This window comes from Xenorhabdus aichiensis (assembly GCF_028598775.1).
GTDB classification, from domain to species: Bacteria; Pseudomonadota; Gammaproteobacteria; order Enterobacterales; family Enterobacteriaceae; genus Xenorhabdus; species Xenorhabdus bovienii.
The window spans coordinates 115,343-196,213 of record NZ_JAQRFO010000002.1; the positions used below are offsets into that span (position 1 = coordinate 115,343).

Consider the following 80,871-nt stretch of genomic DNA (forward strand, 5'->3'; position numbering starts at 1 on the left):
ATAGCAAGGTTCGTCGCTAACAATGAATGTCTCGCCGTAATATGCCTGAATGTGAGGGAGTAACTGTTGCGCCATATCACGGATTTCAGCTTGCGGGCGAGTCAGCAGACGCAGAGTCGGCAGTTTTTGGCGAAGTTGTTCAGGATGTTGATAGAGGTGTAATGTCGCCTCCAGTGCAGCGAGTGTCATTTTGTCTGCCCGCAATGCACGTTTCAGGGGATGGCGCTGGATAGCCTCAATCCACGATTTCTTGCCGACAATAATGCCGGCTTGTGGGCCTCCCAGTAATTTATCCCCGGAGAATGTCACCAGATCGATACCGTGGTTCAGGTAATCCCGTGGCATCGGTTCCGCAGGCAGGCCATATTGCGTCATATCAACCATTGAACCACTGCCAAGATCGACGGCAGTGGGTATCTGGCAGGTCATCCCCAATTTTGCCAGTTCGGCACCAGAAACTTCAGCAGTGAAGCCTTCGATGCTGTAGTTGCTGGTATGTATCTTCATCAGCAATCCCGTTTCTGGATGGATCGCCTGTTGGTAATCTTTTAGATGGGTGCGGTTGGTAGTTCCCACTTCGACTAATTGACAGCCCGCCTGTACCATCACGTCAGGAATACGAAATGCACCGCCAATTTCCACCAGCTCACCACGGGAAACCACAACTTGCTTACCCTGCGCCACCGTTGCCAGCACCAGCAAAACCGCAGCGGCGTTGTTGTTGACGATACAGGCATCTTCCGCCCCCGTCAGAGTACACAGCAAATCGGCCAACGCCCGATCACGATGCCCACGCCCTGCACCGTCGAGAGAATATTCCAGCGTGACCGGAGAACGCATCACGTTTGTCACCGCCTCAATCGCGGATTCCGCCAATACTGCCCGTCCCAGATTGGTATGCAGCACCGTTCCGCTCAGGTTAAACACGGGTTTCAATGCCGAAATCTGAGCCTGCCCCAAACGCTGGCGCAATGCACTTGCCCAGTTATCACTCCATGCTGGCAATACCTGATGTTCTCTGATATGGAGCCGCGCCCGTTCCTGCATTTCCCGCAGGATATCCACCACTCGCTCCTGTCCATAAAGATCAGTGAGCTGAAAGATATCCGGCTCTCGCAGCAGGCTGTCGATGGCAGGCAACTGACGATACAACGCGTGAATTTCTTGAGTCATCGTTTCCCCACCGCAGGTTATTCGTTAGGAAACAGAAAGGGATTCAGGCTGCTGCGAGCAAAACCTTCTTCCTCCATTTTGGCATCGAGGATCAGTGATGCCAAATCATCCGCAACCGCATCTACGTTGGGGTCTTTCTCTTGATACAGAATTTTCAGGTAGCTACCGCAATCCCCGCAACTTTCGGCCTTAATCGCGGCCTGTTCGCTTTCCAGCGACCAATAATTCAGCTCACCCGTCTGTTCACAGTTACTACATTTTATTCGTACAACATGCCATTCACTTTCACACAAATGGCAGTGCAGGTAACGCAGCCCTTGGCTCGAACCAATCTGCACGACACTGGCAACGGGCATACTGCCACAGACCGGGCAGAACTGACGGTGCTCGCCATACTCAGCACGCGCTTTACCGGGGATCAAACTGGCCATCTGTGCCCAATAGACTGACAGTGCCGCCCAGACAAACACTGCCTGATCAGGGCTGACCTTGGCAAATTCCGTAGTCAGCAGCGCGCTGGCCACCTCTTCCAATTCCTGCACAGAATTTTTTGCCAGATTTTCAAGAGTGGGCTTCACATGCTCAGGCATCGTAGGCAATAATTCGGCGATCAGGGAATACAGGATATTATGCCAATGCTGAGTTCGGGGAAGGGTTTTGCAATCCAGCGGAACACTGTTTGTTTGCAATAAAATATCGTCCAATTCCATATTCAATGGATTGTCATACAGCGCTTTTTGCTGTGCTTGCGCGATGTCCGCAGCAAAATTGAGATAACTTGAGAATGGATGATTTTCTGTCGCCAATACTTTGAGACGCTCGGCACGGCGTTGATACAAGTTTTTCAGGTTGGCAAACAACAACGGAGGAATAAAGCCGGCTCCCCTTTCATTCACGCGCTCTTTGCCTAGCTGATCTTTGGGTACGATACGAATACTCATAACCTTTTTTACCTTTTATCTTTCTGGCTCGGTGGTCTATTGTAGTCCCATCATTCGTAAGGAGTAACCCTTTGCTTAGGGCAAATTTGTATTATTGAAAATTGATATTCAATCTAAATTATGGGGAATAATGTGAGGGAAAATAGTTTAATTACAAAATAATAGAATACATCCATTATTAAACTTAAAATTATCAAGAGAACACTTTGAATATAATAAAACGTTTTTTACAGGAAAAAATAGCAATGGAAATAAAATCAAAAAAGTATTTATTTTCTATCATATTAATTATTCAACAAACCTAGTTGGAGAGCATAAAAATCTGTGGGGCACTTATGCGGCAACCGCTTCTGTAAAATAATTATCCGTTTCTTCACTTAATTTTATCCCCGGATAACCTTTGGGCGGTTGAGTCTGACTGCATCGAGAGTGATTTTGTCAGGATTATCAGGGAACGATTCCAGGCTTAGGGTGCCATTTCGCCTCCTACCGGAACCGACCCCTTAATGCGACAAAATCACTTACCCTTCTTTAATTTCAATCGGTTGCCTTTTTTTCCGGTAATGGCGAAGGGAGAGTTTCTATGCCATATCGTCCTGAAATTTCTGGGCAGGTTGCTGGTTGACCTATGTTTTCCACAAAGGTTGTATTTAAATCAATAGGTGCATCAATTGCCTCACCACTTTCAAAAAACATTTGTTCCATTCCCGGAGGTGAAAGAATAATGAGCATTCGTGTATTTTCATCTGTTTCATTACGAAAACCGCGGACTTGTCCAACAGAAAAGTTTAAAAAAGCGCCTTGTTTTCCATACATTGTTTCAGTCTGCGTATAAAAAACCATTTCACCTTCTAGTATGAAGAAAGCTTCTTCCTCTAATTTATGGAAATGAAATGGAGCACCTTTCCCTGGTTCAACAATGATTTCAACCAGACTGTAACGACTATTGGTTTCTGGACCAGCAGCTATAACTCGATAAAAATTACCTTCTGATAACAGCCATTGTCCTTCTTTTGCGCTTTTGTGAGAAAATTTGAGCAACTCATTGTGCATGTTATTCCACCTATATTCAAATAATCAATATAATCATTGAATGTTTGAATGTACCAGATAATTGCATAATGCAAAACCCTGAAAAAGGTGAAAGGGTTCTGTCGCGTTAACGGTGGCAGGTTAGCAAAAGTCGTGCTGCCAATTTTTTAAGCAGCTAACAGATAAAATTGTTCCGCAGGTGAAACGAGGGCACCGGATTGTATTTGGGGGATTGTCGATATTGAGACTGTCCAACACCGCTTTAATGGCGCAAATACGGTTTATGCCAAAAACATTGGTGATTGTAAAAGATAAATTTCAATATGAGTTAAGAAAAAAGGCAGGACACATCAAAGTATCCTGCCCCAAACTCAATCTTTCTCTTTTTGCTGTTCTTCTTTCACAATCTCACGATACCAGCGCGGATGGTGTTTCTTCGCCCAGCCGCGCGTAACCCAGCCTTCCACCATCGCCCGCACTGAACCTTTAACCCAGAATGCCGCATAAGCATGGACGATAATAGTCAGGATCAAGCCGATGGCTGACAGTGAATGCACCAGCAAAGCGATGCGAATCAGCGGAATCGGGAAGTATTCCGCGAAGTAAGGACGCCAGATGATGATGCCACTGACCAGCAGCAGGATCAGGCAAACACTGACAGACCAGTAAATGCCTTTCTGCCCGAGATTATACTGGCCGGTATCTCCGGCTTCCTCATTGCGCAGCACGTTGTGAACATGCTTCGCCCACTCAATGTCATCTCTGTCGAGCAGGTTATGTTTGAAGTATCGAAAAAACATAAAGACAAACAGGAAAAACATCACGGAGCCGGCAAACGGATGTAGTATCCGTGACAACTGCGGTGTACCAAAGATATTCATCATCCAGTTCAACGAAGGGAAAAAGAATCCCAAACCACTGATGGCGGTGAACAAGAAGACGATAACGACGGCCCAGTGATTGATTCGTTCAATCGGGGAGTGACGGATAATGATATCGTTGCGCTTTTTCATTGCTGTTCTTCCTCATTGGCTGAAGATTCAACATCCTTGCTCGCACTCTCTTCCTCTTCTTCCGATACGCGATTCGGGCCAATTCCGACATAATGGAAAATAGATGCGGCAAAAGTCGCGGCAAAACCTATCGCCGCCAGAGGCTTCCAAATCCCTTTCCAGAATGTCACGGTCGGGCTGATGGTCGGGTTATCCGGCAGGCCATGATAAAGCTGCGGCTTATTGGCATGATGCAGAACGTACATGACGTGCGTTCCCCCGACTCCTTCCGGATCGTACAAACCCGCATTGTCATAGCCGCGCCCATTCAATTCTTCCACCCGTTCCGCCGCCAACGCTTTCATATCCTGCTTACTGCCGAAATGAATCGCGCCTGTCGGACAGGTTTTTACGCAGGCAGGCTCTTGCCCTACGCCCACACGGTCAACGCACAGGGTACATTTGTAGGCCCGATTGTCTTCCTTGTTAATACGCGGCACGTCGAACGGGCAGCCAGCAATGCAGTAACCACAGCCGATGCAGTGTTCTGACTGAAAATCCACAATCCCGTTGGCATACTGGATAATCGCCCCTTCCGCAGGGCAGGCTGTCAGACAGCCCGGATCGGCACAGTGCATACAGCCATCCTTACGGATCAGCCATTCCAGCCTGCCATGTTCCTCAACTTCAGAAAATCGCATCACCGTCCATGACTTCGCGGTCAGATCGGCCGGATTGTCATAAACGCCGACGTTATGGCCGACTTCATCACGAATGTCATTCCATTCTGAACAAGCTACCTGACAGGCTTTACAACCAATACAGGTCGTGACATCGATCAGTTTTGCCACTTCCTGCTGGTGATCCCGCACACGGGGTGCGGGTGTCAGAGAGCTGGTAGCAGAGCGACGAATGATGTCTTGAGTTTGCAATGACATGATTTTTCTCCTCTACACCTTTTCCACATTGACCAGAAATGCCTTGAATTCCGGTGTCTGTGTGTTGGCATCACCGACAAACGGCGTCAGGGTATTCGCCAGAAAACCTTTTTTCGCCGCACCTTCAAAACCCCAGTGAATCGGAATACCGATAGTATCCACTTGACGGCCATGCACATTCAGGGTTCGGATACGCTTCGTCACCACCGCTTTTGCTTTGATATAGCCGCGATTAGAACTGACTTTGACAGTATCTCCCTGTTTAATGCCTTTCTCCGCCGCCAATCGCTCACCCATTTCCACAAATTGCTCCGGCTGGGCAATGGCGTTCAACAACGCATGTTTCGTCCAGAAGTGGAAATGTTCGGTCAGACGGTAAGTGGTGCCTACATAAGGGAATTTATCTGCCTTGCCCAAAGATTCAAAATCACTCTTGAAGATACGGGCAGCCGGATTGGAAATGACATTCGGATGCAGCGGGTTGGTTCCCAGCGGCGTCTCAAATGGCTCGTAATGCTCAGGGAATGGCCCTTCCGCCATTTTGTCGATGGCAAACAGGCGCCCCATACCTTCAGGCTGCATGATAAACGGCCCGACATCGGTTCCCGGTGCCGCATTGCTGTAGTCAGGAATATCGACGCCACTCCATTTATCACCATCCCACGCAATCAACTGGCGTTTAGCGTCCCACGGTTTGCCCTGTGGATCGGCAGAAGCACGGTTGTACAGGATGCGGCGGTTCAGTGGCCACGCCCACGCCCAACCGAGCGTATTACCGATGCCCGACGGATCAGCATTATCGCGACGCGCCATCTGGTTGCCTTCCGGTGTCCAGCTTCCGGCGAAAATCCAGCAGCCACTGGCCGTAGTACCATCATCACGCAGTTGTGCAAAGGATGAGAGTTGTTGCCCTTTCTGCACCAGCACATTGCCGTTGGCATCCAGCAAATCAACTAAGGCTCGACCATTGCTTTCCTGCGCGACTTCTTCTGGCGTTGGATTATCGGCATCAAAATAATCCCATGTCATGTTCAACACTTGTTCAGGAAAAGCGCCGCCTTCTTCGAGGTACATATCCCGCAGGCGCTTGAAGATCCCAGACAAAATTTCACCATCGCTGATCGCTTCCCCCGGTGCATCCGCACCTTTCCAGTGCCATTGCAGCCAGCGGGCAGAGTTGACTATCGAGCCATTTTCTTCCGCAAAACAGCAGGAGGGCAGACGAAATACTTCGGTCTGAATAGTAGCTGGATCAACATCGTTGAACTCGCCGTGATTCTGCCAGAATGAAGCAGTTTCAGTACTGAGTGGGTCAACCGTGACCAAGAATTTCAGTTTCGACAACGCGGCTACCACTTTGTTCTTGTTCGGGAACGATGCTATCGGGTTGAAGCCCTGACAGATATAGCCGTTCACTGCCCCTTGCGACATCATTTCAAAATATTGCAGGACGTCATACGGCTTATCCCATTTCGGCAACAGATCAAAACCCCAGTCATTTTCTTTGTGAGCATGATCGCCGTAGAAACTCTTCATCAGGCTGACAAAGAATCTGGGATAATTGCCCCAGTAGTTGACCTGCCCCGGTACAGTGGATTTCGGGGTATTGGCCTGCAAGTAGGTTTGCAGATCAGTCTGTTTTTCCGATGGCAGGGAGAGATAACCCGGCAGACTCTGGGACAGCAGTCCCAAATCTGTCAGACCCTGAATATTGGAGTGACCCCGCAACGCATTGATGCCGCCGCCAGCCATGCCCATATTGCCAAGTAACAGTTGGATCATTGCCATAGTGCGAATGTTCTGTGCGCCGACAGAGTGCTGCGTCCAGCCCAGCGCATACAGGAAAGTCGCAGTTTTGTCTTTTACGCTGGTTTCGGCCAGATATTCACACACCTTGAGGAAATCCTCTTTCGGCGTACCGCAAATATCGGTCACCACATCCGGCGTATAGCGGCTGACGTGCTCTTTCAGCAGGTTCCAGACACAACGGGGATGGCTCAACGTTTTGTCACGTTTGGCAAAACCGTTCTCATCCAGCTCATAGTTCCATGTGGTTTTGTCGTAGCGGCGGTTTTCCGCATCATAACCACTGAATAAGCCATCATCGAATGAGAAATCGCCCCGTACAATCAGGCTGGCATTGGTGTAAGCCTCGACGTATTCGCGGTTAATCTTTTCATTGTTCATCAGGTATAAAATCACACCTGACAGGAAGGTAATATCCGTACCGGAACGAATTGGCGTATAGAAATCCGCTACGGAGGCCGTACGGGTAAAACGTGGATCGATCACTATCAGTTTGGCGTTGTTGTGAATTTTGGCTTCCATCGCCCAGCGGAAACCGACAGGATGCGCTTCAGCGGCATTCCCACCCATCACGACAATCAGGTTCGCGTTCTTAATATCCACCCAGTGGTTGGTCATCGCACCGCGACCAAATGTTGGAGCAAGACTTGCTACCGTTGGTCCGTGTCAGACACGCGCCTGGTTGTCTACGGCCAGCATGCCGAGAGCGCGAGTGAATTTTTGTGTCAAATAGCCGGTTTCATTACTGGCGGCGGAGGCGCAGAGCATCCCCGTTGTCAGCCAGCGGTTAACCTCAACACCGTCATTGTTGGTTTTGATGAAATTGGCATCGCGGTCTTGTTTCATCAGTTTCGCGATGCGGTCGAAAGCGTCATGCCAGCTTATCCGCTGCCATTGATTGGAGCCTGGGGCTCGATATTCTGGATAGTGCAGGCGGCTTTTGCTGTGGACAAAATCCACCAGCCCGGCACCTTTAGGGCAGAGAGCACCACGGTTTACGGGATGATCCGGGTCTCCTTCGATATGGAAAATAGTTGCTTTGGCATTTTTGGCACCATCACCGAGGCTGTACATCAACAGCCCACAGCCGACAGAACAGTATGTGCAGGTATTTCGGGTTTCACGCGCACGCAATAATTTATAGTTACGTGTTTGTGCAAGCGCGGCGGTTGGGGCAAAACCCAGCGCGGCTGCCGTCGTACCCGCCATACCGCCAGCGCAGATCTTAAAGAACTGCCTTCTGCTGACTTGCATGGGGATCTCCTCACTCACATTGCTCATTAACACATGCCCTGACAGAAAACCCGCAGGTATGCAATTTTAGGTACAGATTTATGAATGCTTTTCTTTTCATTGTAGATTCTGTCTGTCACACCATCCGTTTAAATCGTGTAAACTCCCTACGCTCACGATTTATCCACACAAACAGTATCATGAAAGAATCTGATGGGGAATTCGCCTAATGGATAATGCAAATTCAGGAAACAGGTTAATGATCGACGAGATTTACGGAGCCACTCGCATCAATGTGCAACAAAAAAACCATCTGAATAGCCCAAAACCGGACTGGGTGGCAGAAGAAGTCCCGATTGCATTGGTCTACAACGGTATTTCCCATGTTGTGATGATGGCTAGCCCCAAAGATCTCGACCATTTCGCGATGGGTTTTTCATTATCGGAAGGCATTATCACTTCCCCACAGGAAATTCACGGCATAGATACCGTAATCAGTTGCCACGGCGGTATTGAGCTGCATATCGAACTTTCCAGTCGCCGTTTTACGGAATTAAAAGAACGCCGACGCAGCATGGCAGGCAGAACCGGTTGTGGCATCTGTGGCACCGAACAGATTGCCGAAATTTTCCGTCCGATGCCCCCCTTGCCTTTCACCCAGACTTTTTCATTGGATTATCTTGATCAGGCGCTTGCACAATTACCCCATCTTCAGGAAATCGGCGCGGCCACAGGCTGTACCCATGCCGCTGGCTGGATTGATGCTGAAGGGGCATTGCTTGGCGGCAGTGAGGATGTTGGCCGCCATGTTGCACTGGATAAATTATTAGGAATGCGAGCCAAAACGGGCTGGCGGTTGGGCGCGGTATTGGTTTCCAGTCGCGCCAGTTATGAAATGGTACAAAAATCGGCTATGTGCGGTGTAGAAATTTTGTTTGCTGTTTCTGCCGCCACCTCGCTGGCAATCGAAGTCGCGGAGAAATGCAATTTGACACTCGTGGGTTTCTGCAAGCCGGGACGGGCAACGGTATATACCCATCCACGGCGGCTGGTGGATTAATCAAGACTGTGGAACATCCACAAGTTGGGTTCAATGTAGTAGCCCATCTGTTTTTCAACATCCACCAGCAGCGGCACCAACCCGCCCGGAATGATGTATTCCCCACTTTGTGGGAATTTCATGCCTGTCCATTCTTGCCACTCCGCCACGGTACCGTAAATATCCATGGAGCGTAGTGCAGGTTTAATGATTTTTGCCCCCAAGCGCCAATGAGTGCGGATCCAAGGGTCAAAAGGCTCGCCTTTTTCATTTTTCCATTCACAGTACTGAACGAAATCTTGCAGGGGATAACTGCGTTTCAGGCTCGGCCTGACCGGAACCACAAAACCCTGCAATCCCGCTTCACGGGCAGTCTGTTTCACGCTGTTGATCAATAACGCAGGCACGTTATGCCCACGGAATTCAGGGGCAACGGTCACCGAAAGCGCTGACAGCAGGGTCGGCTGCTGTTTTCCTTTTGCTGCCATTCCTGCGCAATACACGGCATCCCATCCTTCATCCGGCAATTGATCCAAAGAGTGCGGTTCCCACGGGAAAGGAATAGCATTCAATAGCCCAATAAGACGTTCTTCCTGCCCTTGTTGCAGAATGGCAAATTTTTGGAAGCGGCTAAAATCGGGTTCATATAATTTTTCCCAATGTTGTTGAGCAACAGGATCTTGATTCATAAAAAAAGGCCATAAATGACGAACAAGATCATATATTTGTTCGTCTAAATCAGTCCTCTCTTCCGCAGATTGAATGATTATTTTAGCGTCCATAACTGCTCCCGATTAACTTTATACCCATATAATAAATATTTTAAGATTCACAAATCAAACGTCATAAATAATAAATAGAGAACGGCACATACACGATATTACTTGCTGTAATACAGTAATATCTCACCTTTAATAATAAATAAAATTTATCAAAAAATTAATTTATTTCCACTCAAATTCAATTCCTAATATTAAATCATTAACACGTTATCTTTATTTTTTATTCGAAGATATATCTACGTAAAAATGCTTATATAGCCAGATTAAAAACATTAATTTCTATAATGGTATTCATTGATGGAAAAATTCAAATAACTTGATTAAATAAATGACGTAAGGTTTTTTTGAAAAAAACGACATTACTAATAACACAGTAATATCAGGTGATTAAATCTACCTGCGTCACATTTTTAGTAAAAAGTAGATTGTTGTTTTCTTACTCTAAAACAGCAAAAAGCATCGAAATTTAATAAGTTAGACTCAAATTTTAATTAATAAACCCTGTAAAATCCAGAATAAATAATAATAATTATCATTTACATTATCATTTGAAAGGTGTAGGTTTTCTTCGCGCAATAAATCAGGCCGTTTTTATGATTGGGTAACGAGGGATCCCCCGATTCTAAATGAGGATAATGATGAAAAAGATCAATGTATTAGTCGCCGCTTTAGGCGCATTAGGGTTTATGGCACAAGCTCAGGCAAGTGTTGGATTTGGTCAGAGTCAAGAAGACACTACACCTCACATTAAGGTTGGTGCCACCAAAGCGAGTTCAAGTCCACACGGTGGCTCAGGTGATGAACCAGGTATTGGCGTCAGTTCCGTTCGTGACGGTATGCTCATCGGTTTTTCCGGATTAACCCGTATGGCCCCTGCTGACAGCAATGGTATTCATAATATCTCAATGGCAGGCGCACCCGGCTCTCACGGTGGTATGGGTGTATTCCATTTCAGCAAAGTCGCCAATGCGGACGTTTACTTTGGCGAATGGTCAGAGAAAGGTGATACAACAGACACAACCCATACCGTTTATTATGCAGGCAAGGACATTACCACCAATATGCCAACCGACGGTACGGCTACCTATGTGGTGAACGGTATTAACCAGTACAGCGGTGACAATGCCCTTTCCGGCACATTAACAGCAGATTTTGGTGAAAAAACGCTGATCGGCTCCATAGAAAATACCGCTATGACAGTCAGCATTGATGCCGATATCCAGTCTGATGCCCAATTCTCAGGTCTTGCTACAACAGGCGATCTTGAGGGAGAAACCCAAGGTCACTTCTTTGGTGATGGCGCTTCCAGTCTGGCGGGATATGCCACATTTGATGATAAATCCAAGGATACCGCTTTCGGTGGTTCGAAACAGTAATTGCTAATGTTTCAGAGAACAATGCCATTTTTGGCATTGTTCTCTGTTTTATTTATTGCCGTTTTATTTATCGCTATTTATTTCTAATAACGTGAGCCTTGTGAGCTGGTTTTTCGATGTCTGACAATTTAACAACTCCAATATTATTAACGGCACTGATGGCCTTATGCCTCTCCCTGCCCGTTTATGCTGATGAAGATACCAACCGCAAAATCTGGCAGGAGGCGCAGCACAATCAACAAGAAAATGAAGCTGATCTGATAACGCCAGAGCCTATTTTTATTGAGGATAGCGCTTCATCGATAGTCATTAACGGACAGACATTTCAGGTAGAAAACAACCTCAATAACATCGGTCAGGCGCTATACCTTGCCACTAACCATCGACAATGGCCGGACGTCAGACGTTTTCTGACGGCTTATCAAAAACTATCCGGGCATGATGTCATGCTGGTCTCTTTTGCCCAAGGCGGCCTGGCGCGTTTTGAAGGCGATTTGGATCTCGCCGCCTATCATTATCAAAAGCTCCTGAACCAACAACCCGACTTCACACGCATCAAGCTGGAACTGGCCCGTGTCTATTTTGAAAATCATAAAAATCGGGAAGCCAAGCAACTGTTTGTGGGATTGAGTGAACAGAACCCGTTACCGGAAACGGTCTTGAAAAATATCAACAGCTATCTGAAAGCAATAGCATTGAGAAGTGACTGGCGTGGCTCTTTTTCGGTGGGTTATGCCTATAACGATAATGTCAATATGTCTCCTGATCAGGAACCAACCTGCCTTACCTATAAACCTGATGGGAGTTGCCATAGGGAACGCCGTATACCAAAAGCCATTAAAAAGTGGGGAGTGTCTTATGACGCCACGTTAAGCCGACGTTACCAACTTTCCGGTCATCACGGCATTTTTGGGCGTGGCCTGATTTATGGCGAAAACTACCGTGATTACCACGATGAGAACGAAAATACCTTCCTTCTGGTCAGCGGCTACAACTACAAAAGCAGAAATCACGATTTCTCTTTTGGCCCCCTGTTTGAATATAAACAACGGGCGGGTGATACCTATTACCGCGCCGCAGGTGCCAAGGCGGAATGGAGACAAACATTCAGCCCCAAAACGGCCCTTAATATCGAACTGGAGCATAAACAACTGCGACATCAGCAGCGTTACCACTGGAAAAATGGCGAACTCTCCTCTTCCTATCTCACTCTATCCCATGCCATCAGCAAAGAATTTGTCGTATTTGGCGGCGGTGACTGGGTATATCGGGACAATCCGCAACCTGCGGATCGCTATCAACAATGGGGAATCCGGGCAGGCGTATCCGGGCAGATCTACCCCGGCATTAATGGCTCACTGTCTGCCACACTGCGAGAGCGGCGCTTTGACGCTTACAACCCGATACTGCTCGCCAGACGTCAGGACAATGAACAGATCTATACTGCCGTCATTAAAGTCCCTGCCGCTGAAATATTGGGTATGACCCCCTCTATCACTTTCCGCCATCGACGTAATCACAGCAGTGTGAGTTGGCTGTACAACTATAACAAAAACGAAGTCCTACTGAGGCTGGAAAAATATTTTTAATCAATAAGTTATGATTTTCTATTTGCGTAATGATGATTGACAAATTGAGGCAAGGGATATCAATGGCATACCGAGTTAAAATACAGCTAACCCCCATTACAATTGCACTATCACTGGTATTTTCGCTGACAGCACCTCCCCTGTTTGCCGAACCCAAATCTACCGTCACTTCTCCAAGCAAGCAGACGGATTTGGGCAAAATTCGTGTCACGGATAACAGTGATAAAGATGAAGCCGGTCATGATGCGGTTTATGACAAAGATATCTCCAATATCTATATCGGCAAGGAACAGATAGAGCGCTATAAAGGAGCATCTCCCGCCGATCTGATTAAAGGTGCGGTGGGTGTCTACAGCGGTGATGCCCGTAATAGCGGCGCTTTGGATATCAATATCCGTGGTATTCAGGGGCAAGGGCGCATTCCCGTAACAATTGATGGTACGGAGCAGGCTATTACAGTGGGACGCGGTTATAATGGCGCCAATAACCGCAACTACATTGATCCCAATTTAATCAGTAGTATCGAAATTGAAAAAGGCCCTTCCCTGAGCCGCAACATCAAAGGGTCAATCGGCGGAGCCGTGGTTATCAAAACATTAACCATTGATGATGTCGTGCCAAAAGGGGAAACTTTTGGCATCAATACCAAAGTAGAAACCAGCAGCAATTCAGTTAGGGAACGCAAGCCTTCTTTGGCACTGGGACAAGACTACCGCGATGTTCCCGACTTTATCCAAAATGGTGTCGAAGCTGATCCTGAGCTGAAAATCACGCCCCATTCGTCAAAAGACAATAAATTTCCCGGATTTAAAGATAATGCCGTCCGGGTCGCATTAGGAACACGGCAGGAATATTTTGATCTGATGCTGGCTTATAGCTACCGTCGTCAGGGGAATTATTTTGCCGGCAAAGGCGGCGCACACCGCTATGATGAACCTATCACGGCAGCAGATACCGAATTAATGAATGGCTATAAAACAACGTTAGATCCTTACCTACCGTTTGCTGCCCGTATCTATCGCCCCGGCAATGAAGTACCCAATACTTCCAGTGAGATGCGCTCCGTATTAATCAAAAATACTTGGCGCCTCACCGATGATCAGGCATTACAGTTAGGTTTTCACAATACTCACATGGAATTTGGCGATATCATGCCTTCGCGCTTGGGCTGGGTGAAGGCCGAAGATAATGCTGTCCCACAATGGCCACTGGCGAATGTCCACCAGCAGGCCGCCAATCTGACTTATAAATGGCAGGCGGCGGACAACCCCTATATCGATTTTGATATGAATCTCTGGACGACCCGCACGACAAGCAATACTAATACCGCTGGGGGATATCCCCGAACGCCTGTAGAGAGGGACTACTCTTGGGATAATGGCAGTGGTGTCAAAGCCTCTCACATTGATGGCACATTGATTGATACCGCCAAAACCAATGCCCAAAACAATCGCTGGGGCGTGGATATCTCCAATAAATTTACCTTGGCTTCCAGTTTGGATCTGACCTTAATGGGGAATTTCCAACACGAGCATCTCGACTCCAATGATGGCTACAACCCCTTAAATATGTACTTCTTCCAGTCGCCAGCACGGAAAGGGCAGCGTCAGGAAATCAATCTCGCCTTTAACTTTGACTGGCGACCAACATCATGGCTGGCACTAAGTGCCGGTGCCAAACGTGTCTCCTATTGGTCCAAAGATGATTTTCTTAGTGAACGACGTGCAGCAAGAGATGACCGTTATAGAAATAACTCGGAAACCATAGGACATCAAATAAGTTACTACCGAACGATGACCGAAAGAGAAGCTTATATAAAACAGAAAAAGCTGTCTAAAATGAGTAGAGAAGAACGAACTGAATATTTTAAGGTAAAGACAGGAGATATCACCTCCCGCGATGGACAGCAGCGCAAAATGGTTCGTCAAGAAGTCGACTGGCTCTACAATTCCAGCAATGGCCAACTTAATAAAAGCGATAACCCCTACTTCAATGGGCAGTTGGATATGCAGGAAAAGATTATCGACCCAATGACGGGTAAAGAGGGATATAAATATGAATATGGCTCAGGAGTTGATGCAAATGGTATAAGGCGTGAGATTCCTGATGCTGATCCCTGGGAACCTGCCTCTAAACGCAAAGATCACGCGTGGGCGCCCACTTTCTCTGCTACTGCCTATGTGACGGATGATTTTCGTATCTATACCCGCTATGCCGAAGCCGTCAGAATGCCCAGTATTTTTGAAGATACTGTGGGTTTCTCCGGTAACAAAGGCAATCGCGTAGGCCAGAAATTCAAACCCGAACGAGCCAAAACCACGGAAGTGGGGTTCGTCTATGATTTCAGCCAGTTGGTTGATGCAGAACGCCATGCCGATATCAAAATGTCTTACTACAACACCGTGATTGAAAATGTGTTTGACCGGGATAACACCTATGAGTTTTCCCAAATGGACAAACAGAAACTTGCCGGTCTGGAACTACAGGCGCGTTACGACAATGGCAGTTTCTTTACCGATATGGGATTAACCTACAACCTGAAAAATAAAGTGTGCGACAACAATTCTTCATTGAGAATGAATTCATTGAATCGCCACGATATACCAGAATGTATTGATGGCGGTTTTGCGGGAGGCTATCTGCGTACCTCCATTCAGCCCCAGTATTCAGCGAATCTGACTGTCGGCGGGCGCCTGTTTGATGAGAAGCTGGAGCTGGGCAGCCGGATGCTTTACCACAGCAAAGCAGAAAACAAAGACGAAAAATGGTTGATGGAAACATTACCCGATGTCTATAAAGGCCAGTCAAATAACCCAATGCGCTGGAATCCGGTTCTCACCGTTGATGCCTATGTTAGCTACCAGATCACGCCAACCCTATCGATGGAACTGACCGGAACGAACTTAACCAACCGCTACTATCTCGATCCTCTGACGCGCTCCATGATACCTGCGCCGGGGAGAACCTTTAAACTCAGTATTACCAGCCAGTTTTAGAGGATGATATGACCAACACCGCCATATTGGAAAACCCAACCAACCATTTTCCGCTTCTGCCCGGAAAGCAACTTCTGGTTGGTATCCTGATTGCCATTTTATTGCATATCAGTCTGATATGGCTGTTCAATCGACATGCCTCATATGATGACAGCGCGCATCATGTAAACCAAAGTTCGCCCTTAACGGGGCTTTCCATCACGATGGTAGCCGCTCCATCATGGGCGAATGAACCAGAGCCTGCCTCTCCTCCGCCACCGTTGATCACCGCGCCTGAATCGCCGACAAAGCCAGAAATTGCTCTGGATAAAGCGGTTCAGCCCGAAAGCAGGCTGGAAAAACCACTGGAATCCGTCAAACCGCAAAAACGCCAAAAGCAACAGAAAGAAAAGCCGCAGGAGAAGGCAGAAAAAAAATCAGCGCCATCACCACAAGTTCAGAAAGACAGTAATGAGGAACTTGAAACCAGCGGCACCGATCAGATCAATTCACAAAGTAGCATGAGCCGAGCCGCAACTACACAGCCTCTGGTGGGTCAGGGCAATAGCGCACTGGATAATTACCCATCAAGACTCAAGCAAGAAGTTGAAAGCCACAAACGTTATCCCCGTAAAGCAAAGCGAATGAAACAACAAGGCACAGTGACCATTGGTTTTACTCTGCTTAATGACGGTTCATTCACTGCTGCCAGAGTGATTAACTCCTCTGGCAACAGCGTACTGGATAATGCCGCGCTGGATGCCATCGCTCGCGCCAGTTCGGTTGGCCCCAAACCGGCAGATTTGGCACCCGATGTAACACTTGAAATTGATTTTGAGCTGGATTAAAGAACAATCGATTCCAACATAGAATTTCTTTCTGCATCACTGATTGTGGGAATGGCATAGAAAGGCACAACATTCACAGGATAGATACCCACTAATCCCAGCGTTCCAAGTGTCATGTCGCGCATGAAGTTATCTATCTCCATGTCATTCTGAACCAACACTTCTTTTGCCGTACCCAACGTGACATACACCGTTGCGGATTTGTCTGTCAGAAAAGGGGTAAAAATTTTGTCATCTTCATAGTAAGCAAAGCCATTGGAAAAGACCCGGTCTATCCATCCCTTAAGAATAGCTGGCTGACCAAACCACCAAATAGGATAAATAAAAATAAGATGATCAGCTTCTTTAATCATAGACTGACTTTTCGCTACATCGGGTAATACTTCTCCACGATGCAGAGCTTCAAAATCTGAACTGGCAAGCACAGGATTGAATTTTTCATCATAGAGGGAAATGAAACTATATTCCTCACCCTTATTACCTATTTCGCTAATAATCTTTTCCTTGATAGCATGATTAAAACTTTTTGGATTAGGGTGAGCATAAATAATCATATGTTTCATGTTTAATATTTCCTTAGAGGAACAAAAATTATATTGATAGATATCATCATAAAGATGAACCCGCTTAATAAAAAGCGAGTTCATCTAAGCAACATTATCAATAGCACTTATTCACAATAGACTGGAATAGCATTTACGCCCCACAACTATCTCCACCATCAATGACTAACCCTTGGGCTGTGATCATGGAAGCATCGTGAGAAATGAAAAACATGACTGTATTGGCAACATCCTGCGGGCTGACCAAACGCCGCAATGGAATACGTTTTTCAATGCGTTTAAGCAGGGCTGATGTTGAACAGCCAAGCAATTTTGCCTGCGGCTCTAACCCCTTCACCAGCATCGGCGTATCCACCCAAGAAGGCAAGACAGCATTGACGGTAATCTGCCGTTCTGCCAAATCCAAGGCCAGTGACTTTGTTAGCCCCAGTAAGGCATGTTTCGATGCAGAATAAGCACTATTATGTTTCTTTCCCGCCTTACCAAGAATAGAAGAAATTATCACAACCCTGCCCCCAAGGAGGATTTCAGGTACAACATGCGATAATAGGCGTTGTGTTGAATATAAATTGGTTGCTAATATCGAATCCCAGATATCACTCTGCCCAATATCATTGCTATTATCTTTACCATGACTGATTACGATTCCCTGTAAGTTACCACTCTTAATCAAAGGGAACACTTCATTAATTATTGCGTTTTCATCAGTTAAATCAATCTGGATTGCTTTAATATATTCTGGTGACTGTTCCACCAGTTGATTTAATCCATCATGTTCAATATCTATTGCAATGACATAGTATCCGGCTACAACAAGTTTCTGGCAAACGACGTATCCAATTCCACTAGCCGCGCCTGTGACAATAAATGTTAACATCAAACTTCCTTCTGTTAGCTTAATGCAATTCCACCATTGACATTAATCACTTCCCCCGTTATGTAATTATTCTCTATAAGAAAATGTACCGACGAGGTAATTTCTCTGACAGTGCCAACTCGTTTAAGTAATACCTTGTTATTAATTAATTCTTTATGTGTCTTTAATAATGATTCCGACATTTCCGTCTGAATAATGCCTGGCGCAACCGCATTCACCCGAATATTCTTGGCTGCGACTTCAACAGCAAGTGCCCGCGTCAATGATTCTATTCCGCCTTTAGTGGCCGCATAAATTGACTGACCTTTATTGGGCCTTTTGGCTGAGATCGACGAGATATTGATAATATGTCCACTACGCTGAGGTATCATCACTTTCAATACTTCACGGCTACACAAGATATAGCTCAATAAATTGTTATTTATCAGTAGCTCAATATCTTTGGTTTCCATTGTGGCCAACAATCCATCTCTGGTAATCCCCACGTTATTGACCAGAAGATCAATTCGGCCAAACGCCTCACTCACGGTATTAATAAATGAGCTGACATCTTCCGCTTTGGCAAGATCGACTCTGATTGGCAGTACGTCGGGATAATCGTGTGTCACTTCAGCGATAAAATCGGCTGTTTGAGTCATTTCATTTCGATAACAAAACGCGACCCGATATCCCTTCTCCAACAGACTTAGCACTATTGCCCGGCCAATGCCCTTACTGCCTCCCGTTACGATGGCACATTTTTTTACGGCGTCTTGTCCTACCTGTGTGTTTTCACTCATAAGCTAGAATTCTCTTTGATATCCGATAGGGTGAAATGGTGTTTCCTCGCGATCGCCATAATGTCGAGAACTTGATGGGTAGAGATATTTCCGTATGAGAAATTATCTTTATGCTGTTCCAACGCCAGCAAAATGGTTTCCGTCATGCAGGCATAAAGCTGACCTTCTCCCAAATAGGCCCTGACCCGCGGATCTAAACTGTCATGATGAGGAGTCTGGACAATTCCTCCCCGCAGTATTTTGATATCCGGTCGGTTCCTCAAATCATCATCGGAAAGGTTATGCGGCACAGAAATATCACAAACGATCGCATCCCGCTTTATCTGGTCTACCGATATAAAGGCTTCTGAGGCATTGGCGGCACACACAATGACATCACTGTGCTCAATATCAGAAATACTCTGAGAAATATGGATAAATACCTGATCGGGATAATGCTGAACCAGATAGTGATCAATGGCTTCACCTATGCTGGTTTTACCCTCATTGAACTGGCTAATAAAGTCATCATCTGGCATCAATGCAAGGCAATCCACGATCCTTTGTGCCAACCCACCCATCAATGGCTGTTTATTGACAATAAATTGTTCATAGATATATTGATAAATATGGTATTTCACTTCATTCAGTTTTCTCACTGAACCCTGATTATTACTGCCTATCAGCACCATTTCCTGATATTGTGGCCCCAAAATTTCTGCATAAACCCGACCGATATTCCCTGCACCACCAATCACCGCAAGCCGCATTTGGGTGATATCCCGATGCGATGTACTTCTTTGCAAGGCTTCAATCCCAATCCCCACAGTCAAAGCATTACCGGTCGTTATACCTATCTGGTTATTTTTCACTGATTTACCATTATTGGTAATAATCGATGTAAACATCCCCAACCCAACTACCGTATTACCAGACTCCACAGCTTGAGCAATACGAACATCAATTTCATGCCTCAACCGCGCCAAATCATTTTGGGCCAGTGCAGCCTTAATCATTTTTGATGTCACAGGAATCGGATACAGCGTAAAGTCTACCGACTGCCCATTAACCGAGCTTATACGTGCGGGTTTGAAAGGTTTAGTCGCCAGATTAAAGCTGGTGCTCTCGACAAACGATTCCAATTCTTCATCGCTGAAAATGCTGAAAGAGGGATCAACTTCTCTGAGCCAGTCTGCAGAAATCAGATGGTTAATGAACGCCGCCTTATAATTTGCTGCACTGCCATTTTGTTGACCCACTTCCCTGCTACGATAATCAGCAGGAGTGGATTGATTCAACTTCCCAAGTATAGGGGCCACAATGAACCCTGCATTAGCATGGCGAATCGCCAGACAAACTTTAGCAAGTTCATCCACAAACCGGACAATGTCCCGGAGTTCCAGAAAAACAGAGGGTTCCATACGGATCACATTGGCCGCACTACCTGAAGGCGCAACACGGATATGGCTGCCGCACAGTAAATAACCACTGATGATATAGCCCAGGCTGCCCTGAACAGCGATATTTTGCAAAATGTAAGAATCTGAATCATCTACATCATGGAATTCTACCCCCCAGATCAACCCTTTTCCGCGCACATCTCGAATAATATCGGGGTAGTCTTCTTTCAGGGCATGGAGCCGTACCTTGAACTCTTCCCCCAGTTGGGTGACTTGCTTAAGTAACTGGCGCTGATCAGCATGCAGTAAGTTTATATAGTCCAAAGCCACTCGGCAGGAAAAATCATCCTCACCAAACGTTGAGCTTTGAATTAAATCAAACCCCGGAGTAAAACTCTCCTGGCGGATCGCAACAACCCCGATTTTGGCGTACCCTCCACCCAATGCTTTGGAAAGTACATAATAATCAGCATGAATACCCACATCACTGGATGCCACCAGAAACCCACACCGCCCAGATCCAGCCTGCACTTCATCCGCAATGATTGGACATCTAATGATCTGTTTTAGCTGATTAACTCCGCTTACCTGCTCTGCACTAAGTGGGTAAACGCCCCCTTCTCCCTGAACGGGTTCTATCAACAATGCGGCAACGGTTCTAAATTTCTTTTTCGTCAGGATAATCCGGTCATTTTCTTCCTGTGGCAGCCATAACCAACCATTCAGAATGTCATTGGCTTTCTCTCCCATCTCAACAAACTCAGACAGTTTCTCAGTGGAAAGGAAATAAGTGTTGATTTTCAGACGCTTCAAGTAATCACGATACATAGTACCGTGTGTACAGTTCGCCGTTACTATCATTTTTCCATGAAAGGCATGTTCAAGGGCAAGAAATGTTGGCTTTGAATCTAACCGACTCTGGTTGAATGCAGTCAACGCACGTTGGATATCTTGGGCAGAAGCCTTTTCCTCCAGTTGCAGCTGCTGGCACTGCTCATCTGTCAGCGCAATCACTGACTCGCCGTTTATTTTAGCAGTAGCCTGTGCAACCTCTTGTTCCAAGGCTACAAGCTCTGCATTACGTGTGAATTCGACACTTTTCAGCGCAACTTCCATCGATTCTGCTCCTGTGCTGGTAAAGCAGAACACAAAATCGCCGCTGGTCGCAGTTTCTTCCTTCAGTAATTCATTCAATCTTTCTGCCAAGACGGCCGCAGGCTTTCTGATGGAAAACTGGTTATGAACCGGTATCTCTTCATCAAGATAGTGCTTAATTCTTTCTCTGATAAGAAGGGAATTGTGGCCAAGCAATGTCGCACCATATCCTCCTAAAAGATCTAATACGGGTATTTCCTGATCCTGTTCATCTTTGTAATACAAAAAATTGCCCGAAGCCCGATGATAAGTTTTGTCTAAACCAATAGAAACCAATGCACGGGTAAGCAATGGCTTACAAAACCTAGCGTAATTTTCCATTATAGATCCTTAATATGTGAACCTGCTGTTATATGAAGCTATGGTTGTGTGGAGCTATGGTTATTTGAGACTAGGGCTGGCAGTCTCAGTCCGTACACAGGCTGACATATAGTCCGCTATTTCATTGATAAACAAGACGGCTTCAGCACAATGATTTCCTTCACGATACATTCTGCTCAGGGAGGAAATATCGATGGTCGGATAATCTTGCAGTGTCGGTCTTTCACCCTTCGCCAGAATAAAAGTGACGCCAAATTCCACAAAGTCTTCCTCACCATCAGATTGAGCATCATGAGTGATATTTCCCATGCCAGAAGCCACCACTAATGCATAGTCAATCATGCCGTTGCTCAGGAATAACTCAGCCTCACTGAATGCTGACAACAAACCGATATTTCCACGTAAAAAAGAAGCACAATCGCATTGCAGGCTCAATTCTTGGGAAAGCACACCTAGCAGGTTATTACTGAGCGATAGGGTAATTAAGAAAGGATTTACCTGTACTGAATTCCAGATAGTTTGATAAATTTCATGTTCATTCTCTGCCCCATGTTCTTCCTGTTCAGGATTCAATTCCGAAGGCATAGGATGAAGATAGCCATACTGTGTGGTATACAGGCCAAATTTTTTATTAGGATCAGCGATATCCAAACCGGATAACATTAACGCTCTTCGCGCTGAAATAATGCCTTTTTCCGTTCCGATAGAATAAAAACGCCTCAACTTGTCATTTTTAATCAGCTCACGGCCATTATTCTCATGATTCAAGCTATTCAATGACGGATGATGACTAGTCACATTATAGCTAATAAGTTTTACGCCTCTATTAATCACCATAATCCCCTATCACTAAACACGAATTAATACCACCAAAGCCAAATGAGTTTGTTATCGCATTTTTTACGGGGAAAGGCCTGCCCTTCTGTGGAACATAATCCAAGTCACACAGTGGATCAGGCGTTTCAAGATTGATGGTAGGAGGAATAAACTTGTTTTTCACCGTCAGAACCGTTGCTACAGTTTCAACCGCTCCCGCCGCAGCTATCCAGTGGCCCAACATCGATTTTATTGATGAAATCAGGGGCGGCTGGCTGCCAAAGATCCGCTTGATAACCGCAGTTTCCAACTCATCATTCAATGGGGTTGATGTGCCGTGGGCATTAACATAATCAATCTGGTGAGGTTCTAATCCGCTGTCCCTGATAGCCTTCCTGATAACGTTTTCCGCCCCAATACCATCAGGATGGGGAGCGGTCAGCTTATAAGCATCAAGGGAAGCACCGTATCCTGTAATTTCAGCGTAAATTTTCGCGCCTCTGCTCAACGCACTTTCTTCACTCTCAAGGACTAAGAAAGCACCCCCTTCGCCAGCAACCAAACCACTGCGATTTTTATCAAAAGGCCGACAAAACCTGTCACCCCATTTTTCTGTTGTGGCAGTTGCCCCCAACAAATTCAACCCGACCAAAGTGCGCAGGCTTATGACCGAATCAGCCCCTCCCGCTAACATCATGGTGGACTCCCCCCTTCGAATGGACTGACAGGCCAGCCCAATAGCGTGAGTCGCACCAGCACAAGCCGCATTGACATTGACGACAGGCCCCGCTAAAGCAAGCTGGCGAGCGATCTCCGTTACCATTCCATCATTACTGCATCTTATGCCTGAATAAGCACCCAAATTATTACGTTGCTGCAACAGGGATTGCATAACTGGTTCATGAGAATGACGGCACAGATTTCTATCATCTTCAAGAGTGCTAGAAACCCCGCTACACCCATAAATTCCGATGCGCTTCCCAGCAAGCTGTGCCGGATGTAGCCCCGCATCTTCCAATGCCTTGGCTGCAGCAATAATTCCCATCACTCCACGTCTGTCTGTCATCCCGGATTCCGGCAGGTACGCAGAGTGATTGGCAATCAGTGAATCAAAATCAATCTGTGCAGCATATTTGATAGGTAATGCGCCATTATCTGCAAACGCCAGTGGTTTAACGGCAGATTCTCCATCGCAAAGTTTTTGCCAGAAAACATCAATATGAGTCCCGAAAGCACTGACGATCCCCATGCCCGTGACTACAACGCGACGATCAGAAACCATCACAACTCCCCCTCTTTGGGCATCCCCATGCGAAGCAAAATGGCAATGCATTGATTTTCCAAACCATGAACCACGACTAACACCAAACTAGGCGGCAGTTGACGGATGAAATTCCGATTGACGTTATCAACACCGATCCCTTTTTTATGCATGTCAATGGCCAGATTAATCGCAATAAAAGGTGCTGCCGGCCCTGAATACCCCATGGTTTTATCAAGATAAAATTGCATGGCATCAGGAAAAGTATCGCTTGCCAGTGTTATAAACCCATCAGTGGCTTTTCCAACATGGATGATTTGGCATGGCGATAAATTTTCTTCCGTCAATTCAGTCAGAAAACGCTGATACGGGTTATTGTTGTGAAAGGCTGTGTTGTGCAGAAATGAACGTTCAAGACGGAGTATCTCACCGTCCGCATTATGAACATCTTCATGCAGAGTAATAAATGCCGCCGCTTCTGCTGGTAGCCACGGGGTATTTTTTATGAGGCGTTCGTATGCAAGGTAATACCACGGTGAAATTTTCTGGCTACCACCGCCGCAGAGAATCCATTGGCTACGTTTTTCTTTAATACTGTAATAACCTTCCAGAAGTGCATTGCCACCTGCATCAACATGAGGAGAAAAAAAACCATTGTCTCCCTGAATATTAAGATGTTGAGATAAATGGCTGGCTGTTGACGTATTTAACAATGCCAATCCCATTAATGGAGGTGTTTCAACCAAGGCTCTGGAAACATAACTTTCATCGTCCTGTGCATCAAAGGCAATAGGAAGTATGTCATCATCAGCATCACTGGTTCCTAATCCGATAAACAATCCTCGTTGTTCAGGCGGAATTTTATCCCCAGTGCTACTTTCCCACGTTTTGATGCCAGAATAGAGCACCCACCGACTTTGCGCATTCGCAACCCGCCGGACAATCTTATCCATACGTGGCATGACAAAAGCCTTATCGCTAATAAGCCTTTCACCTACGATATTGGGTAAATGAAGTGAACTATCTGAACGTTCAGCCGCTGCGATATTACCCTGTATCAGGTTGTCCATATTCAGGCCATCAGGAAGCAGGCTAACTCCACTGGCAATATAGATTCCCATTCTTCACCCCTCATGCCGCTTTAATATCAGACTGCTATTTTCCCCACCAAACCCAAAGGAATTACTCAAGATGTGATTAACGCGTTTCACTTTTGCAGTGCTGTTAACGTTAACCACCCCATCCGTTTTTCCCGCCTCAGAAAAATTAAGGCTGGGAAGAATGAGTTCATTCTTCAATGTTTCAATGGAAAGGATGGCTTCCAATAGTCCGCTAACAGCAAGCGAGTGCCCCATCGCCGATTTCGTGGAAATAACCAATGGGTTATGGGGAAAAAGTGCATTAATCGCTTTGCTCTCAGCAAGATCATTATTGACGGTTGATGTACCATGAGAATTAATGTGCTCAATATCCTCCGCTGATAAGCCCGCATCTTGCAATGCAGCAGACATGCAGTCCCGGTAATATCGCCCAGAGAGATCGGTTGACGTCATTTTATACCCTTCGGATTGCCGAGACATTCCTGCAATTTCAGCTATGATGTTTGCCTTTCTGGCAATAGCATGAGAACAACGTTCTACAACCAAAAATGCAGAAGCATCAGCCAGAACACAACCTGACCTATCTTTATCAAATGCCCGTGAAGATTGGCTCATATCGGTAAATTTACCGTCATACAGCGCTCTGACTTTCTTGAACAATAATTGCATAATCGGGTGGGTGGCTTCTTCAGAAGCACCAACCAATGCAATGTCAACCCTGCCACTCTTGAGGTGCTGATAGGCCGAATAGAGTGCGACCATGCCAGCTGTACAAGCATCACTATAAATTTTGGGCAGTGTTGAGATATTTAAGCTGTTTGCCAGCTCTTCGGCGATTTCATATGGGCGCATCAGCGCCCCAAATTGTTCAATATCGATATATTTTGAGTGCGATATTCCTGAATTGAAATAACGGGATAATGCCTCACCATCAACAAACATCTTGTTATTGGCAAAAAATAACTCACATTGGGATTGATTTAACTCCGTTTGAGTCAATCCCGCCATTTGCAAACTATTTGATGCAGCACCGCAAGCCATCAAGAAAACACGATTATTGGATAATTGTCCTGTACAGCTGAATTGACTACGTAACCTATCTATATCTTTGGAGGATAATTTGGCACTCGGAATATGGGTTATTCCATACTCTTTTAATAACTCATCTTCACAGATAAGTGATTTCCCTTCCGATAGAGAATTAAATAAATCACTTGGGCAATCATGATTACGAACAATTAAACCATAACCGGTTACAGCAATATTATCTGTACTTATACCAGTCATAGTTATCTTCTATTTTAATAATATATTTTATTCAGGTTATGTTCTATTAATACTGAATGATAATTATTTTTATCTTAGCCAGTTAATTTCATAAATTAAGAACCTTATTATTTAATTAACATTTCTGAACAATATTTTTCTATTTCTTCCAGGATAATCTCATCCGCATTTTTTCCATTCGACTCGTAAGTGGCTTTACATAACGAAGCCCAATTGTGAACATTGGTTTCACCAAATACATCACCCAAAGTATGAATGGTATTCAACTGTTCCGGTGTATAATCATAACAACTATAAACAAGTAATCCTTTGCCTTCTTGAGTAAGCGTATCATCAGCTAACAGCCGGTTCAGTACCTCTTCGGAAAGAACTTCATAAGCATGGGCAAAAACACTTTTTGTCGGCATCGTGATTTTAAATTTCTTACCAAGATTAAATGATAAATCAATGACATCTAAAGAATCCGCACCCAAATCATTAATTAATGAAGAATTTTCATGAATAGTATTTTCTTCAACAAAGAGAATTGAGGATAATTCCTCACATACCGCAGATACATATTTTTTCATATAATATTAGCCTACAAACGTATATTTAACTTAATGGAATAATAAAGTCTCACAAACTATTCCACCATGTCAATAAATAAGAAAACTAACCCTACAAACAAAAATAAAAACACCATTAATTAAATCAATAACAAACAAAAAAAGAATATATTCTTTTTTAAAAATTGAGATTTATAATAATTACACGTAACTATTCTAAAATGAAATCATAATGGAATAATTATTATTAATAATAAATAAATGAATAAAAAAACAATAATAACAAATTGTTATTTTATTCATTTTATTTTAAATAACAATCAATTAGTAATATTAACATAAAATATTACAATGGGATTTAATTTGTTACTTATAATAAATATGATATAATACCAATTATTATAATTATATTAATAAGAAATCAAGTTATAATTAATTAAAATATAAACTGTCTTGTTTGGTATATCGTCATGAAAAAAATCATCAATAACGTCCCAGCTCATATAACCAAATCGCATCATTTCATTAACAATAGAATATACTGCTGGTGATTCAATCTTTAATGAATGTAATTCCTATATCATATCGAAATGAATTGATATCAATCTGAAAAAGCATTTAAATAAAGCGCAATATGTCCTAATTGTACATTGTTTAATTTTTTTAAAAAAAACCGATTGATATTGCTCTTCCTTATTTTAATAAGGCAGGTATTGTTCAAGTTAAAGCAATAGCCGATGTGCAGCCAAAGAATATGCTAGTGCAGGTATTACGGTGAACGCGTACTGTCCGGGAGAGCATCAACTTTCTTCTGGGGATACAATGGTAGTTTATTTTGAATATACAAAATAAGGTAGACAATTTATCTGAGAAAGAGCATAAGCCAATCCTAGCAAAGCTCATCAAAATATACATTTGATAAGCTTCAGTGAACGTTACCCGATATTTTTTTACCCATTCACTTCCCAATACAAAAGCTCGAAAAAATCCGTCCCAGCAAATCATCCGAAGTAAATTCGCCGGTAATTTCACACAATACCTGTTGCGCCAGTCGCAATTCTTCCGCCAGCAATTCCCCTGAACGGGCAAAAACCAATTGTTGATGGCCTTCCTGCAAATGTTCTGCCGCCATATTCAACGCCTGTAAATGGCGGCGACGGGCGAGGAAGCCCCCTTCGGTATTGCTGTTGAAACCCATCGCCTCTTTTAGATGATCCCGCAGCAAATCAATACCTTCCCCCTCACGGGCAGAGAGGCGGATTAATGAGTAACCACTTACTTCTAATACGCCGGTTTCTTCTCCGGTCATATCGGTCTTATTGCGGATCACGGTAACAGGCAGTGATGCAGGCAGCTTTGTCATAAATTCCGGCCAGATTTTCGCAGGTTCAACGGCATCCGTGGTCGTGCTATCTACCATAAACAGCACCCGATCCGCCTGCTCGATTTCCTGCCATGCGCGTTCGATACCAATGCGTTCCACTTCATCGCTCGCTTCGCGCAGCCCCGCCGTATCAATAATATGCAGCGGCATTCCATCAATATGAATATGCTCGCGCAGAACATCGCGTGTTGTACCTGCAATATCGGTGACAATCGCGGCTTCACGGCCAGCCAATGCGTTGAGCAGGCTGGATTTTCCCGCGTTTGGCCGTCCCGCGATAACCACTTTCATCCCTTCACGCAACAAACTCCCCTGGCGTGCCTGTGAACGGACGTGATCAAGTTCTTCAATCACTTCATCCAGCTTGGCTTCTATCTTGCCATCGGAAAGAAAATCAATTTCTTCATCAGGAAAATCAATCGCCGCTTCAACGTAGATACGAAGGTTAGTAAGCGCTTCCACCATTTGGTGGACATGATTGGAAAATGTTCCTTGCAGAGAATTCATGGCTGAACGGGCAGCTTGCTCAGAACTGGCATCAATCAGATCCGCAATCGCCTCAGCCTGTGCCAAGTCGAGTTTGTCATTCAAAAATGCACGTTCAGAAAATTCACCCGGATTGGCAATACGCACAGCAGAAATTGTCAGAATACGTTTTAATAGCAGATCAAGAATGACTGGCCCACCGTGCCCCTGAAGTTCCAGCACATCTTCGCCGGTAAAAGAGTTGGGGCCGGGGAAGTAAAGTGCGATGCCTTGATCCAGCACAGTTCCATCCACATCACGGAAGGGCAAGTAATCCGCATAACGGGGTTTCGGCAACTTGCCCAATACCACCTCAGCAACTTCCGCCGCCTTAGGGCCAGAAATACGCAGGATGCCTACACCGCCTCGTCCCGGAGGAGTGGCCTGAGCGACTATCGTATCGGTGGTATTCATGAAACTCTCTCTTTTACTAATCAACTGAAATAATAAAGGCGGCCAATGACCGCCTTCTAGTTAGCTCTTTAAAAGATCTACTTTTTTTCGCGGGTATGTAAGCCGCGTTTTTCCAGACTGCGGAAAATAACCTGCTGCTGGATAATAGTGACCAAGTTACTGACGATATAGTACAGCACCAGACCAGACGGGAACCACAGGAAGAAGACAGTAAACATTACGGGCATGTAAGTCATGATCTTCTGCTGCATAGGGTCGGTTACGGTCGTTGGTGACAGTTTCTGGATCACAAACATGGTCGCACCCATCAGCAATGGCAGAATGTAGTAAGGGTCTTGTGCGGACAAGTCCTCAATCCAACCAATGAATGGCGCATGACGCAGCTCAACAGAACCCATCAGCATGTAATACAACGCAAGGAAGATTGGCATCTGAATCACCAGAGGCAGACAGCCGCCCAGTGGATTCACTTTTTCTGTTTTGTACAGCGCCATCATTTCCTGACTCATGCGCTGACGATCATCACCATGACGCTCACGCATCGCCGTAATTTTCGGCTGCAACAGACGCATTTTCGCCATGGAGGTGTATTGCGCCTTAGTCAGCGGATACATGATACCGCGCACGATAAAGGTAATGGCAATGATGGAGAAGCCCCAGTTACCGATGAATTCATGCAGGAATTTCAGCAACTTGAACAGAGGCTGAGAAATAAACCACAACCAGCCGTAATCAACGGTCAGATCCAGATGTGGAGCAACTTCAGCCATTTTGTCCTGGATTTCAGGACCTACCCACAGAGTAGAGGAGATATTCTGCTTGCTGTTAGGTGCGATATTGACGGTTTCACCTTTGTACCCGATTATCGCCATTTTCTGGCTTTTCTGGTCAATCGTGTAGAACGTGCTGGTAGAGTTTGCGCCCGGCACCCAAGCAGTGGCGAAATATTGCTGCAACATCGCTACCCAGCCACCGTTGGTCGTCACGGCTAACGCTTTATCTTCAATATCGCCGAATTTGTATTTTTCGTATTTTGCTTCAGCTGATGAATAAGCAGCACCGCGATAAGTATGCAGAGCAAAGTTGCTGCTGCCAGTATCACGACTTTTCGGCAGCTCAACACTCTGCTTCAACTGACCAAAGAACGCCATCTGCAACGGCTTGTCAGTTACGTTATCGATGTTGTAATCGACAGAAACCGCGTAATTACCGCGTTTCAAAATGAAGGTTTTGACATAAACAACACCATCTGGTGCAGTATAAGTCATCGGAATACGCAACTCATTCTGACCATCAGCCAAAACGTAGCTATCCTGAGTGGTGTGGTAAAACGGGCGTTCAGCTTGATTATCTGGGCCATTGGTGCCAGTTAATCCACTTTGAGCCTGATAAATGAACTCAGGGGTGCTTTCGAGCAGTTTGAATGGTTTGTTGGAACCGAGGGTATCAGGATAGGCCAGCAGATCAGCCTCTTCGATATCACCGCCACGGGTATTAATGTGCAAAGAAAGCACATCCGTTTTCACGGTGATCAGTTTACCTTGCCCACTGCTTGCTTCGCTACTCGGCGTATTTGCTTGTTGCGTGATCTGTGCCGTTGGTTGTGGGTTCTGATCTTTCTCCCACGCCTGCCAGACCAAGAACGAAACAAACAGCAAAGCGATGAAAAGAAGATTGCGTTGCGAATCCATCGTTAATGTTCTCTGTTATCTTCGTTTTTTTTAGGTGGGACAGGATCATCACCACCTTCGTGTAAGGGGTGGCATTTTAATATGCGTTTCACTGTTAACCAACTGCCTTTTATCATTCCAAACCTGCGCAGTGCCTCAATGCCATATTGAGAACAGGTAGGATGAAAACGACAGCGAGGCCCCAACAGTGGACTGATCACCAACTGGTAGCCCCTGATTATCGCAATCAAGAGCCGCGAACCAAGCGACAGTGACGACGCCATAATTTGCCCAACGCCTCCGTTAGCTCACGATTATCAAGCTCAGCAACCCCTTTCCTCACCAAAACCACAAAATCCATGGAAGGCAATTTATGCTGGTTTAAACGAAAACTTTCACGAGCCAATCGCTTGATACGATTACGCTCATGGGCGCGTTTAACATTTTTTTTGGCGACGGTTAGACCGATGCGGGGATGCCCCAGCTCATTAAGGCGCCCAAGAATGGTTATCTCTGCGGAGCTTGCCCGTTGTGGCTGCTGGAAAACATAAGTGAAATGCTCGGGAGTTAACAAACGTAACTCCCTCGGAAAAGCGAGCTTAACCACGTGGTATGATTAGCTTTATTACTTAGAAACAGTCAGACGAGTACGGCCTTTCGCACGACGGCGAGCCAGAACTTGACGACCATTTTTAGTGGCCATACGAGAGCGGAAGCCGTGGGTACGGTTACGCTTCAGTACGGACGGTTGGAAAGTGCGTTTCATAGCGATTTCTACCTAACTTAAAATTTGTTACTGATTCAGCAAATTCGTTGGCGACCAGTGAGAAATAAGTAGACACCGATGCCTCAGTCGCAACATCAATATATAGAAAGAGGCAGGATTGTAATAAAATGTACTACCCCTAGTCAATCCATCAATCTAAGATGACGCGAGCCTGACCGCTTTCCTGTCGGTTTTTTTTACTTTAACCAGACATTACCAGACTTTTGCTACCCGAGGTGCTTACCCCAAATCTTAACCAGCCATAGCCGGAAAAAAATCGTTGGCATAACACGCAGGGTGCAAGATTATACGGACTGTGTAATAAAGCGCAAGGATCATACACCGATCCTTACATCTTAATCGTGATCATCATGTTGTTTTCACTTTATATTTTAAACGATAGATAAATGGAATTTGCTATATACCATGATTACACTACAGTATCTTTTACGGGCCTTATATTCTGCAAGTGCCAAAGCGTGGCGATCTCCCTGTGGATAAAAAGCGTCAAAGCTGTGTAAAAGAATGAGGATCTATGCCGTCTTTTGCGTTATGATCACCGATCCCGATCTCACTATGCGGATCGTTGGGGAGCGATGATAGTAAAAATCGCCACAAGGTACATGCGACCTTCCTCATCATCGGGGAATGACGCCTTGTACCCAGTATAACGTATCTATTATTCCGATTTCTTTTATTAGTCTTGTTTTAGGGGAGTTCGCCGTGTCACTTTCGCTTTGGCAGCAATGTCTTGCCCGATTGCAGGATGAGTTACCTGCCACAGAATTCAGTATGTGGATACGACCCCTTCAGGCAGAACTGAGTGATAACACTTTGGCTCTCTATGCCCCCAACCGTTTCGTGCTGGATTGGGTAAGAGAGAAATATATCAACAATATCAATTTGTTATTAAATGATTTCTGTGGCCCTGAAGTACCGTTACTGCGTTTTGAAGTCGGTAATAAGCCTGTTTCACCGAACCAGTCTACATCTCAGAAAATCATTGCCAACATGCCGATAGCTACTGCGCCGTCCAGTTTATCTGTACGCCCAAGCTGGGATAATGCAAAAGCCCAGCCAGAGTTATCCTATCGTTCCAATGTGAACCCAAAACATACGTTCGATAACTTTGTTGAAGGTAAATCCAACCAACTCGCCAGAGCGGCAGCCCGACAAGTTGCCGATAATCCGGGGGGCGCATACAATCCGCTGTTCCTCTATGGCGGCACCGGGTTGGGTAAAACTCACCTTTTGCATGCCGTCGGCAATAGCATCATGGCACGCAAAGCCAATGCAAAAGTGGTGTACATGCATTCTGAACGTTTTGTTCAGGATATGGTAAAAGCTTTACAGAACAATGCGATAGAAGAATTTAAACGTTATTATCGCTCAGTGGATGCCCTGCTGATCGATGATATTCAATTTTTTGCGAATAAAGAGCGATCCCAAGAAGAATTCTTTCACACGTTCAATGCTCTGCTGGAAGGTAATCAACAGATTATTCTGACATCAGATCGCTATCCAAAAGAGATCAATGGCGTCGAAGATCGGTTAAAATCACGTTTTGGCTGGGGGCTGACCGTTGCCATCGAGCCACCGGAACTGGAAACACGCGTTGCCATTCTAATGAAGAAAGCTGACGAGAACCAAATCCAGTTACCGGGTGAAGTGGCTTTCTTTATTGCCAAACGCCTGCGATCCAACGTTCGTGAGCTCGAAGGCGCTTTGAACAGGGTCATCGCCAACGCCAATTTTACCGGGCGGGCGATTACCATTGATTTTGTACGCGAAGCACTACGTGACTTATTGGCTCTACAGGAAAAGCTGGTAACTATTGATAATATTCAGAAAACAGTCGCTGAATATTACAAAATCAAGGTTGCTGATCTGCTTTCCAAACGCCGTTCACGCTCCGTTGCCCGCCCAAGACAGATGGCAATGGCGCTGGCAAAAGAGCTGACAAATCACAGTTTGCCTGAAATCGGGGATGCCTTTGGTGGACGTGACCATACAACAGTTCTTCACGCATGTCGTAAAATCGAACAGCTGCGTGAGGAAAGTCATGACATCAAAGAAGATTTTTCTAACTTAATCAGAACATTATCTTCCTAGCGCTATGAAATTTATCATTGAACGTGAGCAATTATTAAAACCCTTACAGCAGGTTAGCAGCCCCTTGGGTGGCCGTCCTACCCTGCCAATTTTGGGCAACTTGTTGTTGCAGGTGACGGAAGGTTCCCTGTTGCTGACAGGCACCGATTTAGAAATGGAAATGAAGGCACGGGTTGCGCTGACTCAGCCGCATGAACAGGGCGCAACAACCATCCCCGCGCGTAAATTTTTTGATATCTGGCGAGGGTTGCCTGACGGAGCGGAGATCAGTGTTGAACTGGATGGCGATCGCATTCTGGTTCGCTCTGGCCGCAGCCGTTTTTCACTGTCTACCCTGCCGGCTTCAGACTTTCCTAATCTTGATGACTGGCAGAGCGAAGTCGAATTTTCTCTGCCACAGGCAACACTGAAACGTCTGATTGAATCCACCCAGTTTTCAATGGCACATCAGGATGTGCGCTATTACTTGAACGGCATGCTGTTTGAAACCGAAGAGGAAGAGCTGCGTACCGTTGCAACTGACGGCCACCGTCTGGCAGTCTGCTCTATGAATATCGGCCAGAACCTGCCTTCCCATTCGGTGATCGTTCCCCGTAAAGGCGTCATTGAATTGATGCGGCTGCTCGATGGCGGCGATAGCCCGCTGCAATTGCAGATTGGCAGCAATAACATTCGCGCGCATGTCGGTGATTTCGTCTTCACATCCAAGCTGGTGGACGGGCGCTTTCCTGATTACCGCCGCGTACTGCCCAAAAACCCAGATAAAACGCTGGAAGCAAATTGTGACGTGCTTAAGCAGGCATTTTCACGGGCGGCGATTTTATCCAACGAAAAATTCCGTGGTGTTCGTATCTATTTAAGCGAAAACCAACTCAGGATTACCGCAAACAACCCAGAACAGGAAGAAGCGGAAGAGATCGTTGATGTCAGCTACCAAGGCACTGAAATGGAAATTGGCTTCAATGTCAGCTATGTGCTGGATGTCCTGAATGCATTGAAATGCGAGCAAGTAAGTCTCTTGCTGACGGATGCCACCTCCAGTGTGAAAATAGAGAATTCAGCCAGTCAGGCCGCGACTTATGTCGTGATGCCTATGCGCCTGTAACCACATTAACTCATTTTATGATTCTCTCGCGTTTGCTGATCCGCGATTTTCGTAATATCGCGAATGCCGATCTGACTTTGGCAACCGGTTTTAATTTTCTGGTTGGGCCAAATGCCAGTGGTAAAACAAGTATACTGGAAGCCATTTATACATTGGGCCATGGGCGTGCTTTTCGCAGCATTCAGGCGGGAAGGGTGATCCGCCATGATTGTGAAGAATTCATTCTTCATGGGCGGCTGGAACAGCAATTCCACGAACGGATCTTGGCGGTAGGGCTGAGTAAAAACCGTCTGGGTGACAGCAAAGTCAGGATCGATGGCAGTGACGGGCATAAAATTGCCGAACTGGCAAAAATGCTGCCGATGCAACTTATCACGCCAGAAGGTTTTACGCTGCTAAACGGGGGCCCCAAATACCGCCGCGCTTTTATTGACTGGGGTTGCTTTCACAATGAGCCGCGTTTTTTTACTGCCTGGGTCAACCTGAAAAGGCTGCTCAAACAGCGAAATGCAGCATTGCGGCAAGTGACCCGCTATAGCCAAATCCAACACTGGGATCGCGAGCTTGCACCGCTAGCGACTGAAATAAGCCAATGGCGGGCTGAATACATTGCAGGTATTGCTGAAGATATCGAGAAAACCTGCAAACAATTTTTACCTGAATTCACCCTCAGCATCAGCTTCCAGCAGGGCTGGGACAAAGAGAGTGAATATGCAGAACTGCTCGCGCGGCAATTCGAGCGCGACAGAGCGTTAACCTACACCGCTTCCGGCCCCCATAAAGCCGATCTACGGATCAGGGTGGACGGCACACCAGTAGAAGATATGCTCTCCCGTGGTCAGTTGAAATTACTGATGTGCGCGTTGAGGTTAGCGCAGGGTGAATATTTCACCCGACAGAGCGGGCAAAAATGCCTGTATCTGCTTGATGATTTTGCTTCTGAACTGGATGCCGGCCGTCGTCAACTGTTAGCCGAGCGTCTAAAATCTACGCAGGCTCAGGTATTTGTCAGTGCAATCACGCCTGGGCAAGTTACAGACATGATTGATGTAAATAGCAGGATGTTTCGCGTAGAACATGGCAAAATCGAGGTTCAACCACAGGATTAAGATGAGCGAGAAACGTTGATGTCGAATACATATGACTCCTCAAGTATCAAGGTATTAAAAGGGCTGGATGCCGTCCGTAAACGTCCAGGCATGTATATCGGTGATACCGATGATGGTACCGGCCTGCACCACATGGTCTTCGAGGTTGTTGACAACGCTATCGACGAAGCCCTCGCAGGTCATTGTGACAAAATACTTGTCACCATCCATACAGATAACTCTGTTTCTGTTCAGGATGATGGCCGCGGTATTCCTACCGGCATACACGAAGAAGAAGGTGTTTCAGCAGCGGAAGTCATCATGACCGTGCTGCATGCGGGGGGTAAATTCGATGACAACTCCTATAAAGTTTCCGGCGGTCTGCATGGTGTAGGGGTTTCTGTTGTTAACGCCTTATCTGAAAAACTGGAACTGACTATCCGTCGTGACGGCAAAGTCCACGAACAAACCTACCAGCATGGGGTTCCACAGGCACCGTTGAAAATGGTCGGAGATACTGAGCAGACTGGGACAACTGTCCGTTTCTGGCCAAGTATGGACACGTTCAAGCTCAACACCGAATTCGAATATGATATTCTGGCGAAACGCCTGCGCGAGCTGTCATTCCTGAACTCCGGCGTTTCTATCCGTTTAGTCGACAGACGCACTAATGCAGAAGACCATTTCCATTATGAAGGTGGTATCAAGGCGTTTGTTGAATTCCTGAGCCGCAATAAAACGCCTATTCACCCTAATGTCTTCTATTTTTCCACGGAAAAAGACGGTATCGGCGTGGAAATTTCCATGCAGTGGAATGACGGTTTTCAGGAAAACATTTACTGTTTCACCAACAACATTCCTCAGCGCGATGGGGGAGCCCACTTGGTTGGTTTCCGTGCCGCGATGACTCGTACCCTCAACAGCTACATGGATAAAGAGGGTTACAACAAAAAATCCAAAGTTAACGCCACGGGTGATGATGCCCGCGAAGGCTTGATTGCAGTTATTTCCGTCAAAGTCCCTGATCCGAAATTCTCTTCTCAGACTAAAGACAAGCTGGTTTCTTCTGAAGTGAAGACGGCGGTTGAAACCCAGATGAATGAGAAGCTGGTAGAATACCTGCTGGAAAACCCGAACGATGCCAAAACGGTCGTCGGCAAAATCATTGATGCCGCTCGTGCCCGTGAAGCGGCGCGTAAAGCCCGTGAAATGACCCGCCGCAAAGGCGCACTGGATCTGGCAGGTCTGCCGGGCAAACTGGCTGACTGTCAGGAGCGTGATCCTGCTCTGTCCGAACTCTACCTGGTGGAGGGTGATTCTGCGGGAGGGTCAGCAAAACAGGGGCGCAACCGTAAAAATCAGGCGATCCTACCACTAAAAGGTAAGATCCTGAACGTTGAAAAAGCGCGTTTTGACAAGATGTTGTCTTCACAGGAAGTCGCAACGTTAATCACCGCACTGGGCTGCGGTATTGGCCGTGATGAATACAACCCGGACAAACTGCGTTATCACAGCATTATCATCATGACCGACGCCGATGTCGATGGTTCCCACATCCGTACCCTGCTGCTGACGTTCTTCTACCGCCAGATGCCTGAGATCATTGAGCGTGGCTATGTCTATATCGCCCAGCCACCTCTGTACAAAGTGAAAAAAGGCAAACAAGAGCAATACATCAAAGATGACGATGCCATGGAAGCCTACCAGATGTCGATTGCACTGGATGGAGCATCTCTCTACACCAATCAGCACGCGCCAGCACTGAAAGGCGAAGCGTTGGAAAAACTGGTCACTGAGTTCAATGCCAGTAACAAAATCATTAAACGCATGGAACGCCTGTATCCGCAGGCTTTACTGAATAATCTGATTTACCACCCGACACTGACCGAAGATGCCTTGAACGATCAGGCAAAAGTGGAAGAATGGGTGAGTACGCTGGCTATTCGTCTAAATGATAAAGAGCAGCATGGCAGCACTTATAGCTATCAAATCCATGAGAACCGTGAGCGTCAGATTTATGAACCCGTTCTGTGTATCCGTACACATGGCGTTGATACCAACTACAATCTGGATTTCGATTTCATCCACGGGGGCGAATACCGCCGCATCACCAAGCTGGGAGAATTGATTGGCAACCTGATTGAAGAAGATGCATACATTGAACGTGGCGAACGTCGTCAACCCGTGAGTAACTTTGAACAGGCATTAGAATGGCTGAGTAAAGAATCACGCCGTGGCCTTTCCATCCAACGCTATAAAGGTCTGGGAGAAATGAACCCTGATCAATTGTGGGAAACCACCATGAACCCAGAAACCCGCCGTATGATGCGTGTAACAGTGAAGGATGCCATTGCTACCGATCTGCTGTTTACGACTCTGATGGGAGATGCGGTTGAACCTCGCCGTGCATTTATCGAAGAGAATGCCCTGAAAGCCGCGAATATTGATATTTAATCGTCCTTATCCCAGATAGTTTTCCGCTATCTGGGATACAAAAAGTCTTAATCTGACTCACCTTGCAACACAAGGTGAGTCAGATTTATTTTATCGGTTCTTTATTGTTTGCTTACCTTATAAGCGCGTACTCATTAGGCTTTGATTATGTGATTCAATCGTTTTTATAAATCTTGAACTTGCCCCATGCTCACTCCCGATATAATCCCCACTAATTATTCCCGCATGAGGGATCTTATCGACAGCATCAGCCAAAATGCCCTTATTTTTAGATAAGTAACGTTTTACCCCTGAAGTCAATTGCCCACGCCCAGGAGAGGCAAATGGAATATTCGTTTGAATAACATTAAGCTGGCCGTCAGGCGCTGGGGTTGCATGATACTCACTCAAAAACTCGGCTGTCTCCGTTGCGCTCGCTCTATTAGCCCACTGAGTATGAACTTGTTCTTTGTATTTCCAATGGGACTCAGTTCCATCATAGCCATGAACCATAAGCCCTATGTTTTTTCCTTTACTCAGTAAATCAACCGTTGCTTCACCTAAACTCGATGTATCATCAGGTGTAATAAGATTATTACGGTGGGCAGTGAGTACATCCGGTAAAAATGTATCTGAAGCCGATGTTCTAGACGTTGCTTTCTTCTTTCCTTCCCCTTTAAATACCATTTTGAGCAAATAGAAATTATTAGTATCTTTTCCTGCATGCTCCAATAGTGCCTTAACATCGGCAGTGGCATCACCTCCTGCAACGCTAGGGCCATGGAAAAAACCAAATGAACCATCTTTGCGCTGTGCTACTCGAATATCGAAGTACCTAGCACCCGCTTCTGCTTGCTCCTTCAAGGTTAGATTTTGAGTTTTAAATGCTCGGGGCAATAGTGCTCCTAAACTCATTGAGAATCCGCTTTTTGCCCTACTGTAGGCATAAGTGCCTGCGTCATGGCTGCCCAGCATTGCTATCTGAGATAACTTAGTCTCCGCAGGTAACTCATTATGATTTATGGGAAGGTTTCCAGTCGGATCAAATAATGTAATAGGGTTATTTCTCACCATTCGAAACAGGTTCAGCCCGTCCACTGTCCCCGCAGGATCGGCACTTAACCAACGCGCTGTCCACGGTTGGTAATAACGGTATCCATAGTAGTACAACCCCGTTGCATCCCGCTCCTTGCCCGAATATCGGATAGTTTTGTAGTCCGCTTCTGTCTGGCTTCTGGCTGTCCACACCGCCGTGCCGCCATACGGATAGTATTCTTCCAAGCTGATGATCTGCCCGTCACCGTCCACTTCCAGTCCGCTGCTCCCCACCAGATTATCGTAGCTGTAGCGTATCTGGTTGTTACTGAGCGCATCCGGTTTGCCGCTTTCCCAATGCAATACCTGCACTTGCGCCCGCCCCGCCTCACCGACCTTAATGATTTGAAGTATTTCCTTTTCCACATCGCCGTTTTTTGTGGTGCGCAGCTCCAGCTCCGGCAGATAAAGCACCCGCTGTTGCTGTTGGCTGCCACCAGTCTGCTGCGTACTGACTTTCACCACACGCTGATTATTGCCATCATAAAGATAACTTTCCCTGTCTGGTTGACCAGACAATCGATTTACCCGTGTCACTTGTTGCAACTCCCCCCTCATCGTCCAATCCAATCTCTGCCCTGGCATTAATTGCAGTTGAGACCCTGACTTATCAAAAAAAGTATCTACTTTTGATGGTATGTCTGTCAGTGTGCTGAGTACGGCATGGTTATTACGTTCGGAGACAGTAATAGCAGTAGTGTAGTTGTTACCGGTTGCCGGTGCGCTGTGGCGTATCTGGGTTAGATTGTTACCACGGTCATACGTGTAAGTGCGGGTGTAGTTAGTGTAAGTGCTGCTGTCAGTGCCCAGGGGAATAATCGGTGTCGGTAATTGATTAGTCTGCTGCCCAATATTGGCCATCTCACGTCCGCTCGCACTGACCAATTGATACAGACTGTCGTAAACATAAGTCGCTTTAGCATCTACCTTCTGATTGCGCCAAAAGCGGGTAGCCTCTGTATCATTGCAGAGACTTACCACATTACCCACAGGGTCGTATTCATAACGCAAATCCTGCAACACTTTTGCCCCAGCGACATGTTTTTCCGGGCGTTCAGTCTTGATAGCCACCAGACGCAGTGTCTTTGGTTCATACAAGTAGGTGGTCACTATCCCGTTGCCATGTTCTTCCCGCAGCTTATGGCCAGCAGCAGAATAAGTCAGCGATTTAATGATGACCTGCTCTGAAGCACCTTTCATTGTCAGCCAGCTACCATAGAGTAAACCCGCCACATCATAGGCTAATCGTTGTCTGTTGCCTTTAGTATCGGTCTGAGTAAGCACCGTCCCCGTCGCATTTGTGGTACAGGTGGTTGTAAACGCTTCTGGAACCAACTGATCTTTCCAGTCTGGCTCACTGTCACCTCGCCAGTCCACAACACTTCCCTCAGGCAATAACTGGCGTGCAGTCGATAGCGGGATACCTGTCAGCGCAATGCTGTTGGTCTGGAGCATACCGGCAGTGTCATAGTGGCGGACGCACTGGCCAGTCAGGTTGAACGCTTGTTCACTCGGGCTATTGCCGGCCCAGACAAAACGTTCTGTCACCTGTACAGCTTGCCCTTGTTGTTGTTCGGTAATACTCAACAGACGTCCTATATGAGAGGGCTTTTCATATTGCCAACGACGAGTCACGCTGGTCGCATTAACGCTGAATATCGGCCGACCTTCGATATCGTTTAACGTGATGGCAGTACCCGCATCGACACTATCAGTACGTAGGACATCACCAGTGAGAGAGGAGAAATAAGTAAAATTGGGATTAATCGCTTGGTTCGACTGCTGCAATTCAGCCAGGCGCGGATCAATACTCGTGCTCAATCTGCCGTGGGCGTTAAACTGGTAGCGAGTGATACGATCATCGATGTGATCTGGCTGGTCAGGATGACAATGGTAATGGATATCACGCACAGTCAACATCCGGTTATCCTGCACGGTGACTACTGGCGTTTTGTGGTGAACCTGAAAGTTTTTATTTATCATGTCCATGCTCCGCAACCCCATGTCCCACAAGCTAAACTATGTTAAGTTTTGTCATGGTTAGGGGTCGTTAAAAAGATTGTGTGATTTATTGATAACCACCTGAATTTCATTTCAGAAGAAAACTCAGTATCTGAGGCACGAGCAAAATTTTTGTCAAAGGAAACACCATCGTGGAGATCCTCAGGCAAGATTAATTTAGAAGAACTTTACTGTCACGTCGATGACTTTTGCCAAAAACTTATTCCTCTCTGGCATCAGAAATTGATTGAATACGGGTTACTCAAACGCTATCTGCCGGCTTCCTTTTTTCTCAGTAAGGCCATAAATAGCCTTACTTTATTTCATATGAGCCATCAAAAATTCTTATATTTATCATATTAAGCACTATCCTTTTATCACGCAAAGCACCGCAGTTAACTCGGTTTCTTACTGGAAATTGTATCAGGGTTAATTGCTTATACGTTCCAACCGAAAAAACCGGGCTTGAATCTGCGGGCTTCTGAAATCACTGTTCTTAAACAGAGTTGAAATTACAGCAAAATACGCAGCATACGGCGCAGAGGCTCTGCCGCTCCCCACAACAATTGGTCACCAACGGTAAAGGCTGACAGATATTCCGGCCCCATATTCAGCTTACGCAGACGTCCAACGGGCGCATTCAGTGTTCCCGTAACCGCAGCCGGGGTTAATTCACGCATGCTCAATTCACGATCATTCGGGATAACGCGAACCCAATCATTATGGGAAGCCAGCAGCGTTTCAATTTCATGGATGGCAATATCTTTTTTCAATTTCAGGGTAAATGCCTGACTATGGCAACGCAGCGCCCCAATACGGACACACAGGCCATCAACAGGGATGATATTATTGCCTGTATTGAGGATCTTGTTGGTTTCAGCCTGCCCTTTCCACTCTTCACGGCTCTGCCCATTGTCCAACTGTTTATCAATCCACGGAATTAGGCTACCTGCCAGCGGAACACCAAATTGATCCGTCGGCAATGCGCCACTGCGAGTGAAATCTGTTACACGCTTTTCGATATCCAACATTGCGGAAGCCGGGTTTTGCAGCTCACTGTCAACCTGATTATGCAGCATGCCCATTTGCACCAGCAGCTCACGCATATGACGAGCACCGCCGCCAGAAGCCGCCTGATAAGTTGCTACCGACGCCCACTCAACCAGATTATTGGCAAACAGCCCACCCAAAGACATCAGCATCAAACTAACGGTACAGTTGCCGCCAACAAAGGTTTTGATGCCTTTATTCAGGCTATTTTGAATATGTTGATGGTTAACAGGATCAAGAATAATGACAGCATCATCATTCATGCGCAGTGCAGAAGCGGCATCAATCCAATACCCCTGCCAGCCTGTCGCCTTCAGTTTGGGATAAATTTCGTTGGTATAATCCCCACCTTGGCAGCTAATGATAATATCCAGCGCCCCCAGCGCCTCAATATCAAAGGCATCCTGCAAAATGCCAGCTTTCCCGGTAAAGTCGGGGGCGGACTGCCCATGCTGGGATGTTGTGAAGAAGACAGGATTGATCTGGTCAAAATCACGCTCTTCCACCATACGCTGCATCAATACTGAGCCGACCATACCACGCCAGCCGATAAAACCTACATTTTTCATCATGTTTACCCTGTCCTGAAAGATATCCGTCAGCCACCCTGACTTGTATTAAAGCTGACAAAATATGATAAAAGGTGCAAGTAAATTTATATGCTATGGCACCCGTATTTCTGAAACGATACGTTGACCATTTTTAAACTATATTGCCGTATGTTCTCCCCTATCAGCACCGAAATTATCCAGTGCGCCGTAAAACCCCGTCCTTCAGAGGCTGTCAAATTGGTTTATTACTCTTAACCCTGAACCGCTTTAAAGCGGGGATTGGATTTACAAATGACATAGAGACGGCCACGACGACGAACTATCTTACAGTCAGGATGACGGTTTTTTGCGGACTTCAATGAATTTAATACCTGCATAAATATCCCTTCAACTTAAGTTGTTACAATATAACATAACACTATCTCAATTTAGTTGTGCTGACAATCCCTTTTGATCATCATTTGAAAAACCAATTTCTTCCTAATGGATAAATAAAAAATAGAATTTTCATCAACTTACTAAGATATAACTATTACGATATCTTAATATTACCCAAATACTTGCTGATTTGGTGGAAAGCGCCCAGTCTTTAAGAGCCTATTAAGAAATTTAACTGAAATAATGATGACAGTTGGAGTGGTTTTTCCTGCATATCGGGGAAACCATTCCCTATAATTTTTCCTCAATTTTGATGTAGTAACGCCCTTCTCATTCTGAACACCAGCAAAAGTCACCTACTTTTTGTTAGCATAATTATTATATTAGGCTGTTTTTTCTTTGTATTTTTTAATTATCAATAGTTAGGAATTTTTATAAATAATATTTTTTTCAGATTATCAACCAGAAAATTTAGTAAAAAACAATATGAATAATACATAGTGACATCTATTATATCGTTGTAAAATATAATAGCTATTACGCAAAGTAATTTATAAGAGAAGACCTACCACCGCACATTCATTCATTTCTGTAATAAATTTAAATGTAGTTATAGCATAAGAGAAGATAATGTGTTTTAACTCTTCTCAACTAAGAACAAAATGGTACGTTTAGTATTATTTTGTTGTATGCTTATGCGTACATTATCTTTTTTCCAGCTTTCTTCACGCCAGTATTCATCAAAATATTTCTTAAACCCCATATCTTCTACATATTTTATTAACTCAGTTTTACGATTTGAATTTACATTTGAAAAAACAACATCGTTAGTCATTCTATCTGAACCGTCAGGGGAACTATAATATATGATATAATCATCCGAAATTAAAGGGACGTTTTTAATTTCATTAAATGTATAAAGATAATAATAAATAAAATTTGTTTTTGTATATGAAAAATTAACACTGGCCAATGACATAACAAATAACAAAACACTCACTACAAAAATAGATATTGGAATAAATACAAAAAGTAATTTTCTTATAAAATTATTCGAGACCAATTTGAGCATGTTCTACACCTATATTGATTTCAGTAACATCTTTAACATGTATTAAAATACTGCTTATTTTCATGTCAATTATTGGTGATATAGTATTTAAAAAACTGGGCAAAGTCCCATTATAAGGCCTTGCGTTATTTGGGTACTTTTCCGGATCTGGGAATAGTAGAGGTTTGAAAACCTTATTCTTATATTTACCTATGGGGCCATAATAATCCCATCGTTTTAATGCATCTTCTTTACTTACCACACCTAGCTGAGATAAATAGTCTACGCCATTTATAGCCCGATAAAAACCAAGCAAATTAGAAGTTAGGTCATCACTACTATAACCACTATCCATAATCCAATTAAATGGAAAAGAACCTTGGTTCGACTCAAACAAATAAGTTGTATACATCATAATTGTAAGAGCTACACTCTTCTTATCATGTAAAGATAACCCTCTTCTTACTCTCCACTTTGTTATTTTAGTTGTTCCATAATTCTTCCCTTTACCCATATATTGAATATATCTAACAGTAAAATACGGTTCCTTAGTATTATCCCCTGCATTTATGGTACTCATTAGTACTCTTGCATCATCTCCTGTAGCATGTCCTAGGTCTACCCATCCTAATTTCTCTGTATAAACCAATATTCCTTTTTCTATATCAGATCTTGTCGTCATTAGAACTCCTGTAATTTATCAGGTAAACTGTATAAAAACGTCGGCTCACGTACGGTTTCGTTCTACCTGTCAAATTGTCACTTTCTGTAGAGTATGATTATTCAGTGTACCTGTAAAGCCTGTGCATTTAGAATCAAGTGATAAGGCACGACTTTCTATCTATCATACTTTATTTCGGGATCCGCTATTTTTTCTTTCGCTTTAGGTGTTTATTACAGTGAGATCGCTTCTGGATTATTGCCATGGTAAAATGATATTTCCACCGCAATACTTCATCATCCATAGCCTGTTTCAGTATTTATTGATCCTTTTCGTAATTATGTAGAATTTTCCACGCTAAACTACGTCGCTTATGTAGCATCACATCACCTTTACACTTTGCGATTGTTTGATGGACGTTGCAGCGTCTATTTGTTGGTTTTATTTACGTCTAATTGATGGTTTTAATTTTGATCGGCTTAATCACAGATCCAATTCCGTCAATATTGAGGGGGACTTATCGGTTCCGTCCACATTCAAACCGCTCATCCGCAGCATATTTTAGATCAGCGTCAAACTGATTAATAATCGATGACAGCCCGTTATCACAACGGGCTGTCAATGAATATAACCACCTCGGTTTTGGATTTAAACCGGTTATATCCATTTCAACGCGGCATCATCTACAGGCTGTCCTAATACCTCTTTATCCTTTTTATAATCATGTGGAACATGCCAATTCGGGCTGCGCCCCTGACGAGGAAGACCTTCATCACCTCGCCTCACATAACCCGATTGTAACTCGCCAAAAATGTTTTCGTGTTTCAACATTTCACCCGGCTGAGCATAAGCTGTCACAGACTTAGCACCACGACGATCCATCTCTTTCAGTAATCGGCAGACATAATCTGCGGATAGATCCACTTTCAATGTCCAAGAGCTGTTAATATAGCCAAACAGATAGGCAAAATTCGGAATATCCTGTATCAATGTTCCCTTGTAGAGCATACGATTATTGCCCTGCAGTTTTTGCTCATCAATAGAAATTTCAATTCCACCAAGAGAGCGTAATTTCAGACCAGTAGCAGAAACGATGATATCCGCCGGCAACTCCTTACCAGATTGCAGTAAAATACCATTTTCAGTAAAGCGTTTAACCTGGTCGGTCACAATAGAAGATTTGCCTTCTTTCAGTGACTTTAAAAAATTACCATTGGGGATCACACACAACCGTTCATCCCAAGGCATGTACTTTGGTGTAAGGTGATTCATATTAAAACTTGGCCCAACCCTTTTGCGGGCTGACGACAATAAAAACGATTTCAACAGCGTAGGTAAATGTCGGCTGGTTTTATAAAGTAAACGGTGCATAAAGATATTACGATTTCGGCTGAATGAGTAAACCCAGCGTTTTGGCATAAATTTACTTAAAAACTCAGCGATTTTATCTGTTCCGGGTACAGATAAATAATAACTGGGGGAACGCTGTAGCATAGTGACATGTTCGGCAATATTTGCCATTGTTGGAACTAACGTGGCTGCTGTCGCCCCACTACCAATAACAACAACCCGTTTCCCTTTATAGTCTAATCCTTCAGGCCAATGCTGGGGATGAATAACGGGCCCTTTGAAATCCTCAATACCGGGGAATTCAGGTAAATACGCTTCATCATAGTTGTAATAACCCGTCGCCGCGACCAGATAATTACAGGTAAAAGTTCGAGTTTCTCCACTCTCCTCCTCAACAGCAGTAATGCTCCATTGGTTAGTCGTGCCAGACCAGTCCGCATGAGTAATTTTTAACCCAAACTGGATTTTTTTATCAATTCCATACTCTTTTGCCGTTTTATTGACATAATTTTTAATTGACTCGCCATCGGCAAAAACACTGGTTTCAGACCAAGGCCGGAATTTATAACCAAAAGTCATCATATCTGAATCTGAACGGATGCCCGGATAACGAAATAAATCCCAAGTCCCTCCGATAGCATGACGGCGCTCTAAAATAATTACCTTTTTATCGGGACATTCTCTTGTTAAATGACATGCCATACCAATACCAGCAACCCCGGCCCCCATGATCAAAACATCATACTGATTACTCATAATTGTCTCTCCTACAAGGTTCTCTTTTAATGAAATAAGTCTCTCTCAATCAAGACATGTTATTTTTTATTCAATGGGACAACCATTTGTATTTATGAGATAGGAGTATCATGGTTAGAGACAGGAAATTATTGCTACCGACCAGAGGCATGGCTAAAGCAACCTGAATATAACCAGTAAAATGAGAACTGTTTTTGAAATACATTTTCTCTATTAACCAACAGAACGCGGATACAGTTTTTCATAATGTCCATCCAACGATTCACTGCTCATCTTGCAAAGATGCATAAAATTAGGCGTTTTAATAATCAAAATAGAACAGAATAACAATATTAATGACATGCCAAGCAGAATGCTGTTAACACTTAGGAACTGGATACTGTAAGTAGAAAATAACATTCCTAATGGGATGGGAATAATGCACAGAGATAAAAATACAGATTCCATAGAGTGCCTTTGTGAAGAAGGTGTTGCCGTCATCCTGATAGATGTTGTGTTTATGTTATAAATAACAACGCCAATGCCTGCAATCAACATGGATATATTGATATGAATATTTGACTGCGATATGGATACGCCGAAAATACCAAGTGAAACTAAAATAGTTCCAGTCAATGATGCATAGCCTTTACCGAGTACCTGATTAAAAAATTTTACTAAAACGCTACTCCCCAAGAACATTCCCGCACCAAAGAAAAATTCAGCTACCCCCAAGTCAAATGCACCTAGTTTCATCGTATCGATGATCAAAAAAGGAATAAAGTAAGAAACCAATGGAACGATGACAAAATTAAAAATACCAGAAATTGCACCTAACCTTAATTCTGTAGGGTTGTTCTTTAAGATCTTTAAACTCACCTTTGAGGTATCCGCTTTTTTTTCTGATGGCATCATAGAAACCCAAAGAAAACCTAAGAAAGAGATGACGACACTGCAAAATACAATAACGAGTATATGTTCATATGCAAGGTAACTAATTAATATTCCTGAGATAGCGGGGCCGGATACAACATTCAGTGAACTGACCAACCCTCTAGCTCTGAAAGCAAGATCGGTGTTTTTATTATGCAATATGCGGCTGATGATACTGTTTCCAATCGGTTGGGTCAGTATAGAGAACAGAGATGTGATGATAAAAAATATTCCCCAGTAAAAGTAGTTTTTACTTTCAATAAAGTACAGGCTGGAGATAATAAGTAAGCTTAAAATACAGAATGAAATCAAATAGAATTTAGTTGAAAACTTGTCACCATACAAACCGAAAGCAAGCAAAGTAAGCACCTGCAATGCCCACGATATAAAAAGAAAATAGCCTAACTCAACGACCAATCCGAGTTGATTAAGCATAATCCATGTAAACAACATTCCTATTGTTTTAATGGAGATAGTGAATAAAACATCACTAACTTGGTATATAACAAAGTTAGTGACACTATACTTTTTCATCAAGTTCATTATCAAATTTTTCCTTTACTTCATTGAAGCCTGTTACTGCATTTATGATTCTAATTAATCCTGGAAAGTGGGATTTTTAATCAAAACCCTTCCAGTAAAATAAATATTTATTAAGTTTAACAAACTAAAAAAATATTAGATAAAAAATGATAAAATAATGAGTTATAAAATTTAAAACACAGGTATCTTTTAAAGACATAACAGCAGATAGACACATTATGCTATCATAGGTAGAATTAATTAAATTATAAAGATATATATTTTATATCATATTATGATATAAACTAGGTAAAGTAAAAAAATACATAAAATAGAAATAACTGCAAAAGAGATAATTCCTACCAATATATCTGTAAAAATAATAAGTAACGTAACAAATAAAACTAAAATTACTATTGCACTGACAATAATCCAGAAAGACTCTTCGGAATATTCTAAAAATAGATCTTTTAACCAGCCGTAATTAGACTTTCTTTTATTTTTATTCGAAACCATTTATTTACTCCAAGTTGACATAATTAACTAAATTAATAATATTAATTGAATTCATTATTTTATTAATAAGGCTAACATCTTTTAATAGGATAATACAAGGCGGATTAGTATTTATAGCATTGGCAATTAATTTACTTGTTAGCCTCAGTTTTAAAGATGATTCTTCTAAGAATATGAGTATTCATAAAAGAAATTCTCTTGTAATGCTGATGAATAACTAACCATATTTTTACTATTGCAGGGAGAAAATGATTTAAATACTACCTGAATATTTTTGCCACTATAAAGCGCTATACACAGCACATTGAGCATCACAATCTTAATCGGAGACAGCATCTAGTAAGGCTACACAGGGAGTCATTATTGCTTTCAAAATCTATAGAAATCTACGATAAAGTGATTAGTCATTATATGACGGTCAATCACTATCAGTGAATTGAAGGAGTTACCCAAAATTACAATGTTAGCCAATGATTCCTTTCTAGGGTTTTAACAGCAACTTCAATTTGCCTTGGCGTAAACTGCTGTTTGTGTTTGTTCCAACTGTGAGTCGCCCGAACGATTTCCTCTGAGCCTTTTACTTGCTCATACTTACACAACCAGTGCACTGTGGACAACAACTCCAGCCCAAATGGAGACTCAAAACCCTCCACAAGACGTGATACTTTTTCAAAGCGTTCACGGGTTTCAAGGTGTTTCTCTAAGAATGCGTTTGCTTCATCAACTGCGCCTGGTATTAACTGAAGCACCTTAGCTGGCGCATCACCACCATCGGCATAACCGGAAATAAAGTGGCCTTCAATTACATTCAAAACATGACGCAAGTTTTGTGCATAAGGGCCATAGTGTGCTTTTTGATAATTCAAACGCAGTGGCTCTCCCGCCTCTTGCACAAAATAAAGTAGCTTATGTACCTCAAGCAACGAAACTGAAGGATCGAGCAATCCCTTTAAATAACGTTGCATCAACTCAATTAGTACAGCACGGCCAGCCGTCATTTTAGGTACTTCTTTATGGTGAGCCATTCTGTCATTTTCAGGAGCACCTTTTGGTTGATAAATTAAAACATGCACTTCAGCTAGTTCACTCATTGCTGTTTCAATTTTTTTACGGACTAACTCCCAATCTAAGCCACCTAAACCAGCACCTAACGGAGGTATGGCAATTGACTTAATGTCATATTTTTTAATATCTTCAACTAATGCCTTGAGTCCAGAATCAATATCTTCCATTCTGCTTGCGCCACGCCAGTGACGCTTAGTCGGGAAGTTGATAATAAAACGAGGGTTAGCTAACTGATCCGTTTCAAAAATAAACATGTTCCCGGGCTGTACTTCTTTTCTCTTGCAGGCAACGGCGTAAGCTTTGAAATTATCAGGCCAGGCATTTTTAAACTGTAATGCAATACCGCGCCCCATCACTCCGACGCAATTTACGGTATTAACGATTGCTTCTGCATCAGCACGTAAAATGTCACCACTCGTCAACTCGATCATTTTAACAGCCTCCTCAATAATACCAATTTGGTCTAATTGTAACAGGTGGGCAGTAATTTGCCGCTTGTAAAATATTTGCCACCTGTTGATAGACCAGTTTTGACTGGACACCTATAGTTTCAATAAGATGCCAAGGGAAGTAATTTTCCAATAAAAATTCTGCTTGCTTACCTTCTTTACAGCCTTGCCATTGTTTGGCTTCAATCGCTTGCCAATCGAGTTCATGCAACTGTGCTAAATCACACCGATCTTCAAAATAAGAAGACCCTGCATTGGATAGTGTAAATGCCCAACGCCGCTGTTGCTGGTTTGCCCAATTTACACATGAATGAAGATCAGCTTGAAGGTGCACAATTGGTTCTTGCCCTCCTTGGTAAGCCAACTCTGGGTGGTCTGCTCGATAAATCAAATAGAGCATAATTGAGCGAGGGCAAAAATAGAACGGTACACATTGGCCAACATAGAGATCTGGATGACTTGCCAGCGTCAGTTCTTGCAATCGACGTTGCTTAATACTGTTCATGCCAATCGTCGTACCAGCGACATGTTGAACAACTATTTGTGCGTCACTGAGTAAGCCTCCAGAGGCGAGAATAGATGCCAACCGATCCACATGAACAATATGATAAATCTTCGGCTGAGCAGGCACAGTCATTCACTCTTCTCCCTAATTCAAGTCTCGTACAGAGTTAGCCAGCCTCTTCTTATGCCCTAATTCTGTTGTGTAAAATCGTTCTTCAATTCCATATAGTAACGTTTTGAGTTGCTCATCATTTTTAATCTCAAACTTCTGATTGGCCTCGTCAAATCCAAGAGACTCATCACTGTAATCACGTATGTAAGTTAGCATTCTTTCTCTATCTGCTGACTCCATAGAATCGAGCGTATCCATTGCTAAAGCAATACGAGCCCGATTCGGCTTTGAGACTTTATCTAGGTTGAAGCCATCAGCCAGTTCAATAAAATCCTCATCGAAGAACTTTTGAACTTCTTCATTTGTTGCTTCTTTATATAACTGATCAATTCCGAGGAAAATACTAGAAATTGTCGCCAACTTTCTGAACACCAATATATCCTGCTGAGGAAAGTAAATAGCGTCAGGGTATCGGTTAACACAAAGGCGTGTCTCACTTTTTTCAAGGTAGGCAGCATCGCCGAAACCAATGAGCTTTTTAGTGAGGTAAATGGAGGGAAAGACCTTTTGAAAAAAGAAGTTTCCATCCTGTACCGAGCACAAGTAAGCAATTTTGGTAAATTCAGCTTTAGGTAGGGCGTTATATTCTGCTGCAACAAAATCACGCTTGAGATAATCAAGGCAATAGTCTTGCTGCCTGAACTGCTCTACTTTAAACCAAGTATCTTCATCTAAGTTATGGTCAACATCGTAAGCGACTAAAGCAAGATTGTCGGTATCAATTTCGAATATCCTGCTCTGTTCAGAAAGGAGCTTGAACAGCTTTTCCTTTTTCCGCGTTTTTATTTGTGCAATTAAATGTTTCATTAATCACCGCTCAATAAATGTGTAGTTGTTAATACGATGTGCCTCTGTAAGGCTTATACTGCTGGGCGTTTTATATCTGTTCCGACTTATTAAAAATACTACTGCACCATTCTTAGTAGTGATATTGTAAAAATCAAAGCCGAATAATAAGAATAGCGGATTGAAATAGAGTGCTTGCGATAAAAAAGTAAAAACAAACAAAATACTGTAAACAAACAGCAGCGTCTCCCAATTGCCAATACTTAGTGCGACAAAAAAGTAGCCTAGGTAGCTGGGTAAGAAGCTGTTATTAGCATGTTCAATTCTGATTACCTGACCAGATTCAAAACTATCTTTACCAAGCCCGCGGCTGAGCTGAATGCTCAGCCAAGTAAGAATGATTGGAATCAATAAGTAAGCGATATAAGAGATAGCGTTCGGCAACCCAGCTAAGTAAGAGCACTTAGCTAAAAAATGTCCCAAGGTATAGCCTTTCTGAATCAGAAAGATAATGACCAATAATGACGTGGCATTAAAGGTTAAGAGCAACCGAAACACTAAGTTCATGATTTTACCGTTACTTGACCGTTCATTAGCATAGGGAGTAGCCAATCTCTAAGCTTGATTAGTTCTTGGTTTTCAAGACTTCTTTCAAAAATCATTTTGTTGTAGTGCGAAACTATATCGTTATATTTTTTCAGTAGGTCGGTTGTAGGGTATGCCAACGTTAGAGAGTGTAGGTCATTTTTAGTAATAGACCCGAATATTGTTCCTTCTGAATTACGACGATCAAAGATTTGCTTAAAATACTTCATTACATAGAAAATAAAGCCATCTGATCCAAACTTACTATTAAGTGCGGCTAAACCTCGTCCGATACAACAATCAATCACTATTTGCAATGTTCATATCACCAACTGGAGCTCGAACACTTAGCAAAATATCGCCTTTATTTGCCATTCTGGCTGGTGCCGTGGTGTATTGACGTGTAGTCGGAAAAAGCCAGCCAAAATCTGTAGAGCCTTGAAAGAAAATAGTTCCACTACCTTCTTCATTGTACGAACTGCCTTCTGGTGATTGTCCCATAGTAATATTGGCAATTTCTGCACTCCACCCTTCCGGTATTTCCCTCTTCAGGGTTGGATTGTAGACCATTTTACCGCCTGAGGTTTTATAGGGCTTGCCGTTAGTGTCTGGGAAGTCAAACTGTACAAACCAGTAATCGTACAAGGTTTTCGCCATTGCTTCCAGTTCGGAGTTGATATGGTTGTTGAGTTCGATTTTTTTGTCGATAGACCCCAAAGTTGCCACGACTTTCTTCTGATCCTCAATAGGGGGAAGATTTACGGGAAAGTCCCTGATTTGTTTCAAACTTATGTGAGGAACCAAAGAGCCTGTAGTAATTCTCTGTATAAGGTTAATTAATTGGAAGATATAAAACAAAACAGTAAATTCTATTACTAATAGGGATAATTCAACTTTCAAGTTCAACGCCGACTATTTGCTGGATGTCATACCGTTCAATTGTTGGTTTGGATAATAAAATTTCACCATAAAAAAATCCGGTCAGCGTTTGCATAACCGGATTTAAGAGATTTTCAGTTTTAATGTACGCAGCCACTAACAGCGTACTATATCGGCATTACTCCACCGTCACCGATTTCGCCAAGTTACGCGGCTGATCAACATCCGTTCCCTTGATCAAGGCAACGTGATAAGACAACAATTGCAGTGGTACGGTATAGAAGATCGGCGCGATCAGATCTTCCACGTGTGGCAGGGAGATGATCTTCATATTTTCGCTGTTGGTAAAACCTGCATCCTGATCAGCGAATACATACAACTGGCCACCACGGGCGCGGACTTCTTCGATGTTAGATTTCAGTTTTTCCAGCAGTTCATTGTTTGGTGCAACAATGATCACTGGCATATCCGCATCGATCAGTGCCAACGGGCCATGTTTCAATTCACCGGCAGCATAGGCTTCCGCGTGAATGTAAGAGATCTCTTTCAGTTTCAGTGCGCCTTCAACCGCGATCGGGTATTGATCGCCACGTCCAAGGAACAGAGCGTGATGTTTTTCGGAAAAATCTTCTGCCAGTGCTTCAATGACTTTGTCTTTAGACAACATACTTTCAATGCGGCTTGGTAATGCTTGCAGTGCGTGGACAACATCTTGTTCCAATGCTGCGTCAGCACCTTTCAGGCGCCCCATGTAAGCCACCAGCATCAGTAATACAGTCAGCTGGGTGGTAAATGCTTTGGTAGATGCAACGCCGATTTCTGCTCCTGCTTTGGTCATCAGGGCAAAGTCTGATTCACGTACCAGAGAGGAGCCGGCAACGTTACAGATGACCAGCGAAGTCAAATAGCCCAGTTCTTTGGATAAACGCAGTGCAGCCAAAGTATCAGCCGTTTCACCAGACTGAGACAGAGTGATCAGCAAACTTCCCTTACGACGAGCAGGCTTGCGGTAACGGAATTCAGAGGCAATTTCCACATCACAGGGAATACCTGCCAAAGATTCAAACCAGTAGCGTGAAACCATGCCCGCATTGTAAGACGTACCGCAGGCAACGATTTGAATGTGTTCAACCTGAGACAGTAATTCCGCAGCATTGGCACCCAGTTCTGACAGATCTACCTGACCATGACTTAAACGCCCTTCCAGCGTGCTCTTAATTGCCATCGGTTGTTCGTAGATCTCTTTTTGCATGTAGTGACGGTAAATACCTTTGTCACCTGCATCATACTGAACGTTGGATTCAATCTGCTCGCGCTCAACGGCTGCACCTGTGACATCAAAGATGCGAACGGTACGACGGGTGATTTCAACGATGTCGCCCTCTTCCAGATAGATAAAGCGGCGAGTCACCGGCAATAGCGCCAGTTGGTCAGATGCGAGGAAGTTTTCACCAACGCCAAGGCCAATCACCAGCGGACTGCCTGAACGAGCGGCCACCAACACGTCAGGGTGACGGCTGTCCATAATTACGGTGCCATAAGCGCCACGTAACTGTGGTATCACGCGCTGAACCACTTCCAGCAGCGCCCCCCCCTGTTTCTGTTCCCAGTGGATAAGATGGGCAATGGTTTCGGTATCTGTATCAGAAAAGAAGGTATAACCGCGCTCTTTTAATAATTCGCGCAGTGCTTCGTGGTTTTCAATAATGCCGTTATGTACAACCGCAATATGTTCAGAAACATGAGGATGGGCATTGCGCTCATTCGGCTCACCGTGCGTCGCCCAACGAGTATGAGCGATCCCCGTACCACCAATGACAAGCTGTTTATCTGCTTCATCAGCCAGCACCTGTACTTTGCCGACTTCACGCAGACAGGTCATACGGTTTTCACTGTCAACCACAGCTAGACCGGCTGAGTCATAACCACGGTATTCCAAGCGACGAAGACCTTCGATCAGTATTTCTGCAATATCACGTTGTGCTACTGCACCAACAATTCCACACATGTGTTTTATTCCTAAAAACAGGGCTAATAAAAGCCCCTTTTATGTCGTCAACCTGATTGTGTTCCGGCTTTGCCGGTCCCCGAGCTTTGTAGAAGTGGGGATTATTTTTATGAATATATATTATTTATTTTTTCTTAACAGGACGTTGCCAGCCCTGAATATGGGTTTGTTTCACGCGGCTGATGACCAGCTCATTTTCAGCTACGTCTTTTGTTACTGTAGTGCCTGCGCCAATGGTCACACCTTTAGCTACTGTGACTGGTGCAACAAGCTGGGTATCGGAACCCACAAACACGTCATCACCGATGATGGTTTTAAATTTATTGGCACCATCGTAATTACAAGTGATCGTTCCCGCACCAATATTCACATTATTGCCGATTTCAGAATCACCCAGATACGTCAGGTGTCCCGCCTTGGAGCCTTTGCCAAGGTAAGTTTTCTTCATTTCCACGAAATTGCCAACATGCGCTTTTTCCGCCAGTTTAGACCCCGGACGTAAACGAGCAAAAGGCCCAACCGTACATTCGGTAGCAATTTCAGCATTTTCGATCACAGTATAAGGGCTGATGACCGTGCCATCACCGATAACGCAATTTTTCAAAATGCAGCCAGATCCAATATGCACGTTATTTCCCAATGCAACATGACCTTCGATAATGACATTGGTATCGATAACCACATCACGGCCATGTTCTAATGTACCGCGAAGATCGAACCGTGCAGGATCCAGCAGCATTACACCTGCCAGCAATAATTTTTCTGCTTGCTCTGATTGGTAAATACGTTCCAGTGCGGAAAGCTGAAGGCGATTGTTAACCCCTTCCATCTCACTTAAACGACTCGGATGAACAGCCTTGATTTGGCGACCTTCTTTGTGGGCCAGAGCAATAATATCGGTAATGTAGTATTCACCCTGAGCGTTGTTGTTATCCAGCTGGGATAACCAGCGCTTCAAATCACCGCCATTCGCCACCAAAATACCGGTGTTGATTTCGTTGATTTTACGCTGCTCATCAGTCGCATCTTTCTGTTCAATAATCCCTGCCACTTCACCATTTTCACGAATGATACGGCCATATCCGGTAGGATTATCCAAAATAGCAGTCAATAAGCCAATACCGCCTTCAGGTTTGGTTTCCACCAGACGCTCTAATGTATCTTGAGCGATCAAAGGAACATCGCCATAGAGCATCAGAATGTCTTCATCATCTGCAAAATGTGGCGCTGCCTGCTGCATTGCATGACCAGTTCCAAGCTGTTCCGCCTGTAGTACCCAGTTAAGGTTTTGATTGGAGAGAGTCTGCTTCATCAGATCACCACCATGCCCATAGACCAGATGAACATTTTGGGTGCCCAACGCCATTGCGGTGTCAATGACATGCTGAACCATCGGTTTACCGGCCAGCGAGTGCAGAACCTTGGGGAGAGCAGAATACATGCGCGTGCCTTTGCCAGCGGCAAGGATCACGACACTTTTTGCGCTATTTGCACTAATAGACATAATAAACCTGACAGCTCCAATTTTAAGTATGAAAGTAAACCTGTTTGCAAAATAAATTGCTACATATTTCGCAATGCAAAAAAGCCAGTTAGCTTTCACCAACTGGCTTTTTATCTTACTGCCTATATTACATCCGTTGTTTTGTCAGTTCGATTACACGAAGTTTTGCAATCGCTTTCGACAATTCAGCAGATGCCTGAGCATAATCAACATCGCCGTGAGAATTACGAACGTGTTCTTCAGCCTCGCGCTTCGCTTCAAGCGCCTTGGCTTCGTCCAAATCCTTACCACGGATCGCTGTATCGGCCAGTACGATAACGCCGTTTGGCTGAACTTCAAGAACTCCACCGGACAGGTAGATAAATTCTTCTTCACCAAACTGCTTAACAATACGTATCATGCCCGGTTTTATGGCAGTAAGCAGTGGTGTGTGCTGAGGATAAATACCCAACTCACCTTCACTGCCAGTCACCTGAATTTTTTGTACCAGCCCTTCAAACAATCGTTTTTCAGCGCTGACTACGTTCAGGAAGAACGTCATTGCAGCCATATCAACCTCCCGTCAGCCGTATTACATCTTCTTCGCTTTTTCTACAGCTTCGTCGATGGTACCAACCATGTAGAACGCCTGTTCTGGCAGGTGGTCATAATCACCGTCCAGGATGCCCTTAAAGCCACGAATGGTTTCTTTCAGAGAGACGAACTTACCTGGTGAGCCAGTGAAGACTTCTGCAACGAAGAATGGCTGAGACAAGAAGCGCTGGATCTTACGGGCACGTGCCACAACCAGTTTATCTTCTTCAGACAGTTCATCCATACCCAGAATCGCGATGATGTCTTTCAGTTCCTGATAACGCTGCAGGATAGACTGTACACCACGCGCTACATCATAGTGCTCCTGACCAACAACCAGTGGGTCAAGCTGACGACTGGTTGAATCCAGTGGGTCAACCGCCGGGTAAATACCCAGTGAAGCAATCTGACGGCTCAATACGACGGTTGCATCCAAGTGAGCAAAGGTTGTCGCTGGTGATGGGTCAGTTAAATCATCCGCAGGGACGTAAACCGCCTGTACGGAAGTGATGGAGCCCGTTTTGGTTGAAGTGATACGTTCCTGAAGAACGCCCATCTCTTCCGCCAGTGTCGGCTGATAACCTACCGCAGATGGCATACGACCCAACAGTGCAGATACTTCTGTTCCGGCCAGGGTATAACGGTAAATGTTATCGACGAACAACAGAACGTCACGGCCTTCATCACGGAATTTTTCAGCCATAGTCAGACCCGTCAGTGCTACACGCAGACGGTTTCCTGGTGGCTCGTTCATCTGACCATATACCAGAGATACTTTATCCAGTACGTTTGAATCGGTCATTTCATGATAGAAGTCGTTACCTTCACGGGTACGTTCACCCACACCGGCAAATACAGAGTAACCGGAGTGTTCGATAGCGATGTTACGGATCAGTTCCATCATGTTAACGGTTTTACCTACACCCGCACCACCGAACAAACCAACTTTACCACCCTTAGCAAATGGGCAGATCAAGTCCATAACCTTGATACCGGTTTCCAGCAGTTCCTGAGAACTGGATAACTCTTCATAGCTTGGTGCTGTACGGTGAATCGACCAGCGCTCTTCTTCGCCAATCTCACCTTTCATGTCGATTGGATCACCCAATACGTTCATGATACGGCCCAGTGTCGCTTTACCCACTGGAACTTCAATTGGGTGCCCTAAATCAATCGCGTCCAAACCACGACGCAGGCCATCAGAGGTACCCATTGCGATACAGCGAACGATACCACCGCCCAGCTGCTGCTGAACTTCCAGCACCAGTTTTTCTTCACTGTTTTTAACCTCAAGAGCATTATATACCTTTGGTACGCTGTCCTGAGGGAATTCGACGTCCACCACGGCGCCGATTACCTGGATAATCTTTCCAGTAGCCATCTTGAATCCTCTACGTAATTCGTAAACCTAGCTGTTAAACCGCAGAAGCACCCGAAACGATTTCGGTGAGTTCCTGAGTGATGCTGGCCTGACGAGCCTTGTTGTAAACCAACTGCAACTCTTTGATCAGGTTGCCACCGTTATCGGTCGCGGCTTTCATCGCTACCATTCGTGCGGCCTGTTCACTAGCCAGGTTTTCAACGACGCCCTGATAAACTTGTGATTCTATATAGCGGCGCAGCAGGGTATCCAACAACGCCTTAGGATCAGGTTCATACAGATAATCCCAGGATTTCTTCTTCAGTGTTTCATCGTCTCCGGCTGGCAGAGGCAATAACTGAGTAATTGTCGGAACCTGAGACATTGTATTGATGAATCTGTTTGTCACTATATACAATTTATCCAGACGCCCTGCGTCATATGCTTGCATCATGACGTTGACTGGCCCGATCAGCTCGGATAATGATGGGTTATCTCCCATCCCTGTTACTTGGGCAACAATGTTGCCTCCAACAGAAGAAAAGAAAGAAACCGCTTTCGACCCAACAAGCGCTAAATCAACTTGAACGCCTTTATCAGACCAGTCTTTCATTTCTATCAGCAATTTTTTGAACAAGTTAATGTTCAAACCGCCACATAAACCACGATCTGTCGAAACAACCAAGTACCCAACACGCTTAACTTCGCGCTCGTCAAGGTATGGATGTCTGTACTCCAGATTACCTAACGCAAGGTGTCCAATCACGCTGCGAATGGTTTCTGCATAAGGACGACTGGCCGCCATGCGATCCTGCGTTTTACGCATTTTGGACGCGGCGACCATCTCCATCGCTTTAGTGATTTTTTGCGTGTTCTGCACACTGGCGATTTTGGTACGTATCTCTTTTGCGCCGGCCATATCTGCTTCTCCGAATTCAACCAGACGGCCCAAGTTTAATCAAACCGGGCCGAATAGTGTTACCAGGACTGAGTCGCCTTGAAGGAATCCAACAGAGCTGTCAGCTTCGCTTCGATCTCTCCGTTGTAATCACCAGACTGGTCAATCTCTTTGAGAAGATCAGCATGTTCACGGTTAGCATAGGCTAACAATGCAGATTCGAAACTGACCACTTTCGCGATTTCGACATCTTCCAGATAGCCACGTTCAGCCGCAAACAGGGACAGAGCCTGCTGTGCAACGGACATTGGCTGATACTGTTTCTGTTTCAACAGCTCAGTGACTTTCTGACCATGATCCAACTGCTTGCGAGTTGCATCATCCAGATCAGAAGCAAACTGGGAGAATGCAGCCAATTCACGGTACTGAGCCAGAGCGGTACGGATACCACCAGACAGTTTCTTGATAATCTTAGTCTGAGCAGCACCACCTACACGGGATACGGAGATCCCTGGGTTAACCGCCGGACGGATACCTGCGTTGAACAGAGCAGATTCAAGGAAGATCTGACCATCGGTAATGGAGATAACGTTTGTTGGTACGAACGCAGAAACGTCACCTGCCTGAGTTTCAATGATTGGCAATGCAGTCAGAGAACCCGTTTTACCTTTCACTTCGCCGTTGGTGAATTTTTCCACATAATCAGCGTTAACACGCGCTGCACGCTCCAGCAAACGGGAGTGCAGATAGAAAACGTCACCAGGGAATGCTTCACGTCCAGGTGGACGACGCAGCAACAGAGAAACCTGACGGTAAGCAACAGCCTGTTTAGACAGGTCATCGTAAACAATCAGAGCATCTTCGCCGCGATCACGGAAGTATTCTCCCATCGCACAGCCAGAATAAGGTGCCAGATATTGCAGGGCCGCAGATTCAGAAGCGGATGCAACAACGACAATCGTATTGGCCAGAGCGTTGTGCTCTTCCAGTTTACGAACTACGTTGGAAATGGTAGATGCTTTCTGACCAATTGCAACATAGATACATTTGATACCGGAATCACGTTGGTTGATGATCGCATCAATAGCCAGAGCGGTTTTACCCGTCTGACGGTCACCGATAACCAGCTCACGCTGACCACGGCCAATTGGGATCATGGCATCAACGGATTTGTAACCTGTCTGGACAGGCTGGTCAACGGATTGGCGGTCGATAACACCCGGAGCAATAACTTCAACAGGTGAGAAACCATCATTCTCAAGAGCGCCTTTGCCATCGATTGGCTCACCCAGTGTATTAACAACACGACCGAGCAGGCCACGACCAACAGGTACTTCCAGAATACGGCCAGTACACTTGACTTTCATGCCTTCGGCCAGGTCAGCATACGGACCCATCACAACCGCACCCACAGAGTCGCGCTCCAGGTTCAGTGCAATTGCGTAACGGTTGCCAGGCAGAGAAATCATTTCACCCTGCATGACATCGGCTAAACCGTGGATACGAATGATACCGTCGTTAACGGAAACAATCGTACCTTCATTGTGAGCTTCGCTCACGACATTGAACTGAGCAATACGCTGTTTGATCAGTTCGCTGATTTCGGTGGAATTCAGTTGCATATGCTCCAGTCCCCTTAAGACTGCAAGACGTCTGTTAAACGATCCAGACGGCCGCGAATGCTGCCATCGATCACCATATCACCTGCGCGGATAACCACACCGGCGATAACAGACTTGTCAATTTTGCAATTCAGCTTCACTTTGCGTGACAGACGTTTTTCCATCGCCGCAGAAATTTTAGCCTGCTGCTGCTCATTCAATTCAGACGCAGAAATCACTTCAACATTGATGGTTGATTCAAGTGACGCACGCAATTGGGTAAATTGCTGGAAGACTTCTGGCAGTACCAGCAAGCGACCATTTTCTGCCATTACACGAATAAAGTTCTGAGCATGCTCATCTACCTGCTCACCACAAAGGGTGATGAAGGTATTGGCTAACGTTTCCGGTGCCAATGAACCGGAAAGCAGCTCACCAACCTGCTCATTGCGAGTAACCTCAGCAACGAACGCCAGCATGTTCTGCCAATGTTCGAGAGATTGGTGCTCTACAGCAAAGTCAAAAGCTGCTTTGGCGTAGGGGCGAGCTACCGTAGCAAATTCAGACATGCCCCTCCCTCCTTACAGTTCAGCGACCAGTTTATCAACGATGTCGCTGTTAGCAGCTTCATCCACGGAACGTTCGATGATTTTCTCGGCACCTGCGATAGCCAGCATCGCAACCTGTTTACGTAACTCTTCACGAGCGCGTTTGCGTTCAGCATCAATTTCAGCCTGAGCCTGCGCTACAATTTTGTTACGTTCCAGCTCAGCTTCTGTTTTGGCATCATCAATAATCTGGGCTTTTTGTTTATTAGCCTGCTCAATGATAGCTTGCGCATCAGCTTTCGCTTTTTTCAGTTGGTCGGTCGCATTGGCTTGCGCTAAGTCCAGGTTCTTTTTAGCACGTTCTGCTGAAGCTAAACCGTCAGTAATTTCTTTCTGACGCTTTTCAATGGCCGCCATGATTGGTGGCCATACATACTTCATGCAGAACAAAACAAACAGGACAAACGCGATGGCCTGGCCGAGGATTGTTGCGTTAATATTCAAAGCACAATACCTCTATTTCAATTAATGAATTGGCTTAATCTTCAGTTCTGCTACTTACTGACCGCCGACAGCGAACATCATAAATAAGCCCAGGCCCACAGCGATCATAGGGATGGCGTCAACCAGACCCATAACGATAAAGAACTGTGTACGCAGCAGAGGAATCAGATCAGGCTGACGAGCAGCGCCTTCCAAGAATTTACCTCCGAGGATGCCGATACCGATCGCAGCACCAATAGCAGCCAGACCCATAAGAATAGCGGCAGCCATGTACAGCAGATCCATATTCAGGTTTTCCATGACAGTCTCCAGTTTGTTTCAGTTAAAACACGATTATTGATTGATAGAAATTAATGTTCTTCAGATGCCATCGACAGATAAACAATCGTCAGAACCATAAAGATAAAGGCTTGTAACGTGATAATCAGTATGTGGAAAATCGCCCATGGCAGGCTGAGTAACCACTGTGACCAAAACGGTAAAAGAGCCGCGATAAGAATAAAGATCAATTCGCCAGCATACATATTACCAAACAGTCGCAGAGCGAGTGATATAGGTTTAGATAGCAAGCTGACCCCTTCCAGAATTAAGTTAATTGGAATAAACAGTGGGTGATTGAAAGGCTGTAATGTCAGCTCCTTCGCAAAACCACGAATTCCTTTCATCTTAACGCTGTAGAACAGGATGAGAACAAAGACACCGAGCGCCATCGACAGGGTGACACTGACATCTGCTGTTGGAACAACACGCAGAGCAGGCAGGCCGAAGACGTGTTCACCGATCAAAGGAATGAAATCGATTGGCAACAAGTCCAATGCGTTCATTAATAACACCCAGACGAACACAGTCAAAGCCAGAGGAGCTATCACTTTGCTCTTACCGTGATACATATCACGCACAGTGTTATCAACGAAACCGAAAACCATTTCTACTGCAGTCTGGAGCTTACCCGGCACGCCATCGGTAGCGCGAACCGCAACTCTCCGGAATACAAACAGAAACAACATCCCTAATACGACGGAGAAAAAAAGCGAGTCAATGTTCAACGTCCAGAACGTCGTCTCATAACCACTAGCGTGGGGATTGACCAACTCAAAGGTACGCAAGTCTAACTGAAGGTGCTTCAGGTGATGACTTATGTACTCCTGCGAAGTTGAAACTTCTCCTGATGCAGACATGATGCTTTTTACCCTTTTATTGTTAAAAATGCTAACCGTTCATTACGGCAGGTGCGATGATCTGCACAATCAGCACCGCTAAATAGGCTACACCAAGTGGTGCAAATGCCGCCTTAAACACTCCCAAGGCAACTATCAGCACAGCTATCGTAATGACAACCTTAGCCACTTCGCCAATAGCGAAGAACCATGCAATGCGTACTGGTACATCTTCTTCTTTTGCTTTTTGGAAGCGGGTTAGCAGCATAAAAATGGCATTTGGCAGCCAGCACGCCAACCCACCGGCAAAAGCAGAAGCGCCCCATTCGATACTTCTGGTACAAAAAGCCACACTGAGAATAACAAAAGTCATTAACTGCAAAAGTAACAGTTTCAGTGCAATTCTACCGCTGTAAAGGGATACAGACATGACTTTTGTTTTCTCCCGAAGTACACCATCACATATCAGGCTTTGCTGAATGCTGTATAAAACTGTCTTTGTTTAAGAGTGTCAAGTGACAAAAACGTGCAAATTATACGGGCAGCCAAAATGAATTCAATCCATAAGTAGCGAAAAAGTGAATAATTATTTAAATTTCTAACTTTGATGGTAGATTGCTCACAAATACCATTTAATATTCTGCAACGATTAATGGTATGACTGAAAAATTAAACGTGATGTATATCACATCCGACCAAAAACATTAGTTATATTTATCATTAAATATGTGATAAAAATCATTTATTTTTTTCAATTAAAATCAAATAATTAATATTACAGTCATAAAGAATTATCTAATATATCACCAAAAAATGTTAAATGTTTATTTTGTTCTCTTTCTCTAAAATTTATTTATAAAGGAAATTGATAACCTTTTTCAAAAAGAAAGTTTATACCAAAATAAAATGAAGGTTATTTTTATGTGATCTGTCAGTAAATAAAGTTCAAACAACCAAAAGTAATAATTAGTAACGTCCGTAACATTATAAATGTGGTTAACGTCACTAATTATTTAGATTTTTATTGACAAACAAAAAAGTTAGTTTGATTTAAGTACGACCAAATGACGCTCCCCATCCAACTCAGGAACTTGCAGAGAAACCACAGTATCAAGCGTTATCCCTGAAGGCAGTTGAGTCAACTCATTTTCCGGCAGCACGCCTTTCAGGGCATAAAAACGCCCTTCTGCGGGTTTAGGAAGATGACGACACCATGACAGCATGTCTTGCAGCGAAGCAAATGCACGGCTGATCACCCCATCAAAAGGAGGTTCAGGAATAAATTCTTCAACCCGACTCTGTACGGGATCAATATTACCCAAGCCCAATTCATGCTGAACTTGACGTAAGAAGCGAACTCGTTTTCCTAAACTGTCCAACAGAGTGAAATGAGAATCAGGCCGTACAATTGCCAACGGGATGCCCGGCAAGCCAGGCCCTGTTCCCACATCAATAAATCGCGTTCCGTGAAGAAAAGGATTAACAACTATGCTGTCCATGATATGCCGAACCAGCATTTGTTCGGGATCACGGACAGATGTCAGGTTATAAGCCTTGTTCCATTTGTTGAGCATATCAACATAAGCGACAAGCTGTTGTTTTTGTTCCAGTGATAACGCAATGTCTGTTGTCGCCAGCAGCGATTCCAATTTGTTAAGCAAAACTTCGTCCTCTTAGGCGCTACGACGCAATAAACCTTGTTTTTTTAACCATACCAGCAAAATGGAAATGGCTGCTGGAGTAATACCAGAAATACGCGAGGCCTGACCAATTGAACTTGGTTTATGGTCATTCAGTTTTGCAATAACTTCATTGGAAAGCCCGTTGACTTGTTTGTAATCCAGATCGAGTGGCAAAGCGGCATTTTCGTTACGTAATTGTTTTTCGATCTCTTCTTGCTGACGGGCGATATAGCCTTCGTACTTCACTTGAATTTCAACTTGATCTGCCGCTTGAGGTTCTGTTAACCCCGGAGTAAAACGTGGCAGTGATGTCAGCAGTTCATAATTCATTTCAGGGCGACGCAGTAAATCTTCACCATTGGCTTCTTTTGACAGTGGTGCCTTCAGCATTTGGTTGATTTCACCCAAGCTATCAGAATGCGGGTGTACCCAGATATTTCGTAAGCGCTGGCGTTCCTGTTCAATCATCTCAACTTTGCGGCAATAGTGCTCCCAACGTTGATCATCAACCAAGCCCAATTCCCGGCCTTTTTCCGTTAAACGGAGATCCGCATTGTCTTCACGCAGCATCAAGCGATATTCTGCGCGCGACGTAAACATGCGGTAAGGCTCTTTCGTACCCAATGTGCACAAGTCATCAACCAATACACCGATATAGGCTTGATCACGGCGAGGGAACCAGCCGTTTTCATCTGCGGCATAACGTGCGGCATTCAAACCTGCCAGTAATCCTTGTGCTGCCGCTTCTTCGTATCCTGTAGTGCCGTTGATTTGACCAGCAAAGAACAGGCCATTGATAAATTTGCTTTCCAGTGTCTGTTTTAAATCACGTGGATCAAAAAAGTCGTATTCGATCGCATAACCAGGGCGAACGATACGGGCGTTTTCCATACCCTTCATGGAGTGAACGATCTGCATCTGTACGTCAAATGGCAGACTGGTTGAAATGCCGTTCGGGTAGATTTCGTTACTGGTGAGGCCTTCTGGTTCAAGGAAGATCTGATGAGCGTTGCGATCCGCAAAACGCATGACTTTGTCTTCGATGGAAGGGCAGTAACGTGGTCCGATCCCTTCGATGATCCCCGCATACATCGGGCTACGATCCAAATTATTACGGATCACTTCATGGGTTTTTTCATTGGTATGTGTGATATAGCAAGGGATCTGTCGTGGGTGTTGATCTACGTTGCCCATGAATGAGAATACGGGTATCGGGTTATCACCCAACTGTTGCTCAAGCTGGCTGAAATCAATGGTTCGTGCATCAATACGGGGAGGTGTTCCCGTTTTCAGGCGAGCTACGCGTAAAGGCAATTCACGCAGGCGATGGGATAATGCGATCGCAGGAGGATCTCCGGCACGTCCACCACTGTAGTTTTCCAGCCCGATGTGGATTTTTCCATCAAGGAAAGTACCAACAGTCAGTACAACTGATTTTGCCTTAAATTTTAATCCCATACGTGTAACAACGCCTGTTATGGTGTTGTTTTCAACGATGAGATCTTCAACCGACTGCTGGAAGATCATTAAGTTAGGTTGGTTTTCCAATGCGGTTCTTACAGCCTGTCGGTACAGTACTCGATCTGCCTGTGCTCGCGTTGCCCGAACTGCTGGACCTTTGCTGGCATTCAGTGTTCTGAATTGAATACCGGCCTGATCAGTTGCTTGAGCCATTAGGCCACCAAGTGCATCGATCTCTTTTACCAGATGCCCTTTACCGATCCCACCAATGGCTGGATTACATGACATCTGGCCCAAAGTATCAATATTGTGAGTCAGTAATAAGGTTTGACGTCCCATACGTGCGGCAGCCATTGCTGCTTCGGTACCGGCGTGACCACCGCCGATAATGATGACGTCAAAGTGCTCTGGATAAAACATGTGCGAACCTTCAATTGTGAGAATGCTTGATATGCATTAGGGAGGGGATTCTACTCAAGTTTAGACGTTAGACCAAGTAAGTTTGATCGCCGTTAATTAAAAGAAGATCTTTTTTATTTAAAGATCTCTTTATTAGATCTGTTATTAGGATCGCGATCATCTGTGGATAAGTGATTTTTCCATAGAAAGATCATGATGCTGTAAAGGATCATTTGCTGTGAATGATCCGTGATCCAAGTCAGTATAAGCTGGGATCTAAATGCGTAGTTATACACAGGTGGTAAATTGAAACTGAGTTATTAAATGGATAACTACGGGTTAATCCCTGCTTTTCAGATAAGTTATCCACAGTTGATCGTTATATTTTTAATCGGATCAGAGTAACTTTGCCCATTCTTTAACCCAATCTTCAGCGGGATCCTCGGGAATTTCATACTTCTGGATGTCTATTTCCAATCGATCCCCGATCCTTTTTGCTCCGCGATCTTTCAATAGATGCTCAAATGATTTGATGGCGCCACAGAATATGTCATATTCTGAACTGCCAATACCGACCGAACCAAATGTCACGTTACTTAGATCTGGCTGTTCTTGTGCGATCGTGTCTGCCAGAGGCTGAAGATTTTCGGGTAAGTCCCCTGCCCCATGTGTTGATGTGACCACAAGCCATAGCCCACCAAGGCGCAGATCATCCAGTGAAGGACCATGAAGGACCTCAGTTGAAAACCCGTGATTTTCTAAGATCTCCGCCATATGTTCGGCAACATATTCAGAACTTCCCATTGTGCTGCCGCTGATTAAGGTTATTGTGCTCATCATGATCCCTGTTAAGTTAAAGAGCGGCTATTGTACGCTGTGAGTCTACTGGGATCTACCTGTGGATAATGTGGTTATAAACCATTTCCTGTTTCAAGGCTTGATTGTTCTTATGATTGGGTTTTGCAGGGAGATCAGGGTTTCTGTTGACTGGATTTCATCGATTGTCTGGATCTTGTTGATAAGTACATCTTGAAGCGATTCGATGGAGCGGCACATGACTTTAGTGAAAATGCTGTAATGCCCTGTGGTGTAATAGACTTCAACCACTTCATCAAGCATGTCGAGTTTTTTTAATGCGGCCGGATAGTCTTTGGCGCTTTTTAAAATGATGCCGATAAAGCAACACACATCAAACCCCAGTTGTTTGGCACTGATATCAACACGAGTGCCTGTAATGATCCCTGCCTGCTTCATTTTTTCCACACGAACATGAATTGTTCCCGGACTAACAGCGAATTTTTTGGCTAATTCTGCATAAGGTGTCCGTGCGTTACCCATTAAAGCGTGAAGAATGTCACGGTCTAAATTATCGATCTGATAAATTTCTGCCATTTTTAACCCCTATTTTTGAATGATATTCATTTTTATGGTGTAAAAATTATTGTTTATAAATATTACTCGATATTTTTATTATCAGATATTGAATTTATACCTCATTCTGTTGCTTAATCTATATCAACAGGACACAGGGTCACTAAAAATTTTGAGAGCAGCGCCATGAAAACATCCTTTATTGAAAAACAGCAGCAGATTAGTTTTGTGAAATCATACTTTTCCCGTCTGCTAGAGAAGCAACTCGGTTTAATCGAAGTTCAGGGACCCATTCTGAGCCGTCTTGGTGATGGTACTCAGGACAACTTGTCTGGCCATGAAAAAGCGGTACAGGTAAAAGTTAAAACATTGCCAGATGCAACGTTTGAGGTGGTTCATTCTCTAGCTAAATGGAAGCGCAAGACATTAGGTCGCTTTGGTTTTCAATCTGAACAAGGATTGTATACCCACATGAAGGCTCTGCGTCCTGATGAGGATCGCCTGACTCCTATCCACTCTGTCTTTGTTGATCAGTGGGATTGGGAAAAAGTGATGGGTGAAGGTCACCGCTCACTCGGTTATTTAAAACAGACAGTAGGTAAAATCTACGAAGCGATAAAAGAAACACAAAAAGCAGTAAGTAAGGAATTTGGTCTGGCACCGTTCCTGCCAGATCAAATTCACTTTCTTCACAGTGAAGAGCTTCTGAAACGTTACCCTGATCTGGATGCTAAAAGTCGTGAGCGTGAGGCCGCCAAAGAGTTTGGTGCGATTTTCTTGATGGGAATTGGTGGTAAGTTGTCTGATGGTCAGTCACATGATGTTCGTGCACCGGATTATGACGACTGGACAACGCCAAACAGCGACGGCTTCTTCGGCCTGAACGGTGACATTATTGTCTGGAACCCCGTATTGCAAGATGCTTTTGAAATTTCGTCAATGGGTATCCGTGTTGATGCAGAAGCACTGCAACGTCAGCTCGAGTTAACTTGTGATGAAGATCGACTGCAATATGACTGGCATCAGGCATTGGTCAAAGGTGATATGCCACAATCCATCGGTGGAGGCATTGGTCAATCACGTTTGGTGATGCTGTTGCTGCAAATGGCGCATATTGGTCAGGTTCAGTGTGGTGTCTGGTCACCCGAAATTATCGAATCTGTTGAAGGTGTACTGTAAGGATTGACTGCGAAGGGATCCGAGAGTAGTGACTCAGTGTCGCCATCTTCGCAGTAAACGGCTTGTAATCCCGGTATCAAAGCGCCAGATATGATCGAATATCCGCATGATACCGGGCTTTCCATAATGGGACAGGGAAACTGCATGGAAGCGGTGTTGTTGGCGTTGTTGCAGGTTTTGTATCTGATGGATTAGAGCGTCTGGCAACCGCTGGGCAATGAAATCTGAAATAACAACAGCGTCGGCATCTTTCCAGATATTTTCTTGCATTTTCTCAATGATGGCATTCAGGCAGAATGCCAGATCGGTTCCTCCTTTGAAAGTTTGCCCCAAAAAATGTACCGCCTGTGTTAGCCCATCTTGTGACGTTAAGTCATAGTGAATGAGTTCTGTGGAAAATAATATGATGTGGCAATGACGATTATCTGCCAGAGCAATACGCATCAGTGCCAGACAAAATGCTTTTGCACAATGCTCATTGAACCCGCCCATTGATCCGGAAGTATCCACGCACACAATAAACGGCCCTCGGGGCTGTTCTGCATGATCATGGTGAGTAACCGGCTTCAATATAGTTCTTGGCTGCCAATTGTCTCCTTGTAAGCGGTAGGTCAGTAACTTTTTCTCCACCAGCCGCCGATAAAATTCGTACTCCAGATCTTCAATTCCCAGCATGGCCAGTTCTGTGGGTAAAAGTCTCAGGATATCGTCACCTTGTTGGATACCGCTGACTTGCTCTGGCACGGTATCTGGCATTCGCTCTATCTGGGTGAATGGTTCAAGGGTGTCGCTATCTTCGGGAATTGATTTAGCCGCTTGGCTGCGGCCGAGTAATTGTGCCAGTTTTTCCAGTTCAGGCTGCTGTTTGAGAAATTCAGCATATTGGGTGAATAATGCGGTATTGTGCGACGTCAGGTGAAGTCGGCCTTTGCTCATGTCCCACAATCGCCCTGCGGCGCGATCATTTTCATCGAATATCGGATCGAGATTGCCACTGAGAACCAATCGCTTCTGGATCTCTGCCAATAATTGTTCTTTTTCCTGTTCCAGCAATTGCTTGTGAAAGGTTGTTACTTGCAGGATCAGGCTGGTGCGCCAGCGTTGAATAAACAGGATTTGTCCTGCGTGGGTGTGTTCAGATAACGCTTCTCGCAATGTGTGGGCGTTATGGGTAAAAGGAGATTTGATCTGTTCAAGCTTCTCGGCGAGATCAGGGAGTTGTTGATAAAATTCTGTCGTATTAGCCGTTAGTAATTGCTGGTATAACTGAAATTCTTCAGCTAGAGAGGCTGGAATGAGTGTATCTTTTATTCTTTGTTGTAGTGCTTGTTGCCATGCAGGTACATCTTTCAATAATGCGCGCTTGAACCTAGGAAATTTTTCAAAAAAAATGGCCAATTGAGGGGCACTTAACAGTGCTAAAATGATCTCCTCGATCAGTTCACCTTCATTGATCGAGAGTAAAAGATCGAGCGTTGCCAGAGTTAACATGTCACTACCCCATTTTTGATCTCAATTGTTTCAGTTTTTCGATCAATTGCAGAAAGCTTTGTTCAATGTTGGCAATCCAATGTTCTTCGATAAATAAACAAGGTTGATGCTGACCGAACAATTGGCGCTGATGCTGGATGGCATCACTAATAGATATAAGCTTTTCATTCCACTCGTTATTTGTTTTTTCTGTTGTTAGTTGCTTTGCTTCCGCTTGGCAGAGAATGGCACTGTTATGGCTAATATCCAGCACTTCCAGTTGATGTTTTTCGTTGATCTCGGCCGAAATTTTCAGTGGAAAACCAATGCCATTTAAGCAAGCGAGCAATTCTCCACTGCTATTTTTGAGTACGTTTTCCAGTACTTTCCTATCTATTTCAATGAAATTAACTTCAATATCATGCAGATGTAATGCGGGATACAGAAATAGCGTCAGTTTTTCATCATTGATAGTCTTGGGAAGTGAGTAGTGGGTCTTGCGGCCGAAAAGTGATGAGTTCGTGGTTAACTGTAAGGGATGAAGGTGAGTTTCATCTCGGCTGGTTTGTATCCATTGTTGGTATACTCCATCCATTTTCTGTAGCAGGAAACGCTGTTGATAGGCTTGTTCTGTCAGCAAATCATGAAGGAATTGCGGCAGAAGCTTTAAGGCATTCAGGTCGTGCCACAGGCAGTCTTTCAATAGCACTAAATCTAGCGGAGATATGGCATTTTTCCCACTGAAGAATGCACTAGCCTGCAATAAGCGGATGGCTTTTTTCCAGCGGCGATCTGAAACGTAAGAGAGATTTTCAGAGGCATTCAGTTGCTGGCGTAGCTGATAAATCAGCTCGAAAATGTAGTCTGGCAGGGAGACGTGTTCAATCTTACACTGCCATTGATGAAATTCCTCATCTGTAATTTGGAAATGGGTAGGTACAGGATTGTCATTCCCATTGTTTCGATCAGTCAGTAAGGCACGAAAATTTTTCTTTTCCTGAATGTTGTTTAGCCAGATTCGGATCAACATACGATCGTAGAGGGCTTCCAGGCTGCTATCAGAATCGGGCAGCTCATTGGATGCCGTGACCAATAACCGCATCGGCAGGTTTTCTTCTTGGTTGCCATTTCTAAATTTTTTTTCATTGATTGCGGTCAGCAGGGTATTCAAAATAGCGGGGCCTGCTTTCCAGATTTCATCCAGAAAAACAACTTCCGCTTCTGGCAAATAGCCTTCTGTCAGGCGCTGGTAACGGCCTTCATCTTTGAGTGCTTGAATGGAGAGTGGGCCGAAGATCTCTTCTGGTGTGGAAAAGCGTGTCATCAAATACTCAAAAGCGTGAGCATTTTGAAACGCAAATTTTAGCCGGCGTGCTATCAGGCTTTTCGCGATCCCCGGTGGCCCTAGGAGAAAAACACTCTCTCCACATAAGGCGGCCAGAAGACAGAGACGAATGGCTTGTCGCCTTTCATATAATCCACTTTCTAGATGCTGACTTAACTGGGATATTTTCTCGACCAATTGCATATTATGTACACCATGGTTCGAATAGTTACCTTCATTTATTTATAGATAAAATTCAATCTATGCAAAGATTTTGGTGATTATTTATTGATCCCCAGTAGTGTGTTTGAAAAATCGATTCAGTATAACTTATTCAATAAGTTAGGTTTTTTTATTTATTGCCCTATTTATTAAACGTTTTAATCATGATCACATTTTCATATCAAGCATGTTGTCTTTGGTATAGGGCTTTATATGATGACGGTTTAGCGAAACGTTTCGCTTTCGCTAAGGAGTTAATAAAAAAATGAAAAAAGGCGTTTTATTGCATTCTGATATTTCTGCCGTTATTTCTCGTTTGGGGCACACTGATCAGATCACGATCAGTGATGCGGGGTTACCTATCCCGTTGTCCACCCAGCGAATTGATTTAGCGTTAACCCAGGGAATACCCGATTTGATGTCTGTGTTTGACGTGGTTGTGCAGGAAGTGCAGGTTGAAGCGGCCATTCTGGCTACGGAGATGATTGATCACAACCCTCAGATACATGAACAAATCATCAAGCGCATTGCTGAACTCGAAACAAAACAGGGAAATGCAATCGCGATAGAGTATGTGAGTCATAACATTCTGAAAGAGAAGACAGAAAAGAGCAAAGCGATTATCCGTACCGGAGAATGTTCTCCTTATGCCAATATCCTCCTTTGTTCTGGCGTAACTTTCTGAGGGTATTATGGAGCCATTGCTGGAGTTAAAGGAGATTGATAAGGCTTTCCCTGGGGTAAAGGCGTTGTCGGGTGCAGTCCTTCGCGTTTATCCCGGGAAAGTTATGGCGTTGGTCGGCGAAAATGGTGCCGGTAAGTCCACGATGATGAAAGTCTTGACCGGCATCTATACCAAAGATGCCGGTTCAATCCATTATCTTGGGAAAAATGTGGTTTTCTCCGGCCCTAAATCGTCCCAAGAGGCTGGGATCGGCATTATTCATCAAGAGTTAAATCTTATCCCCCAACTGACGATCGCAGAAAATGTTTTTCTTGGGCGTGAGTTCGTCAATAAACTGGGTATCATCAATTGGCAAAAAATGTATGAAGAGGCCGATAATCTGCTGAAGCGTTTGAATATCCGTTATAGCAGCCGTCGACTAGTTTCTGAATTGTCCATCGGCGATCAGCAAATGGTGGAAATTGCCAAGGTGCTGAGTTTCCAATCCAAAGTCATCATAATGGATGAGCCAACGGATGCCTTGACCGATACCGAAACTGAATCGCTATTTCATGTCATACGGGAGCTGAAAGCTCAAGGCTGTGGCATTGTCTACATTTCCCACCGTCTGAAAGAAATCTTTGAAATTTGTGATGACGTGACGGTATTTCGTGATGGGCAGTTTATTGGCGAACAGCCGGTTGCTGCTCTACAAGAAGATACGTTGATCGAAATGATGGTGGGACGCAAGCTGGAAGATCAATACCCGCGTCTGGATCTGCCGCGTGGGGAAAAACGACTGGAGATTGAAAACCTATCTGGATCAGGGATCAAAAATGTCAGTTTTTCTCTGTTCGGTGGCGAGATTCTGGGAATATCCGGTTTAATGGGAGCTGGTCGTACTGAATTGATGAAGGTGATCTACGGAGCATTGCCGAAAACCGAAGGCAGGATCCTGCTGGATGGAAAACCCCTGACTATTCGCAATCCACAGGATGGGCTGGCTAACGGCATTGTCTATATTTCGGAAGACCGTAAGCGTGATGGCTTGGTGTTGGGAATGTCGGTCAAAGAAAATATGTCCCTCACAGCGTTACGTTATTTCAGTCAAAAACCCTATCGTTTGAATCATTCCGCAGAACAAAAAGCCGTAACTGACTTCATCAAATTATTCAATATCAAAACTCCCTCAATGGAACAATCGATTGGCTTGCTTTCTGGCGGTAACCAGCAAAAAGTGGCGATTGCCCGTGGTCTGATGACTCGCCCGAAGGTATTGATTCTGGATGAGCCAACCCGAGGAGTGGATGTCGGTGCGAAGAAAGAGATCTATCAGTTGATCAATCAGTTCAAAAAAGAAGGTTTGAGCATCATTTTGGTCTCGTCTGAGATGCCGGAAGTCATGGGAATGAGTGATCGTATTCTGGTGATGCATGAAGGTGGCATAAGTGGTGAGTTCAGTGCGGATAACGCCTCTCAGGAAGCGCTGATGGCCGCTGCTGTCGGCAAACAATACGGTGCAGTTGAAAGATAATGATCAAGGATAAGAGATATGAATTCTAACACAGCACCAACCTCCAGACGTTGGCTCACGAAAGCCTGGTTGATGGAGCAGAAATCACTGATTGCACTATTGATTCTGATTGTTGTTGTTTCCTTCCTCAGCCCCAATTTTTTCACACTGAATAACCTGTTTAATATCCTCCAGCAAACTTCTGTCAACGCTATCATGGCGGTGGGAATGACGTTGGTGATCCTGACTTCGGGCATTGATTTATCCGTCGGATCTCTACTGGCACTGACGGGAGCGGTGGCTGCATCTATGGTCGGTACGGATGTCAACGCGCTGGTGGCAGTTGCTGCGACACTGGCATTGGGGGCGGCGATTGGCGCATGTACTGGTGTTATTGTTGCGAAGGGCAAAGTCCAGGCGTTTATTGCCACATTAGTGATGATGTTGTTATTGCGTGGTGTTACCCGTGTTTATACCGATGGTAGTCCCATCAATACCGGATTCAGTGATAATGCCGATCTGTTTGGCTGGTTTGGCATTGGCCGTCCATTAGGAGTGCCGGCGCCAGTCTGGATCATGCTGCTGGTTTTTGCTGCTGCTTGGTACATTCTGCATCATACTCGCCTTGGCCGTTACATCTACGCTTTAGGCGGAAATGAATCTGCAACACGTTTATCAGGTATTAACGTTGATAAAATAAAAATAATCGTTTATTCCCTATGTGGCCTATTGGCAGCACTGGCCAGTATTATCGAAGTGGCCCGGCTATCTTCTGCTCAACCGATGGCAGGAAGTGGTTATGAGCTGGATGCCATTGCAGCCGTGGTGCTGGGGGGAACCAGCCTGGCTGGCGGGAAGGGACGGATTGTCGGTACGCTGATTGGTGCGCTGATTTTAGGTTTTTTGAACAATGGATTGAACTTATTAGGTATTTCTTCCAACTACCAGATGATCGTCAAGGCAGTTGTGATTTTACTGGCGGTCTTGGTTGATAACAAAAGTAGTAAATAACCTCACCCTACAGGAAAAAACAACATGAAAATGAAGAAGCTGGCAACCATTCTCTCCGCCGTAGCCTTGAGTGCAACCATGAGTGCCAATGCACTGGCGAAGGATAGCATTGCATTGGTGATTTCAACATTGAATAACCCCTTCTTTGTCACGATGAAAGACAGCGCACAGAAAGAGGCTGATAAACTCGGATATGACCTGATTGTGCTTGATTCTCAGGATAATCCGGCAAAAGAGCTGGCTAACGTACAGGATTTGACTGTTCGTGGCACGAAATTGATGCTGATTAACCCAACAGATTCAGACGCCGTTGGTAATGCGGTCATCATGGCAAATAAGGCGAATATTCCGGTCATCACCCTTGACCGTACGGCGAATAAAGGAAACGTTGTCAGCCATATTGCTTCTGACAATCGCTTGGGTGGCAAAATGGCCGGTGATTTTATCGCTGAAAAATTGGGTAACAATGCCAAAATCATTCAATTGGAAGGTATCTCTGGTACTTCTGGTGCACGTGAACGTAGTGAAGGTTTTTCTCAGGCCGCCAAAAACCATCAATTCAATATGCTAGCCAGCCAGCCTGCTGACTTTGACCGCACAAAGGGGCTGAATGTCATGCAGAACCTGCTGACAGCCCACCCATCAGTACAAGCCGTTTTTGCCCAAAATGATGAAATGGCACTCGGTGCGTTGCGTGCGTTGCAGACAGCCAATAAAAAAGATGTGCTGGTTGTCGGATTTGACGGAACTGACGATGGCGTCAAGGCTGTACGGAGCGGTAAATTAAGTGCAACGATTGCACAGCGCCCCGATCAGATTGGCATCATTGGCGTCCAGACAGCAGACAAGGTGCTGAAAGGTGAAAAAGTTGACGCTACTATCCCGGTTGAATTGGAATTAGTTATCAAAAAATAATCAGTATTACCATGCAGCCATCAGTTTTGATGGCTGCATCATCGCTGAACAGGAATAAATGTAATGAGTATGGCAAAACTTGCCGTGATGGGTAGCATTAATGCAGATCACATCTTGAACCTCGAATCTTTTCCTCAGCCAGGGGAAACCGTGATGGGAAAACAGTATCAGGTTGCATTTGGGGGAAAGGGAGCTAATCAGGCGGTTGCTGCAGGTCGCTGTGGTGCTGACATTACATTTATTGCTTGTGTTGGCCAAGATGATATTGGCGAGCGTGTCCGTCAACAATTGGCGAAAGATCATATCAATACCTCGGCAATCGGAGTTATTGAAGGTGAAACAACGGGTGTAGCACTGATTTTTGTGAATCAGCAGGGGGAAAATGTCATTGGCATTAGCGCAGGAGCGAATGGCGCACTAACATCTGAATATTTCCACCATCATGAGCAGGTGGTCAAAGAGGCTGATGTGTTGCTATTACAACTCGAAACACCATTGGAAACCGTACAGCTAGCCGCTGAAACGGCCAGAAAACATAACACCAAAGTTGTCTTGAACCCTGCGCCAGCACAGAAACTCTCTGAACAATTGCTTTCTTTGGTCGATATCATCACTCCTAATGAAACAGAAGCGGAATACTTAACTGGGATCGCTGTAAAAGATGATGTGGGAGCAGAAAAAGCCGCTCAGGACTTGCATAATAAAGGTATTGAAATCGTTATTATCACATTGGGCAGCCGTGGCGTATGGCTGAGTGAAAATGGCAAGCAAGGTAAAATTGTTCCTGGATTTAAAGTCAAGGCAATCGATACGATTGCGGCGGGCGATACATTTAATGGTGCTCTGGTAACGGGATTATTGGAAGGGAAAGAAATAGTATCGGCAATTCGTTTTGCCCATGCTGCGGCAGCTATTGCTGTGACACGTCAGGGAGCGCAGCCTGCTGTTCCGTGGCGACGTGAGATTGATGCATTTCTGGCTGAACAGGACTAACCGTGGCTACTATGAAGGACGTTGCCCGTCTTGCGGGCGTATCGACATCAACGGTCTCTTATGTAATTAATGATAACCGTTATGTCAGTGAGAGAGTGAAAAAGAAAGTCAATGCGGCCATTGATGAGTTGAACTATGCTCCTTCCGCCTTGGCCAGAAGTCTGAAAATTAAGCAAACCAAAACCATCGGTATGCTGGTCACGACCAGTAATAACCCGTTTTATGCTGAAATTGTCAGGGGAGTTGAACGGAATTGTTACGAGCGGGGATACAGCTTAATTCTGTGTAATACCGAAGGTAACGTGACGCGGCTGATCCGCAGTATGGAAACACTGTTGCAAAAACGTGTTGATGGCTTGTTAATCATGTGTTCTGAAAATGCGGTACTACCCAATGATTTTCTGCTCCGATATCCACTTATACCGATGGTAACAATGGATTGGTCGCCTTTTTATGTATCCAGTGATGTCATCAAAGATAACTCTCTATTGGGGGGCGAATTAGCCACAAGTTATCTGATTAGCCGAGGTTTTCGTAAAATCGCCTGTATCGCTGGCCCACAGGATAAGACGCCAGCCCGTCAGCGTCTGGCTGGATATCGAAAAGCAATGAAAGATGCCCAGTTAGAGATCCCTGAAGGGTATGAAATCCACAGTGATTTTGAATTTGCTGGTGGATTGTCATCAATGGAACAGCTACTCCAATTATCTAAACCTCCTGAGGCGGTATTTGCAGGAAATGACGCTATGGCTATTGGGGCTTATCAAGCCTTACATAGGGCGGGTCTTTCTGTTCCCAATGATATCTCCGTGATTGGATATGATGACATTTCGATGGCGCCTTACATGACCCCACCACTGACCACCATTCATCAACCCAAAGATGAATTGGGTAAGCTGGCCATTGATACTCTGCTCTATAGAATGGACAATCCAGGAATTGAGCCAAAACAATTGATTTTGAAGCCAAAACTGATTGAACGGAATTCTGTAGCCAAACGCTGAAGGCATTACTTTTTAATCAAATTCCGGCCATCTTCTTTCTTCAATAACAGGAAAACAAAAGAAGAGGCTAGAGTAATCACGCCTATCGTAATAAAGGTATAGTGGAAGTGATCCACTGTTGAACCGTATTCTGCTGACTCATAAAGCCGAAGGATTGCAGCACTGACTGTTACTCCTAAACTGATAGATAACTGTTGAGTAACCGCCAATAGGCTATTGCCCGCACTGGCATTGTTATTATTCAAATCACCAAGGGTAATGGTATTCATTGATGTAAATTGCGTGGACATTGCCATTCCTAAAATAAATAGAGGAATGATCAAAAAGATGAGTGATATCTCCGGTGTCTGTAGCGAAAACTGTGCAATCATCACACCAATGATCACCGTGACCCAAATGAGCGTGTTTCGATATCCAAATCGAGTCAGTAACTTGGTGACAAAAGATTTAGCGAGAATTGCGCCAATGGCGTTTGGTGCCATCATTATCCCGGCAATAATCGCCGAGTAACCAAAACCCACTTGTAGCATTAACGGAATAAGAAATGAGAGAGAACCCGTACTTAAGCGAGTGGCAATATTGCTGGTGATGCCAACTGAAAAGGTACGTGTTTGGAACAACTGGAGGTCGATGAGTGGATTTGGATGCCTTTTGGCATGGAAGATATATCCTGACAGCATAATGATACTACCCGCCATAACCGCAACGGGAACATAGTTAGGCAGAGTATTATTGCCAAATAAATCCAAGCTGACCGAAAGCATCACCAGCCCTACACTAAATAGCATGAATCCCAGAAAATCAAAGGGGCATTTAGGCATGGTAAAGTTGGGCATGTGCTTTCTGGCATAAATAATACCCAGTAGGCCGATAGGAATATTGATGATGAAGATCCAATGCCAAGTTGCATAGGTTACTAACAATCCGCCGAGCATGGGGCCTAAAATTGGACCAAGCAAACCTGGCATAGTCACAAAATTCAAAACGGGCAACAATTCGCTGCGAGGATATGCCCGCAGTAATGCCAAACGGGCAACAGGCATCATCATGGCACCACCAATCCCTTGAATGACGCGGGCAGCTACCAGAAAAGAGAAACTGCTGGATAACGCACAGGCGAGTGAACCTAAAGAAAAAAGGGAAACGGCATAAATGAATATCCGTTGTGTGCCGAATCTATCAGCCAACCAACCACTGACCGGAATTAACATTGCCACCGTTAAGGTATAACTGACAATGGCTGGCTGCATTGCCAGAGGATGATGATTAAGACTTTCAGCAATTGCCGGCAATGCGGTATTAAGGATGGTTGCATCCAGGGATTGCATAAAAAAAGCTATCGCAGCAATCCAGGGCAATCCCGACATACTGCGTGCAGATTTGACCATTAGATATCCTGTTATATTTTAATAATCGATGATTACTTACTGGGTATTTTTTTCCACTTGTTTTTGTTCTTTTAACTGTATGGATGTCATACTTCCCTTCTATTTAACACATTATCCTACTGCATAGATTTAATCATTGTCGTCGATAACACCAATTTTTGACTGAAAAAAGAGCGTAAATGCTAATTTTGTTGAAAAAAAACACGAACGGAAAGAAAATTCAAAAAAACTATTGTCAGGGGCCGAAAAGTCCCTATAATGCGCCACCACTGACCGACGCTGAGCGAAGACACGCCGCGGAGGCCAGCGAGAGAAAAGCGAAAATAAGCGCTTGACTCTCCGGGCAAAAAGCGTAAGATACGCAGCCCTGACTGACCCAAACCTTACGTTAAGTCAGTCCGCTCTTTAACAACTTAATCAGACAATCTGTGTGGGCACTCACAAGACAGTATCGACAGCATCGCAAGATGCCGAAAACTTTAAAGTCTTAAAGAGTGACTAAAACAGTTAATTCATTACGAACTAACAGTAA

The 80,871-nt window shown here is 44.6% G+C and carries 65 protein-coding genes and 4 pseudogenes (1 of these 69 running past the window's edge); 18 read left to right on the plus strand and 51 right to left on the minus strand.

Annotation, left to right across the window (positions count from 1 at the left end):
* The 6 genes from selA to fdnG all read right to left on the minus strand — a co-directional run.
* Nucleotides 1-1,173, minus strand: the 5' portion of a protein-coding gene (gene selA / locus PSI22_RS01870; RefSeq protein WP_273578190.1) for an L-seryl-tRNA(Sec) selenium transferase. It extends 219 nt beyond the left edge of the window; 1,173 of the gene's 1,392 nt are visible here — the first part of the coding sequence; it begins with the start codon at nucleotides 1,171-1,173; its stop codon lies off the left edge, out of view.
* A gap of 17 nt (nucleotides 1,174-1,190) precedes the next feature.
* On the minus strand, nucleotides 1,191-2,114 hold the full coding sequence (gene fdhE / locus PSI22_RS01875) for a formate dehydrogenase accessory protein FdhE (RefSeq protein ID WP_273578191.1): 924 nt from the start codon (nucleotides 2,112-2,114) through the stop codon (nucleotides 1,191-1,193).
* Between the two features lie 537 nt (nucleotides 2,115-2,651).
* Nucleotides 2,652-3,167, minus strand: a complete 516-nt coding sequence (locus tag PSI22_RS01880) for a cupin domain-containing protein (protein WP_273578193.1) — start codon at nucleotides 3,165-3,167, stop codon at nucleotides 2,652-2,654.
* A gap of 350 nt (nucleotides 3,168-3,517) precedes the next feature.
* The gene (fdoI, locus tag PSI22_RS01885) at nucleotides 3,518-4,159 is read right to left on the minus strand and encodes a formate dehydrogenase cytochrome b556 subunit (RefSeq protein WP_273578195.1); all 642 of its coding nucleotides are present in this window, start codon (nucleotides 4,157-4,159) and stop codon (nucleotides 3,518-3,520) included.
* Complete coding sequence (gene fdxH, locus PSI22_RS01890) at nucleotides 4,156-5,076, minus strand: formate dehydrogenase subunit beta (protein WP_273578196.1); 921 nt, start codon at nucleotides 5,074-5,076, stop codon at nucleotides 4,156-4,158. The genes fdoI and fdxH overlap by 4 nt, the downstream gene beginning before the upstream one ends.
* 12 nt (nucleotides 5,077-5,088) lie before the next feature.
* Nucleotides 5,089-8,136, minus strand: coding sequence for a formate dehydrogenase-N subunit alpha (fdnG, locus tag PSI22_RS01895; protein ID WP_273578197.1), 3,048 nt, complete (start codon nucleotides 8,134-8,136; stop codon nucleotides 5,089-5,091).
* Between the two features lie 208 nt (nucleotides 8,137-8,344).
* Here fdnG and fdhD point away from each other — a divergent pair, with 208 nt between their 5' ends.
* Nucleotides 8,345-9,175 carry a formate dehydrogenase accessory sulfurtransferase FdhD gene (fdhD, locus tag PSI22_RS01900; protein WP_370688977.1) on the plus strand — a complete coding sequence of 277 codons (831 nt, stop codon included), beginning with the start codon at nucleotides 8,345-8,347 and terminating at the stop codon, nucleotides 9,173-9,175.
* Here fdhD and PSI22_RS01905 read toward each other — a convergent pair.
* Nucleotides 9,172-9,936: a GNAT family N-acetyltransferase gene (locus PSI22_RS01905; RefSeq protein ID WP_273578200.1), complete on the minus strand. Its 765-nt coding sequence runs from the start codon at nucleotides 9,934-9,936 to the stop codon at nucleotides 9,172-9,174. The genes fdhD and PSI22_RS01905 overlap by 4 nt on opposite strands.
* A 638-nt stretch (nucleotides 9,937-10,574) precedes the next feature.
* Here PSI22_RS01905 and PSI22_RS01910 point away from each other — a divergent pair.
* From PSI22_RS01910 to PSI22_RS01925, 4 genes are all read left to right on the plus strand, one after another.
* Nucleotides 10,575-11,312: a Slam-dependent surface lipoprotein gene (locus PSI22_RS01910; protein WP_273578202.1), complete on the plus strand. Its 738-nt coding sequence runs from the start codon at nucleotides 10,575-10,577 to the stop codon at nucleotides 11,310-11,312.
* A 116-nt stretch (nucleotides 11,313-11,428) separates the two neighbouring features.
* The gene (locus PSI22_RS01915) at nucleotides 11,429-12,901 is read left to right on the plus strand and encodes a surface lipoprotein assembly modifier (protein WP_273578204.1); all 1,473 of its coding nucleotides are present in this window, start codon (nucleotides 11,429-11,431) and stop codon (nucleotides 12,899-12,901) included.
* Between the two features lie 62 nt (nucleotides 12,902-12,963).
* On the plus strand, nucleotides 12,964-15,897 hold the full coding sequence (locus PSI22_RS01920) for a TonB-dependent receptor domain-containing protein (protein WP_273578206.1): 2,934 nt from the start codon (nucleotides 12,964-12,966) through the stop codon (nucleotides 15,895-15,897).
* A gap of 8 nt (nucleotides 15,898-15,905) precedes the next feature.
* A complete protein-coding gene (locus PSI22_RS01925) occupies nucleotides 15,906-16,724 on the plus strand; it encodes an energy transducer TonB (protein WP_273578207.1) in 819 nt (272 codons plus the stop codon).
* Here PSI22_RS01925 and PSI22_RS01930 read toward each other — a convergent pair.
* The 14 genes from PSI22_RS01930 to rpmH form a co-directional block, all read right to left on the minus strand.
* On the minus strand, nucleotides 16,721-17,287 hold the full coding sequence (locus PSI22_RS01930) for an NAD(P)H-dependent oxidoreductase (protein ID WP_273578209.1): 567 nt from the start codon (nucleotides 17,285-17,287) through the stop codon (nucleotides 16,721-16,723). The two genes, PSI22_RS01925 and PSI22_RS01930, sit on opposite strands and share 4 nt — an antisense overlap.
* Nucleotides 17,288-17,420: 133 nt before the next feature.
* Nucleotides 17,421-18,164: an SDR family NAD(P)-dependent oxidoreductase gene (locus tag PSI22_RS01935; protein ID WP_273578211.1), complete on the minus strand. Its 744-nt coding sequence runs from the start codon at nucleotides 18,162-18,164 to the stop codon at nucleotides 17,421-17,423.
* Nucleotides 18,165-18,178: 14 nt separating this feature from the next.
* Nucleotides 18,179-18,943, minus strand: a complete 765-nt coding sequence (locus PSI22_RS01940; protein ID WP_273578213.1) for an SDR family NAD(P)-dependent oxidoreductase — start codon at nucleotides 18,941-18,943, stop codon at nucleotides 18,179-18,181.
* A complete protein-coding gene (locus PSI22_RS01945) occupies nucleotides 18,940-21,798 on the minus strand; it encodes an aminotransferase class III-fold pyridoxal phosphate-dependent enzyme (protein WP_273578215.1) in 2,859 nt (952 codons plus the stop codon). Before PSI22_RS01945 ends, PSI22_RS01940 begins: the two co-directional genes overlap by 4 nt.
* 60 nt (nucleotides 21,799-21,858) lie before the next feature.
* The gene (locus PSI22_RS01950) at nucleotides 21,859-22,635 is read right to left on the minus strand and encodes a hypothetical protein (protein ID WP_273578217.1); all 777 of its coding nucleotides are present in this window, start codon (nucleotides 22,633-22,635) and stop codon (nucleotides 21,859-21,861) included.
* Nucleotides 22,625-23,896, minus strand: coding sequence for a beta-ketoacyl-[acyl-carrier-protein] synthase family protein (locus tag PSI22_RS01955; RefSeq protein ID WP_273578299.1), 1,272 nt, complete (start codon nucleotides 23,894-23,896; stop codon nucleotides 22,625-22,627). The genes PSI22_RS01950 and PSI22_RS01955 overlap by 11 nt, the downstream gene beginning before the upstream one ends.
* Nucleotides 23,896-24,996, minus strand: a complete 1,101-nt coding sequence (locus tag PSI22_RS01960; RefSeq protein WP_273578219.1) for a beta-ketoacyl synthase N-terminal-like domain-containing protein — start codon at nucleotides 24,994-24,996, stop codon at nucleotides 23,896-23,898. The genes PSI22_RS01955 and PSI22_RS01960 overlap by 1 nt, the downstream gene beginning before the upstream one ends.
* 3 nt (nucleotides 24,997-24,999) lie before the next feature.
* The gene (locus tag PSI22_RS01965) at nucleotides 25,000-26,262 is read right to left on the minus strand and encodes a beta-ketoacyl synthase N-terminal-like domain-containing protein (RefSeq protein WP_273578221.1); all 1,263 of its coding nucleotides are present in this window, start codon (nucleotides 26,260-26,262) and stop codon (nucleotides 25,000-25,002) included.
* Nucleotides 26,263-26,369: 107 nt separating this feature from the next.
* Complete coding sequence (locus PSI22_RS01970; protein WP_273578223.1) at nucleotides 26,370-26,831, minus strand: acyl carrier protein; 462 nt, start codon at nucleotides 26,829-26,831, stop codon at nucleotides 26,370-26,372.
* A gap of 937 nt (nucleotides 26,832-27,768) precedes the next feature.
* The gene (mnmE, locus tag PSI22_RS01975) at nucleotides 27,769-29,133 is read right to left on the minus strand and encodes a tRNA uridine-5-carboxymethylaminomethyl(34) synthesis GTPase MnmE (protein ID WP_273578224.1); all 1,365 of its coding nucleotides are present in this window, start codon (nucleotides 29,131-29,133) and stop codon (nucleotides 27,769-27,771) included.
* Nucleotides 29,134-29,210: 77 nt separating this feature from the next.
* Nucleotides 29,211-30,824 carry a membrane protein insertase YidC gene (yidC, locus tag PSI22_RS01980; RefSeq protein ID WP_038216444.1) on the minus strand — a complete coding sequence of 538 codons (1,614 nt, stop codon included), beginning with the start codon at nucleotides 30,822-30,824 and terminating at the stop codon, nucleotides 29,211-29,213.
* 2 nt (nucleotides 30,825-30,826) lie between these two features.
* Entirely contained in the window at nucleotides 30,827-31,087 is a 261-nt protein-coding gene (gene yidD / locus PSI22_RS01985; protein WP_038180719.1) for a membrane protein insertion efficiency factor YidD, read from the minus strand.
* Nucleotides 31,051-31,410 (minus strand): ribonuclease P protein component, encoded by a 360-nt coding sequence (rnpA, locus tag PSI22_RS01990; protein ID WP_038196844.1) that lies wholly within the window; start codon nucleotides 31,408-31,410, stop codon nucleotides 31,051-31,053. The genes yidD and rnpA overlap by 37 nt, the downstream gene beginning before the upstream one ends.
* A gap of 18 nt (nucleotides 31,411-31,428) precedes the next feature.
* A complete protein-coding gene (rpmH, locus tag PSI22_RS01995; RefSeq protein WP_012990648.1) occupies nucleotides 31,429-31,569 on the minus strand; it encodes a 50S ribosomal protein L34 in 141 nt (46 codons plus the stop codon).
* Nucleotides 31,570-32,292: 723 nt separating this feature from the next.
* Between rpmH and dnaA the strand changes: the two genes are divergently transcribed.
* The 4 genes from dnaA to gyrB are packed head-to-tail and all read left to right on the plus strand — an operon-like array spanning nucleotide 32,293 to nucleotide 38,328.
* The gene (dnaA, locus tag PSI22_RS02000; RefSeq protein WP_012986629.1) at nucleotides 32,293-33,681 is read left to right on the plus strand and encodes a chromosomal replication initiator protein DnaA; all 1,389 of its coding nucleotides are present in this window, start codon (nucleotides 32,293-32,295) and stop codon (nucleotides 33,679-33,681) included.
* 4 nt (nucleotides 33,682-33,685) lie between these two features.
* The gene (gene dnaN, locus PSI22_RS02005; RefSeq protein ID WP_046335467.1) at nucleotides 33,686-34,786 is read left to right on the plus strand and encodes a DNA polymerase III subunit beta; all 1,101 of its coding nucleotides are present in this window, start codon (nucleotides 33,686-33,688) and stop codon (nucleotides 34,784-34,786) included.
* A 17-nt stretch (nucleotides 34,787-34,803) separates the two neighbouring features.
* Nucleotides 34,804-35,895: a DNA replication/repair protein RecF gene (gene recF / locus PSI22_RS02010; protein WP_273578301.1), complete on the plus strand. Its 1,092-nt coding sequence runs from the start codon at nucleotides 34,804-34,806 to the stop codon at nucleotides 35,893-35,895.
* A gap of 18 nt (nucleotides 35,896-35,913) precedes the next feature.
* Complete coding sequence (gene gyrB, locus PSI22_RS02015) at nucleotides 35,914-38,328, plus strand: DNA topoisomerase (ATP-hydrolyzing) subunit B (protein WP_273578232.1); 2,415 nt, start codon at nucleotides 35,914-35,916, stop codon at nucleotides 38,326-38,328.
* A gap of 117 nt (nucleotides 38,329-38,445) precedes the next feature.
* Here the strand turns inward: gyrB and PSI22_RS02020 are convergent, their stop codons facing one another.
* The gene (locus PSI22_RS02020) at nucleotides 38,446-41,385 is read right to left on the minus strand and encodes an RHS repeat-associated core domain-containing protein (protein ID WP_273578234.1); all 2,940 of its coding nucleotides are present in this window, start codon (nucleotides 41,383-41,385) and stop codon (nucleotides 38,446-38,448) included.
* Between the two features lie 396 nt (nucleotides 41,386-41,781).
* Here PSI22_RS02020 and PSI22_RS21620 point away from each other — a divergent pair.
* Nucleotides 41,782-41,913 (plus strand): annotated as a pseudogene (locus tag PSI22_RS21620) (IS982 family transposase); the annotation flags it as partial.
* 2 nt (nucleotides 41,914-41,915) lie between these two features.
* On the opposite strand, the gene asd reads toward PSI22_RS21620, so the two are convergent.
* The 6 genes and pseudogenes from asd to PSI22_RS02050 all read right to left on the minus strand — a co-directional run bounded on the left by asd (nucleotide 41,916) and on the right by PSI22_RS02050 (nucleotide 48,655).
* Nucleotides 41,916-43,022 (minus strand): aspartate-semialdehyde dehydrogenase, encoded by a 1,107-nt coding sequence (asd, locus tag PSI22_RS02025; protein WP_273578303.1) that lies wholly within the window; start codon nucleotides 43,020-43,022, stop codon nucleotides 41,916-41,918.
* 236 nt (nucleotides 43,023-43,258) lie between these two features.
* Nucleotides 43,259-43,381 (minus strand): annotated as a pseudogene (gene ykgO, locus PSI22_RS02030) (type B 50S ribosomal protein L36); the annotation flags it as partial.
* Between the two features lie 638 nt (nucleotides 43,382-44,019).
* Nucleotides 44,020-44,454, minus strand: coding sequence for a hypothetical protein (locus tag PSI22_RS02035; RefSeq protein WP_273578236.1), 435 nt, complete (start codon nucleotides 44,452-44,454; stop codon nucleotides 44,020-44,022).
* The gene (locus PSI22_RS02040) at nucleotides 44,432-45,115 is read right to left on the minus strand and encodes a protein kinase family protein (RefSeq protein WP_273578238.1); all 684 of its coding nucleotides are present in this window, start codon (nucleotides 45,113-45,115) and stop codon (nucleotides 44,432-44,434) included. Before PSI22_RS02040 ends, PSI22_RS02035 begins: the two co-directional genes overlap by 23 nt.
* Nucleotides 45,116-45,751: 636 nt before the next feature.
* The gene (locus PSI22_RS02045; RefSeq protein ID WP_273578240.1) at nucleotides 45,752-47,200 is read right to left on the minus strand and encodes a flavin-containing monooxygenase; all 1,449 of its coding nucleotides are present in this window, start codon (nucleotides 47,198-47,200) and stop codon (nucleotides 45,752-45,754) included.
* 213 nt (nucleotides 47,201-47,413) lie between these two features.
* Nucleotides 47,414-48,655: an MFS transporter gene (locus PSI22_RS02050; protein ID WP_273578242.1), complete on the minus strand. Its 1,242-nt coding sequence runs from the start codon at nucleotides 48,653-48,655 to the stop codon at nucleotides 47,414-47,416.
* A 780-nt stretch (nucleotides 48,656-49,435) separates the two neighbouring features.
* On the opposite strand from PSI22_RS02050, the pseudogene PSI22_RS02055 reads away from it, so the two are divergent.
* Nucleotides 49,436-49,585 (plus strand): annotated as a pseudogene (locus PSI22_RS02055) (IS1 family transposase); the annotation flags it as partial.
* 20 nt (nucleotides 49,586-49,605) lie between these two features.
* On the opposite strand, the gene darG reads toward PSI22_RS02055, so the two are convergent.
* From darG to asnC, 20 genes and pseudogenes are all read right to left on the minus strand, one after another.
* Entirely contained in the window at nucleotides 49,606-50,646 is a 1,041-nt protein-coding gene (gene darG / locus PSI22_RS02060) for a type II toxin-antitoxin system antitoxin DNA ADP-ribosyl glycohydrolase DarG (protein WP_273578244.1), read from the minus strand.
* A 13-nt stretch (nucleotides 50,647-50,659) separates the two neighbouring features.
* On the minus strand, nucleotides 50,660-51,301 hold the full coding sequence (darT, locus tag PSI22_RS02065) for a type II toxin-antitoxin system toxin DNA ADP-ribosyl transferase DarT (protein ID WP_273578246.1): 642 nt from the start codon (nucleotides 51,299-51,301) through the stop codon (nucleotides 50,660-50,662).
* Nucleotides 51,302-51,313: 12 nt separating this feature from the next.
* Nucleotides 51,314-52,147, minus strand: a complete 834-nt coding sequence (locus tag PSI22_RS02070; protein ID WP_273578247.1) for an ATP F0F1 synthase synthase — start codon at nucleotides 52,145-52,147, stop codon at nucleotides 51,314-51,316.
* A 3-nt stretch (nucleotides 52,148-52,150) separates the two neighbouring features.
* A complete protein-coding gene (locus PSI22_RS02075; protein ID WP_273578249.1) occupies nucleotides 52,151-52,693 on the minus strand; it encodes a KwaA family protein in 543 nt (180 codons plus the stop codon).
* A pseudogene (locus tag PSI22_RS21435) lies at nucleotides 52,690-53,545 on the minus strand (restriction endonuclease subunit S); the annotation flags it as partial. The pseudogene PSI22_RS21435 and the gene PSI22_RS02075, both read right to left, overlap by 4 nt.
* A 223-nt stretch (nucleotides 53,546-53,768) precedes the next feature.
* Nucleotides 53,769-55,598: a glutamine--fructose-6-phosphate transaminase (isomerizing) gene (gene glmS / locus PSI22_RS02090; RefSeq protein ID WP_038194892.1), complete on the minus strand. Its 1,830-nt coding sequence runs from the start codon at nucleotides 55,596-55,598 to the stop codon at nucleotides 53,769-53,771.
* A 124-nt stretch (nucleotides 55,599-55,722) separates the two neighbouring features.
* Entirely contained in the window at nucleotides 55,723-57,102 is a 1,380-nt protein-coding gene (gene glmU / locus PSI22_RS02095) for a bifunctional UDP-N-acetylglucosamine diphosphorylase/glucosamine-1-phosphate N-acetyltransferase GlmU (RefSeq protein WP_273578257.1), read from the minus strand.
* 127 nt (nucleotides 57,103-57,229) lie between these two features.
* Complete coding sequence (locus tag PSI22_RS02100; protein ID WP_012986649.1) at nucleotides 57,230-57,652, minus strand: F0F1 ATP synthase subunit epsilon; 423 nt, start codon at nucleotides 57,650-57,652, stop codon at nucleotides 57,230-57,232.
* A 21-nt stretch (nucleotides 57,653-57,673) separates the two neighbouring features.
* Nucleotides 57,674-59,056: a F0F1 ATP synthase subunit beta gene (atpD, locus tag PSI22_RS02105; RefSeq protein ID WP_038180764.1), complete on the minus strand. Its 1,383-nt coding sequence runs from the start codon at nucleotides 59,054-59,056 to the stop codon at nucleotides 57,674-57,676.
* Nucleotides 59,057-59,090: 34 nt separating this feature from the next.
* Nucleotides 59,091-59,954, minus strand: coding sequence for a F0F1 ATP synthase subunit gamma (gene atpG / locus PSI22_RS02110; protein WP_012986651.1), 864 nt, complete (start codon nucleotides 59,952-59,954; stop codon nucleotides 59,091-59,093).
* 59 nt (nucleotides 59,955-60,013) lie between these two features.
* Complete coding sequence (gene atpA / locus PSI22_RS02115; RefSeq protein WP_038194887.1) at nucleotides 60,014-61,555, minus strand: F0F1 ATP synthase subunit alpha; 1,542 nt, start codon at nucleotides 61,553-61,555, stop codon at nucleotides 60,014-60,016.
* A 14-nt stretch (nucleotides 61,556-61,569) separates the two neighbouring features.
* A complete protein-coding gene (atpH, locus tag PSI22_RS02120; RefSeq protein ID WP_012986653.1) occupies nucleotides 61,570-62,103 on the minus strand; it encodes a F0F1 ATP synthase subunit delta in 534 nt (177 codons plus the stop codon).
* A 12-nt stretch (nucleotides 62,104-62,115) separates the two neighbouring features.
* Entirely contained in the window at nucleotides 62,116-62,586 is a 471-nt protein-coding gene (atpF, locus tag PSI22_RS02125) for a F0F1 ATP synthase subunit B (RefSeq protein ID WP_012986654.1), read from the minus strand.
* Between the two features lie 54 nt (nucleotides 62,587-62,640).
* Nucleotides 62,641-62,886: a F0F1 ATP synthase subunit C gene (gene atpE, locus PSI22_RS02130; protein WP_012986655.1), complete on the minus strand. Its 246-nt coding sequence runs from the start codon at nucleotides 62,884-62,886 to the stop codon at nucleotides 62,641-62,643.
* Nucleotides 62,887-62,936: 50 nt separating this feature from the next.
* Entirely contained in the window at nucleotides 62,937-63,764 is an 828-nt protein-coding gene (gene atpB, locus PSI22_RS02135) for a F0F1 ATP synthase subunit A (RefSeq protein WP_273578263.1), read from the minus strand.
* A 31-nt stretch (nucleotides 63,765-63,795) separates the two neighbouring features.
* The gene (atpI, locus tag PSI22_RS02140) at nucleotides 63,796-64,173 is read right to left on the minus strand and encodes a F0F1 ATP synthase subunit I (RefSeq protein WP_038180776.1); all 378 of its coding nucleotides are present in this window, start codon (nucleotides 64,171-64,173) and stop codon (nucleotides 63,796-63,798) included.
* A 610-nt stretch (nucleotides 64,174-64,783) separates the two neighbouring features.
* On the minus strand, nucleotides 64,784-65,404 hold the full coding sequence (gene rsmG / locus PSI22_RS02145) for a 16S rRNA (guanine(527)-N(7))-methyltransferase RsmG (protein WP_273578265.1): 621 nt from the start codon (nucleotides 65,402-65,404) through the stop codon (nucleotides 64,784-64,786).
* Nucleotides 65,405-65,416: 12 nt separating this feature from the next.
* On the minus strand, nucleotides 65,417-67,306 hold the full coding sequence (mnmG, locus tag PSI22_RS02150) for a tRNA uridine-5-carboxymethylaminomethyl(34) synthesis enzyme MnmG (RefSeq protein WP_273578267.1): 1,890 nt from the start codon (nucleotides 67,304-67,306) through the stop codon (nucleotides 65,417-65,419).
* Nucleotides 67,307-67,681: 375 nt separating this feature from the next.
* Nucleotides 67,682-68,122, minus strand: coding sequence for an FMN-binding protein MioC (gene mioC, locus PSI22_RS02155; protein WP_038249849.1), 441 nt, complete (start codon nucleotides 68,120-68,122; stop codon nucleotides 67,682-67,684).
* A gap of 93 nt (nucleotides 68,123-68,215) precedes the next feature.
* Nucleotides 68,216-68,677, minus strand: coding sequence for a transcriptional regulator AsnC (asnC, locus tag PSI22_RS02160; protein ID WP_273578270.1), 462 nt, complete (start codon nucleotides 68,675-68,677; stop codon nucleotides 68,216-68,218).
* Between the two features lie 165 nt (nucleotides 68,678-68,842).
* Between asnC and asnA the strand changes: the two genes are divergently transcribed.
* Nucleotides 68,843-69,835, plus strand: a complete 993-nt coding sequence (asnA, locus tag PSI22_RS02165; protein WP_273578272.1) for an aspartate--ammonia ligase — start codon at nucleotides 68,843-68,845, stop codon at nucleotides 69,833-69,835.
* A 33-nt stretch (nucleotides 69,836-69,868) separates the two neighbouring features.
* On the opposite strand, the gene viaA is transcribed toward asnA, so the two are convergent.
* A complete protein-coding gene (viaA, locus tag PSI22_RS02170) occupies nucleotides 69,869-71,326 on the minus strand; it encodes an ATPase RavA stimulator ViaA (RefSeq protein WP_273578274.1) in 1,458 nt (485 codons plus the stop codon).
* Between the two features lie 4 nt (nucleotides 71,327-71,330).
* Complete coding sequence (gene ravA, locus PSI22_RS02175; RefSeq protein ID WP_273578276.1) at nucleotides 71,331-72,833, minus strand: ATPase RavA; 1,503 nt, start codon at nucleotides 72,831-72,833, stop codon at nucleotides 71,331-71,333.
* A gap of 283 nt (nucleotides 72,834-73,116) precedes the next feature.
* On the opposite strand from ravA, the gene rbsD reads away from it, so the two are divergent.
* From rbsD to rbsR, 6 genes are all read left to right on the plus strand, one after another.
* Entirely contained in the window at nucleotides 73,117-73,536 is a 420-nt protein-coding gene (gene rbsD / locus PSI22_RS02180; RefSeq protein ID WP_273578279.1) for a D-ribose pyranase, read from the plus strand.
* 7 nt (nucleotides 73,537-73,543) lie between these two features.
* On the plus strand, nucleotides 73,544-75,049 hold the full coding sequence (gene rbsA / locus PSI22_RS02185; RefSeq protein WP_273578281.1) for a ribose ABC transporter ATP-binding protein RbsA: 1,506 nt from the start codon (nucleotides 73,544-73,546) through the stop codon (nucleotides 75,047-75,049).
* A gap of 18 nt (nucleotides 75,050-75,067) precedes the next feature.
* On the plus strand, nucleotides 75,068-76,039 hold the full coding sequence (gene rbsC / locus PSI22_RS02190) for a ribose ABC transporter permease (RefSeq protein ID WP_273578282.1): 972 nt from the start codon (nucleotides 75,068-75,070) through the stop codon (nucleotides 76,037-76,039).
* Nucleotides 76,040-76,063: 24 nt separating this feature from the next.
* Nucleotides 76,064-76,954: a ribose ABC transporter substrate-binding protein RbsB gene (gene rbsB, locus PSI22_RS02195; protein ID WP_038194867.1), complete on the plus strand. Its 891-nt coding sequence runs from the start codon at nucleotides 76,064-76,066 to the stop codon at nucleotides 76,952-76,954.
* Between the two features lie 63 nt (nucleotides 76,955-77,017).
* Nucleotides 77,018-77,947 carry a ribokinase gene (gene rbsK / locus PSI22_RS02200; protein WP_273578285.1) on the plus strand — a complete coding sequence of 310 codons (930 nt, stop codon included), beginning with the start codon at nucleotides 77,018-77,020 and terminating at the stop codon, nucleotides 77,945-77,947.
* A 2-nt stretch (nucleotides 77,948-77,949) separates the two neighbouring features.
* Nucleotides 77,950-78,951: a ribose operon transcriptional repressor RbsR gene (gene rbsR / locus PSI22_RS02205; protein ID WP_273578287.1), complete on the plus strand. Its 1,002-nt coding sequence runs from the start codon at nucleotides 77,950-77,952 to the stop codon at nucleotides 78,949-78,951.
* A gap of 5 nt (nucleotides 78,952-78,956) precedes the next feature.
* Here rbsR and mdtD read toward each other — a convergent pair whose 3' ends face one another.
* Nucleotides 78,957-80,339, minus strand: coding sequence for a multidrug transporter subunit MdtD (gene mdtD, locus PSI22_RS02210; protein WP_273578289.1), 1,383 nt, complete (start codon nucleotides 80,337-80,339; stop codon nucleotides 78,957-78,959).
* Nucleotides 80,340-80,871: the final 532 nt, after the last annotated feature.

Coding starts and splice junctions, on each gene's coding strand:
- fdhE (WP_273578191.1), bottom strand. CDS start 2,114: ATGAGTATTCGTATCGTACCCAAAGATCAGCTAGGCAAAGAGCGCGTG.
- PSI22_RS01880 (WP_273578193.1), bottom strand. CDS start 3,167: ATGCACAATGAGTTGCTCAAATTTTCTCACAAAAGCGCAAAAGAAGGA.
- fdoI (WP_273578195.1), bottom strand. CDS start 4,159: ATGAAAAAGCGCAACGATATCATTATCCGTCACTCCCCGATTGAACGA.
- fdxH (WP_273578196.1), bottom strand. CDS start 5,076: ATGTCATTGCAAACTCAAGACATCATTCGTCGCTCTGCTACCAGCTCT.
- fdhD (WP_370688977.1), top strand. CDS start 8,345: ATGGATAATGCAAATTCAGGAAACAGGTTAATGATCGACGAGATTTAC.
- PSI22_RS01905 (WP_273578200.1), bottom strand. CDS start 9,936: ATGGACGCTAAAATAATCATTCAATCTGCGGAAGAGAGGACTGATTTA.
- PSI22_RS01910 (WP_273578202.1), top strand. CDS start 10,575: ATGAAAAAGATCAATGTATTAGTCGCCGCTTTAGGCGCATTAGGGTTT.
- PSI22_RS01915 (WP_273578204.1), top strand. CDS start 11,429: ATGTCTGACAATTTAACAACTCCAATATTATTAACGGCACTGATGGCC.
- PSI22_RS01920 (WP_273578206.1), top strand. CDS start 12,964: ATGGCATACCGAGTTAAAATACAGCTAACCCCCATTACAATTGCACTA.
- PSI22_RS01925 (WP_273578207.1), top strand. CDS start 15,906: ATGACCAACACCGCCATATTGGAAAACCCAACCAACCATTTTCCGCTT.
- PSI22_RS01930 (WP_273578209.1), bottom strand. CDS start 17,287: ATGAAACATATGATTATTTATGCTCACCCTAATCCAAAAAGTTTTAAT.
- PSI22_RS01935 (WP_273578211.1), bottom strand. CDS start 18,164: ATGTTAACATTTATTGTCACAGGCGCGGCTAGTGGAATTGGATACGTC.
- PSI22_RS01940 (WP_273578213.1), bottom strand. CDS start 18,943: ATGAGTGAAAACACACAGGTAGGACAAGACGCCGTAAAAAAATGTGCC.
- PSI22_RS01945 (WP_273578215.1), bottom strand. CDS start 21,798: ATGGAAAATTACGCTAGGTTTTGTAAGCCATTGCTTACCCGTGCATTG.
- PSI22_RS01950 (WP_273578217.1), bottom strand. CDS start 22,635: ATGGTGATTAATAGAGGCGTAAAACTTATTAGCTATAATGTGACTAGT.
- PSI22_RS01955 (WP_273578299.1), bottom strand. CDS start 23,896: ATGGTTTCTGATCGTCGCGTTGTAGTCACGGGCATGGGGATCGTCAGT.
- PSI22_RS01960 (WP_273578219.1), bottom strand. CDS start 24,996: ATGGGAATCTATATTGCCAGTGGAGTTAGCCTGCTTCCTGATGGCCTG.
- PSI22_RS01965 (WP_273578221.1), bottom strand. CDS start 26,262: ATGACTGGTATAAGTACAGATAATATTGCTGTAACCGGTTATGGTTTA.
- PSI22_RS01970 (WP_273578223.1), bottom strand. CDS start 26,831: ATGAAAAAATATGTATCTGCGGTATGTGAGGAATTATCCTCAATTCTC.
- mnmE (WP_273578224.1), bottom strand. CDS start 29,133: ATGAATACCACCGATACGATAGTCGCTCAGGCCACTCCTCCGGGACGA.
- yidC (WP_038216444.1), bottom strand. CDS start 30,824: ATGGATTCGCAACGCAATCTTCTTTTCATCGCTTTGCTGTTTGTTTCG.
- yidD (WP_038180719.1), bottom strand. CDS start 31,087: ATGGCGTCGTCACTGTCGCTTGGTTCGCGGCTCTTGATTGCGATAATC.
- rpmH (WP_012990648.1), bottom strand. CDS start 31,569: ATGAAACGCACTTTCCAACCGTCCGTACTGAAGCGTAACCGTACCCAC.
- dnaN (WP_046335467.1), top strand. CDS start 33,686: ATGAAATTTATCATTGAACGTGAGCAATTATTAAAACCCTTACAGCAG.
- recF (WP_273578301.1), top strand. CDS start 34,804: ATGATTCTCTCGCGTTTGCTGATCCGCGATTTTCGTAATATCGCGAAT.
- gyrB (WP_273578232.1), top strand. CDS start 35,914: ATGTCGAATACATATGACTCCTCAAGTATCAAGGTATTAAAAGGGCTG.
- PSI22_RS02020 (WP_273578234.1), bottom strand. CDS start 41,385: ATGATAAATAAAAACTTTCAGGTTCACCACAAAACGCCAGTAGTCACC.
- asd (WP_273578303.1), bottom strand. CDS start 43,022: ATGAAAAATGTAGGTTTTATCGGCTGGCGTGGTATGGTCGGCTCAGTA.
- PSI22_RS02035 (WP_273578236.1), bottom strand. CDS start 44,454: ATGCTCAAATTGGTCTCGAATAATTTTATAAGAAAATTACTTTTTGTA.
- PSI22_RS02040 (WP_273578238.1), bottom strand. CDS start 45,115: ATGACGACAAGATCTGATATAGAAAAAGGAATATTGGTTTATACAGAG.
- PSI22_RS02045 (WP_273578240.1), bottom strand. CDS start 47,200: ATGAGTAATCAGTATGATGTTTTGATCATGGGGGCCGGGGTTGCTGGT.
- PSI22_RS02050 (WP_273578242.1), bottom strand. CDS start 48,655: ATGAACTTGATGAAAAAGTATAGTGTCACTAACTTTGTTATATACCAA.
- darG (WP_273578244.1), bottom strand. CDS start 50,646: ATGATCGAGTTGACGAGTGGTGACATTTTACGTGCTGATGCAGAAGCA.
- darT (WP_273578246.1), bottom strand. CDS start 51,301: ATGACTGTGCCTGCTCAGCCGAAGATTTATCATATTGTTCATGTGGAT.
- PSI22_RS02070 (WP_273578247.1), bottom strand. CDS start 52,147: ATGAAACATTTAATTGCACAAATAAAAACGCGGAAAAAGGAAAAGCTG.
- PSI22_RS02075 (WP_273578249.1), bottom strand. CDS start 52,693: ATGAACTTAGTGTTTCGGTTGCTCTTAACCTTTAATGCCACGTCATTA.
- glmS (WP_038194892.1), bottom strand. CDS start 55,598: ATGTGTGGAATTGTTGGTGCAGTAGCACAACGTGATATTGCAGAAATA.
- glmU (WP_273578257.1), bottom strand. CDS start 57,102: ATGTCTATTAGTGCAAATAGCGCAAAAAGTGTCGTGATCCTTGCCGCT.
- PSI22_RS02100 (WP_012986649.1), bottom strand. CDS start 57,652: ATGGCTGCAATGACGTTCTTCCTGAACGTAGTCAGCGCTGAAAAACGA.
- atpD (WP_038180764.1), bottom strand. CDS start 59,056: ATGGCTACTGGAAAGATTATCCAGGTAATCGGCGCCGTGGTGGACGTC.
- atpG (WP_012986651.1), bottom strand. CDS start 59,954: ATGGCCGGCGCAAAAGAGATACGTACCAAAATCGCCAGTGTGCAGAAC.
- atpA (WP_038194887.1), bottom strand. CDS start 61,555: ATGCAACTGAATTCCACCGAAATCAGCGAACTGATCAAACAGCGTATT.
- atpH (WP_012986653.1), bottom strand. CDS start 62,103: ATGTCTGAATTTGCTACGGTAGCTCGCCCCTACGCCAAAGCAGCTTTT.
- atpE (WP_012986655.1), bottom strand. CDS start 62,886: ATGGAAAACCTGAATATGGATCTGCTGTACATGGCTGCCGCTATTCTT.
- atpB (WP_273578263.1), bottom strand. CDS start 63,764: ATGTCTGCATCAGGAGAAGTTTCAACTTCGCAGGAGTACATAAGTCAT.
- atpI (WP_038180776.1), bottom strand. CDS start 64,173: ATGTCTGTATCCCTTTACAGCGGTAGAATTGCACTGAAACTGTTACTT.
- mnmG (WP_273578267.1), bottom strand. CDS start 67,306: ATGTTTTATCCAGAGCACTTTGACGTCATCATTATCGGCGGTGGTCAC.
- mioC (WP_038249849.1), bottom strand. CDS start 68,122: ATGAGCACAATAACCTTAATCAGCGGCAGCACAATGGGAAGTTCTGAA.
- asnC (WP_273578270.1), bottom strand. CDS start 68,677: ATGGCAGAAATTTATCAGATCGATAATTTAGACCGTGACATTCTTCAC.
- asnA (WP_273578272.1), top strand. CDS start 68,843: ATGAAAACATCCTTTATTGAAAAACAGCAGCAGATTAGTTTTGTGAAA.
- viaA (WP_273578274.1), bottom strand. CDS start 71,326: ATGTTAACTCTGGCAACGCTCGATCTTTTACTCTCGATCAATGAAGGT.
- ravA (WP_273578276.1), bottom strand. CDS start 72,833: ATGCAATTGGTCGAGAAAATATCCCAGTTAAGTCAGCATCTAGAAAGT.
- rbsD (WP_273578279.1), top strand. CDS start 73,117: ATGAAAAAAGGCGTTTTATTGCATTCTGATATTTCTGCCGTTATTTCT.
- rbsA (WP_273578281.1), top strand. CDS start 73,544: ATGGAGCCATTGCTGGAGTTAAAGGAGATTGATAAGGCTTTCCCTGGG.
- rbsC (WP_273578282.1), top strand. CDS start 75,068: ATGAATTCTAACACAGCACCAACCTCCAGACGTTGGCTCACGAAAGCC.
- rbsB (WP_038194867.1), top strand. CDS start 76,064: ATGAAAATGAAGAAGCTGGCAACCATTCTCTCCGCCGTAGCCTTGAGT.
- rbsK (WP_273578285.1), top strand. CDS start 77,018: ATGAGTATGGCAAAACTTGCCGTGATGGGTAGCATTAATGCAGATCAC.
- mdtD (WP_273578289.1), bottom strand. CDS start 80,339: ATGGTCAAATCTGCACGCAGTATGTCGGGATTGCCCTGGATTGCTGCG.